This window comes from Mycobacterium lehmannii, from assembly GCF_001499925.1.
Lineage (GTDB): Bacteria > Actinomycetota > Actinomycetes > Mycobacteriales > Mycobacteriaceae > Mycobacterium > Mycobacterium lehmannii.
Genome location: NZ_LQIR01000023.1, coordinates 114,939 through 230,281, shown reverse-complemented (window position 1 = coordinate 230,281; position 115,343 = coordinate 114,939). Strand labels below are relative to the sequence as shown.

The window sequence follows — 115,343 nt, the reverse complement described above, 5'->3', positions numbered from 1 at the left end:
GGTCAAGCTGGCGCTGCTCAACGAGATCCTCGGCCGGTCCGAGTGTGCGCCCATTGTCTTCGGCTCGCAGGCACCGGATTCGGGCAACAGTGAGATCCTCGCCCACTACGGCACCCCTGAGCTCAAACAGCGCTATCTCGAACCGCTGCTGGACAACCGGATCGTGTCGTGTTTCTCGATGACCGAACCCCACGGCGGTGCCGATCCGAAGGTGTTCACCACCACTGCCACCCGCGACGGCGACCACTGGGTGATCAACGGCGAGAAGTGGTACTCATCGTTCGCGTCGATGGCGTCGTTCATCATCGTGATGGCGATGACCGACCCCGATGCGCCGCCGTACCAGCGCTATTCGATGTTCGTCGTACCCGGTGGCACGCCCGGCATCAACGTGCTGCGCGACGTGGGCCTTGGCTACCAACCGCTCGGCGGCGGTGGACGCGAGGGATATGTCCGCTACGAAAACGTCCGCGTACCCGACGATCACATGCTCGGACCCCGCGGCGGGGCGTTCGTGGTGGCCCAGACCCGGCTCGGCGGCGGGCGGATCCACCACGCCATGCGCACCGTCGGTCTGGTGCGGCGGATCTTCGACATGCTGACCGAACGGGCGGTGTCGCGCCACACCCAGGGTTCGGCGTTGGCCGACAAGCAGATGGTGCAGGAGATGATCGCCGACTCGTGGATGGAGATCGAGGCGTTCCGGCTGATGACCCTGCAGACGGCATGGAAGATCGACCAGTACAACGACTACAAGGCGGTGCGCGCGGACATCTCCGCGGTCAAAGCCATGATGCAGAAAGTGCTGCACGACGTTTCGGCGCGGGCGCTGCAGCTGCACGGCTCGCTGGGTACCTCCCATGAGATGCCGTTCGTGCAGTACCTGACCGAGTCGTTCGTGCTGGGCTTGGCCGACGGTCCCACCGAGGTGCACAAGGTCACGCTGGCGCGGCTGCTGCTCAAGGATGTCGAACCCGCGCCCGACATCTTCCCGTCAGAACACCTGTTGCGGCTGCGGAAAGCCGCCGAAGCCAAGTTCGCCGACAAACTCGCGGGGATACCGCGGGGCTGACTCCAGGAGGTCTCACAATGTCGTGTGAGGGCAAGGTCGCCTTGGTGACAGGCAGTAGCCGCGGTCTCGGTAAGGCAATCGCGCAGCGGCTGGCACGCGAGGGTGCGACGGTCGCACTGACGGCCCGCACGCTCGAGCCGGACCCGAAATACCAAGGCTCGCTGCGCCAGACGCTCGAGGAGATCGAAACGGCCGGCGGATCGGCGATTGCGGTGGCGGCGGATCTGTCCGACAGCGGGGAGCGCACCCGGTTGTTCACCGAGGTGGTCGACAAGGTGGGTGCGCCCGACATCGTGGTCAACAACGCCGCCGTCACGTTCTTGCGGCCGCTCGACGAATTCCCCGAACGGCGGGTCCGGCTGATGATCGAGATGCATGTCATGGCGCCGCTGCACCTCACGCAGATGGCGATCCCGGCGATGCGCGAACGCGGCCGCGGATGGGTGCTCAACGTGACCTCGGTCGGAGGCGACCTGCCCGATGGGCCGCCCTTCTCGGACTTCGACCGTACCGCCGGCTTCGGCGTGTACGGCACGGTCAAGGCCGCGCTGAACCGGCTGACAAAAAGCCTTGCGGCCGAACTGTACGACGACGGCATCGCCGTCAACGCCGCCGCGCCGACCAACCCGGTCGCCACCGAGGGCGCGGGCACACTCGACCTGGCCAAGACCGATACCGAGGACATCTCGCTGATCACCGAGACGGCGTTTCGCTTGTGCACCGGTGATCCGAAGACGTTGACCGGTCGCATCGCCCACACCCAGTCCTTCCTGGGTGAGACGGGCCAGCAGTGACCCGCGAGACGGGCCAGCCGTGACCCGCGAGTGTGAGATTGTGTCACGCCAATCGGCGGTCTGGTGTGACGGTAACCCACGTTCGGCGCGGGAAGGGGGCGCCGGACAGTGAGGGTTCGACCCGCCGCGTACCTGCGGACCACGCTGCCGCTGGACCTGTCGGTGCTCGGCGAGCTCGACAGCGGCCGCTATCACTCCATCTGGATGCCCGACCACATGGTCAGCTTCTGGCCCGACTCGATCTGGACCCCCGAGTTCACCGATCTGGCAACGGTTTCACCGTCACCGCACCGCCACCTGGACGGTATGGCGGTCGCTGCGGCCGCCGCAGTCCTGACTCAGAACGTTCCGCTGGTGACCAGCGTCGTCGACACCGTGCGTCGCCACCCGTCGCTGCTGGCGCAGAGCGCGCTGACGATCGACCACCTCGCCGCCGGACGGTTCATCCTCGGCCTGGGCAGCGGCGAGACCGAGAACACCGTGCCCTACGGCTTCGACTTCGCGGCGCCGGTCAGCCGCTTCGAAGAGGCGCTTAGAGTGATCCGGCTGCTGTGGGACGGCGACGGGCCGGTCGACTTCGACGGCCGGTTCTACCGGTTGCGCCACGCCCGCCTCGACACCGAACCCTACGGGGGACGCCTCCCGCCGATCTGGATCGGCGGCAGCGGTCCACGCACCCTGGACATCGTGGGCCGCTACGCCGACGGGTGGTGGCCGACCGGCGCGTGGTCGCCCGAGGACTATGCCGAAAAGCTCTCCGCCGTCCGCCGTTCCGCAGACAAGGCCGGACGCGACCCCTCGGCGATCACGCCGTGCTTCATCCAGGTGTGCCTGGTGGGGCGCGACGACGCCGCGCTCGCCGAGATCCTCGAAGCGCCGCTGGTGAAGTCGTTTCTGCTGCAGGTGTCCGCGGAAGTGCTGCGCAAGGCGGGCCTCCAGCATCCGATGGGGGAGAACTGGCGCGGCTACCAGGACATCGACCCCGCGGTGCTCACCCGCGAACGCATCGTCGAGTTCCTCGATCAAGTCGAACCGGAGATGATCTTGGCGATGGTTCCACACGGCACACCGCAACACGTCGCTCGCATCATCAAGGATTACGTCGATGCCGGCTTGCGCGTTCCCAAGATCATGGATTACGGCGCCATGGCCGGACTGCGGTACACCGCCCAATCGGCGCAGAATGTGCGCGACGTCGAGGACGAGCTGATGACCCTGTGCGGAGACGTCTCGTGACCTCGCGGCTGGCGGCCGAGGACATGCTCGCCCGCGCCGAGGCCGAGACCGGCTTGCGTGACTACGGCGACCCCACTCTGCCGCAACGGTTCTCACTGGTGGTCGACCACCTGATTACGCTCGGCATGGATGACGACGGCATTCGGCGCGCCGCCGAGGTGTGCCACTGGCTGCTCACCTCCCGCCTGGAGTTCTTCGAGGACCGCCGACGTCACCCAGTGGGCGATGAGGTCATCGAACGGCCGATGTTCGTCACCGGTGAGCCGCGTTCGGGCACCACGCTGATGCACGCGCTGATGTCGGTGGACCCCGACTCCCGTGCGCTGCGGTTCTGGGAGGTGATGTACCCGTCACCGCCACCCGGAACCGTCGTGGGCGACGACCCGCGTCGCCTGCGCGCCGACGCCGACTGGCGCGAGATCAATACGAGACTGCCGAAATGGCTGCACAGCCACCCCTACAACGACATGTTGGGCGACGGCCTGCCCGAGGACGAACGGACCTGGGCCTTCGACTTCCGGGTGCTCACGCCGACGGCGTGGTGGCGCGTGCCGATGCAGACCGTCGTCGGAGGCCTACCCGTCGACCCCGCCGCGCAGTACCGCATCCACAAGGCGATGCTGCAGCAGTTCCAGTACCGCCGGCCGCGTAAACACTGGGTACTCAAGGGCTTTCACGGGTTCCGGTTGCGGGAGCTGTTCGACGCCTACCCCGACGCGACGCTGATGTGGCTGCACCGTGACCCGGTCCAGGTCGCGGCGTCACGCACGATGATGATGGCCGACATCCTCGAGGGCATCGTAGGACCGGTCGACCTGCACGCCGCTGCGAAGATGCACCTGGCGCTGACCCGCGAGAGCATCGCCAACACCATGACCAATCCGACGGTCGACGACCCGCGAATCCTGCACGTGCGCTACACCGACTTCATCGCCGACCAGATCGGCACCGTGCGCCGCTACTACGAGTTCCGCGGTCGGCGGTTGACCGCCGAGGCCGAGGCGGCCATGCGCTCCTACCTGGTAAACAATCCGGGAGACCGGCACGGCAAGTTCCGCTACTCCACCACGCTGCTCACCGACATCGGCGAGGACCTCGACCGGCTACACGACGAATTCCGGCCGTTCCGTGAGCGTTTCGGCGTTCCGATCGAGAACCGGGGCTGACGTGACCGACGAGCGGCTGTCGGTGCACAGCGTGACGTTCTACGGAGCGCCGCTGAGCGATCTGACGTCGCACTGGCGTGCGCTCGGGGTGCGGCGGCTCAGCCTGATCGACTCGCAGCTGTCCGAGCCCGAACTGCCGACGGTGATTGCCGGCGAAGGATATTCGGTGGAAACCGTGTACCACCTGTTCTCCACCCCGGAGTCGCTGATGCGGGTGATCGGCGCGGCTCATACCGTCGGTGCGCGGGTGATCTACATGCTGACCGGCGGGCGCGGCGACCTCACCTGGGAACGCGCCGCAGACCGGTTCGGCCAGGCGGTGACACCGTGCGTGCGGGTGGCCGAACAGGCGGGCGTGGCCCTGGCGATCGAGAATGCGTCAAGCCTGTACGCCGACATCCACATCGTCCACACCCTGCGTGACACGATCGCTCTGGCAGAAGCGACCGGACTCGGCATCTGCATCGACCTGTTCCACTGCTGGGCGGAGGCGGACCTGACCGCACTGGTGCAGCGGGCTCTGCCCCGCACCGAGATGATCCAGTTGAGCGATTACGTCCTCGGCGACCGGGCACTGCCCGCGCGAGCCGTACCCGGCGACGGCGTTATCCCCATCGCCCCGTTTCTCGCGACGGTGTTGGACTCGGGCTATTCGCACGGCTTCGACCTCGAACTGATCGGGCCGCGCATCGAGGCCGAAGGCCGCTTCGAGGCGGCACACCGCGCGTGTGAGGTGGTATCGACGATGCTGGAAGAACTCGACGGCTAGGGGAACCGAATGGCGTTCGGAGACGGCCCGGATGACGCCGCGCTGAAGTCCGCGTGGGACGCCTTCTGCGATCGGCTGAAAGAGGCGGGGGAGCGGGTCTTCAAGGACCACAACCCCACCTCGGGACTCCACCGCGCGGACGGCTTCCGTTTCCTCACGCAGAACCTCGGCCAGGCGTTCGACCTGGCGTTGGAGACCCGAAACACCCGGTATCCCGAGATCCACACCTTCTGCCACCCGACCAGAAAGCTCGGCGGGGACTGTGCGGACTTCCTGTATCAACAGGCGTGGATCGACGGCACGTCGACGTACCGGATCACTGGGGAGCGCGGCACCGCGCCGTTCTTCAACATCACGGTTCAGGGCCCGCGCGCCGCAGGCGCCGGTGTCCTGCACGAACCGTTCGGCGACGCCCCTGAAACGAACCTGACTGGTGCCCAACTGAAGACCCACCCCGACGACACCTTCGAGATCTATGTCGGCGGACCCCGGCGAGAGCCCAATTGGCTGGCCACCACGTCCGGGTCGCGCAAGCTGTTCATCCGCCAGGGATTCGACCGCTGGGACGAGCGGCCGGCCCGGATGCGCATCGAGCGCGTCGACATGGCCGAGCCCAGGCCGGTGCCGACGCCCGCCGACATTGTCAGCGCCTTCGGGTGGGCGGGTGACTTCCTGACTCAGATGATGTCCGACTGGCCTGAATTCCCGTTCACACACGGCGGTGTCGACGCCGAGCACCCCAACCGGTTCCCCGACATGACCGCGACCGGCGACGACTCCCGACGTGGTCGCGCGGCGGTGAACATGCACTGGCGCCTGGCGCCCGAGGACTTGCTGATCGTCGAATTCGACGCCCACGACGGATTGTGGATGCTCACCAACATGGGGCCGTTCTTCACCAGCATGGATTACCTCTACCGTCCGGTCAGCTACACGCCGAGTCGCACGACGGTCGATACAGACGGCAAGGTGCGTCTGGTGTTGTCACACGACGACCCCGGCTACCACAACTGGCTGGACACACAGGGTTTCGAGCGAGGCAACCTCACCTACCGGCACATGCTCGACGGGCACCCCGTTCCCTTGCGCACCCGGGTGGTCAAGCGCGTCGACCTCGGTGACGCGCTGCCGGCCGACACCGCGACGGTGACACCGGCCGAGCGCGTTGCACAGATGTGGGCCCGCTTCAACGGGATTCGTCAGCGCTACGGTTGGTAGAAGCGGTGTCTAGAGCCTCTGCAGCTTGAACGTCCAGAACTGCATACCCGGTGGACCGTTGAAACAGCCGACGTTGTAATGGGACTCGATGGTGCCGACCAGAGATATCTCATCCCAGGAGTACGTCTCGCGAGTGGGGAGCCGTTGACCTGGACAGATCAAGCCGTCTGGGACGTCGACGGTCATGGTGTACCGGCCGTTGACAAGCTGCGCCTCTCCACCGTAGTAGGCGTAGAACTTCAACCGCGGAGCTGCGCTGACTTTGACGCAGTCCGGCTGCTTGTCCGGCCAGCAGTTGCTGACGAACCAGAACCACGACGCTTGTGTGTAGCGGTTGGTCTGCAGATCATAGTTGCCAAGGGGCATCATGGCGTTCGCGGGTGGCGGCGCGATGGTGCCCGCGGCCATCATCAGCGCGGCCGCCGCGACGAAGACCTTCCAGCGCTTCAACGTCGTTCCTCCCATGTCCCCGCCCGCAGCCCATCAAAGCACCTTTGCGCCGATTGCGAGCGCAGTTAGGTGATGATGGCGGCTTCCTTACGTTCCGTGATCGGGCGGGCCAGTTCCTGTTCGTTACAGATGCGCTGAAGCTTCTCCAACGTCTCGTCGAGGCCCGGGCCCAGCGGCTTGCTCGGAGTGAAGGTGGCGGGCAGATTGCGCATGCCCTGGATCACCCCGATCGTGTCGTAGTGCACCGTGCCCTCCGGATCGCACACGTAGTCGGGCATCCGGTCCAACACCGCGGTCAGCATCGACTTGAAGACGGTGCGCGCCACGTTGGATCCCACACAGCGGTGTACACCGATACCGAAACTGAAGTGCCGGTTGCCCTTCCGATCGAGCATCACCTCGTTGGGCTTCTCGAAGACGGCGGGATCACGGTTGGCCATCGCCCACGACAACCACAGCCGCTCGTACTTCTTGAATTGCTGGCCCTCGACCTCGACGTCCTCGGAGAAGGTCCGGCCGTCACCGGGCGCGGGGGTGAAGAAGCGCAGAAACTCCTCGGTGGCCGGGTGCAACAGCGTGTCGCGCTCGCGGCTGAGGCGCTCCCGCTCATCGGGGTGCTCGCCGAGCCACTCCAGCGCGTGCGCGGTCAGCGCGGTGGTGGTGTCGAAACCGCCGCCGATGGTCAACCCCAGGTTGCCCAGAATCTCCATGTCCGGGGCCGGTTCACCGTCGATGCGCAACTGCAGCAACGCGTTCACCAGGCCGGGCCGCGGGTTCTCCCGGATCTCCATCATGTTGTTGATGAGGTCGATCCCCATCTCGCGGTGCTGTTCGTTGATCTTCTCCCGCTCGGGAGCGTGTTCGGGCGTGTACACCGAGGCGTGTGTCGGCTCGCTGTAGACGTTCCACTTCTTGAGGTCGATGCCCATCATCGCCAGCGTGAACACCGCGGGCACGACGTTGGCGAGGTGCTCGACGAAATCGATACGGCCGGACTCGATGTGCTCATCGAGTGCGGCGCGGGTGATCTCGTCGACGAACGGCTCCCAGCGTTTGATGGCCGCCGGCGACAGATACGGATTCAGCGCACCGCGGTAGGCGCTGTGTTCGGGCTCGTCCATCTCCAGGATGCCGCCGCGAACCACGGTGGCACGACTGGCTTTCGGGATCGTGATGCCCTGGAACGGGGTCTCGCCGGTGATGTCGTGATGATTGGACACCGCGGGGCACCGGGCCAGTTCGAATACGTGCTTGCTGTCCGCGGCGACCCAGTGCCCGTTATAGGTGTCGGTCCACGCCATCGGGCACCGGGACTGCATCTCCTCGGTGATTTTCTCGAACTGCAACCGGTATTCGGGGGTGTGCCGGTCGAAGTGGTACCGGTTCTTCTTGCGGTCCCCGTCGTCTTCTCCGTTGGCTCTTCGCGCCAGCGGCTCATCGCTGTGGACAGTCACGGCGTGTCTCCTATTGCGTGTGGGCGACGTAGGCGGCCCACGTCATTCGATGACGATGGCTTGTTCCGGGCATGAGTGGGCGGCCTCTCGCACCAGGTCCTCCTGGTCGGGGGGAACAACTTCGTTCACCGCCGACGCATGGCCGTCGACGTCGTCGAGCTCGAACGAGTCGGGTGCGATCATCGCGCACAGGGTGTGCCCCTGGCAGCGTGTTCCGTCAACCGAAACCTTCACTGTCGCGACTCCTTTCGCTCAGTTGTGGTAGTCGTACCACTTCAGGTAGCCGCCGGCGTCGACCCGCAGTTGCGCACCGGTGACGAAGCGGGCTTCGTCGGAGGCCAGCCAGAGCACCGCGTTACTGATGTCTTCCGGCTCGACCCACGGCACCTTCATGGCCTGCTGCACGTAGAAGACGGGCTCGGCGTCCTTGAGTTCGGGCTTCTCGAGATCCGGGCGGAACGACCGGTACATCGGCTCGCTCTGCAGCATGTTGGTGTTGCAGTTGGTGGGATGCACGACGTTGGCGCGGATGCCCCGCGCCGCGAGCTCGGTGGCCAGATCGTGGACGTAGGCCGACAACGCCCGCTTGGAATGCACGTACGCCATGCCGCCGGGGTCGTTGCCCGGATCGTTCTTCTGATGGGTGTCCATCAGCGCCGCGGTGGAGCCGGTCGCGATGATCGACGCGCCCTCCTTGAGGTGCAGCAGCGACACCTGGATGGCGTTGATGGTCCCGATGAGGTTGGTGTTGATGACATCGATCCACGCCTGCAGGGGCGGTTGACCTTTCATACCCGCCACACCGGCCTGCGCGACGACGATGTCGAGCCCGCCGAGTTGGGCGATGCCCTCCTCGAGGGCGGCCTTCAACTGTGCGGCCTCGCGCACGTCGGCCTTGGCCGTGAAAACACGCTGGCCGGTCTTCTCGATGAACGCCGCGGTCTCCTCGAGATCCTCCGGCGTGGCCATCGGATAGCCGATGGTGTCGATGTTTTCGCAGAGGTCGACCGCGATGATGTCGGCGCCCTCCTCAGCCAGCCGTACCGCATGGCTGCGTCCCTGCCCACGAGCCGCACCGGTGACGAATGCGACCTTTCCCTGTACGCGTCCCACTGAGGATCCTTTCCTTATTACTTGTCGCCGCTACGTGTTTCGGCCGCCGTTGACGCCCAAGATCTGTCCTGTGATGTATCCGGCCTCGTCGGAGACCAGGAATGCGCAGGCGGCGGCGATGTCCTCGGGCTTGCCGATGCGGCGCACCGGTGTCGAGTCGATGTTCTGCTGCACCACCAGATAGCCGCGCTCTTCGGACTTGCGGAGCATCGGGGTGTCGATGAAGCCGGGCGGCACGGCGTTGACGGTGATACCGCTGGGGCCGTACTCCAGCGCCAGCGACTTGGTGAGCCCGTTGACCGCGGACTTGGCCGCCACATACGGCGCCATGTAGGGCTGACCGGAATGGGTGCTGGACGACGAGATGTTCACGATGCGACCCCACCCGGCTTCGATCATGTCGGGAAGGACGGCCTGAACGCAGTGGAAGACGCCGTTGAGGTTGACGTCGATGACGCGTTGCCAGTCCTCGAACTTCAGATCCGTGAACCGCTTGAACTTCTCCAGGCCCGCGGCGTTCACGAGGACCGTGATCGGGCCGAGTTGGGCACGTACGGCGTTGAATGCCTCATCGACCTGTGCGCGGTCGGTGACGTCGGCGGTGTAGGCGAAGTCGGCGTCCGACGGGTTGATGTCGATGGTGGCGACGTGCATGCCGTCGGCGCGCAGACGCTGCGCGACGGCCAGCCCGATCCCCGAACCGCCTCCGGTTACGACGGCGTTCTTCATGCCTCCGCCCGGGCCTTGGTCATCATGCTCCTCGCATGCGTGCGCGACGCCATCAAGAATCGTCCTTTCGATTATGAGAACCGTACTCTCGCGTCTTGCAACTCCGCAAGACACCAGGGCTTGGCGATTCGCACTGGTGAGACGTTCGAGCGAAGATTGTCGCACCGTTCTTCGCAGGCAGCGGCGATTCCGATCATTTTCTTGAGTTCTCTTGGTGCGAATGTATGATTCGCCGGGGATGAGAATGAAGTTTCCATCACACCACCAAAACCCACGTCTGAGGAGGATGATGCAGGAAGCGACCCTCGTCTCGAGCTCCGAACCTGCCCCCGGAACCGTTGGCGTCGATCGCCGGTTGCTGATCGGCGGGCAGCTGCTCGAGACCTCCCGGACGTTTCCTTCCCTCAACCCCGCCACCGGCGAGGTGCTCGGGTACGCGCCGGATGCCACCGTGGCCGATGCCGAAGCGGCCGTCGCCGCCGCGCGCCGCGCCTTCGATGAGACCGAGTGGTCGACCGATGTGGATCTGCGGATTCGGTGCCTCGAGCAGTTCCACCGGACGCTCCTCGAGCACCGTGACGAGCTCGCTGAGCTGACCATCGCCGAGGTCGGCGCCACCGAAGCCCTATGTCAGGGTGCGCAGCTGGACCAGCCGATCGAGATCGTGCGGTACTACGCCGAGCTGCTCAAGACCTATCCGATGACCGAAGATCTCGGGAACATCGAAAGCCGCGGTATGCAGCACCACCGGTGGGTGGAGAAGGAAGCCGCGGGCGTGGTGGCCGCGATCATCGCCTACAACTACCCCAATCAGCTCGCGCTGGCGAAGCTGGCGCCGGCGCTGGCCGCCGGCTGCACGGTGGTTCTGAAATCCGCGCCCGACACTCCGTTGGTCACGCTCGCCCTTGGTGAGTTGATCGCCAACCACACCGACATCCCGGCCGGTGTGGTGAATGTGCTCAGCGGCGCGGACCCCGAGGTGGGTGCCGCGCTGACCACCAGTCCGGACGTCGACATGGTGACGTTCACCGGGTCGACCCCGACTGGGCGCCGGATCATGGCCGCCGCGAGCGAAACCCTCAAGAAGGTCTTCCTCGAGCTGGGCGGCAAGTCGGCCGCGATCGTGCTCGACGACGCCGACTTCAACATGGCCGCGTTGTTCAGCGCGTTCAGCATGGTCACCCACGCCGGTCAGGGCTGCGCGCTGACGTCGCGGCTGCTGGTGCCACGCAGCCGTCACGACGAGATCGTCGAGCTGGTCAAGAACAACTTCGGGCTGGTCCGCTACGGCAACCCGGCCGAACAGGGCACTTACATGGGACCGCTGATCAGCGAGAAGCAGCGTGACAAGGTCGACGGGATGGTCAAGCGCGCTGTCGAGGCCGGGGCGACGCTGGTGACCGGCGGGGAGAAGGTCGACCCCGGCTACTTCTATACGCCGACACTGCTGACCGACGTCGACCCCGACAGCGAGATCGCCCAGGAGGAGGTGTTCGGACCCGTGCTCGTCGTCATCGCCTACGACGACGACGATGATGCGGTTCGCATCGCCAACAACTCCATCTACGGCCTCTCCGGAGCAGTGTTCGGCAGTGAGGACCGCGCGCTCGCTGTCGCACGGCGCATCCGCACGGGAACGTTCTCCATCAACGGCGGCAACTACTTCAGCCCCGACAGCCCCTTCGGGGGATACAAGCAGTCCGGAATCGGCCGCGAAATGGGCAGGGCCGGCCTCGAAGAGTTCCTCGAATCAAAGACGTTCGCAACGGTGGTGAGCTGATGAGTGGTCCGTTGGACGGCATCCGCGTCCTCGAAGTCGCGATGTACGGGTTCGTCCCATCCGCAGGCGCGGTGCTGCGGGAGTGGGGCGCCGACGTGGTCAAGGTCGAACACGCGGTGACCGGTGATCCGCAGCGTGGGCTGCGGCAGACCGGGCTCCTTCGCGTCGAGGGCGACCCCAATCCGAACATCGAGCACGCCAACCGGGGCAAGCGCAGCATCGGCCTCGACATGTCGGTGCCCGAAGGCAAAGAGGTACTGCTGGAGCTGGCCCGACGGGCCGACGTCTTCTTGACCAGCTTCCTGCCGGGACACCGGCAGCGGTTCGGCATCGACGTCGACGACATCCGCGCGATGAACCCCGACATCATCTACGCCAGGGGCAGCGCACTTGGTCCGCGCGGCGAGGAGTCCGTCAAGGGCGGCTACGACATGACCGCGTTCTGGTGCCGTGCGGGCACCGCGGCCACCATCACCCCGCCAGGGACGCCGGGCATGGTCGGCCCGCCGGGACCCGCGTACGGGGACACGATCTCGGGCACGAACCTTGCCGGCGGCATCGCCGCGGCTCTGCTCAAGCGCGAACGCACCGGGCAGCCGTCGGTGGTCGACGTGTCTCTGTTGGGAAGTGGCCTCTGGTCGCTCGGGCACACGGTCGCGCTGACCAAGCACCTGGGTGAGCGCATGGAGGCCTTCCCTCCGGGTGTGCACGGTTCGCCGATCAACCCGCTCGTCGGGCTGTACCCGACGGCCGACGACCGCTACATCTCGTTCGTGATGATGCAGCCCACAAAGTTCTGGGCCGACGTCTGCAAGCACATGGGTCTTGACGAACTCGCCGACGACCCGCGCTTTGCCACCGTGGAATCCATCGCCGAGAACACCGAGGCGGCGGCGGAGATCCTGAAGGAGGCGATGTCGAAGCGTCCGCTCGCGGAGTGGAGCGAGCGCTTCGCGACACTGCTCGGACCGTGGGCGCCGGTGCAGGACACGCTGCAGGCCGTCGAGGATTCGCAGATCCGCGCCAACGAGTATCTGGTGCAGGCCGGCGAGCTTGAACTGGTTGCCAACCCGGTCCAGTTCGATGTCAGCGCACCCCAGAGCGGGCCCGCCCCGGGGTTCGCCGAGCAAACCGACGAAATATTGCTGGAACTCGGCTTGGATTGGGACCGCATCATCGAACTGAAGACGGCCGGCGCCGTCACTTAGAACCCGAAAGACAGCCCATGCCCTACGTCGCCTCGATCGGCACATACCTGCCGTGCTGGGGTGCGCCGCTACACCGTGAGCCCGGTGACGACGAGGACGCGATAACCCTCGCCGTCGAAGCGGGACGGGCGGCGCTGCTTGCCAGCGGGGCGGTCGAGCGGGTGGTGTTGGTCAGCCGCGATCTGCCCCTGCTCGACAGCAGCAATGCGGCGGTGCTGCTGGCCGGGCTCGGGCTGGACCCGGAACTCGAGGTCGACGAGCGCCTCGGCGGTGCACCCGCGACGCTCGACGCCGTCAGTTCGGCGCGGCCGCGGACATTGATCATCGGCACCGACCTCGAGCCGGCCGGAGCGGCGGCGATTCTCACCGCCGAGCGGGGGCTGCAGGTGCGCACCGCGGCCCGCGTCGCGCGCAGCCTTCCGGTGCGCACCCGCAAGGCCACTGGTGATGTGCACGACTACGGCGACCCTCGGCTCCTGCACGAGCGTGGACTCATCGCCTCTCTGGAGGCGGCGTGGCTGGACACTCCGGCCGCTGTCGCGGGTGTCGACCATTCGTGGGCGGCCGAGCTGACGATCGGTGATCCGCCTCCGCTTCCGACCACCGGTGCGAGCGCCGGCTTGTTCGCGTTGGCCGGTATGGCCGAACGGAATTCGACGGGCCCGCTGGTCGCCGTCGAACAGGCCAGCCTGTCCGGGATCACGGTCACGGGCGGCGTCGCAGAGCTGACCCGCCGCGAGCCGGCCGCGCGTCCCCAACCCGAGGGCACAATCGTCGGCGACGCCCAGATCCCCATCTCCCTTGCCGCTTACGAGCGGGCGTTCGAGGCGAAGGTGCGCTGGGAGGCCGGCCGTCACCCGGGTTCGGAGGACCTCGACTTCCCGCCCCGGTACCGGCTGGCCGACAACGCCACGCTCTCGACCGGGTACGAGCTGATTCCGTTGCCGCGCACGGGAACCGTCTACACCGAGACCACCGTGCACATCCCGGTGCCCGGTCTGCGCTCGCCCTACTCGCTGGTGATCGTCGAACTCGACGGCGTCGGCGTGCGCGCTTTGGTGAAGGTGACCGGTGCCGAACCCGGGTCCGTGGACATCGGCACTCGCGGCCGACTCGCGTTGCGCCGCGTCGCCGTTCGCTCCGGAGTACCGGACTACGGGTACATGTTCGAGCCGGAAGCAGTGGCGGCGTGAAACGGGTCGCGATCGTCGGCGCCGGAATGACCGCGTTCGGTGAACATTTCGCGCTCGGCCTCAAAGATCTCCTGCCGATGGCGTTCGCCGATTGCGCGGCCAGCGTGGACAAGGGCCTGAAGAAATCGGATCTGCAGGCGGCGTGGTTCGGCGCCATGGGCACCGCCGATGGGTTCCCGGCCGGAATTCTGGCCGATACGCTCGGCCTCCCAGGCCTCCCTGTGACCCGAGTCGAAAACTCGTGTGCCACAGGCAACGATGCGATACGCAACGCGCTGTTCGGTGTCGCGTCTGGGGCGTTCGACGTCGCGCTGGTGATGGGTGCGGACAAATTGCGCGACACCACATCCCGAGACATGTTGTGGGAGTGGGAGGCGATGGCCCGCGACATGGCGTGGGACTACCCGCTGGGGGTGGTCTCGCCCGCCGGATTCGCGTTACATGTCCGCCGCTATCTGCACGAGTCGCCCGCGACTCAGGAGCACCTCGCGATGATTGCGGTGAAAAACCACCGGCACGGCGCGAACAACCCCAAGGCCCGGCTGCGATTCGAGATCACCGTCGGACAGGCGATGGAAGCTCCCGTTGTCGTCACCCCGTTCCGGCTGTACGACTGCGCACCGCAGAGCGACGGCGCGGCCGCTCTGATCCTCGCCGCTGAAGACGTCGTCGACCGATTCACAAACCGCCCGGTATGGATTCGTGGCATCGGCCTCGGCCTGGACTCCGTGATGCACCAACACAAAGCGGACATGACGACGATGCCGGCGACGGTGCGGGCCGCCAAGCAGGCTTTTGAGATGGCCAGTCTCGTTCCTGGCGAAGTCCATGTGGCAGAAGTTCACGATTTCTTCACGGGCATCGAGCTGATCAGCTATGAAGATCTGGGATTCGCCGAGAGGTTCGGGGGCCACAAACTCGTCGAAGCCGATGTCACGACTATCGGCGGGGAGCTGCCCGTGAACCCGAGTGGGGGATTGAAGGCCAAGGGGCATCCGCCCGGCGCGACCGGAGTCGCGCAGTGTGTCGAGCTGTTCGCGCAACTTCGCGGCGAAGCCGTGAACCAGGTGGACGGTGCTCGGATCGGCCTAGCCCATAACATTGGCGGGCCAACGGCGGTCGCGGCGGTGACCATCCTGGAAGGAGACGGCAATGGCGCAAGCTAGTGGGCCGGAGCGGTGGTCTGCGGGGTTGCCGCCGTTGCGGAATCTGGCTGGGCCGATGCAGGCGGTCGGGGCGTTGTTCGCGATGTCGGCCGATGCGGTGCGGTTTGTGTTTCGTCGGCCGTTTCAGTGGCGGGAGTTTTTGGAGCAGTGTTGGTTTATTGCTCGGGTGTCGTTGGCGCCGACGTTGTTGGTGGCCATTCCGTTCACGGTGTTGGTGTCGTTCACGTTGAACATCTTGTTGCGGGAGTTGGGTGCGGCTGATCTGTCGGGTGCGGGTGCGGCGTTTGGTGCGGTGACTCAGGTGGGTCCGATCGTGACGGTGTTGATCGTGGCCGGTGCGGGTGCGACGGCGATGTGTGCTGATCTGGGGTCGCGCACGATCCGCGAGGAGATTGATGCGATGGAGGTGCTGGGCATCAATCCGGTCCAGCGTTTGGTGACCCCGCGCATGTTGGCCTCGGGGTTGGTGGCGTTGTTGCTCAACAGTCTGGTGGTGATCATCGGGATCCTGGGTGGTTACACGTTTTCGGTGTTCATCCAGGATGTGAACCCGGGCGCGTTCGCGGCCGGGATCACGCTGTTGACCGGGGTGCCTGAGGTGATCATTTCGTGTGTGAAGGCGGCGCTGTTTGGTCTGATCGCCGGGTTGGTGGCGTGTTTTCGCGGGTTGACGATCACCGGTGGTGGCGCCAAGGCGGTCGGTAACGCGGTCAACGAGACGGTGGTGTATGCGTTCATGGCGTTGTTCGTGATCAACGTGGTGGTGACCGCGATCGGTATTCGGATGACGACGGGCTGATCGGGAGCTATCGATGGGAACCGTACAAGTTCTGCGCAGCACCTATCCGCGCCTGACTCGGGGGGCTCGCAAGCCGGTCGACTTTTTGGGTCGCATCGGCGATCACATGCTGTTCTACCTGCGGGCGCTGGCGGGAGTGCCGCATGCATCGGTGCACTTCCGCAAGGAGATCGTGCGGTTGATCGCCGAGATCTCCATGGGCGCCGGGACATTGGCGATGATCGGCGGCACGGTGGCCATTGTCGGCTTCCTGACGCTGGCTGCGGGCGGCACCCTGGCGGTGCAGGGGTATTCGTCGTTGGGCGACATCGGTATCGAGGCGCTGACCGGGTTCCTGGCCGCGTTCATCAACGTGCGCATCGCCGCACCGACGGTGGCCGGGATCGGGCTGGCGGCCACGTTCGGCGCCGGGGTGACGGCACAGTTGGGCGCGATGCGCATCAACGAGGAGATCGACGCACTCGAGTCGATGGCGATCCGGCCGATCGAGTATCTGGTGTCCACGCGGCTGATCGCGGGGATGGTGGCGATCACCCCGCTGTACTCGATCGCGGTGATCCTGTCGTTCGTTGCCAGCCAATTCACCACCGTGGTGTTGTTCGGCCAGTCCGGCGGGCTGTATGACCACTACTTCGACACCTTCCTCAATCCGATCGACTTGTTGTGGTCATTCCTGCAGGCGGTGCTGATGGCCATCACCATCCTGTTGGTACACACCTACTTCGGATACTTCGCCTCCGGTGGCCCCTCGGGTGTGGGCGTCGCGGTCGGTAACGCGGTGCGCACCTCGCTGGTGATCGTCGTGTCGGTCACCCTGCTGGTATCCCTGGCCGTCTACGGTTCCAACGGCAACTTCAACCTGTCGGGATAGAGGCGCCGGTGAAAAGCAGTGTGGTACGTCCCCTGACAGGGTTGGCCCTGATCGTCACGATCGTTCTGATCGTCGCATTGGCGGTTGCCCTGTTTCAGGGCAGTTTCACCAAAACCGTTCCCGTGACGGTGATCTCGGAGCGGGCCGGCCTGGTGATGAACAACGACGCCGAAGTGAAGATGCGGGGCGTCGACGTCGGCAAAGTCGAGTCGATCGAGACCCGCCCGGACGGCACGGCAGCGCTACACCTGGCGATGGATCCGGCGCAGATGCACCTCATCCCGTCGAACGTCGATGTCGACATCGCGTCGACGACGGTGTTCGGCGCGAAGTTCGTTCAGTTGAAGCCGCCGGAGAATCCCTCGGCCGAAAAATTGCGTCCGGGTCAGGTCATTCAAAGTGGCAGCGTCACTGTCGAAATCAACACCGTGTTCCAACAGCTGGTCAACGTGCTCGACAAGATCGACCCTGCGAAGCTGAACCAGACGCTGGGTGCGATCGCGACAGCATTCAACGGCCGAGGGGAGCAGTTCGGCCAGACGTTGGTCGATTTCAACGAGCTGCTGGCCAAGATCGAGCCGAGCCTGCCTAATCTGGAAGCCAGCATCGAGGCCTCGGTACCGACGTTCAACGCTTACGCCGACGCGACGTCGGATCTGATGTCGACGATCCGTAGCACCACATCGGTGAGCAACTCCATCGTCGACCAGGAGCAGAATCTCGATACATTCCTCGTCAGCGCAATCGGGCTGGCAGACATCGGCAACGAGGTGATCGGCGGAAACCGTGAGGCGCTCGGCGATGTGCTGGAAAATCTGGTCCCCACCGCCGAGTTGCTCAACCTCTACAAGAAGTCCCTGTGGTGTGGCATCGGCGGCTTGGTGCCCTTCGCGAAGTCGGCGCCGCAGTTCTCGGGCGTCATGGTCAGCGCGGGACTCACGCTCGGCGTCGAGCGGTACCGCTATCCAGGGGATCTGCCCAAGGTCGCCGCCAAGAGCGGCGGCCGCGACTACTGTAAGGAACTCGGCCTGCCCGAGTTGCCGCCGGAGTTCGTACCCCCGGCGCTCGTCGGGGACGTGGGCGCCAACCCAGCGCAGTACGGAAACGCCGGAATCCTGCTGAATTCCGAGGGGCTGAAGAACTGGTTGTTCGGGCCACTCGACGGGCCGCCGCGCAATACCGCACAGATCGGAATGCCGGGATGACGGGATCAACGGGCACACTCATCAAGTTCGCCGTCTTCGGGGTCGTGATGACGGTCCTGACGGCGTTCCTGTTCTTGATTTTCAGTGACTCCAGAGGCGGTGACACCGAGGGGTACAGAGCGGTCTTCACCGATGCCTCCCGGCTCAAGACGGGCGATACCGTCCGAATCGCGGGCATCCGGGTCGGCACCGTGCAGAGCGTGTCGCTGCAGCCGGACCGAAATGTCCTCGTCGAGTTCGACGCGGACAAGAGCACCAAGCTGACCACCGGGACACGGGCCGCCGTCCGGTATCTCAATCTCACCGGGGACCGTTACCTGGAGCTGCTCGACACCCCGGATTCCACCCGAATCCTGCCTGCCGGTGCCACAATCCCCGTCGACCGGACTGCGCCGGCACTCGACCTCGACCTTCTGCTCGGAGGGCTCAAGCCGGTGATCGAAGGTCTGAACCCGGAGGACGTGAACGGGTTGACCTCATCGCTGATCCAGATCCTGCAGGGTCAGGGCGGCACGTTGGAGTCGCTGCTGTCGAAGTCGTCGTCGTTCACCAACTCGCTGGCCGACAACAATCAGGTGATCGAGCAGTTGATCGATGATCTGCGAACGGTGCTCGACACATTGTCCAAAGACGGCGAGGAGTTCTCCGGCGCCATCGACCGGCTGGACAAGCTGGTCGAAGGGCTGTCCGCCGATCGCGATCCCATCGGCGAGGCCATCGAGCAACTGGACAACGGCACATCGTCGCTGGCGGATCTGCTCGGGCGTGCCCGCCCGCCGCTGGACCACACGGTCAACGAGTTGCACCGGCTGGCTCCGCTGGTCGGCAACGACCTTCCGCGCTTGGACGCGACTTTGCAGCGTCTTCCCGAGATCTACCGCAAGCTCGCACGCGTCGGGTCGTATGGCGCCTTCTTCCCGTACTACATCTGCGGCGTCACGTTCCGCGCCAGCGACCTGGAAGGCCGCACCGTGGTGTTCCCCTGGATCAAGCAAGAAACGGGAAGGTGCGTTGAAGAGTAGATGGATAAGTACCGCGGCTCCCATCTGATCAGGGCCGGCGTCATCGGCGTCGTGCTGATGATCCTTGTGATCACCGTCGGGTTGCAGCCCGAGCGGTTGTTGTCGTACGCCACCGGGCTGCGATACCAGGCGCTGTTCACCGAAGCCGGTGGCCTTGCGGGCGGTAACGACGTCACGCTGTCCGGGATCAAGGTCGGCTCGGTCTCGTCGGTCGAACTCGTCAACGGCGATGTCCTGGTCGGGTTCACGGTTCAGAGCAAATACGCGCTGGGCTCCGAAACCACCGCGCACATCCGCACTGGGACGCTGCTCGGAGAGCGAGTTCTGGCGCTCGAGTCAGAGGGCAGCGGAACGCTCGATCGCAGCCAGACCATTCCGACCACACGAACATCGTCCCCGTACTCGTTGACCGACGCGGTCAGTGATCTCACCACCAACACCGCGGCCACCAACACCGACACGCTGAACCAGTCGCTGGACACGCTGGCCGCGACGCTCGATCAGGTTGCGCCGCAACTCGGTCCGACATTCGACGGACTGTCCCGGCTGTCGCAGTCGCTCAACAACCGCAACCAGAGCCTCGCCGATTTGCTGAGGACCGCCGGCGATGTCACCGGAATCTTCGCCGAACGCAGCAAGCAGGTGAACTCGCTGATCCTCAACGCCAATGACCTGCTGGCTGTGCTCAACGAACGTCGGCATGCGATCGTCAGCCTGCTCAACGCCACCTCAGCGGTTTCGCAGGAGCTCACCGGCGTGGTTGCCGAAAACGAGCAGGAGCTCGCGCCCACGCTCAACAAGCTCAACGAGGTGGTGGCGGTGCTGGAGAAGAACCGAGACAACCTGGCCAAGATGCTGCCAGGAGCGGCGAAATACTATCTGACGCAAGGCGAAATCGTGTCCAACGGTGCCTACTACAACGCGTTGGTTCCCAACATGATCCCACTACCGGGGCAGCTACTGCAGCCGTTCATGGACTACGCCTTCGGGTTCCGTCGCGGCATGGACGCGGGCCAGCCGCCGGACAACGCCGGACCGCGGGCGGAACTACCGTTCCCCGTCAACGCCATTCCTCAGCCAGGAGATCTTCCCGATGATGGCACCCCGTAAGCGACTGGTGGCCGCCACGGCGGTCCTGCTGGCCATCGGACTGGTTGCCGGCGCAGCGTTCCTCGTGCGTCAGGTGTTCTTCGGGCCGAGGACCATCACGGCCTACTTCCCGACCGCGACGGCCATCTATCCGGGTGACGACGTGCGCGTGTCCGGAGTGCAGGTGGGCACGATCGAATCCATCACGCCTGAAGGCACCCAGACCAAGATGGTCCTCAAGGTGGACAGCGGTGTGCCTATTCCGGCCGACGCCAAGGCGGTCGTCGTCGCCCAGAACCTGATCGCGGCCCGCTATGTCCAGCTCACGCCTGCATACCGCAACGGCGACGGACCCAAGATGCAAGACGGCGCGGTGATCCCCATGGAGCGCACCGCCGTTCCCGTCGAGTGGGACGAGGTCAAGACGCAATTGATGAGGCTGGCAACGGAACTGGGGCCGGACACCGGGGTGTCGGGCACGTCGATCTCCCGGTTCATCGACAGTGCCGCGAACGCTATGGGGGGCAACGGCGACAAGCTCCGGCAGACGCTGGCCCAGTTGTCGGGCGCGGCGAGGATCTTTGCCGAAGGCAGCGGCAACATCGTCGACATCATGAAGAACCTGCAGATTTTCGTCGGTGCGCTGCGCGACAGCAAGCAGCAGATCGTGATGTTCGAGAACCGGTTGGCCACCCTCACCAGCGTCCTGAACGACAACAGGTCCGACCTCGACGCGGCGCTGACCGACCTATCGGTGGCGCTCGGGGAGGTACAGCGGTACGTGGCCGGCATCCGAAACCAGACCTCCGAGCAGTTCCAGCGCCTGGCCAACGTCACCCAGGTTTTGGTCGACCACAAGCTGGCTTTCGAAAACGTCCTGCACATCACGCCGAATGCGATCGCCAACTTCGCGAATATCTACTATCCCAACGGCGGTGCGGTGACCGGCGCTTTCTCGCTCGTGAATTTCAGCAATCCGGTTCTGTTCATCTGCAGCATGATCGGTGCCGTCGCGAACGTGACCGCCCCCGAGACCGCAAAGCTGTGCGCGCAGTACCTCGGTCCGGCGCTGCGCCTGCTCAACGTCAACAACATCCCGTTGCCGATCAACGCCTACCTGCGGCCCGCGATCAACCCGGACCGGTTGATCTACACCGACCCGAAGCTCGCGCCGGGGGGTGCGGGGCCGGGAGATCCGCCCGAGCCCTTCCCGGACGTGTCCGCCTACCTCGGCAACGGCGACGTCCCCCCGCCGCCGGGGTGGAATGCGCCGCCTGGTCCGCCGGGGCTGTATACGCCGGACAATGACGCACCGGCGACACCGTCGCCGCCGTTGTTCCCGGGCGCGCCGATCCCCGGACCTCCGCGGGTGTTGAGCAACATCCCTGCGGGCCCTACGACGGTGGAAGGCATGCTGCTGCCGCCGACTCCCGCGCCTCCCGGCCCGCCGCCGGGACCACCCTTGCCTGCGGAGGCCCCGCGATGATCAGCAGGAGCAATGTGAAGCGATTGACGATCGCCGGGGCGTGCGTTGCGCTGACAGTGACCGGCTGCTCATTCCAAGGTCTGAACTCGCTGCCGCTGCCCGGCGCGGTGGGACGCGGACCCGACTCGGTGACCTACCGGGTCGAGGTCGCGAATGTGGCCACGCTGGAATCCAATTCACCGGTTCTCATCAACGACGTTGTCGTCGGCAGCGTCGGCGAGATGACGGTGGAGGACTGGCACGCCAACGTGCAGATCTCGATCAAACCCGATGTGGCGGTGCCCGCAAACGCCGTGGCAACGGTCGGGCAGACCAGCCTGCTCGGCTCGATGCACCTGGCGCTCAATCCGCCACTGGGCGAGGAGCCGAGGGGTCGGCTGCAACCCGGCGCGACGATCCCGTTGGCTGACTCGTCGACATATCCGTCCACTGAGCGGACGCTGTCCGCATTGTCCACTATCGCAAACGGGGGCGGGCTCGGGCAGATCGGCGACATCATCTCCAACTTCAACGTCGCGTTGAACGGGCGGGAACCTCAGATTCGCGAATTGCTCACTCGACTCGACAATTTCGTCGGAGTGCTCGACCGCCAGCGCGACAACATCATCGCCTCGATTCAGCAGTTGAATCGCGTCGCGGGTACGTTTGCCTCGCAGCGCGACGTGCTCGACCGGGCGCTCAAGGAGATCCCACCGGCGCTCGATGTGCTGATCCGCGAGCGGCCGCGGCTGACCACCGCGTTGCAGAAGCTGGGACAATTCAGCGACACCGCCGATCAGTTGGTCGACGACGCCGGTGACGACCTGGTGAAGGACATCGAGAATCTGGGTCCGGTGTTCGGTGCACTCGCCGACATCGGGCCGGATCTGAACCTTGCGCTGTTGTGGGCCACCGCGTTTCCATACGGGCCGACATTCGCCGATCGCATCACCCGGGGCGACTACATCAACCTGTTCGCCAGCTTCGACCTCACCTATCCGCGTCTGAAGAAGACGCTGCTGCTCGGGACGCGGTGGGGCGACGAGAATGCCAAACTCATTCCGGCACCCGGCGACCCGTACTACATGAATTACTCCTACAGCCCGATGGCGCTCGGCGTCGCGCCCCCCCCGCAGGGGCTGCCGCCAGCACCCGGGACGCCGCCCGGTCCGGCATTGCCACCGGTAAGCGAACCGCTGCTGCCGGTCGCGCCCCCGCCGCCGGCGGCGCCATGGCTCCCTCAGACCCAGGCGATCACGTCGTCGCAGATATTCGCGGGACCCTACGGGCCGTCGCCGTCACCGGCACCTGTTCCGCCGGCTGAACCGACACCGGGAGGCGGTGGCTGATGCTGACTCGCTTTGTCCGAAATCAGTTGATCATCTTCACGATTGCGTCGATTCTCGGTGTCACCGTGATGATCTTCACCTACATGCAACTGCCCACACTGCTCGGTATCGGCCGCCTGAAGGTCACGCTCGAGCTACCCGCCGCGGGCGGTCTCTATCGCTTCAGCAACGTGACCTACCGCGGGGTGCAGATCGGCGAGGTGACGTCGGTGACGTTGACGGAGAACGGTGCTGAGGCACACTTGTCACTCGACACCTCACCGAAGATCCCAGCAGACCTGCAGGCCGAGGTGCGCAGCGTTTCCGCTGTCGGTGAGCAGTACGTGGATTTGCGGCCCCGCACCGATTCGGGTCCGTATCTCGAGAGCGGACAACGCATTCCGGCCTCGCGGGCCACGCTTCCGCAGGAGGTGGGTCCGATGCTGGACCGGCTGAGCGCGCTGGTGGACAGCATCCCCGGCGACCGGATCGCCGACCTGCTCGACGAATCGTTCAAGGCGTTCAACGGAGCCGGTCCGGACTTCCAGTCCCTGCTCGACTCGGCCTCCAAGGTGACCGATGAGGCCAGCGCCGTCTCCGACCAGACCCGCGGCTTGATCGACGACAGCAGGCCGCTGCTGGAATCGCAGGCCGAGACCACCGAGGAGATCCGTACCTGGGCGCGGAGCCTGGCCGGCGTCACCGGCCAGCTGGAACAGAATGATCCGGAGATCCGCACCATACTGCAGCAGGGGCCCGGTTTCGCGCAGGAAGTGTCGGCGCTCCTCAACGACGTGAAGCCCACGCTGCCGATTCTGCTGGCGAACCTCACCACCGTCACGCAGGTCCTGCTCACCTACAACCCGGCCCTCGAGCAGTTGCTGGTCATCTTCCCGGGCATCATCGCCGCCCAGCAGTCGTTCGGCCTCCCGGGCAACAATCCCACCGGCTTGCCGAGCGGCGATTTCGCGCTCACCATCAGCGACCCGCCGTCATGCACTGTGGGATTCCTCCCGCCGTCGCAGTGGCGCTCCCCGGAGGACCAGACCACCATCGACACGCCTGACGGGTTGTACTGCAAGCTGCCGCAGGATTCACCGATCAGCGTGCGTGGAGCCCGCAACTACCCCTGCATCGAACATCCCGGCAAGCGGGCGCCGACGGTCGAGCTCTGCAACGACCCAAGGGGTTTTGTTCCGCTCGCCATGCGCCAGCACACGTTGGGGCCGAACCCGATCGACCCGAACCTCATCTCTCAGGGTGTCCCGCCCGACGACAGGGTCGACTTCGAGGAGCGGATCTACGCGCCGGTACAAGGTACGCCGCTGCCGCCGGGCGCGGTCCCAGCTGGAGCGCCACCCGGTCCATCGGCACCGGACTCCCCACCGTTCCCGGCGCCGGACGTGTTGTCACCGCAGCCGACGCCTACGGGAGCCCCGCCGGCACCGGTCGCGCCCCCGCCACCTCCGGCACCCATTGCACCCCCGCCGCCGGGCAACTCGCTCAACGGGGCGCCGCTTCCGCCGGCGCCGGGAGCCGTTCCCGCAGCGCCGGCCGCTCATGCCGCCGAGGCGTCAGCGGATGGCCCATCGGTGGCGGTGGCGACATACGACCCCGGGACGGGGAAATATCTCAGTCCGGACGGCTTCCTGCAGCAGGAGACACTGCCCGGCAAGGGCCCGAGGTCCTGGAAAGACCTCTTGCCGACCTGACCGCGCTCGGGCGGTCAGGACAGCTTCTGCATCTTCACCGGCATCTCAACGGAGGTGGTCTGATTCCTGCCACAAGCGCCGCTTGCCGTCTTTGTCATGTCGCGGCCGGCCAGAAAGGTGGTGTTCTTCGTGAGGCGTTCGTTCCGCGCGGGATCGAACCCCCACAACATGAACTTCTGGTGCCCCGGGGCGAATGTCCCATTGGGGCAGGGCATCCAATTCGGAATGTCGCGATCGACGTACCAGAAGTCGTCGAGCCGAATGGGGGCGGTCCAGCCGCGGTCGCTGCTCACCGTTCCGGTGCATTCGATCGGACTCACGCAATCTGTGCTGACAGTCCAGGTTTGGACCACGGTCACATCGTCGCGGAAGACGTCAGCGCCACCGGCGCCATGCGGGCCGATACTCTTCTTCGCCCATTCGCCGTCCGACATCACCAGGTAGGTGCCATTCAACGCGACACCAAAATCATCGGCATGTGCCGGTGTTGCGGTCCCCACGCTCGCCGCGAAAGCGATCGCCGCCACACCCGCGGCCCAATCAGCACTACGCATGCGGAAAGCCTATCGCGCATAGCAGCTCTGCTCTCTAATAGGGAGAATTTCGTTCCGCCGATATGTGAGAATGACTGAATGCGGTCCCCCGTCGCAGTGTTAGCTGCCCTGCTGTCGTTCGCGGCGCTCACAGCGGCCCCGCCGGCCGCCGCTCAGCCGCCGCTGCCACCGCTACCCCCGCCGGGCGCCGAGTGCAATCACCCCAACTGCACGCCAGGCATCAGGCCGGGCGTCATCCTCGGGTCGTACTGCAACAACACGACCTACTATGCCTTCGGCGTCACAGAATGGGGCCGATTGGTGTTCTGCGGTTCGCCGCGGCGGTACGAGCCGCGCTGGTTCCGGTCACCCGAAATGCACGGCGTGAAGAACGAATTCGACCTGTGCCCGCTGCACGTGGGCGAGGTGGCTCAAGCGCCAGATGGACTGTTCCTCACCTGCGTAGCCAAGGACGGCCGCGCGTATTGGGAGCGCGGCGACCTGTAGGGGCGGTCTCCCCGTCGACACTGCACGCAGATCGCCGAAACTGCGAATTATGTGATCCCTTTGCAGTTTCGGCGACCGTGGCGACACTCAGCCGATCGGCTTGAACTCGATGTTGATCTCGGTGAGTCCGCGAAGGATGAACGTCGGCTCGTACACGTAGCGGCGGGCGTCGATCGGTCCGTGCTTCTCCTCGTTGACCGTGATGTCGCCCAACCGGTCGAGGAGGCGTTCGATCGAGACGCGCCCCTCGACACGGGCCAGCGGTGCACCAGGGCACGAATGGATACCGCGGCTGAACGCGATGTGCTCGCGCACGTTCTTGCGGTCCAACTGGAACTCCTGTGGATCGTCGAACCGCTTGGGATCGCGGTTGGCCGCACCCGGGCTCACCATCACCGTGGTGCCCGCGGGCACGGGGGTGTCGCCGAGAGTCGTTGTCTTACGGGCCATCCTGAACACGCTCTTGACCGGGCTGTCCATCCGCAGGCACTCCTCGATGAACACCGGGATCAGGCTGCGGTCGTCGCGCAACTGCTGCTGGATGTCGGGCCGGTCGGACAGCACCCGCATCGCCGCGCCCAGCAGCTTCGCGGTCGTCTCCTGGCCGGCGGCGAACAGGAAGGTCGCCGTACGCACCACATCGATGACCTCGGGCGTGGAGCCGTCCGGATACTTGGCGGTGGCAATTGAGGTGAGCACGTCGTCGCGCGGGTTCTCACGGCGTTCCTCGATGTAGCGCGAGAACTTCTCGTCCGCCCACTCAAGAGGATTGGTGGCGATCACCTCGTGGTCGAGCCCGCCGATGTTCGATCCGGGGCGCTGGGCGCCGAACGACTCACGGAAGTCCTCGTGGTCCTCTTCGGGAACGCCGAGCAGGTCGGCAACCACCAACAGCGAGAACGGTTTCGCGTACGCGGCGAGGAATTCGCACTTGCCGTCGGCGATGAACTCGTCGATGTGGCGGTCGGCCAGCCGCCACATGAAGTCCTCGTTCTCCTTGAGGCGCTTGGGAGTCAGCAGACGGGCCAGGATCGAACGCGCATCCGTGTGCTGCGGCGGGTCCATCGTGACCATGTGCTCGAACATCGGAATCTCGGTGCGGTGCTTCTCGAGTTGTTCGCAGATGTCGTCACCCTCGGGCGTGAACGGCATCGGTGTGAACGGACCCATGACCGCGACACAGGACGAGAAATTCTCGCTGTCCTTATAGACGGCGTTGGCCGCTTCCCAACCCGTGACGGCGAGCACGCCGTTGTTGATCGGACAACAGACGGGATCCTTCGAGCGGATGTGGTCGTAGTACGGGTGCGGGTCGGGGACGAGGGAGGGATCGGTGAAGTAGTCAACCGAATCGAAATCAGTGGTCCCGGAATCAGTGGTCATATGTGGAAGCCCTCCAGGGGTCGACGCTGGCCCGCGTGATGGTGAGCGGACGCTGCCGCTCTTGAATCTGGCTGAATATGCTGAGCACTTGCTTAGCATGGGGTTAAGGTCGTGGTCAAGATCGGACGTCGGGGCGCCACTACGATCGGCGTGTCGGAAGGGCGGGAAGAGAAGTGATCGGATGACTGGCGGTTCTGGGCCGACGCGACGGATTGGGGCGCCGGACGCGAAAAACCGTGGCGTACTGCTGGATGCTGCCGAGGAACTGCTGCTCGAGGAGGGCTACGCGGCGGTCACATCGCGACGCGTCGCCGATAAGGCGGGTCTGAAACCCCAGCTGGTGCATTACTACTTCCGGACCATGGAAGACCTGTTCCTGGCCGTCTTCCGGCGCATGGCCGAGGCGGGTCTGAAGGCGCTCACCGAAGCCCTCGCCTCGCCCCAGCCACTGTGGGCGCTGTGGCGGTTCAGCACGCAGCCGGAGGCCACCCGCCTCACGATGGAGTTCATGGGCCTGGCCAATCACCGCAAGGCGCTACGGGCCGAGATCATCTACTACGCCGAACGCTTCCGTGAGGAGCAGAACAGAGCCATCGCGGCCGTACTCGAGGGCTACGGCGCGCAGGCGCAAGAAGTTCCGCCGGTGGTGTGGACGGTATTCGCAACGAGCGTGTCCCAGGCCCTGGTGGTGGAGCGGGCGCTCGGCATGACCACCGGGCATGCGGAGACATTCGCGTTCTGCGAGAACTGGATTCGCCGGCTGGAAGGCGAACCGCTCACGACGGGGTAGAACGAGGCGCGGCGCGCTCACCAGCTCCAGCGGGCGCTCACCAGCTCCGAATGGAGCAGAGCGCGCCCTTCGGGCCTTGATGCGTCTTCACTACTACTCCGTCGACGGCGAGGACGCAGTGGATATTGGGTTTCGCCTCGCCGGGTCCGCTGGTCGCCGTGACCATCGCCCAGTCATCGGGGTTGGCCAGCTGTACGTCCAGGTTCCACTGCTGGTCCGGGCCGATCTGCGCCTCGACCTTGGGGCTGAACTGGTACGGGTTGTGGCTGTAGGCGGCCCAGTTCGGCGGATCGACGTCGCGGTAGTAGATGTCGACGTAGAACGGTTGCTCGGAGAACACCGAGTACTTGACGTTGTGCAGTACCGGCGGTGGGGGATCCTGCGCCACCGCGGGCGCACTGACCGACAGCACACCACCGGCAGTCACCACGATTGCCGCGAGGAAAGCCGGCAAAGAGGTTCGGGCCGGGCGACGGGCGCTGCGCGCGAAGATCATTTCCGGATCTTAAAACGATGTTCGCGGGCCAGGTCGCGAATCGCGAACCGCATCAGACCGACAGGATTGTCGCCGAAGCGGTGCCGGGAGCGCCGTACACCTGAGCCAGGCCGACTTTGGGCTCGCCGGGCACCTGACGGTCGCCGGCCTCGCCGCGCAACTGCCGGACCAGTTCGTGCACCTGTCGCAGCCCGGAGGCCCCGATCGGTTCGCCGTTGGCGATGAGACCGCCGTCGGTGTTGATCGGTATCGACCCGTGGATCTCGGTGGCGCCGTCGGCCAGTAGCTTCTCCTGCTCACCGTCGGCGCACAGGCCTGTCTCCGCCATGTGGATGACCTCGGCTCCGGCGTCGGTGTCCTGAAGCTGCGCGACGTCGACGTCCTCCGGCCCCAATCCCGCCGCCTCATACGCCGCCCTGGCGGCATACACGGTCGGCGAGGAATCCTCGTCGAGCGGCGCCGACGTCGCGTGCACCTCGTAGGCGCCGAAGCGGCGGGTGCGAATCTCGGTGGCGCGCACGTAGACCGGCTTCTTGGTGAAGCGATGCGCGATGTCGCCGCGGCACATGATCACCGCCGCGGCGCCCTCGTCGGGCGCGCAGAACATGTATTGCGTCAGCGGATAGTTCAGCACCGTCGAGTTGAGAATCTCCTCCACGGGGATCGGCTTGCGCCGGAACGCGTTCGGGTTCAGGGCACCGTTGCGGAAGTTCTTGGCCGCCACCTTCGCCAGAGTGGCCTGGGAGATGCCGTGCTTGTGGATGTAATGGTTGGCCTTCATCCCGAAGAACTTGGTGGTGACGAACTGGCCGTTCTCGGCATACCACTGCGGCAGTGCCAGTTTCGCCGGGTCGTCGGTGAACGCACCGCGCGGGTGCTTGTCCAGTCCGATCGCGATCCCGATGTCGTACTTGCCGAGCCGGATGGTGTCCGCGGTCTGCTGGATCGCACTGGCGGCGGTGGCACACGCGTTGAAGACGTTGGTGAACGTGATGCCCGTCAACCCGACGAGCCGGGTCACCGCGTCGGGGTTGGACACCTCGTAGCTGCCGCCGAAGCCGAACTGGATGTCCTTCCAGTCCACGCCGGCGTCGGTGAGTGCGGACTGGATCGCCTCGGCGCCCATCTCCATCGCGGTCTTCGGGAATCGGCCGAACGGGTGCAAACCCACGCCGATGATCGCCACGTCGTTTGTCATCTCGGTGCTCCTGTGTCTAGACGGGCTTGAAGGCGAAGGTGACGACCTCGTTGCCGTCGTCGTCGGTGGTGAACGGCACCATCGTCAGCTCGACCTCCATGCCGAACTCGAGCTTGGCGGGGTCGTTCTCGGTGAGGCGGCCCTCAACGCGGATGACGTCCTCGAGTTGGACCAACCCGACGCCGAACGGCACGAAGTCGTTGCCCGTGGGGCCCTTGTACGGCGCGCCGGGCGGGAATTCCTGCGTCGTCCAGGCGACCAGCGTGCCTCGCCGGGGCAGCTTGAGCTCGGACATGTCGCCGGCGCTGCACTTCGGGCAGCGCTGCTGAACCGGGAAGGCGGTGGCGCCGCATGCGCCGCAGCGGCTGCCAATCAGCTGCGGATTGTCATCGGGCCAGGTCGAGATTTCGGGCGCGAGCGCCACTTGCTGTGTCGGCACGCGCCGACGATAACCGGAAATGACGTTCTCGTCTAGAGAGAACCAGGGTCGTCAAGCGGTCGACTCGCTGCTAGCCTCCCGGATGTGGACGCCGACAAAGCGCAGATCGCCGAGGTCTTGATTCGTTACGCGACCGGAATCGACTTCAAAGACTGGAGGCTGTTCCGCACGTGCTGGGCCGACGAGGTCGACATCGATTACGGCGACCTGGGCACGTTCACCGACGCCGACGCCTTCACCACGCTGATGGAGCAGATCCACGGCGGCATGGGGCAGACGTATCACCGCATCTCCAACATCGTCGTCGACGTGAGCGCCGACCGGGCGACGGCGCGGTCCTACGTGCATGCCGTGCTGAAGGCCGTGCCGGACGACGACGGAAGCTGGATCGACGCGCTCGGCCACTACGACGACGAGCTCGCCCGAACTGCGGACGGATGGCGGATCGTCAAGCGCACCACCAACATCGCGCGGGTGATGAGCGCGGCCGGCGTGGCGCAGTGAGCACCGGGTTCGCCACGCGGTACGGCCAGTGGGCCGTTATCGCGGGGGCGTCGGAGGGCATCGGCGCCGAGATGGCGGACCAATTGGCCTCGCGCGGGCTCAATCTCGTCGTGATCGCGCGCAACGGCGCTCTGCTCGACCAGGTCGCCGCCGCGGCGCGGGATCGGCACGGCGTGCAGGTGCACGTACTTGTGCAGGACTTGACCGCCCCCGACATCGTCGCCAAGGTGGCTACCGCCACGGAGGGTCTCGAGGTGGGGCTGGTCGTCTACAACGCCGGCGCCTCCGATCGCACGACGACGTTTCTGGAGAACGACCTCGACTACTCGCTCAAGCAGGTCGCGCTCGACTGCATCGGGCCGATGGCGCTGGCCCGTCACTTCGGACCCGCGATGGTCGAGCGCGGACGCGGCGGCGTCGTGATCGTCGCGTCGCTGGCCTGTCTGGCCGGGTCGGCGACGCTCGCGGTGTACTCCGCGGTGAAGGCGTTCCAACACACGTTCGCCGAGGGACTGTGGGCGGAGCTTCGTCCCCACGGCGTGGACGTCTGCTGCACGCCGCTCGGCATGACCTACACCCCGGCGCTGGCCCGGATGGGTGTCGAATACGACCCGGAGACGCAGATGCGCTCGGAGGACGTCGCCGCCGAGATCATCGCGAACATCGGCAACGGCCCCACCTACGTCGTCGGTGAGAACAACCGCGCCATGGCATCGCAGGTGTGGACCGTCGACCGGCGCACGCTGGTCGAGATGATCAGCGCCGCCTCAACCGATTTCGCTAGCAAGAGGAAGGGCTGAGATGCGCGCGGTGGTGCTGCGCGACGGAAAGCTCGACGTCCGCGAAACGGCCGATCCGCACCCCGGCCCCGGTGAGCTGCTGATCAGACCGCTGGCGGCGGCGATCTGCGCTTCGGACGTGCACTACATGGACCATCCGAACTCCTCGCCCCGGTTCGGATGGGATCCGGACCGCGACACCGTGATGGGCCACGAGTTCGTCGGCGAAGTGGTCGGCCACGGGCCGGACTGCTCGGGTGACTTTCCGGTGGGCGCGCGGGTCACGAGCATGCCGATCCTGATCCGCGCGGGTCAGGAGCCACTTGTGATCGGCCATCATCCCGACGCCCACGGTGCGTTCGGCGAACTGATGGTGGTGTCGGAGATGATGTCGCGGCGCGTGCCCGATGCGGCGCCGAACGATGCTGTCGCGCTCGTGGACGCGTTCGCCGTGGGGGAGTACTACGTGCGGTGCTCGGGTGTGGGGTCGGACGACCTTCAGCTGGTCATCGGCGCGGGCGCCATCGGCCTGTCGACCGTCGCCGCGCTGAAGGCGCGCGGCGTCGCCCCGATCGTGGTGTCGGACTACAGCGACGATCGTCTGCGCTACGCCGCCGAGTTCGGCGCCGACGTACTCGTCAACCCGGCGCAGCGCGACCCCTACGAGGTATGGCGGGAAACGTTTCGCGCCAACGGATTCCAGAGCACGCAGGTGATCTTCGAGTGCGTGGGCGCCAAGGGCTTGATGCAGACCATCGTCGACTCATGCGAGTTCCTGGCGCGTGTACATGCCGCGGGCGGCTGGTACGACGCGGGCACCATCGACTGCACCGCTGCCACGCACAAGGGCATGACGATCCAGTTCGGCGGTGGACCTCACCCGCAGGACTGGTACGGCACGCTCGACGCGGTCGTCGACGGGCGCCTCGATCCGTCGCCGAGCATCGGGGCGACGATCGGCCTCGACGAGGTGCCCGACGCCATCGATCAGGTGCGCAGGGGTGCGGGCCCGCCGCGCATCGTCGTCCATCCCGGGGCGTCATGACGATCCTGCCTGGCCATATCCGCCAGGTCGGCTATGTCGTCACCGATATCGACCGGGCGATCGCGAGCTGGCTCGAGCTCGGGGTCGGGCCCTGGTTCGTCATGCGGAATCTGACGCTGAGCGCCCGCTACCGCGGCGAGCCGTGCGAGATCACCCAGTCGCTGGCGCTGGCCAACAGCGGCGATATGCAGATGGAGCTGATCCAACAGCACAGTGAGGGCCCCAGCGTTTTCAGCGAGTTCCTCGACGCTCACGGCGAGGGCTTCCACCAGTTCGCTTACTGGGCAAGCGATTTCGATGCCACCATGGAGGCCCTCGAGGCGGCCGGATGGCCGGTCGTGTGGTCGGGCGGCGAGGATGTCGGCACCCGCTTCGCCTACGTCGAACCGCCGGGCGGCCCCGGCCACATCGCACAGATCATCGAGATCATGGAACTCACCGAGATCACCAGCGGTATGGCGGCGTTCGTCCGCGACGCCGCCGCGAACTGGGACGGCAGCGACCCGATTCGGGTACTGGGCGGGTAGCTCTCCTCGGGCGCGAAATGGCATTCCAGCAGCGAAAGATCGAGTACGGGCCTGCTGGAACGCAATTTCGCGGAGGTGGGCGCGCAGAAGTTACTTGGCGCGGTTCATCGCCTTGTCGGCGGCGGCCCAGTGCTCGTCGGAGACCCACAACCGCGCGAACGCGTCGACGGCCTCGTCGGTCGAGGCGCCCTTCATCACGCGCTTGATCTCGCCGGCCGGCCGGTGGGCCAGCTTGCGAGCGATCGCGCGCCAGTCGTCGTCGAACGAGTCCCGCGCCAGCACCTGATCGACCAGGCCGACGCGTTCGGCCTCCTCGGCCGAGAGGATGGTGCCGGTGCCTGCCAGCAGCAGCGCCTTGCTGTAACCGACGATGTCGACCAACCGCTCGGCGCCGCCCCAGGCGGGCATGATCTCCAGCGCCACCTGGTTGAAGCCGATCCTGATGTCGGAGGCGGCCAGCCGGATGTCGGTCGAGACCGCGAACTCGGCACCGCCGCCGAGCGCATGGCCGTTGAGCACGGCGATGGTGACGCCGGGGAAGGACGCGATGCGATCACACACCCCGCGCATCCGCCTGGCCATGGCCGCCGCGTCGGCCTCGGTGCGCAGCGCGGCCAGCTGTTTGAGGTCACCGCCGGACACGAACGCCCGGTCGCCTGCGCCCTTGACCACGAGCGCGGTCGCGCCTTCGGCTCCGTCGAGCGCGGCGTCGAGCTGCTCCATGGTCTCCGGCGCGATCGCGTTGCGCGCCTGCGGCCGGTCGATGGTGACGACCGCCAAGCCGTCCTCCAACTCGAGGTCTACCATCGATCGTTCTCCATTTGCGATATTGGCATTCTCGGTTTGAGAGAATAGCATCGCGTCGAGTCGGAGCAGCCGCCTGAGTGTGGGGAGTCCATGCGCAAAATTCCGGTCGAGCTGACCAAACGCTACGAAGAGGAAGGCTGGTGGACTCCGGACACGCTCGGTGAGCTGTTGGCCCGCCACCTGGCCGCCCACCCGGACACCGGCTTCTGCGTGCACTCCGATGTGCGCCCGTACACAGGCACATTCGCCGACGTGGAACTGCGGGCCCGTCGCCTCGCGGCCGGCCTGCACAAGCGCGGGGTCGGGCCCGGAGACGTGGTCGCGCTGCAGTTGCCCAACTGGATGGAGGCCGCGGTCGCGTTCTGGGCGTCCACCTTCCTGGGTGCGGTCGTGGTGCCGATCGTGCACTTCTACGGTCGCAAGGAACTCGCCCACATCCTGTCCACCGCGCGGCCGAAGGTCTTCATCACCGCACGCGAATTCGGCCGGATGACATTTGCGCCCGACCTGGCCGCCGACGTCCCGATCGTGGCGCTGGTGGGCGACGACGAGCCCTTGCGCGAGGAGCGTGTCTGCAGTTTGGACGAGCTCCTCGACGACGACCCGATGACGGGCACACTGGCCACCGATCCGGCGGGCCCTGCGCTGATCGCATTCACCTCGGGGACGACCAGCAACCCGAAAGGCGTTGTCCACAGCCATCAGACGCTGGGCTTCGAAACCCGTCAGCTGCTCGAGAACTATCCCAAGGACCGCGGCCGCCAGTTGACCGCGACGCCGATCGGTCACTTCATCGGCATGGTCGGTGCGTTTCTGATCCCGGTGCTCGAGGGCGCCCCGATCGATCTGTGCGACGTGTGGGATCCCGGCAAGGTGCTCAAACTCATGGAGACCGAGGGGATGTCGGTCGGCGGCGGGCCGCCGTACTTCGTCACCAGCCTGCTCGACCACCCGGACTGCACCGACGCGCACCGCTCCCGGTTCACCACCGTCGGCCTCGGCGGGTCGACCGTTCTCGCGGCGGTGACGCGCCGGCTCGCCGACATGGGGTTCTTCGTGTTCCGTTCCTACGGCAGCACCGAGCATCCGTCCATCACGGGCTCGCGGCCCAGCGCGCCGGAGGACAAACGGCTCTACACCGACGGCGACCCGCGCCCCGGCGTGGAGATCAAGCTCACCGAGGACGGTGAAATCCTCTCGCGCGGCCCGGATTTGTGCCTGGGCTACACCGACGACGAGATGACCGAGCGGGCGTTCGACGACGACGGTTGGTACCACACCGGCGACGTCGGAGTGCTCGACGAGGACGGCTACCTCACCATCACCGACCGCAAGGCTGACGTGATCATCCGTGGGGGAGAGAACATTTCCGCGCTCGAAGTCGAGGAGGTGCTGCTCGGTATGCCCGGTGTGGCCGAAGCCGTCGTGGTCGCCGCGCCCGACGACCGGCTCGGTGAGCGGACGGCAGCGGTGCTGCGCATCCGGCCGGGCAGCAGCATGCCGTCGCTCGAAGAGGTACGCGACCACTTCAAGCACGCGGGTGTCGCGGTCCAGAAGTGGCCCGAGGAACTGCACGAGGTGCCCGAGGGCGAGGACTATCCGCGCACGGCTAGCGGAAAGGTTCAGAAGTTCGTCCTGCGGGAGCAGGTGCGAGCCAAAGCGCGGGGGTAACTCAGTCGGTACGACCGTCAGCACATTGCGAACCGGACACCAATGAGAATAGGATTCTCCCGAGAAGAAAAGGAGTGTTCCATGGGACAACTTTCACACCGGGTCGACATCCCGTTTCCGCTGTTCGATGCGGACAACCATCTCTACGAGCCCCCCGAGGCGATGACCAAGTACCTCCCCAAGGAGTACAAGGACATCGTTCAGTACGTCGAGGTCAACGGCCGCACGAAGATCGCGATCAAGGGCCAGATCAGCAACTACATCCCGAACCCGACCTTCTCGCACGTCGCCAAGCCCGGCGCGTGGGAGGAGTACTTCAAGTTCGGCAACCCGGACGGCAAGAGCAAGCGCGAACTGTTCGGTGAGCCGATGCGCTCGATCCCGGCGTTCTTCGAACCGGCTCCGCGGCTGGAGTTGATGAACGAACTGGGCGTGGACCGCTCGTTGATGTTCCCGACGCTGGCCAGCCTGATCGAGGAGCGGCTGCGCGACGATCCGGTCGCCATCCACGTGATCATCCATTCGCTGAACCAGTGGCTGGACGAGGTGTGGGGCTTCAACTACCAGAACCGCATCTTCGTCACGCCGGTGATCACTCTGCCCATCGTCGAGAAGGCGATCGAGGAACTGGAGTGGGCGGTCGAGCGTGGCGCTCGCGCCATTCTGATCCGTCCGGCGCCGGTCCCCGGTTTCCGCGGCCCGCGGTCGTTCGCGCTGCCCGAGTTCGACCCGTTTTGGGAGCGCGTCGTCCATCACGACATCTTCGTCGGCATGCACTCCTCGGACAGCGGCTACTCGCGCTACACCTCGGAGTGGGACGGTGTCGCGCAGGAGATGCTGCCGTTCCAGACCAATGCGATGTCGATCCTCAACGAGTGGCGCCCGATCCAGGACGCGGTGGCGTCGTGGGTCATCCACGGTGCGCTGTTCCGGCACCCGAAGCTCAAGGTCGGCATCGTCGAGGCCGGTTCGAAGTGGATGTTCCCGCTGCTGGACTCGATGGCCGAGGTGTACAAGAAGGCGCCAGAAGCCTTCCTGGGCAACCCGATCGAGGAGATCAAGAACCGCATCTTCGTCAGCCCGTTCTACGAGGAGGGCATCGACGACCTGATCAACCTGATCGGCGTGGATCAGGTGCTCTACGGCTCGGACTGGCCGCACCCTGAGGGCCTGGCCGAACCGACGCACTACGTCACCGCGCTCGAACACCTTTCGGTCGAGGATCAGGCGAAGATCATGGGCGGCAACCTGGGTCGCCTCGTCACCGTGTGACGTACCGAAACGCCGCGCTACGACGATCAAGGGTGTCCCGCGCCCGATGAGGAGTAGCGCCGTCACCTGGGAGACCATCCCCGAGATGGTCTTAAGCGCAGCGGACCGTTTCGGCGACGCGGAAGCGGTCGTCGACGGTCCGTTGCGCTTGTCCTTCAGCGAGCTGATCGGGCGGATACGTTGCGCGGCAGGCGCGTTCGCCGACTTCGGGATTGCCAAAGGCGATCGGCTGGCGATCTGGGCACCGAACTCCGCCGACTGGATAGTCGCCGCGTTCGGTCTGCTGGTCGCCGGTGGTGTGCTCGTTCCGGTCAACACCCGGTTCAAACCGGAGGAGGCCGCCGACGTCATCGGCCGCAGCGGTGCGAAGGCCGTGCTGGTACAGAAGGACTTCCTCGGCCTGGACTACTCGGTGAGCACTGACGTGCCGGTGATCGACCTCGGTTCGGGGTTCCTGTCCGACGGCGCTCCGTTCGACGATCGCGTCGGCGACCTGAGGGGTACCGACATCGCCGACGTCATCTTCACCTCGGGCACCACGGGTCGGCCCAAGGGCGCGATGATGAATCACCTCCAGACGCTGCGTGCATACGAGGAGTGGGCGACGCTCGCCGACCTCCGCGAGGGTGATCGCTATCTGATGATCAACCCGTACTTCCACACGTTCGGGCTCAAGGCCGGACTCATCGCCTCGTTCCTACGGGGCGCCACGATGCTTCCGGTGGCGGCGTTCGACGTCGATACGGTGGTCGATCTCATCGGGCGCGAGCGCATCACGATGTTGCCCGGCCCGCCCACGCTGTACCACTCGCTGTTGACCGTGGCCGACAAGGACCGGCTCGCCTCCCTGCGGGCGGGCGTGACCGGCGCGGCCGACATCCCGGTGGAGTTGATCCGCCGCATCCGCGACGAGCTGCCGTTCGAAAGCCTGATGACCGGCTACGGCCTCACCGAAGCCGGCAACGTGACGTTGTCGCGGCCGGGGGACACCCCCGAGGATGTCGCGACGACCGCGGGTCTGCCGTGTGAGGACGTCGAGGTTCGCATCGCCGCCGACGGCGAGGTGTTGGTGCGCGGCTACAACGTGATGCAGGGCTATCTCGACGACCCCGCTGCGACCGCCGACGCGATCGACTCCGAAGGGTTCCTGCACACCGGCGATCTCGGCGAGTTCACCGAGTCGGGCCGACTGCGGATCGTCGGGCGCAAGAAGGACATGTTCATCGTCGGCGGATTCAACGCCTATCCCGCCGAGATCGAAGGCTTTCTGCTCGAACACCCCGCGGTGGCTCAGGCAGCCGTCATCGGGGTTCCGGACGACAGGTTGGGCCAGGTGGGCAAGGCGTTCGTCGTGCTCAGCGCGGGTCACGACCGCGTCACGGGGGAGGATCTCATTTCGTGGAGCCGGGAACGAATGGCGGGTTTCAAGGTGCCACGCTCTGTAGAGTTCCTCGACAGCCTGCCGTTGAACGCCACCGGCAAGGTGATGAAGGACCGCCTTCTGGACAATCGCCGCTGAGCATATGCGCAGCGCGTAAATAGCATTTCCGCAGGAAAACGGTGTTTGCCGGGCGGTGCCCGCGCAGGTATCGTCGCGGCGATACTCAAAAATCGATAATGACATTCTCACTAGTGGTGAAGCAGATAAGGAGGGCGCTGTGCCGTCATTCAGGCGCCGCGAGTCGGTGATCGACGCGGACAGCGTCGACAAGCCGCCGCAGGATGACCCTGAGCAGCGGTCGGCGGACTCGGAGGAGGCACTTCGCCTCGCCGAGGAGGCGGAGGCCGAAGCGGCCGAGGCGGAGGCGCTCGCCGCCGCCGCCCGCGCTCGCGCGAAGGCCATCCGGTTGCGCAGGCAGGCTGCTGAAACCAAGGCGCCGGACTCGGAGGCCGACGAGGTTCCCGAGCCGGTCGAGGAGACGGTGCCCGGGGCGAAGACCACCGGAACCGTCGCCAACGACACCGCCCAACCGGAAGCCGGCGAGGCAACCGAAACCGACGAAGCGGCCGACACCGACGCGGCCGACGACTCGGAGCCCGACAAGGCCGAGGCGACGAAGCGGTCCCGTCGCCTGCGGATGCCGCGAATCAGGTGGAAGATCGTCGCCGCGGTGGTAGCTGTCGTCCTGATCCTGGCGTTCGGGGCCGCGAGCGCGTACATGGTGTGGCAGCACCGGCTGGCCCAAGAGGAGCAGCAGCGCACCGCCGAATTCACCGCGGCCGCGCGGCAGAGCGTCGTGACCCTGATGTCGCTGGACTTCAACAGGGCCCAGGAAGACGTGCAGCGCATCATCGACAACTCGACGGGTCAGTTCAGGGATGACTTCGAGGCCCAGGCCGAGGACTTCACCCAGGTCGCCAAGGAGTCGAAGGTGATCACCGAGGTCACCGTCAACACTGCCGCGCTGACGTCGATGACCGACACCAACGCCACCGCGCTGGTGTCGGCCACCTCGAGGGTCACCAACAGCGCAGGTGCCAATCAGGAGCCTCGCTCATGGCGGCTGAAGGTGGATCTGGTGCGCGAGGGTGATCAGATCAAGATGTCGAAAGTCGAGTTCGTACCGTGAGCGCCGAAACCAAACCCGACGAGGCCGACGTGAAGACCACGGCCTCCGACGAACCGGAATCGACAGCCGTCGAACCGGAGTCGACGGTGGCCGAAGAGACGCAAACGTCCGAGGAGACGCAAGCGGACGATGACTCGGGAGCGGCCGAGAAGATCCGGCCGAAACCCCTGAGTGCCGTGCGGAGGCTTCTCGGTGCGATTCTGCTGACGATCCTGCTCGTGGTCTCGGCAGGTGTCGCGGCCTGGCTCTACTTCTTCCAGTTCCGGGCCGACCAGCAGACCGACCCCGACGCCCAAAGGGTCGCCCTGGAAGCGGCGAAGTCGGGCACCGTGGCGCTGTTGTCGTATGCCCCCGACTCGATGGAGCAGGACTTCACGAACGCGAAGTCGCACCTGACGGGGGACTTCCTGAACTACTACACGCAGTTCACCGAGCAGATCGTGACCCCGGCGGTTCAGGAGAAGCAGGTCAAGACCAGCGCTGCTGTGGTGGAGGCCGGCGTGGCCGAGATGCAGCCCGGCACCGCCGTGGTGCTGGTCTTCGTCAATCAGACGACGGTCAGCAAGGAGAACCCGGACGGGGCCTTTGCGGCAAGCGCGGTCAAGGTCGGCTTGACGAAGTCCGACGGCCGCTGGCTGATCAACAAGTTCGACCCCGTGTAGCGTCGCCGCCGTGACGGCGCTCCCCGGCCAATCCTTCGCGGCGGTCGTGACGGCGCCTGCCGCCGAAAGCGCTGCGCTCGAACCGGTGGCGGGTCGATCGCCCCTGTCGCGCGTCGTGCGCGACTGTCTGGAAGCGGTCGCGGATCCCGCCAGGGTCGTGGTGGCGGTCGCCGAACAGTTCGCAGACGACGTACGCGCCCTGCTCGCCCGCGACGGATCGGCCGTCGGGCTGGTCGCGGTCGCCGGGACCGCCACACGGGCGCAGTGCCTGGCTGCCGCACTCGAAAAGGCTGTAGCCGAGCCCGTTTTTGCATCACACGTACTCGTCTACAACGGCAACCAGCCTCTGACCCCGGCGCAGCTGCAGGCTCGGGTCATCGAGCACTTGAGGCAGGGAGCTTCCGTCGTGCTGCCTGTCCTGCCGGTCACCGACAGCGTGAAGGTCGTCGACGAGCGCGGTGTCGTCACCGCCTCACTGAATCGGTCGACGCTTCAGACCGTGCAATATCCCCGCGGTTTCGCCGCCGACCACCTCGGCCGGCTGATCGCCGAATCGGTCGGGGAGTTCGACGAGGCCCTCGAGGCGATCCGATCGGCGGTGCCGGTTGCCACGGTGGACGGTGACGCCGAGGCCGTTTCGGTAGACCTCCCGCACGACGGTCCGCTCCTCGAGGCCATCATCGCGAGCCGCGGCGCCCGCTGAGTGTCGTCAGCAGACGTTCAGCGGTCGCGATGTCGCCCGCGTACGTCACCTTGATGTTGTGCGGTTCACCCGGAAAGGTCTGCACCGCAACGTCGGTGAACGCCTCGACGCATGACGACGTATCGGTGCCCTCGAAGCGGTGACGTTCCGAGCTGCGGTACGCGGCAAGCAGTTGTGCGGCACGGAAGGCCTGCGGTGTCTGCACCCGAACCAGCGCGGACCCGTCGGCCGGCCGCCGCAGGGCGGTGGTCACCACGTCGCGAAGGGGCAACGCCGGTATCGCACCACCGGATTCGCGGGCGAGCGCGAGCGCGCGGGTGAACATCTCCGCGCCGGCCATCGGGCGCGCGGCGTCGTGGATGAGCACGACGTCGATGCGCCCGGACTCGATGTCGGTTTGCAGATGGCGTAGGACGTTTAGTTCGGAACCGTGCCGGGTGTCGCCGCCCTCGACGAGTTCCACATCCGCGGTGGGCAATTCGCGTGCAATCATGTCCCGCGCCAGCGCCAGCTCGCCCTTCCGGTGCACCAGCACGATGCGGTCGACGTCGGGCACCGTCGTCAGGGTTTCCAGCGACCACGCCACCATCGGTCGGCCCGCGACAGGGAGGTAGGCCTTGTTGCCGTCGGCGCCGACCCTGGTGCCCAAGCCCGCCGCGAGCACGACGGCCACGGCGTACGGCGGTGTTTCGGGCTCCTCGACGGTCACCCTCGTATCTTGGCACCGACCGTTTCGGCGCCTCGCGGCCCGGGTACGCCATTTTGCATGCCGAAGACATCCAAGAGCGGCAGCGCCCGGAAGAGCGAACTGCCCAGCACACTGCAGAAGTCGGACGCCAAGGCCCAGCGGACCTTCGCCAAGGCCCATGACGCCGCTGCCGAAGAGTACGGCGAGGGCGAACGCGCGCACCGCGTCGCCTACAGCGCGCTCAAGCACAGCTACGAAAAGGTCGGCGACCACTGGGAGGCGAAGTCCGAGAAGGGTCCGTCCGATGAGCGCGCGCGCAGCGGCGGCCCGAACGCCAAGGGCGACACCGCCGAGGGCGTTGACGCCAATTCCTCCAAGAAGCACCTCATGGAAATCGCGCGGCGCCTTGATATTTCGGGTCGGTCGTCGATGAACAAGGACGAGCTGGTCTCGGCGATCAAGAAGGCCAACCGCCGCGAGACCGCCCGCGGCCGCTGACGGATCGTTCGACTCAGTCGCCTGCGCCGCCGTGTCGGCTGGTGTGGGTGTCCAGCCCCTCCAGCAGCATCCGCTCTTGTTCGACCCTCATCACCCGACGCGCCTTGCCCCGGGTGATGAGAATGCCGACGACCGCGAACGTCCAGATCGCGTACTGCACGGTCCAGGCCAACCGGAACGAGTCGGAGGAGAATCCGCCCGTCGCGTCGAGGATCGCACCCATCGCCTGCATCACCAGCAACGAGGCGATGAACCCGCCCATGTTGACCAGACCGGAAGCGGTGCCCAGCGTGGCGGTCGGGTTAAAGGTGCGCGCGAAGTCGAAGCCGACCATCGAACCGGGTCCGCCGACCGAGATCACGACGATCAGCAACACGAGCAGCCACAGTGGCGCCCTGCCCGGTAACGCCAACACAATGGTCCATATCAACGCGTTGCTGGCGATGATCGCCAGGACCAGACGAGAGCGGCGGTGTGGCCGGCGCCCGGTGAAGATGCCGATCAGCACCCCCGCCGAAATAGCGGCCACTACCGAGACCGTCAGCATCAACCCGGCTACGCCGGCCGAAAGGCCCTGCGCGTTGGTCAGGTAGGGAACGCCCCACATCAGGGCGAACACGGTCACCGAGAATTGGGTGCCCATATGGGTGAAGAACCCGAGCCGCGTGCCCGGTCGCAGCCAGACGGTCTTGACGCTGGCCAGCGTCTCACGCACGGAGACGGTGTGGACCGCCACCGCGTTGCCATGCGGGGTGTTCTTCACCAGCGCAGCGGTCAGCGCCATCGACAGGACGCCGACCGCGGCCACCGATATGTAGGCCGTCGTCCAGCCCCGTGCGTTGAGCACGGCGAAGAACGGAACCGCCGACAACACCTGGCCGAGCTGGCCGCAGATACCGGTCAACTGCGTGACCAGTGGAACCTGGCGGGGGGTGAACCAGTGCGGCACGAGTCGCAGCACCGAGATGAACGTGAACGCGTCGCCGAGACCCACCACCGCGCGCGCCCCGATCGCGGCGGGCAGCGATTCGGTGAACGCGAGCGTGAGTTGGCCGCCGGACATCAGCGCGGCGCCCGTCAGGATCAGCGTCTTGGAGCCGAAGCGGTCCAGCAGTACCCCGGCAGGCACCTGCGCCGCGGCGTAGACGATGACCTGCAGCACGACGAACGTCGAAAGCACGCTCGGGCTGGCGTGGAACCGTTCGGCGGCATCGAGGCCGGACACGCCCAATGTGGTGCGGTCGAGTACGGCGACGATGTACGCAAACAGGCCGGTGACCCAGACGATCCAGGGACGCACACCGAACCCTTTCTCGCCGGCGGTTGATAAGTCTGACTTTTCCATGGTTCCGCACGGCCGTGCAGCAGCGCCAATTACGCGCCGGTGAGTTCGCTCACCGATCTGATCGGACCATGGCGTCGAGTTGGCTAGCAACAGTACTTTTGGGTGAGCTGTGCGATGGGGCTACTAAAATTGACGCTGATAGAAGCGTTGAAATCGGCTCGTGGGGTGACAGAAGTTAGCGGGACGATAGTTTGCTCGCAACCGCCGACGCCATTACAGTGATCGCATGGATCGTCGCGTGGCTCAGCCGGCACGCGCCTGCGCCGGGGTTCGCGACGTTGGCTGAATATCGCCTCGACGAGCTGGCGAAGATCTCCGGCGTCAGCGCCCGCAACATTCGTGCGTATCGCGAGCGTGGATTGCTGGATCCGCCGCGCCGGGTCGGCCGGTCGGCGTTCTACGACGACTACCACCTGTCACAGTTGCGCACCATCAGCCAGCTGCATCGCCGCGGATTCAACTCCGCCCACATCGCCGAGTTCTTCGCCAGCCTGCGTGAGGGTGCAGACCTTGCCGACATCCTCGGCATCCAGCGGGCCGTGCTGGGTTCCCGAATAAAAGCGGAAGCCCAGGGAGCGTCCCTGGCGGCAGAAGCGGATGGGGACGGACTTGCGATCGGCGCGGACAGCGATGAGGTGCGGCGGTTGGTCGAGTACGGCTTGGCGGAGGTCGTCGATGGCGTCGCGGTGTTGACCGATACCGCGGTGCGGCGGGCGGTGGCGCAGTCGGCAGACCCGCTCGTATGCGTCCAGATGCTGTCGCACATCGTCGAGGCCACCGACGGCGCGGTCGACGCGTTGGCGGCTCAGTTCGTCGCAGCCCTCGACGACTTCGTCGCGGCACACTTGGGCGCGGCGCACGTGTCTACCCGGGCAAGCGGTGATGAGCTCGTGCGGATGGTGGGCCAGTACCGGAACGTGTGGACCAGGGTCGTGTCCAGTCGGCTGGACGAGGCTCTGCACCGCCACATGGCAGACGCCGACGGACCCCCTCAGCGAGGGCCGCTCACTCCGTGATCTGCCGCCATCGTTCGACCCACTCGTCGTAGTCGGTGCAGTCGTCGCCGCTGCCGTCGACGCAGTTCTTCTGCGGTGTGGTCCAGTAGTGAATCTTGGCGGCGAAGCTCGCATCGGTGGCGTGGTAGATGTCGCAGAAGTCGCGTTCGGTGGTGAACTCGCAGGCTTTGGCGTTGGCTGGCGCCTCGCCGAAGAACTCGGCGGCCTCGGCGTTGACCTCCGGTGAGGAGATCCAGTTCAACCACTTGTACATGCAGTTCGGGTGCGCGGCCTTCGACGAGATCATCCACGTGTCCGACCAACCCGTGGACCCCTCTATGGGCAGCACCGTGTTGACCGGAACCCTGTTGCGCGCCCCGATCGTGTTCGCGATCACCTGCCAGGTGGTGCCGATGACGGAGGCGCCGGACTCGAACGCCTCCACCTCCTTGAGATAGTCCGACCAGTACACGCCGATGTTCTCGCGCTGCTCTTCGAGCAGTTGCACCGCGGCATCGAGTTGTCGGTCGTCGAGCGAGTATGGGTCTTCGATGCCCAGTTCGGTCCTCTTCTTGGACAGGTACAGCGCCGCGTCGGCGATGTAGATGGGCGAGTCGTACGCGGTGACCTTGCCGCGGTACCTGTCGGCGTCGTCGAAGACCGCCGCCCAGGAGTTCGGCGCGTCCCGCACCACCGCGATGTTGTACATCAGCAGGTTGGCGCCCCACCCGTGCGGGATGCCGTACATCTGACCGTCGACCGAATTCCACGGTTGGTTCTTGAGGAACGGCGAGATCGATTCGTAGTGGGGGACCAGTGTGGTGTTCACGGGAGCCACGTCGCCCGCGTAGATGAGCCGAAGGGTCGCGTCCCCGGAGGCCGACACCCCGTCGTATCGCCCGCTGCGCATCAATCCGACCATCTCATCGGACGTGTTGCCGAGCGTCACCTCGGTCTGGCATCCGGTCTGCTGTTCGAACGGCGTCACCCAATCGGCTTGCGCGTCGTTGGAGCCGTCTTCGGCATATCCGGCCCAGGCGATCAGGTTGAGTCGGCCCTCGCCCTCGCCGACCGAGCTGAGCGGTTCGATGTTCGGTGGCTCCTGCCCGGCGAGGGACCGTTGCCCGGGTGAGCATCCGGACGTCAGCGCGAACACCAGAACCGCACAGGAGATAACGATCGAGCCGGTTCGCGCGGCGGTGGGCGGCCTGCGCGCCATGGGTGTCACTCCTCGGTTGGTCGGCGGATCGTCGAACCGTGCTACCCGATGATTTCGCGTTTCGGCTTAGCTCGGCAACGCCGCGCCGAGAGAGCGAAGGTTGGAGCAGATGTTGCCAGTGACATTGGCGTGATTGCTGTGACGGCTGTCGTATTCTGTGGCACGTGTCAGCATCGTGGCCGATATCGCGGCGGACCGTCCTCAAGGGCGCGGTGGCTGCGCCTGCGGCGCTCGTCGTCGGCGCCGGTGTGCACACCGCACCCGCGTCAGCGGCGCCGCTCGGGATTCTTCTCGACTACGCCGCGGGCGTGCTCAAGGCCAGCGACATCCGGTCGGCGGGCGCCTTGGGGGCGATTCGCTACGTCTCCGACCGACGACCCGGCGGCGCATGGATGTTGGGAAAGCCGATCCAACTGGCCGAGGCGCGCGACCTGTACCAGGCCGGGTTGAAAATCGCGTCCTGCTATCAGTACGGCAAGAAGGACACTGCCGACTGGCTCGGCGGCCAGAACGCCGGGGTGGCCCACGCGAAACGCGGCTGGGAGCTGCACGTCGCCGCCGGCGGTCCTCAGGGCGCGCCGATCTATGCATCGATCGACGACAATCCGACCTTCGAGCAGTACAAACAGCAGGTGGCCCCGTACCTGCGCGGCTGGGAAGCGGTGCTGGGCAAGCAGCGCGTCGGTGTCTATGCCAACTCGAAGACGATCGAGTGGGCGCTACAGGACGGCATCGGAACGTACTTCTGGCAGCACAACTGGGGATCGCCGGGGAAGGTCGCACACGCGGCCGCCCATCTGCATCAGGTCGAGATCGACAGCCGATCGATCGCGGGGGTCGGCGTGGACATCAACCACATCCTCAAGCCCCAATTTGGGCAGTGGGACTAAACCTTACCGATCAGTAAGTACGTTCAGCAAACTTTTCTCGGTGGCCGACGGCTCCGAGAAGACAGATCGGACCCGTCTGTCTCGTCCGAAGCTCCGCGACGCTGCTGGTGAGACGCGTCGAAAATTTCTTTATAACGATTTGATAACGAAACCGCCGTGATCAGGGCACTTCTGCCTACTCAACCGTAACCACCTTCATGCAGGACGTTTGTCCCGAATGTGTTCGGCCGGCGTCGAACTGCACGTTATCCAACCGCTGGTTACCCGAGCGTAGAACCCGTCAGTAACCATTTCGGGCGCGAAATCAAGCGTGCTTCTTATGACACTCTTAGTACGGCTGGAGTGCACGGAAGGCGGTTCGGCGAGGTCACGACAAAACCTCGGAAGGCCTCGGAACCGCCCGACCGGACCAGCGGATTCGACGCCGAATCGCGTGGCGCCGCGGCAGGAAGCCGGGAGCCATCGGAGCTTCTGAGACGACAGCCGACGACGAGCAGACGCGGGACAGAGGAGATAACGAGACGTGACGATCAACGAGCAGCACCGGGTGACCACCGACCGCACTGCGGGAGCGGCCCATGCCGGTAATCAGGCCCTCGTCGATCGGCTGAACTCCGGCGAGCCCTACGCCGTTGCCTTCGGCGGCCAGGGCGGATCGTGGCTGGAGAACCTCGAGGAGTTGGTCAGCTCGGCCGGCATCGAGTCGGAGCTCAGCGAGGTGGTCGGTGAGGCCGCACTTCTGCTCGAGCCCGTCGCACGCGAACTGGTCGTGGTTCGCCCAATCGGTTTCGAGCCGTTGCAGTGGGTGCGCGCGCTGGCCGCCGACGAGCCCCTGCCCGCGACGAAGCAACTCATCACCGCGGCCATCTCCGGACCCGGCATCCTGCTCGCGCAGATGGCCGCGATCCGCGCCGCCGTCCGCCAGGGCCTGGATCTGTACGACGCCCCGCCGGTCGCGATGGCCGGGCACTCGCAGGGGATTATGGCCTGCGAGTCCCTGCGGTCGCGCGGCACCAAAGACGCCGAACTCCTGGCGCTGCTGCAGCTGATCGGCGCGGCCGGGTCGCTGGTGTCCCGTCGGCGCGGCATGGTGGGCCGCGGCGACAAGTCGCCGATGGTGTCGGTGACCAACGTCGATCCCGACCGCATCGCCGAACTGCTCGAAGAGTTCTCCCAGGATGTGCGCACGGTGCTGCCGCCGGTGCTGTCGATCCGCAACGGCAGGCGTTCGGTGGTCATCACCGGCACCCCCGAGCAGCTTGGGCGCTTCGAGCTCTACTGCTCCAAGATCACTGAGAAGGAAGAAGCCGAGCGAAAGAACAAGGTTCGCGGTGGCGCCGTGTTCAGCCCGGTCTTCCACGCCGTGCAGGTCGAGGTCGGCTTCCACACGCCGCGGCTGGCAGACGGTGTCGAGGTGGTCGACGGGTGGGCCGCCAAGTGCGGCATCGACCCCGATCTCGCCCACGAAATGACCGAGGCGATCTTCGTGCGCCCGATCGACTGGGTCGCCGAGGTGGAGCGGCTGCACGAGGCGGGCGCGAAGTGGATCGTCGACCTCGGCCCCAGCGACACCGTGACCCGGCTGACCGCCCCGATCATCCGCGGGCTGGGCGTGGGCATCGTGCCGGCCGCCACCCGGGTGGGACAGCGCAACCTGTTCACGGTCGGCGCCGAACCCGAGGTTCCGCCGGCGTGGTCGAGCTATGCGCCGACCACCGTGCAGCTGCCCGACGGTTCGGTGAAACTGTCGACGAAGTTCACCCGCCTCACCGGTCGCTCGCCGATCCTGCTCGCGGGCATGACCCCCACGACCGTCGACGCCAAGATCGTCGCGGCTGCGGCCAATGCCGGGCACTGGGCCGAGCTCGCCGGCGGCGGGCAGGTCACCGAGGAGATCTTCACCGACCGCATCGCCGAGCTGACCACGCTGCTCGAGCCCGGCCGCGCCGTGCAGTTCAACTCGCTGTTCCTCGATCCCTACCTGTGGAAACTGCAGCTGGGGGGCAAGCGGCTGGTGCAGCGGGCCCGTCAGTCGGGCGCGCCCATCGACGGTGTCGTCGTCTCCGCGGGCATCCCCGAGCTCGAGGAGGCCGTCGAGCTGATCGACGAACTGAACACCGTCGGCATCAAGCACGTGGTGTTCAAACCCGGCACGGTCGACCAGATCAAGTCGGTCATCAAGATCGCCGCCGAGGTGCCCAGCAAGGACGTGATCGTCCACATCGAGGGTGGCCGCGCCGGTGGGCACCACTCGTGGGAGGACCTCGACGACCTGCTCCTGAGCACCTACGGCGAGCTGCGCAAGCTGTCGAACATCACCGTCTGCGTCGGTGGCGGCATCGGCACCCCCGAGCGCGCGGCCGAGTACCTGTCCGGACGCTGGGCCACCGAGTACGGCTTCCCGGCCATGCCGGTCGACGGCATCCTCGTCGGGACCGCGGCGATGGCGACGCTGGAGGCCACCACGTCTCCTGCCGTCAAGCAGATGCTGGTCGAGACCACCGGAACCGACCACTGGATCAGCGCCGGAAAAGCCCAGGGCGGCATGGCATCCAGCCGCAGCCAGCTCGGTGCGGACATCCACGAGATCGACAACGCCGCATCGCGGTGCGGCCGGCTGCTCGACGAGGTCGCCGGTGACGCCGAGGCCGTGGCCGAGCGGCGCGACGAGATCATCGCGGCGATGGCCACCACCTGCAAGCCGTACTTCGGCGACATCGGGGAGATGACGTACCTGCAGTGGCTGCAGCGCTACGTCGAGTTGGCCATCGGTGACGACGACAGCACCGCCGACACCAAACTGGCCGACAGCCCGTGGCTGGCCGACACCTGGCGCGAGCGGTTCGCCGACATGTTGCACCGTGCCGAAGCCCGACTGCACCCGCAGGACTCCGGCCCCATCCCGACGCTGTTCAATGACGCTGCGCTGCTGGACGATCCGGCCCGCGCCATGGCGACCCTGGCGGGGCGCTACCCGGAGGCCGAGACGCTGCGCCTGCACCCCGCCGATGTGCCGTGGTTCGTCACGCTGTGCAAGAAGCCGGGTAAGCCGGTCAACTTCGTCCCGGTGATCGACAAGGACGTGCGTCGGTGGTGGCGCAGCGACTCCCTGTGGCAGGCCCACGACGCCCGCTACACCGCCGACCAGGTGTGCATCATCCCCGGTACCCAGGCCGTCGCGGGGATCACCCGCGTCGACGAGCCGGTCGGTGAGCTGCTCGACCGCTTCGAGCAGGCCGCCATCGACGAGGCGGTGGCGGTCAACGGCCAACCCGTGAAGGTGGTGTCGCGCCGGCAGGCGCGCGCCGACGTCACGGGTCCGCTTGCCGTGGTGCTGGATTCGCCCGATGTGTTGTGGGCCGGCCGCGTCGCGATCAACCCCGTCCATCGGATCGGTGCTCCCGACGAATGGCAGGCCAACGAAAACCGCAACGCGACGCATCCGTCCACCGGTGCCCGCCTCGAGCTCAACGGTGAGCGTGTGACGCTGAGCGTCCCGCTGTCCGACATCTGGATCGACATCCCGTTCACGCTGCCCTCGTGCACCGTCAACGGCGGCATGCCCGTGGTCACCGTCGAAGACGCCTCGGCCGCAATGCGTTCCGTGCTCGCCATCGCCGCCGGTGTGGACGGGCCCGACACCCTGCCGCCGGTGCACGACAACACCGCGACGGTGACCGCGGACTGGGACCCCGAACGGGTCGCCGACCACACCGGGGTCACCGCCGCGTTCGGCGCGCCGCTGGCGCCCGGCCTGACGCTGGTGCCCGACGCGCTCGTCGGCTACTGCTGGCCCGCCGTGTTCGCGGCGATCGGCTCGGCGATCACCGACGACGGTTTCCCCGTCGTCGAAGGGCTGCTGAGTCTGGTCCACCTCGACCACGCGGCGCACCTGCTGACGCAGATGCCGAAGGAGCGGGCCGAATTGACCGTCACCGCTACGGTTTCAGCGGCCAGCGACACCGAATACGGCCGCGTCGTACCCGTGTCGGTGCAGATCCGTGACGCCGAGGGCACGCTGCTGGCCGAACTCGAGGAACGCTTCGCGATCCGCGGACGCACCGGTGCTGCGGAACTGGGCGACCCGCCGCGCGCGGGCGGTGCGGTCACCGACAACGCGACCGACACCCAGCGTCGCCGCCGCCGTGACGTCACGGTCACCGCACCCACCGACATGAGCGCGTTCGCCGTCGTGTCGGGGGATCACAACCCGATTCACACCGACCGCGCCGCCGCGCTGCTCGCGGGGCTGAAATCGCCCATCGTGCACGGTATGTGGCTGTCGGCCGCGGCGCAGCACGTCGTGGCCGCCACCGACGGCAGGCCCGCGCCGCCGGCTCGGGTGGTCGGCTGGACGTCGCGGTTTCTCGGCATGGTGCTGCCGGGTGACGACATCGAGTTCCGCGTCGACCGCGTCGGAATCGACCGCGGCGCCGAGATTCTCGAGATCAGCGCCAAGGTCGGCGGTGAGCTCGTGATGTCGGCGACGGCGCAGTTGGCCGCGCCGAAGACCGTGTATGCGTTCCCCGGTCAGGGCATCCAGCACAAGGGCATGGGCATGGAGGTGCGGGCCCGGTCCAAGGCGGCCCGCAAGGTGTGGGACACCGCCGACAAGTTCACCCGCGAGACGCTGGGCTTCTCGGTGCTGCACGTGGTGCGCGACAACCCGACCAGCCTGATCGCCAGCGGTGTGCACTACCACCATCCCGACGGTGTGCTGTTCTTGACACAGTTCACTCAGGTTGCCATGGCGACCGTGGCCGCCGCCCAGGTCGCCGAGATGCGCGAGCAGGGCGCGTTCGTCGAGGGCGCGATCGCCTGCGGTCACTCCGTCGGCGAGTACACCGCGCTTGCGTGCGTCAGCGGCGTCTACGAACTCGAGGCGCTGCTCGAGGTGGTGTTCCACCGCGGCAGCAAGATGCACGACATCGTGCCGCGTGACCACCTCGGCCGGTCGAACTACCGGCTCGCCGCGATCCGGCCGTCGCAGATCGACCTCGACGATGCCGACGTCAAGGCTTTCGTCGCCGAGATCTCCGAGCGCACTGGTGAGTTTCTAGAAATCGTGAACTTCAACCTGCGCGGATCGCAGTACGCGATCGCCGGCACGGTGCGCGGCCTCGAGGCTCTGGAGGAGGAGGTCGAGCGGCGCCGCGAGATCAGCGGCGGCAAGCGGTCGTTCATTCTGGTGCCCGGTATCGACGTGCCGTTCCACTCCTCGGTGCTGCGGGTCGGCGTGGCCGACTTCCGCCGCTCCCTGGAGCGGGTGATGCCGCGCGATCAGGATCCGGATCTCATTGTCGGCAAGTACATCCCGAACCTGGTGCCGCGGCCGTTCACGCTGGATCGCGACTTCATCGAGGAGATCCGGGATCTGGTGCCTGCCGAGCCGCTCGATGAGATCCTCGCCGACTACGACACCTGGCGTAACGAGAAGCCGCGCGAGCTGTGCCGCAAGATCGTCATCGAGTTGCTGGCGTGGCAGTTCGCCAGCCCGGTGCGGTGGATCGAGACGCAGGACCTGTTGTTCATCGAGGAAGCCGCGGGCGGTCTGGGGATCGAGCGCTTTGTCGAGATCGGTGTGAAGTCCGCGCCGACGGTCGCCGGTCTGGCCGCCAACACGCTCAAGCTTCCCGAGTATTCGCACAGCACAACCGAAGTGCTGAACTCCGAGCGCGACGCCGCGGTGCTGTTCGCCACCGACACCGACCCCGAGCCCGAACTCGAGGACACACCGGCCCCAGCTCCCGCGGCCGAAGCCGCCGCGCCCGTCGAGACGGCCGCCCCGGCCGCCCCCGCGCTGGCTGCACCCGCCGGTGGGCCCGCGCCGGCGGCACCCGCCGGCGCTCCCCGTCCGGACGACCTGACATTCGACGCCTCCGACGCCACCATGGCGCTGATCGCGCTGTCGGCCAAGATGCGTATCGACCAGATCGAACCGCTGGACTCCATCGAGTCGATCACCGACGGTGCGTCCTCGCGTCGTAACCAGCTGCTGGTCGACCTCGGCTCCGAGCTCAACCTCGGCGCGATCGACGGGGCGGGCGAAGCCGACCTGGCCGCGTTGAAGGGGCAGGTCACCAAGCTGGCCAGGACCTACAAGCCGTTCGGCCCCGTGCTCTCCGACGCGGTCAACGACCAGCTGCGCACCGTCTTCGGGCCGTCCGGTAAGCGCCCGGCCTACATCGGCGAGCGGGTCACCAAGACCTGGGAGCTGGGCCCGGGCTGGATCAAGCACGTCACCGTCGAGGTGGCGCTGGGCACCCGGGAGGGGACCAGCGTGCGCGGCGGTGAGTTGGGTGGCCTGCACGACGGGGCCCTGGCCGACGCCGCCACCGTCGACAAGGTCATCGACAGCGCGGTCGCCTCGGTGGCGGCCCGCCGCGGTGTGGCGGTGTCTCTGCCGTCGGCCGCGGGAAGCAGTGGAGGCGTGGTGGATTCCGCCGCGCTGACCGAGTTCGCCGAACGGGTCACCGGTCCGGATGGCGTGCTCGCCTCGGCGGCGCGGATGATCCTGGGCCAGCTCGGCCTGGACACCCCGGCCCCGGTGCCGGAGGCCACCGACGCCGAACTGATCGATCTGGTCACCGCCGAACTGGGTTCGGACTGGCCGCGACTGGTGGCTCCCGTGTTCGACGGTCGTAAGGCGGTGCTCTTCGACGACCGCTGGGCCAGCGCCCGCGAGGATCTGGCTCGGTTGTGGTTGTACGACGAGGACGATATCGACAGGGACTGGCAGCGGCTCTCGGAACGCTTCGAGGGCGCAGGCCACGTGGTCGGGACGCAGGCCACTTGGTGGCAGGGTAAGGCGCTGGCGGCGGGTCGCAACATTCACGCCTCGCTGTACGGTCGCGCGGCCGCGGGCGCCGAGAATCCGGGCACCGGCCGCTACCACCACGAGGTCGCCGTCGTCACCGGCGCGTCCAAGGGCTCGATCGCGGCGTCGGTGGTCGCGCAGTTGCTCGACGGCGGTGCGACCGTCATCGCGACGACGTCCAAGCTCGACGACGACCGGCTGGCGTTCTATCGGACGCTCTACCGCGACCACGCCCGCTGGAATGCGAAGCTGTGGGTGGTGCCCGCCAACATGGCGTCCTACACCGACATCGACGCGCTGGTTCAGTGGGTCGGCACCGAGCAGACCGAAAGCCTTGGGCCGCAGTCGATCCACATCAAGGACGCCCAGACCCCGACGTTGCTGTTCCCGTTCGCCGCTCCACGGGTGGCGGGCGACCTGTCCGATGCCGGGTCGCGCGCCGAGATGGAGATGAAGGTGCTGTTGTGGGCGGTGCAGCGGCTGATCGCCGGCCTGTCCCACATCGGCGCCGAGCGCGATATCGCCGCACGCCTGCACGTCGTGCTGCCCGGTTCGCCGAACCGCGGCATGTTCGGCGGTGACGGCGCCTACGGCGAGGCGAAGTCCTCGCTCGACGCTCTGGTCTCGCGGTGGAAGGCCGAATCGTCGTGGGCGCAGCGGGTTTCGCTTGCGCATGCGCTGATCGGCTGGACCAAGGGCACGGGTCTGATGGGCCACAACGACGCGATCGTCGGTGCGGTCGAAGAGGCCGGAGTGCGCACGTTCAGCACCGACGAGATGGCGGACATGCTGCTCGGGCTGTGCGACATCGAGGCCAAGGTCGCCGCGGCGCGTGAGCCGCTACAGGCCGACTTCACCGGCGGGCTGGCCGATGTGGACATCGACATGGCCGAGCTGGCCGCCAAGGCCCGCGAAGAGATGGTGTCCGAAAGCCTCACCGAGGACACCGATCCCGAGGGCACCGTGCGCGCCCTGCCGTCGCCGCCACGCGGTTTCAAGTCCGCCCCGGCGCCCGAGTGGGCCGACCTCGACATCGATCCCGCCGACATGGTGGTGATCGTCGGCGGCGCCGAACTCGGGCCGTACGGTTCCTCGCGAACCCGTTTCGAGATGGAGGTCGAGAACGAGTTGTCGGCCGCCGGCGTTCTCGAGCTGGCGTGGACGACCGGGCTGGTCAAGTGGGAGGACGATCCCACGCCGGGCTGGTACGACACCGAAACCGGTGAGCTGGTCGACGAGGGCGAGCTGGTGGAGCGCTACCACGACGCCGTGGTCGAGCGGGTCGGCATCCGCGAGTGGGTCGACGACGGAGCGATCGACCCGGATCACTCCTCACCGCTTCTGGTTTCGGTCTTCCTCGACAAGGACTTCACGTTCGTCGTGTCGTCGGAGTCCGAAGCCCGCGGGTTCCTGAGGTTTGATCCGGAGCACACCGTGATCGCCCCTGTGCCCGGCAGCGGCGACTGGCAGGTGACCCGTAAGGCCGGCACCGAGGTTCGGGTTCCGCGGAAGGTCAAGCTGTCCCGCACGGTGGGCGCGCAGATTCCGACCGGATTCGACCCGATGGTCTACGGCGTCAGCCAGGAGATGATGAACTCCATTGACCGGCTGGCGATCTGGAACCTCGTCACCACTGTCGACGCGTTCCTGTCGGCTGGCTTCAGCCCGAGCGAGCTGATGCGCTGGGTGCATCCGAGCCTGGTGGCCAGCACTCAGGGCACCGGCATGGGCGGCATGACGTCGATGCAGACCATGTATCACGGCAACCTGCTGGGCCGGAACAAGCCGAATGACATCCTGCAGGAGGTGCTACCCAACGTCGTCGCCGGACACGTCGTCCAGAGCTACATCGGCAGTTACGGGGCGATGATCCATCCGGTGGGGGCGTGTGCGACAGCGGCCATCTCCGTCGAGGAGGGCGTCGACAAGATCAAACTGGGCAAGGCCGAGTTCGTGGTCGCGGGCGGGTACGACGATACGACTCTCGAGGCGGTCATCGGCTTCGGCGACATGGCCGCCACCGCGGACACCGAGATGATGCGCGCCAGGGGCATCAGCGACTCGAAGTTCTCCCGCGCCAACGACCGTCGTCGGCTGGGGTTCGTCGAGGGGCAGGGCGGCGGGACCATCCTGCTGGCGCGCGGTGACCTCGCGCTCAAGATGGGGCTGCCCGTGCTCGCGGTGGTGGGCTACGTGTCGTCCTTCGGCGACGGTGTGCACACCTCGATCCCGGCGCCGGGCCTCGGTGCGTTGGCCGCCGGCCGCGGCGGTCGCAAGTCGCAGCTGGCGAACTCGCTGGCCGAGCTCGGCGTCGGACCCGACGACATCGCGGTGGTGTCCAAGCACGACACGTCGACGTTGGCCAACGATCCCAACGAGACCGAGCTGCACGAGCGGCTCGCCGACGCGCTGGGCCGCTCCGACGGCGCACCGCTGTTCGTGGTGTCGCAGAAGAGCCTGACCGGTCACTCGAAGGGCGGCGCCGCAGCGTTCCAGATGATGGGGCTGTGCCAGATCCTGCGCGACGGCGTCATCCCGCCCAACCGCAGCCTGGACTGTGTCGACGACGAGCTCGCCGGCTCCGCGCACATGGTGTGGCTGCGGGAGACCCTGCACTTCGGCGGCTCGTTCCCGCTGAAGGCGGGGCTGATCACCAGCCTGGGCTTCGGCCACGTGTCCGGTCTGATCGCGCTGGTGCATCCGCAGGCGTTCCTGGCCGCGCTGACCCCCGAGCAGCGCGCGGACTACAAGCAGCGTGCGGATGCCCGGGTGCTGGCAGGCCAGCACCGGCTGGCATCGGCGATCGCCGGCGGCAAGTCGCTGTACGAGAAGCCGGCCGACCGCCGGTTCGGCCACGACGCCCCCGAGAAGCGGCAGGAAGCCGACATGCTTCTCGATCCGGCATCGCGGCTCGGCGACGACGACGTGTATGTCCCCGGCGGAAGCGGGCGATGAGCGCTTGCGCGACGAGCGAAGGGTATGAGATAGCGTTCGGCCCATGGCGATAGTCGGGGTGGGGATCGACCTGGTCTCCATTCCCGAGTTCGCCGAACAGGTCGACCAGCCCGGGACGGTGTTCGCCGAGACGTTCACCCCCGGTGAGCGGCGCGACGCCGCCGACAAGAGTTCGTCGGCGGCCCGCCATCTGGCAGCGCGCTGGGCGGCCAAGGAGGCCGTCATCAAGGCGTGGTCGGGGTCGCGGTTCTCCAAGCGGCCGGTGCTGCCCGAAGGTATCCACCGCGACATCGAGGTCATCACCGACATGTGGGGCAGGCCGAAGGTTCGGCTGTCCGGCGCGATTGCCGAGCACCTGAAGGACGTGACGATTCACCTGTCGTTGACCCACGAGGCGGGTACCGCCGCCGCGGTCGCCATCCTCGAAGAGCGCTAGCGTCGAACTTCCGCGAGCGACCGTGTCGGCACGCGACACGCCGCGGAATTGCGGCTCTTCGCGGTCGCTCGCGGTGAATGACTGACCCGCTAGTGTCGTCGCCATGAGCAATCTGGTCCAGCGGGTGCGTGAGGTGTTGCCGGCGGTTCGGCGCGATCTGGAAGATCTGGTGCGCATCGAATCGGTGTGGGCGGACCCGGCGCGGCGCGGCGAGGTGCAACGCAGCGCCGACGCGGTGGCGAAGCTGTTGGGCGACGCCGGTTTCGGTGATGTGCAGATCGTCAGCGAAGGCGGTGCGCCCGCGGTCATCGCGCGCCATCCCGCACCGGCGGGAGCGCCGACGGTGTTGTTGTACGCCCACCACGACGTGCAACCCGAAGGCGATCCAGCGCAGTGGCTTTCGCCGCCGTTCGAACCGACCAAGCGGGACGGACGCCTCTACGGTCGAGGCACCGCCGACGACAAAGCGGGCATCGCAACACATTTGGCGGCCTTCCGCGCACACGGTGGCAATCCGCCTGTCGGCGTCACCGTGTTCGTCGAAGGGGAGGAGGAGTCGGGGTCCCCGTCACTGTCGCGACTGCTGGCCGCGCACCACGACACCCTGGCCTCCGACGTGATCGTCATCGCCGACTCCGACAACTGGAGCACCGACGTGCCCTCACTGACGGTGTCGCTGCGCGGCCTCGTCGACTGCGTCGTCGAGGTGGCCACCCTCGATCACGGCCTTCACTCCGGGCTGTGGGGTGGCGTCGTACCCGACGCGGTCAGCGTGCTGGTGCGGTTGTTGGCCAGCCTGCACGACGACGACGGCAACGTCGCGGTGGCCGGCCTGCACGAAGGTGTGGCCGCCGACGTCGACTTCCCGCCCGAGCGTGTCCGCGAAGAGACCGGCCTGCTGGCGGGCGTGTCCGAAATCGGTTCGGGCTCAGTACCGCAACGGTTGTGGGCCAAACCGGCGATCACCATCATCGGGATCGACACGACGCCGATCGACAAGTCGTCCAACACCTTGATCCCGCGAGCGCGCGCCAAGGTCAGCATGCGCATCGCGCCGGGTGCAGACGTGGAACAGCACATGGAGGCGTTGACCCGCCATCTCGAGCAGCACACCCCGTGGGGTGCCCAGGTGACCGTCACCCGGGGCGACCACGGGCAGCCGTACGCCATCGACGCCAGCGGCCCGGTCTACGACGCTGCCCGAGCGGCCTTCCGGGAGGCGTGGGGCGCCGAGCCCGTCCACACCGGCGTCGGCGGTTCGATCCCGTTCATCGCCGAGTTCGCCGACGCATTCCCGTCGGCGAAGATCTTGGTGACCGGCGTGGAAGACCCTGCGACACAGGCGCACAGCGTCAACGAGAGCCTGCACCTCGGGGTGCTGGAACGCGCCGCGGTGTCCGAGGCCCTGCTGCTGGCGAACCTGGGCTCAAACGGACAGGTCGCGTCGTAGCTTGGCGACGTGCCCGGTGGCCCGCACGTTGTACTGGGCGACCTCGATCTTGCCCTTCTCGTCGACGACGAACGTCGACCGGATCACGCCCTGAACGGTTTTGCCGTACATCGTCTTTTCGCCGAAAGCGCCCCAGGCGGTGAGCACTTCGCGATCCGGGTCCGACAGCAACGGGAAGGTCAGCTTCTCCTTGTCGCGGAACTTGGCCAGCTTCTCCGGCTTGTCCGGCGAGATGCCGATGACGTCGAGGCCGGCGTCGTTGAGTTCATGCAGGTTGTCGCGGAAATCGCAGGCCTGTTTGGTGCAGCCGGGGGTCGAGGCCGCCGGATAGAAGTACACGATGACCTTGCGGCCCTTGAAGTCGGACAACTTGACGGTGTTGCCGTCGGCGTCCGGCAGGCTGAACGCAGGGGCTTTATCGCCGACCTCGAGTCGCGGAGTCTGTGGCATGCGCGGGCATCCCTTCTGTCGACCGGTGCGCTACAGCGAGCGCGGGCTGCTCTAGGGTAGATCGGCAGGCTCCATCTGGGAGCACCGACTTGGACGGCTTGGAGGCGCACGTGGCAGACCGCGATCCCGAGACCATCAAGCAGGACATCGACCAGGCTCGGGAGCAACTCGCGGCGACGGTGGACACCCTCGCCGAGCGTGCCAACCCCAGTCGGTTGCTCGACGACGCCAAGTCGGCGGCAATCCGATTTGTGACGAAACCCGCAGTGGCGGTGTCGCTTGCCGGCGTCGGAGTCGTTGCGCTCGTGCTCGTCGTGCGCCGGATCCGGCAGAACTGAGCGAACGCTCTCAGCGCCGTCGCGGCGTGCGGAACAGGTCGGAGAACGAGAAACCAGGAGGATTGGCGACCCGGCCGAGCCGGTTGCAGCTGTGCACAGCGACCGGAATCTGGGCAGTTACTTCGGCTGACGCGCCCGCGCCCGCTCCGTCTGCCGCAAATGAACCGCTAGGCTGCGCCATCAGCTAAGTCCCTTTTTCCTTCCGGCTTTTTGCTGTTTTGGTGCTTCTCGTAGATCAGCTAACGTGACTGTAGCAGACCGGCTTCTTTTATCGCAGCTTGAACCATAGAAGGTCTAGTGGACCAGCGTCTCCGCAACGGTGGTGAAGGTGAGATCTTTGTCTCCATAAGCTGCGTTATGTAGTCCACAGCACACATTCCGCACACGACAGCAAATTGATGTCCAGAATTTACGCAACCGTAATCCGGCAACGTCGCCGTGGACGTTTGCGCGCGTCACCGCGTGGGAAAAAAGAACGCGACCGTGACGCACTGTCACGGTCGCACTCAAACGAAGCTTGTGCGCCGTCAGGGTTTCGAACCCCGGACCCGCTGATTAAGAGTCAGCTGCTCTACCAACTGAGCTAACGGCGCGCGGGTGCGACAATAACAGGACTTGCTGTGCAGGACGAAATCTCCGGCCCGGACCTCGCTTCGACGTTGTCCGCGTCGCAACCCGGACCCGATTTTGCCCTTAGACTGTTGCCAAGAATCATCGATCCCGTAGTCCCTGGTTGTGAGGTGGAGTAGCAATGTGGCGAGTCCGTTCAGTGGCCCGTCCGCGTCGACGTGCATGGTTGGTGACCGTTGCGCTGATCCCCGCCATGGCGCTCGCGTTGTCCGCATGCGGCGGTAACTCAGCGCCGCCGCAACCCCAGGTGATCGACGACAAGGGAACTCCGTTCGGAGACCTGCTCGTCCCGAAGCTGACCGCGTCGGTGACCGACGGCGCCGTGGGCGTCAGTGTGGACTCACCGGTGACCGTCAGCGCGGAGGACGGCGTGCTCGAATCGGTCACCATGGTTAACGAGTCCGGCAAGTCGGTCGCGGGCGTCCTGAGCCCGGACGGACTGACCTGGTCGACCACCGAACCACTCGGCTACAACAAGCGCTACACGCTCACCGCCGAATCGCTTGGGCTCGGCGGCGCCACCACCCGGCGGATGGCCTTCGAGACCCATTCGCCCGAGAACCTGACCATGCCGTATGTGCTGCCCAACAACGGTGAGGTGGTCGGCGTCGGACAACCGGTCGCCGTCCGGTTCGACGAGAGCATCACCAACCGGGTGGCCGCGCAGAAAGCCATCAAAATCAAGACCGATCCTCCGGTCGAGGGCGCGTTCTACTGGCTGAACAACCAAGAGGTGCGGTGGCGGCCCGCGAGCTACTGGAAGCCCGGCACGAAGGTCGACGTCGCGGTGAACACCTACGGCGTCGACCTCGGAGACGGCCTCTTCGGTCAGGAGAACGTCAGCACGAGCTTCACGATCGGCGATGAAGTCATCACCAGCATCGACGACAGCACGAAGACGCTGACGGTCAAGCGCAACGGCGAGGTGATCAAGACCATGCCGGTGTCGATGGGGAAGAACAGCACGCCCACCAACAACGGCGTCTACATCGTCGGGGACCGGCGCTCGCACATGGTGATGGACTCCTCGACCTACGGCGTTCCGGTCAACTCCGCCAACGGGTATCGCACCGAGGTGGATTGGGCCACCCAGATTTCCTACAGCGGCATCTACGTCCACGCCGCGCCGTGGTCGGTGGGCAGCCAAGGCTACAGCAACGTCAGCCACGGGTGCATCAACGTCAGCACGAGCAATGGGCGGTGGTTCCACGACAATTCCAAGCGCGGAGACGTCGTCGAGATCGTCAACACCGTCGGGTCGACGCTGCCGGGCACCGACGGTCTCGGGGACTGGAACATCCCGTGGGATCAGTGGAAGGCCGGCAACGCCAACCTCTGATGTGAGCGGCTGAGGGGCCCATGGGCTTCAGCGCCGAAAGGCCCTTCAGCGCCACCCGAAAGTGAAACCTGGGCGGAGATACGCCCAAAGCCTCGCCATGAGCACATTAATAGCGCTTCGAAGCTACCGACGGTCCGAAAAAGGGTCAGGGAGCGAAGATTCGCTCCCTGACCCATATCGGGGTGGCTGACGGGACTCGAACCCGCGACAGCCAGGATCACAACCTGGTGCTCTACCAACTGAACTACAGCCACCATCGCCGCGAACCCTGGTGGGCACAGCGGCGACGTCGATACTAACCGCTCGAACGCTCGGCGGCCGAATCGATGTCCGTGGCGCTCTCGTTCGGCGGCCCCAGTTCTTGGGCGATGGCCGCGATATCGCTGGTCGACGGACCGGGTGGGGCCACGAAGGCGGTGCGGCGGTAGTACTGCAGCTCGCGAATCGACTCGTGGATGTCGGCGAGGGCACGGTGCGCGAGGCCCTTCTCGGGCTGGCCGAAGTAGATGCGGGGATACCAGCGCCTGCACAGCTCCTTGATCGAGCTCACATCGATCATCCGGTAGTGCAGGTAGTCGTCGAGCTTGGGCATGTCGCGGGCTATGAAGCCGCGGTCGGTGGCGATCGAGTTGCCGGCCAGCGGCGCCGTCTTGGCCTGTTTGACGTGGGTGCGGATGTAGTCGAGGACCAGCTCCTCGGCTTCGGGCACCGTTAGGGTCGACGCCTTGACCTCGTCGATCAACCCCGAGCGGGTGTGCATCTCGGTGACCACCGGGATCATCGACGCCAACGCTTCGTCGTCGGTGTGGATGACGACGTCGATGCCGTCGCCGAGAATGTTGAGGTCAGCGTCTGTCACCAGCACCGCGATTTCGATGAGCCGGTCGGTCTTGAGATCCAGGCCCGTCATCTCGCAGTCGATCCACACCAGTTCGTCACGCACGACGCTCACATTAAGCCTTGCCGCTGCATGTGGCCCGTTGCACCCCGTCCGTAGGGTGCGTCGCGGGCGTTAGGGTGCCAGCCATGGCCAGTGAGTCCACGCCCACCCCCGCACAGCAGATCGCCGCAGGTTACGCCGCCGAAGGGGCCGCTATGGAGCTCGGCGCGGTCGTCGTCGACGGGATGTGTCACCCGGCCGCGCAGGTGCGAATTCCGCTGGCCACCGTCAACCGCCACGGGCTGGTCGCCGGCGCCACGGGGACCGGCAAGACGAAATCTCTTCAGCTGCTGGCCGAACAGCTCTCGGCCGCGGGCGTGCCATGCGTGATGGCCGACGTCAAGGGAGACCTCTCGGGGCTGTCGCGGCCCGCCGAGGCCAACGACAACATCACCGCGCGGGCCGCCGACACCGGCGATGACTGGGCGTCGACGGCCTATCCGGTCGAGTTCCTGTCGCTGGGCACCGCGGGTATCGGGGTGCCGGTGCGGGCGACGATCTCCAGCTTCGGGCCCATTCTGCTGTCGAAGGTGCTCGGGCTGAACGCTACGCAGGAGTCGACGCTTGGCCTTATTTTCCACTGGGCAGACCAGCAGGGGCTTTCGCTGCTCGACCTCAAGGACCTGCGCGCGGTGATCCAGTACCTCACCAGCGACGAGGGCAAGCCCGAACTCAAGGCGCTCGGCGCGGTGTCCACCACGACCGCTGGTGTGATACTGCGGGCGCTGATTAATCTCGAGGCCGACGGCGGCGACACGTTCTTCGGCGAGCCCGAACTCGAGCCCGAGGACCTGCTGCGGGTCGACGAGCAGGGCCGCGGCATCATCACACTGCTCGAGCTCGGCAGCCAGGCCGCCCGTCCGGTGATGTTCTCGACATTCCTGATGTGGGTGCTAGCCGACCTGTTCGCGACGCTTCCGGAGGTCGGCGACCTCGACAAACCGAAGCTGGTGTTCTTCTTCGACGAAGCTCACCTGCTTTTCGCCGACGCGTCCAAGGCGTTCCTCGAACAGGTCGAGCAGACGGTGAAGCTGATTCGGTCCAAGGGAGTCGGCGTGTTCTTCTGCACGCAACTGCCGACCGATATCCCCAACGATGTGCTGTCCCAACTCGGTGCGCGAATCCAGCACGCGTTGCGCGCGTTCACGCCCGACGATGACAAGGCGCTGTCCAAGACCGTGCGAACGTACCCGAAAACCGATGTGTACGACATGAAGTCGGCCTTGACATCGCTCGGTATCGGCGAGGCGATCGTCACCGTGTTGTCAGAGAAGGGCGCGCCGACCCCGGTGGCATGGACCCGGATGCGAGCCCCGCGGTCGCTGATGGACACCATCGGTCCAGAGGCAATCACCGCCGCCGCGAAAGCCAGTGTGCTGCAAGCTGAATACGGTCGGACCATCGACCGCGAGTCGGCCTACGAACGGCTCAACGCGAAACTGGCCCCGCCACCCGAGCCCGTTCCGCAGTACGACACGCTGCCACCTCCGCTGCCTCCAGTCGCCGGTGAGGTGAGCTCACCCGACACCGCCGAGCCGTCGATGGTGGAGAAGGTGGTCAACAGCCCGGCGTTCAAGAGCGCGATGCGTTCGGCGGGCACGGTGATCGGCCGCGAGATCACCCGCAGCATCTTCGGCACCGGGCGCAGGCGCAGCCGTCGTCGTCGCTAGTGGCGCCGAAACTGCATTCCCGCAGCGAAAGTGCGAGAAGGGCACTGCCGGAATGCAATTTCGCGGCGCCAGGAGAAACGCTCAGCTACCGCCGAGCTTCTTGTAGACGGCGCCGACGATCGGTGTCACGATCGCGCGCGGCGTGTACCCCGCCGCAACCGACATCGCCTTCGAGGTCACACCGGGGACGACGCGCATCTTGTTGCGCTCCAATGCATCCAACGACTGCTTGGCGGTGTACTGCGTGGAGATCCACAGAAAGTCCGGAATCACCTTCTCCACCAACGACTGCTCGTCGGGGTCCGGCAGCGCCTCGCGCACGGGTCCCGGTGCTAGCAACGTCACGTGCACGCCGTCCTTCTTGAGCTCGCCGCGCAGCGACTCGCTGAACGTGTTGACGAACGCCTTGCTGGCGGCGTAGGTCGCGTTGTTGGGAATCGGTGAATTGCCCGCCGCCGAGCCGGAAATGAGGATCCCGCCGGCCTTGCGCTGCACCATTCCTGGCAGGACGGCGAGCACGAGGTCGTGCACACCCAACACGTTGAGTTGGACCTGCGCCTTCTCGTCCGCCGGATCCAGCGACGACACCGGACCGAACGTCGCGGTGCCCGCGTTCGCGCACAGGATCGAGATGTTGCGAGTCGCCAACTCGTCGCACAGCTTCGTGCGCTCCGTGGGGTCGGCCAGATCGACGGGTCGCACCTCCACCGTCACGCCGTACTGCTGCACCAGGCGGTCGGCAAGCGCCCGCAGCACCTCCTCGCGGCGCGCGGTGATGATCAGGTGATGTCCGCGGGCCGCGAGTTCGGTGGTCAGCGATTCGCCGATGTTCTGGGACGCGCCGGTGACCACGGCGCGGGCGTCGGCGCTGGGTGCGGGTACTGGCATGCGCCGGACTATATCGTGGGCGGACCATGAGCCACCCACCCGATTCCGGCGCCCCAGCGGCTCGCCGTCAGATCATCTCGTGGGCGCTGTGGGATTTCGGTGCGACCGGATTGAACGCGGTGGTCGTGACCTTCGTGTTCTCGATCTACCTGACCAATACCGTCGGCGACGACCTGCCCGGCGGCATCAGCGCCACCAGCTGGCTGGGCTGGTCGCTGGGCGCGGCCGGCGTGGTCGTCGCGCTGCTGGCTCCGGTGACGGGCGTGTGGGTCGACGCGCCGTGGCGGCGGCGCCGCGTGCTGGCCGTTCTCAGCGCGCTGGCGGTCGTCCTGATCGCCTCGATGAGCGCAGTTCGCGACGACTACCGCTACCTGGCGCTGGGTCTGGTGCTCCTGGGTTGCGCGTCGGCGTGCAACGAGCTCGCCACCGTGCCCTACAACGCGATGCTGCGCCAACTGTCGACTCCGCAGACCTCCGGCCAGATCTCCGGATTCGGGCTCGGCCTGGGCTATTTCGGCAGTGTCACCCTGCTGTTGGTCGTGTACTTCGGGTTCATCACCGGCGACGGCGGTTTGTTCGGTCTGCCGGTCGAGGACGGCGGAAACGTCAGGGCCGCCATGGTTTTCACGGCCATCTGGTTCGGGCTGTTCGCTCTGCCGGTGCTGATCGCCGGACCCAGCGCCGAACCCGACCCGCTGGATCAACGGCAGGCCGTCGGGTTCATCGGTGGGTACCGCAAGTTGTGGGCCGACATTCGCAGCGAATGGCGGCGTGACCACAACGTGGTGTACTACCTGCTGGCCAGCGCGGTGTTCCGCGACGGGCTGACCGGGATCTTCGCGTTCGGGGCGGTACTGGGCGTGCGGGTCTACGGCGTGTCCGAGGCCGATGTGCTGCTGTTCGGGGTGTGCGCCAGCACGGTCGCCGCCCTCGGCGCGGTCGGCGGCGGATTTCTCGACGACCGGTTCGGCGCCAAACCCGTCATCGTCGTCGCGCTGAGCGGGATGATCGCGGTCGGCCTCATCTTGATGTCGCTCAACGGGGTACTGGCGTTCTGGATCTGCGGGCTGCTGCTCTGTTTGTTCATCGGGCCGACGCTGTCCGCGGCGCGGACGCTGATGCTGCGCATGTCCGCCGAGGGCAAGGAGGGCGTCGCGTTCGGGCTCTACACCACCACGGGCCGCGCTGTTTCCTACCTTGCGCCCATGCTGTTCTCGGTCTTCATCGCCGTCTTCGGCACCGACCGAGCGGGGATGGGCGGGCTGGTCGTGGTCCTCGCCGCCGGCCTGATCGCGATGCTCGCCGTGCGGGTTCCGCGGCGTGCGCCCGCCTAACCGCTGGCCGTGCAGATGGTCAGGCCGGCCCCCGTGCGCTTCTGCACCACCGAACCGTCGACGGAGATCGAACAGTTCACCTCGCGGCCGACGTTGATGATGCTGATGCTCGCCGTCGCCGCCGCGGACTCGGACAATTCCACTTCCTTGCTCCAGGGCAGCATGACGTTGAACTCGGTCTGCAGCAGACCGCCGGTGTCGACGTAGGTGATGTTGATCGCGCGCCCGGAACCGCTGACGACGTAGACGACGGTCTGGGTGACGCCAGGAGTCGTCGTACCAGGGGCACCGGGTGCGCCTGGCGTACTGGGCACCGTGGGGACCGCGGGCACGGTGGGCCGCGTCGTGCGCGGAACGGTCGGGCGCGGTGCCGGTGTCGGATTCGGCGTGTTGAAGTCGGGCTCTTGCATCGGGGGCGGCGCGACGACCGTCTGCTGTTGCGAACTGTTGACGACGACCAACGCGATCACCAGGCCGAGCACGGTCAGCACCGCGAGACCCGCGGCGACCCACAACCAGCGGGGTGACTTCGGGTCCTCGGGCGGCGGGGGCGGATCGCCCGACGGGTAGGGCGCCCCGTACTGGCCCGAACCGTAGGTTTCGTACCCGTATGCGCCGTACGTCGGCAGATGCTGAGTCGGAGCGGGTTCGGGCGGTGCCTGATAGGTGGGGCCGTACGCCTGGCTGGCGTATGCCGGATCGCTGTATCCGGAATAGCCGTAGCCCTGCGGTTGCTCCCCGCGGCCGTAACCCGACTGCTCGTCGCGGCCGGGCTGTGGTGTACCGGTCATACCCACCTCATGCGTGCGAGGGTACCTGTGCGACCGCCCAACAGGCGCAGGTCGTCACTGGACTTGCCTGGGTAGGCACAATTGGTCCGGTGGGAGAGCAGGTTCGCAGAGTCTATGGCGCATCCATGTCGCCGGACGCCACCGCGTTCGCACATCTGGTCGACGACGGTGGCTTTCCGCGCGCAGTGCAGCGTTTCCTGCGCGGCTGGCGGGCGAGCTCGTCGCGAGACGTCGAGCTGCCGGTCGAAGGGCCGGTGACGCGCGTACTGCATTCGGCCGACGGCCACTGGCTCGCATGTGAGGTCGCACCCGAGGGCAGCACCCGAACCCAGATCTGGGTCGTGACAACCGATCCCGACGACCGCGACGCCCGCCGCATCGACTCGTGGCCGCCGGGAGCGCCCGAGGGCACCGCCGAACTGATCGCCTGGGACGGCACCCTGGTGGCGGCGATCCTCACCGGCGAGGACGGTGTCGGTAGCTCTTGTCTGATCGACCCGGCCACCGGCCGCACCACCGTACTGGACCGCCGCTCGAGCGGCCGTCTGGTCGACGCCTGGGCAGGCGCCGCGCTCGTGCGCGTCGGACCGCGCGGTTACCGGGATCTGATCATGCTGCGCGGACGCACCGAAACCGCGCTGCTGCCATACGATCCAGGCTCGACCACCGACACCGGCATCATCCTCGACGACCACTACGCGCGCCGACTGCGCGCAGGTCTGGAGGGCGAGCTCACGAAGCTCTACCAGCCGGCGAGCACCTATGACGCCGACAGCACCGAAGGTTATGTCCGGGCCCTGATCCGCAGCGAGAACGGCACCGAACATGCGCGACTCCTCGAGGTGACGGTCACCGCCGACGGCGTGGCCTACCAGGTCATCGCCGAACGTCCGGGCTATGAGCTCGACGAGTTCACCGTGAGCGACGATCTGTCAACCGTGGCCGTTCTCTGGAACATCCACGGCGCCAGCGAGTTACAGATCATGGAACGCACCGACCACACGCTCCAGCCGCCGATCCCGCTGCCGGGGATGGTGGCCACCCAGTTGAGCATCAGCGCCGGTGGCTCGATGCTGGCCATGACCGTCGAAGGCCCGTCCACCCCGCCGACCGTCGAACTGGTCGACCCGCGTACCCGGGAGTGGGAGATCGTCGACCGCGAGCCCAGCTCTGGACCGGTGTCGCCGGACCCGACGCTGGAACGGGTCACGGCACGCGACGGCATGGAATTCACCGGGTGGCTCTTTCGGCCGCGCGACGGAGTCCCGGTGATCGGCGCGATGCTGTTCCTGCACGGCGGGCCGGAGGGGCAGGGGAGGCCCGGCTACAACGAGTTCTTCCCGGCGTTGCTCGAAGAGGGCATCAGCGTGTTTTTGCCCAACGTCCGCGGCTCGGGCGGGTTCGGCAGGACCTTCATGCACGCCGACGACAAGGAGCGACGGTTCGCCGCGATCGACGACGTCGCCGACGCGGTCGACTACCTGGTCGCGCGTGAGGTCGCGCCGGCCGACCGGATCGCATGTTGCGGGTGGTCCTATGGTGGCTACCTGACCCAGGCTGCGCTCACCTTCCACCCCGACCGGTTCGCCGCCGGAATCAGCATCTGCGGAATGAGCGATCTGAACACCTGGTACCGCAACACCGAACCATGGATCGCCGCCGCGGCATATCCGAAGTACGGCCACCCGATCGGCGATCGCGAACTGCTCGAGCAGCTATCGCCGTTACAACGTGTCGATGCCATGACCGCGCCGTTGCTGTTGGTGCACGGCGCCAACGACACCAATGTGCCCCCCACCGAATCTCAGCAAATGTTCGAAGCGCTGCAGGCACTTAACCGAAAAGTGGAACTGCTGATGTTCGACGACGACGGACACGAGATCGACCGGCGCGAGAATCGCGCCGTACTGGTCAAAGCCATGCGCGAGTGGCTGATTGCCGCATTCAGCCCGAATCCGATTCCGTAACCGAATCGTTCTCCGTAGCCACGTTTACCGAAATTGTCTGCCGGGTAAACGCTGCGCACGCGCCGATGCGGCGCGACAAAGGAGGCGCAGCATGCGAGGTGGCGGAATTCTCGGCGTTTTGGTGCTCGTCTGGTTGCTGATCGGTGCCTTCGCCGCCTACCAGCGCGGCTATTTCGAAACCAGTGAAACCAATTGCGCGACAGCGGGAAGCATCGCTTTGACGGTGGTGGCCGGTCCGCTGAACTACGCGGGCGTCAACCCCACGGTTGAAGCCTGCAACCTGCCAGAACCCAGCCAGTGACAACTGGCACTTGCCAATTCGAAAGGAATGCTAATGATCATCCTCGGAGCGATTCTCCTCATCCTCGGACTGATCTTCGGAATCAACATCCTCTGGACCATCGGCATCATCCTCATGGTCATCGGAGCGGTGTTCTGGATTCTTGGGTCCATGGGCCGTCCCGTCGGAGGCAGACGCGCCTGGTACTAACGGGCCCGGTTCTAACGGGCTAGGCGCTTAGGCGTCCCGCGCGGCCGAGGTCAGCGCCGCGACCGTCATCGCTTTCAAGACGGATCGCGGTCTGGCCTCGGCCGTTTTCGTGGCGCCCGGCTTGAGGGCGTGCGGCGTGGAGTTCAATAGGCCGAATGCCGCGTGGGCCATCACCCGGGCATCGGCCTCCGCCAGCGACTCGTCCAACCGCCGAAGCACATCGACCCAGATCTCGACGTACTGGCGTTGGGCCTTGCGCACCTGGCGTTTGGCCGAGGGCGGCAGGTTGGCGAAATCGCGGTCCTGGATGCGGATGAGGTCGGACTCGCCGAGCGCGAAGTCCAGGTGGAAGTCGACCAGTCCGTCCAATGCCGACGTGGCATCCTCGGCGCGTGCGACCACGTCCGTAGCGCCGGCCAATAGCCGGGTGCTGATACCGACCAGCAACTCGACCAGCAACGCTTCCTTGTTGGGGAAGTGCCGGTATATGGCCGGTCCGCTCACGCCCGCGGCGGCGCCGATGTCCTCCAACCGCACCGCGAGGTATCCCCGTTCGGCCACCAGGCGTTCCGCGGCGGCGATCAGCTGGGACCGGCGGTCCGATTTCGCCTTACTGCGCCGGGTGGGCGCGGGCACCTGAGTTGGGGGCACGGTACCTCCCGCCCGCTGTAGACATCTGGAGTTAATCGTGACTAACATACCACCAGTTATTCGTCATTAACTCAACGAACGGGTTTTCCGATGGCATCGCGGCCTTCACATCGCGAGGAGCACCTCGCGCTGGTCGACGAATTGCGTTCCAAGCTCGCCGCGGCGGCCCTCGGCGGGTCCGAGCGCGCCCGCGAGCGTCACGTCAGCCGCGGCAAGCTGTTGCCGCGCGACCGCGTCGACGGCCTGCTGGACCCGGGCAGCCCGTTCCTCGAACTGTCGCCACTTGCCGCCGACGGCATGTACGACGACGAGTGTCCGGGTGCCGGCATGATCACCGGGATCGGTCGCGTGTCGGGACGCGAATGTGTGATCGTCGCCAACGACGCGACCGTCAAGGGCGGCACTTACTACCCGATCACGGTCAAGAAGCACCTGCGGGCCCAGGAAGTCGCGGGCCAGAACCGGCTGCCGTGCATCTATCTCGTCGACTCCGGCGGCGCGTTCCTGCCCCGACAGGACGAGGTGTTCCCCGATCGCGATCATTTTGGCCGCATCTTCTACAACCAAGCCAACCTGAGCGCTCAGGGGATTGCGCAGATCGCCGCGGTGCTCGGATCCTGCACCGCCGGTGGCGCATACGTGCCCGCGATGAGCGACGAGGCCGTGATCGTGCGCAACCAAGGCACGATCTTCCTCGGCGGTCCACCGTTGGTGAAGGCGGCGACGGGCGAGGTGGTCACCGCCGAGGAACTGGGCGGGGGCGACCTGCATTCGAAGACCTCCGGGGTGACAGACCATTTGGCGCACGACGACCGCGACGCTCTGCGCATCGTGCGGCGCATCGTCGCCACCCTCGGACCCCGTGAGCCGCTGCCCTGGGATGTTCGGCCGACCGTGGACCCGGTGGCTGATCAACATGAACTCTATGACGTGGTGCCGGTGGACTCGCGCGTTCCCTACGACGTACACGAGGTCGTAACCCGCATCGTCGATGGTGGCGAATTCGCCGAGTTCAAGGCCGAATACGGCAGCACCCTGGTCGCCGGATTCGCCCGGATCCACGGACATCCGGTCGGCATCATCGCGAACAACGGCGTGCTGTTCGGCGAATCAGCGCTCAAGGGAGCCCATTTCATCGAGCTCTGCGACAAGCGCAACACCCCTTTGGTGTTCCTGCAGAACATCTCCGGGTTCATGGTCGGCCGTGACTACGAGGCGGGCGGTATCGCCAAACACGGCGCGAAGATGGTCACCGCGGTGGCCTGCGCGCGGGTGCCGAAACTGACCGTGGTCATCGGCGGCTCGTATGGGGCGGGTAACTACTCGATGTGCGGGCGCGCGTATTCGCCGCGGTTCCTGTGGATGTGGCCCAACGCCCGCATCTCGGTGATGGGCGGCGAGCAGGCCGCATCGGTGTTGGCGACCGTGCGCGGCGAGATGACCGCCGAGGAGGAGGACAACTTCAAGGCGCCGATCCGCGCGCAGTACGAGCACCAGGGCAATCCGTACTATTCGACGGCCCGGTTGTGGGATGACGGGGTGATCGACCCCGCCGACACCAGAACGGTTCTCGGACTGGCACTCTCGGCGGTCGGTCAGGCGCCGCTCGAGTCCATCTCCTACGGCGTGTTCCGGATGTGAGGACATGAACTTCGATACCGTCCTTGTCGCCAACCGAGGCGAGATCGCCGTCCGCGTCATCCGCACGCTGCGCGCCATGGGCATCCGATCGGTTGCGGTGTTCAGCGACGCCGATGCGGGCGCCCGCCATGTCGCGGAAGCCGACGTCGCGGTCCGCGTCGGACCGCCACCGGCCAGACAGAGCTACCTCGACATCGACGCCGTGGTCTCCGCGGCCCGGCGCACCGGCGCTCAGGCCGTGCATCCTGGTTACGGATTCCTTTCGGAGAACGCGCAATTCGCCGCTGCCCTGCAGGATGCTGGGATCGTATTCATCGGCCCGCCTGTCGGCGCGATCCAAACCATGGGCGACAAGATCGCGGCCAAGGCGGCGGTGTCGGCGTTCGGGGTTCCGGTGGTGCCCGGAGTTTCGCGTCCCGGCCTGTCCGACGACGATCTCGTCGCCGGCGCCGGCGAGGTCGGTTTCCCCGTGCTGGTGAAACCCTCGGCGGGCGGGGGCGGCAAAGGTATGCGCGTCGTGCATGAGCCGGCCGAGTTGCCTGCCGCGCTGGCCAGCGCGCGCCGGGAGGCGGCCGCCGCGTTCGGTGACGACACGCTGTTCCTGGAAAGGTTCGTGTTGAACCCGCGCCACATCGAGGTGCAGGTGCTCGCCGACGGCTACGGCAACGTCGTACATCTGGGCGAACGCGAATGCTCCCTGCAGCGTCGTCATCAGAAGGTCGTCGAGGAGGCGCCGTCACCGCTACTGGACGAGGCGACGCGGGCGAGAATCGGTGCGGCGGCGTGCGACACCGCGCGCAGTGTCGACTACACCGGTGCGGGCACCGTCGAGTTCATCGTCTCCGCCGACCGGCCCGACGAGTTCTTCTTCATGGAGATGAACACACGCCTTCAGGTCGAGCATCCGGTCACCGAGATGGTCACCGGGATCGACCTCGTCGAACAGCAGGTGAGGATCGCCGCGGGGGAGAAGCTGGCGATCGCGCAGGACGACATCTACATGACCGGGCACGCGATCGAGGCGCGGGTCTACGCCGAAGATCCCGGACACGGGTTCCTGCCCACCGGCGGCACCGTGCTGGGCCTCGCCGAGCCAGAAGGCCCCGGCATCCGGGTCGACTCGGGGTTGGCTGAAGGTTCGGTGATCGGCAGCGACTACGACCCGATGCTGTCGAAGGTCATCGCGCATGCCGGCGACCGGCCGGCGGCCCTGCGGGCGCTGGATCGGGCGCTGGCGCACACCGCGGTTCTGGGGGTCACCACCAACGTGGAGTTCCTGCGGTTCCTGCTCGCCGATCCCGACGTCGCGGCGGGCCGCCTCGACACCGGTCTCCTGGATCGTCGCAGCCCGGACTTTCACCCTGCGACCGCCGAGGACGTCGACCTGGTCGCCGCCGCGGCGTATCGGTGGCTGCGGTCATGGCCGCAACCCGTCGATGACCTGTGGGCGGTTCCCTCGGGCTGGCGGATGGGCCGCCACGCGCCGACGACGTATCGGCTGCAGTCCGGCGAGCGAGTCGACCACGTCCACCTCACCGGCACACCGCCGACGGGCAGTGCGGCGATCGAGGATGGCCAATCGCGGTCGCTGGCGGTGTCGCTGACAGGCGACCGGCTGGCGGTCACCTTCGACGGGATCGTCACGGACTACATGGTGGTCGCCGACGACCACCGGACCTGGCTGGCGGGTGGGGGCCGCACGCTTGCTGTCGACGAGGTCCGCGAAGCGCCCGTGCGACCCGACGACGCGCACAGCGGCGACGCCGAGCTGGCCAGCCCGATGCCGGGTTCTGTGGTGGCCGTGGGGGTGGCCGACGGCGATCGGGTGACGACGGGCACCGTCGTGGTGACCGTCGAGGCCATGAAGATGGAACACGCGCTGAGCGCGCCGGTCGACGGCGTGGTGGAACTCCTTGTCGCCGAAGGCGATCAGGTCAAGGTGGGGCAGCCGCTGGCGAAGGTCATCGCGGACCCGACCGTCGAGAAGGAAGAAGCATGACTGATTTTCTAGCCACCGGGACACTTCCCGATCACTACGAACAGCTGGCCAAGACGGTCCGCGACTTCGCCCAGAGCGTGGTGGCGCCCGTCTCCGCCAAACACGACGAGGAACACTCGTTCCCGTACGAGGTCGTCGCCGGCATGGCCGACATGGGACTGTTCGGCCTGCCGTTCCCCGAGGAGTACGGCGGCATGGGCGGCGACTACTTCGCGCTGTGCCTGGCGTTGGAGGAACTCGGCAAGGTCGACCAGAGTGTGGCGATCACGCTCGAGGCGGGGGTATCGCTGGGTGCGATGCCGGTGTACCGGTTCGGCAGCGAGAAGCAGAGGCAGGAGTGGCTGCCGCTGTTGGCGAGCGGTAAGGCGCTCGGTGCGTTCGGCCTCACCGAGGCCGGCGGCGGCAGCGATGCGGGCGCCACCAAGACCACCGCCCGTCTCGACGACGGCCACTGGGTCATCAACGGTTCCAAGCAGTTCATCACCAACTCGGGCACCGACATCACGAAGCTGGTCACAGTCACCGCTGTCACGGGCGAGAAACCCGATGGGAAGAAGGAGATCTCGTCGATTCTGGTGCCGGTGCCCATCGACGGCTTCACCGCCGAACCGGCGTACAACAAGGTGGGTTGGAACGCCAGCGACACCCACCCGCTGAGCTTCGACGACGTGCGCGTGCCGGAGGAGAACCTGCTCGGCGAGCGCGGCCGGGGATATGCGAACTTCCTTCGCATCCTCGACGAGGGAAGGATCGCGATCGCGGCGCTGTCGGTGGGCGCCGCTCAGGGGTGTGTCGACGAATCGGTCAAATACGCCAAGGAACGCGAGGCCTTCGGCGCCGCGATCGGCAGCTACCAGGCGATCGCCTTCAAGATCGCCCGCATGGAGGCCCGCGCGCACGTCGCCCGCACGGCGTACTACGACGCCGCCGCTCTGATGCTGGCCGGGAAGCCGTTCAAGAAGGCGGCATCGATCGCGAAGATGGTGGCCAGCGAGGCCGCGATGGACAACGCCCGCGACGCCACCCAGATCTTCGGCGGCTACGGCTTCATGAACGAATACTCCGTGGCGCGGCACTACCGCGACAGCAAGATCCTCGAAATCGGTGAGGGGACAACCGAAGTGCAGCTGATGTTGATCGGGCGGGAGCTGGGTCTGTGAGCGGCGGGACGCCCAGTGGCAAGAAGATAGTCGTCCAGCGCGGGCTGTGGTACGAGGAGTTCGAGACCGGCGTGCTATACCAGCACCGGCCCGGACGCACCATCACCGAGGCGGACAACGTCTTGTTCACCACGCTGACGATGAACACCCAGGCACTGCACCTGGACGCCGCGTTCTCGGATGCCTTGCCGCCGTTCAACCAGCGGCTCGTCAACTCGATGTTCACGCTATCCACGTTGGTGGGTCTGTCGGTGACGCAGCTGACGCAGGGCACCATCGTCGGCAACCTCGGCTTCGGCGAAATCGCTTTCCCGAAACCGCTTTTCCACGGTGACACGCTCTACGCCGAGTCCGAGGTGCTCGAGAAGCGCGAGTCCAAGAGCAGGCCGGGTGAGGGCATCGTGACGTTCTCGCACGTCGGCCGCAACCAGCACGGCGACATCGTGGCCACCGCGTCGCGCAAGACCATGGTGCGCAAGCGACCGGAGGGTGACGCGTAGTGGCGCTCGCGACGGGACCCGCCTGGCTGTTCTGTCCGGCCGACCGCCCGGAGCGGTTCGAGAAGGCCGCAGCTGCAGCCGATGTCGTGATCCTCGACCTCGAGGACGGTGTCGCCGCCAAGGATCGCGAAGCCGCCCGCGCGGCACTGATCGAGACGCGCCTGGACCCGGACCGGACCGTGGTGCGCGTCAACCCCGCCGCCACGGCCGATCATCCGCTGGATCTCGAGGCGCTCGCGAAGACCGACTACACCACCGTCATGTTGGCCAAGACCGAGGATCCGCAGCAGGTGCGCGATCTGGCGCCGCTCGACGTCGTGGTGCTGATCGAGACCCCGCTCGGGGCGCTCGCCGTGTCCGACCTGGCACGCGTGGACAACGCGGTGGCGCTGATGTGGGGGGCCGAGGATCTGTTCGCGGTCACCGGCGGCACCGCGAACCGGTATCCCGACGGAAGCTACCGCGAAGTGGCGCGGCACGTGCGATCGCAGACGCTGCTGTCGGCCAAGGCTTACGGTCGGCTCGCGCTGGACTCGGTGTACCTCGACATCCGCGACCTCGACGGTCTGCGCGGTGAGGTCGACGATGCGGTCGCGGTGGGCTTCGACGTGAAGGTCGCGATCCATCCGTCCCAGGTCGCGGTGATCCGCGAGGGCTACACACCGACGCCCGAGCAGGTGCGGTGGGCGCGACACGTGCTGGCGGCTGCCCGCGATGCCCGGGGCGTCTTCCAGTTCGAGGGCATAATGGTGGATGCCCCAGTACTGCGGCGAGCAGAGCGCATCGTCGCGCTAGCGCCCCACCCCGGCGACTAGCCGACAGCCTCTACACCAGAGGTTCTGCTCTACCCGCCTCCGTGCTGAGCACCTCAGTCGCCTGACGGCGCGATCCGCCGCCAGTGACCCTAGGAGGCGGTATGGCAGGGACCGTTTCGGCACCCCTCGAATCGCTCGACGTCGAGCTGGAGCCGGTTCAACTGGTCGCCCCCGACGGGACGCCGACCCCCGAATCTCGATACCGCCGAGACCTTCCACCAGAGACGCTCGCCTGGCTCTACGAGACCATGGTCGTCACCCGCGACCTCGACGGCGAATTCGTCAACCTGCAGCGCCAAGGTGAGCTGGCGCTGTTCGCGTCCTGTCGCGGCCAGGAGGCCGCGCAGATCGGCGCCGCGGCGTGCCTGCGCAAGACCGACTGGCTGTTCCCGCAGTACCGCGAGATCGGCGCCTTCCTGGTGCGCGGCATCGCGCCGGCGCAGATCGCCGCCGTGTGGCGGGGTAAGTGGCACGGCGGGCTGGGCTTCACCGACAAATGTGTCGCCCCGATCGCGATCCCGATCGGCACCCACGGTCTGCACGCGGTCGGCGCGGCGATGGCGGCCCAACGCCTGGGCGAGGACTCGGTGACACTCGCGTTCATCGGCGACGGGGCCACCAGCACGGGCGACGTACACGAAGCGCTGAACTTCGCCGCCGTGTACCGGGCGCCGTGCGTGTTCTTCGTGCAGAACAATCAGTGGGCGATCTCGGTGCCGGTTTCTGAACAGATGGCGGGGCCGTCCATCGCCCACCGCGCAATCGGCTACGGAATGTCGGGGGTCCGCGTCGACGGCAACGACGTGCTCGCGTGCTTCGCCGTCACCGCAGAGGCCGCCCTGCGGGCTCGCGACGGCGGGGGCCCGACGCTCATCGAGGCCATCACCTATCGGATGGGTCCGCACACCACCTCCGACGATCCGAACCGGTACCGCAGCCCCGAACAGGTGCAGCAGTGGGCGGACCGCGACCCGATCGCGCGCTACCGAACGTATCTGCAGTCGACCGGGGTGTGGACCGAACGGCTCGAGGAGCGGGTCAGGGCCAGATCGAAACGACTGCGCGCCGAACTCCGCGACGCGGTCGTCGGGGCCGAGGACTTCGACGTCACCGAGGTGTTCGACGCGGTGTACCACGACATCACGCCGGACCTCGCCGCCCAACGCGAGCAACTCGCCGCGGAACTCGCGAAGGAGGCGTGAGATGACGCAGATCATCGAGCGCCCGTCGACGTTCGGCGAGGACGAACCTCCCGAGCCGCTGATGACCGCGATGCCGGCCGTACCGACGCTGACCATGGCGCAGGCCATCAACCGCGCGCTGCACGACGCGATGGCCTGTAACGACAGGGTGCTGGTTTTCGGGGAGGACGTCGCGACCCTCGGCGGTGTCTTCCGGGTCACCGAGGGCCTGGCCGAAACCTTCGGCGCCCAGCGGTGTTTCGACACGCCTCTGGCCGAATCGGCGATCGTCGGAATCGCGATCGGCATGACTCTTCGCGGCCTGATCCCCGTGGCCGAGATCCAGTTCGACGGGTTCGCCGCCCCGGCCTTCGACCAGATCGTCAGCCACTTGGCAAAGTACCGGACGCGCACACGCGGCGACGTCGACATGCCGGTCACGATCCGCATCCCCTCGTTCGGTGGAATCGGCGCGGTCGAACACCATTCCGAGTCGACCGAGACCCACTGGCTGCACACCGCGGGCCTGAAAGTCGTCGTGCCCTCGACACCATCGGATGCGTATTGGCTGCTGCGGCAGTCGATCACCAGCCGCGACCCGATCATCTACCTCGAGCCCAAACGCCGGTACTGGGCACGCGAACCCGTCGACACCTCGACCCCGGGTCTTCCTCTGGGTCGGGCGGCGATACGGCGCCCCGGCGCCGACGTCACCGTGCTGACATACGGCCCGCTGGTAGCCACGGCGCTGAGCGCGGCGGATATCGCCGCCGAGCAGCACGGCTGGAGCCTCGAGGTGATCGACCTGCGTACGCTCAATCCACTGGATTTCGAGGCGGTTTCGGAGTCGGTGCGACGCACCGGCCGGGCCGTCGTGATGCACGAGGGACCCCGCACGCTGGGCTTCGGTGCCGAACTGGCGGCACGCATCTCAGAGGAGCTGTTCTACGACCTGGAGGCCCCGGTGCTGCGCGCGACCGGGTTCGACACCCCCTATCCGCCTGCGCGTCTCGAGAAGTTGTGGCTGCCAGGGGTGGACCGTCTCCTCGACTGCGTCGAACGAACGTTGGAGCAGCCATGACAGTGATGGACTTCTTGGTGCCCGACCTCGGCGAGGGACTCGAGGACGCGACGATCACCGCGTGGAGTGTCGCGGTCGGCGACGATGTCGAACTCAACCAGACGCTGTGCACCGTCGAGACCAACAAGGCCGAGGTCGAGATCCCCAGCCCGTACGCGGGCCGCGTGGTCGAACTCGGCGGCGGCGAAGGCGAGACGCTGGCGGTCGGCGCGACGTTGGTGCGCATCGCGACCGAGGCCGAACCGCCCGCCGAGAAGCGCAAACCCGTACTCGTCGGCTACGGCGCCGACGCCGCGATGGACCACAGCAGGCGAGCGACGGCGCCTCCGCACCGCGTCCGCGCCAAACCGCCGGTGCGCAAGCTGGCCGCGGAGCTGAACGTGGATTTGGCGGCGCTGACGGGTTCCGGCCCCGACGGTGTCATCACCCGCGAAGACGTACTCGCCGCGGCGGGCCGGTCCGCGCCCAGCCCCGACATGGTGACGGTGAGCGGTGTGCAAGCCGAGATGGCTCGGCGGATGACCATGTCGCGCAGGCAGATTCCCGACGCGCACACCGCGGTGCAGGTGGACGGGACCAACCTGCTGCGGCTGCGCGACCGGCTGCGCGACCGTGCCGACGAGGACGCGCCGATCACGCCGTTCGTGCTCACGCTGCGACTGCTGACCATCGGGCTGCGTCACCACCCCAATCTGAACGCCACGTGGGTCGACACCACCGACGGTGCTCAGATCCACCTGCATTCGGCCGTACACCTCGGGTTCGGTGTCGCCGCGCCGCGTGGCCTGTTGGTGCCCGTTGTCAGCGATGCCCACCTCAAGACCACCCGCCAACTCGCGGCTGAGGTGGCCCGGCTCATCCGCAACGCGCGCGCGGGCACGCTCAAACCGACCGAACTGCAGGGCTCGACGTTCACCGTGTCGAACTTCGGCGCGCTCGGCCTCGACGACGGAGTGCCCGTCATCAACTATCCCGAGGCCGCCATCCTCGGCGTCGGCTCGCTCAAGCCGCGCGCGGTCGTGGTCGACGACGCGGTCGTCGCGCGGACAACGATGAACCTCACCTGCGCGTTCGACCACCGCATCGCCGACGGTGCGCAGGTGGCGGCGTTCCTGTGCGAACTGCGCGATCTGATCGAAGCGCCAGAGACAGCGCTGCTCGATCTGTAGCGGGCATGATCTCTGCCATGGCGCAAGACGATGGGTGTCCGTGCGGCAGCGGGAACGCGTATTCCGCATGCTGTGAACCGCTGCACGACGGTGCACGCGTCGCGGCGACGGCCGAGGAGCTGATGCGTTCGCGCTACAGCGCGTTCGCGAAAGGTGTTGCGGGCTACCTCTTTACGACGTGGCATCCGCGGACACGGCCACCCGACGTCACACTTGACCGCGAGATGGCGTGGACCGGGCTCGAGATCAGCGATGTGGTCGCGGGCAGCGAAGACGACCAGCACGGCCAGGTCGAGTTCACGGCCCGCTACATCCACTCGGGCCAGCCAGGGTCGATGCGTGAACGCAGCCGGTTCGAGCGTCGCGCGGGCCGCTGGTTCTACGTCGACCGCGTGTGACTCACTTGCGTTGCGCGGCCGCCAGCCGCTGCTGAAACTCTGGGGACAGGATCGAGGTGGCCTGCGGGCCGAGTTCGGTGTCGACAGCGATGCGGTGCTGCTCGACGTCGACGACGCCCGGGTTGGCCGTCGCCCGCATCGACGCCTTGGTTGCGAGCACCACCTCCCGCGGCGCCCCAGCCGGTCCTTTGGCCAGCTCCTTCGCGGCGGTCACGGCGTCGTCGGCGACCTCGAGCGCCAGGCCGTAGCGGACCGCGGCTTCGGCGTCGAACCGCATGCCGAACAGCAGAGACGCGCGGGCGGCCTGCGGACCGATCGCTCGCTGCAGCATCCAGGTCGCACCTCCGCCGGGATGGATTCCCAACTTCTGAAAGCGCGGGTCGAACAGGGCGGCCGGCCCGGCGATCCGCACGTCGGCCGCAAGGGCCAGGTTCAGCCCGGCGCCGACGGCGGCGCCGTTCACCGCTGCGATGGTGGGCAGCGCGCAGTTGGCGACGGCGAGGAAGCCGTCGTAGATCTTGCGCAGCCCGTCCTCGGTCGCCGAACCGAGCGCGCTGAGGTCCGCGCCCGCGCAGAACGCCTTGCCCGCGCCGGTGACGATGACCGCGTGCACATCCGGGTTGGCCTCAGCCGCGTCCACGGCTTCGCGCAGCGCAGCGGACATCTCGAACGTGACCGCGTTGCGGCGCTCCGGGTCGTTGACGGTGAGGACGGCGACGCGGTCCTCGATGTGGATCAGTACCGGATCAGTCACCGGCTCAGCCTAGTGACGCTCGTGCGCCGTCAGTTCGCGACGGTGAGCGTGACGTTGTGCAGGGCCACCGCGACATCGCTGGGCAGGATGTCGACGAAGGTCGCTACGTCGCGGACCGCGCCGCCCGAGGCGATCAGGTTTCCGGGGTAGCTGGGGCTGCACGGGAAGTTGTGGCACCGATACCAGAAGCCGGGTGCGCTCTGGTACGGGAACATGCTCGGCGCCTGGTCCACTCGGTACCGGCCGGGCTCGATCGACGCGGTGGTCCAGCCCGGCCTCGGGTTCGTGGTCACGTTGAAGACACCGTTGCTGCCGTAGCTTGGCGGCGGCGCGGCATGCGCGGGCGCCGCGAGCGCGAGGACCATCACGCCGACGGACACGACGGCGGGCATCCCGCGCCTTGGCTTCACGTTGCCGAGTCTATCGATCCGTTGGTTCGGCGAAGGAGGTATCGGTGCAGGCTGTGACGCGGGAAACTTGTCAGGCCGCTGCGTCTGCCCCCGGGTCCGCGGACTCGGCCGCGTCGTCGGTGTCGGCGCCCACGGGATCCGCCTTGGTCGGCGTTTGCGTCTCGAGCTGTGGACCGTTCACCGTCACGACGGAATCAACTTGCCGCTGATCGTCTTTCGGGTCGGTGTCGCCGTCCTCGGCGACGCCGCCGACCTTGCCCGGCTCGGCCTTCACGCTGTCGCGCACGACGTTGAGCTGCGGGCCGCGTTTGGGCACGACGTCCGGTGTCCCCTTGTGCGTCTTCACGGGCTCGGTCCGTTGCTCGGTGACCGTCGGCTCGGCCTGCACCGACGTCTCCTGCCGTTGCTGCTGCACCGGGGGCCGCGTCGACGTCACCGCCGACAGGCCCTGCACGATCGCGCCCGGGACCTTGGCCGCCGTGGCCAACAACTCGTCAGGCGGAGGAGCCAGCCGGGCCGGGCGGTAGGCGCTGGGGTCCCTGGGGATCGGGTTGCCGTCGTAGTAAGCCGAGTCGACGGCCAACTTCAGTAGCGGTCCGGTCAGGTCGGCGATCTGGTCTCCGAAGACGTCGCGGGTCAGCCGGGTCAGGGGCAACTCGTCGGCCGTGTACGTCACGTAGGTGGTGTTGTCCCTGGTGGTGACGTAGGCCGTGATGCGGTCCCCGGGGAAACTGCACCGGGCGTCGGGACAGTCCTTCACCGTGCCGCTCGCCATGATCGCGCAGGTGTTGGCAGTGCACGCGACGGTGGATCTGCCCGCCTCGTCGACCGGCAGCACGCGTTCGGACTGGTTCAGCCGGGTGTAAAGGTAGGCGACCAGGGAGTTGACCGCGGCTACCGGGTTCAGCACGTCGGCGGGGGCGTTGGAGTTGTAGTCGTACTCGTAGCCGGTGTTGACGACCTGCGCGGCGGGGACGTCGCTCGGGGTGGGGATCGGGTTGACCCCGATCAGCGCGAACCACGGGTACCTAGTGCCGAAGCCGCCGTCGGGGCGCGCGACGTCGTTGTCGAGGATGAAGACGGTGTCGTCGAGATCCGACCGGTTTCGCAGAAGCAGCAAACTGGCATTCGCCGCTCCCCAGCCGGACGCGAGCACCGCGTTCTGTTCGCCACGGTGGTCGTACAGGGCCCGTTCGATGCCGGCGGGACCGGTGCGGAAATCGACGTAAACGATGTCGTCACCGCCGTGGTAGTTCGTGTAGGTCGGGGTGTTGAACTTCCCGTCGAAGAAGTCTGCCACACCCGCACCCGTCGGATTCGTCGAGCTGCCGACGACGATGAGCGCGGTCAGATCTACGAGGGAGGCCGATATGGATGCCGGTTGGGTGGCGGCGAGACCGACGACGGTGGTCGCGACGCCGACGGCCGCCGCGCCTGTCGCGAGCCGCGTCCATCTTTTGCTTGAATCGACCATCCCGCGCCCTTCCGCCCCATGCGCAGCAAACACTTGCGCCCTGGGTGCAGATAGTACGCGAAGGGTTACAGCTTGGCGATCAGAGCGGCGGCGCGGACGTCGTCGTCGACGGTCAGCCCGATCTGCACGCTGTCGCCGCGCCGCGCCCAGCGAATGGTGACGTCCTCGCCGTAGCGAATCGGCCTGCGGTATTCGACCACCGCTCGGTACGGGGCGCGGCAGACGTCGGGAACGTACGCCATCACCTCGTGGATGGCATGCCAGTAAGCGGTGTTGGTGACGTGCTCGAAGATGTCGATGTCGGTGCGACGCAGCGGGAACGGCACCACCTCGTCGGCATCGTCGAGGTTGGTCAGCCAGGGCCGCCACTTGAGGCGGAGTTCGTCGGTGGTGGTGGCGAACCGCGCGATCAGGCTGTCCGAGGCGCGCTGGGGCGTAAGGGTCTTGCTGTTGATGGCGATCCAGAAGCCCTCGGTCTCGATGCGGCCGCCGTCGCTGCCGACCAGGTCGACGCGCATCGTGCACCACCGGGTGGACAGCGCAGAGCACCAGCGGCTGAACGAGATCTCGTTGGGGAACTCGATCGGCTCGATCACATCGATGACCGTGCGTTGGACGAGCCAATGGGGGTGGTCGTCGGCCTCGCCTGCGTCGACGAGGTTCTCCGCGCCGACCTCCTGGATGTAGCGCGCAACGCCGTCGAGGCGCAGGTGCAGGTCGCCGTCGATGTCGCCCGTGGCCACCCGCCACGCTGTGCGATAGACGTATCCCGTGTCCGGCAGCGGGCTCAGCCGGTGCTCGACGTCGTTGGTTGGCATCGGGTCAAGTATGTCCGGGCCGAAATCCGGCGATGAGCGCCCCCGGCAGGGATCGAACCTGCGACCAGCCGCTTAGAAGGCGGCTGCTCTATCCGCTGAGCTACGGGGGCAACGCCACGAGAGTCTATCGCCAGGCCTGCAGGCTCACGGATTAAAGCCGCCTCGCGCCCTCTCACCGCCGACTAGCGTGGTGGCCACACGATCACGAGCAGGAGGACGCGACGGCCCATGAGCGACGTGCCGGAACTCGACGCGGCGGGACTCCCTGAGGAACTCAGCCCACTCGACCAGATCCTGCACCGCGGCGAGGCCAATCCGCGTACCCGCTCGGGGATCATGACCGTCGAGCTTCTGGACTGCGCGCCGGACTGGGATACGTTCCGCGCCAAGTTCGACGCCGCCTCGCGCAAGGTCTTGCGGCTGCGGCAGAAGGTCGTGATGCCGACGCTGCCGACCGTGGCGCCGAGGTGGGTGGTGGACCCCGACTTCAACCTCGACTTCCATCTCCGTCGGGTGCGCGCCCCGCAACCCGGCACGTTCCGTCAGGTGCTCGACCTCGCCGAGGTGGCCGCGCAGTCGCCGCTCGACATCTCCCGGCCGCTGTGGACGGCAACGCTGGTCGAAGGGCTCGCCGACGACCGCGCCGCGATGGTCGTTCACCTCAGCCATGCGGTCACCGACGGGGTCGGCGGAGTCGAGATGTTCGCCAATCTCTATGACCTCGAGCGCGACCCGTCGCCACAGCCGCTGCCGCCTCTTCCCATCCCGCAGGACTTGTCGCCCAACGACCTGATGCGCCAAGGGCTCGTCCGGCTGCCCGGCACCATCGCGGGTCGCGTGCGCGGAGCGTTGTTCGGCGCCGCGCACGTCGCAGGGGAGGTGATCCGCGACCCGATCTCCCGGCTCGGTGGCGCTGTCGGATACGCCATGTCGGGTGCGCGCGTGATCGGTCCGGTTGCCGATCCGTCGCCGGTGCTGCGGCGACGCAGCCTGTCGTCGCGCAGCGAGGCCATCGACATCGAGTTCGGCATTCTGCACCGGGCCGCCAAGGCGGCCGGCGGTTCGATCAACGACGCGTATCTGGCGGGTTTGTGCGGCGCGCTGCGGCTCTACCACGAAGCCAAGGGCGTACCGCTCGACACACTGCCGATGGCGGTTCCGGTCAACCTCCGCTCGGATGCGGACCCGGCGGGCGGAAACCGGTTCGCGGGTCTCAACCTCGCCGCGCCGATCGGCCTGACGGACCCCGAGATCCGCATCCGCAACATCCGCTCGCAGATGACCACCAAGCGCGAGGAACGCGCGATCGACATGGTCAGCGCGATCGCTCCGTTGGTCGGGCTGCTGCCCGACACCGCCCTCGAGACGATGGCCGGCTCGATCGTGAACTCCGACGTCCAGGCCAGCAATGTCCCGGTGTACGCGGGGGACACCTACATCGCGGGCGCAAAAGTCCTGCGCCAGTATGGACTTGGCCCACTGCCGGGCGTGGCGATGATGGTCGTGTTGATCTCGCGCTCGGGGTACTGCACGATCACCACCCGCTACGACCGCGCGGCGATCACCGACAAGGAGTTGTGGGCGCGCTGCCTGCTGTCGGGTTTCGACGAGGTCCTGGCCCTGGGCGGCGACGGTCGAGCCGAACCCGCCTCGTTCACCGTCGACCCGGCCCCTTCCTCTGTCTCGTCGTCGAATGGGAGTGCAGCGCAATGACTTCGCCAAACGGCCAGAGCGCCCGGCGCACCATGCGGCTGCCGGGTTCGGTCGCCGAGATCCAGGCCAGCCCGCAGGGACCCGAAGTCGGTGCGTTCTTCGATCTCGACGGCACCCTGGTCGCCGGCTTCACCGGTGTCGTGATGACGCAGGACCGGTTTCGTCGTCGCCAGATGTCGATGGGCGAGTTCATCGGCATGGTTCAGGCCGGCCTCAACCACCAACTGGGACGGTCGGAGTTCGAGGACCTGATCGGCAAGGGTGCGCGCATGCTGCGCGGCAATTCGCTCGATGACGTCGACGAACTGGCCGAGCGGTTGTTCGTCCAGAAGATCGTCGGCCGGATCTATCCCGAGATGCGCGAATTGGTGCGCGCGCACATGGCCCGCGGCCACACCGTCGTCCTCAGCTCGTCGGCGCTGACGGTGCAGGTCGAGCCCGTCGCGCGTTTCCTCGGCATCTCGAATGTGTTGAGCAACAAGTTCGAGATCGACGAGCACGGATTGCTCACCGGGGAGGTGACGCGCCCGATCATCTGGGGGCCGGGCAAGGCCAGGGCGGTGCAGAAGTTCGCGGCCGAGCACGGTGTCGACCTGTCGAAGAGCTACTTCTACGCCGACGGCGACGAGGACGTCGCGCTGATGTATCTGGTGGGCAACCCCCGCCCGACGAATCCGGGAGGCAAGCTCGCCGCGGTCGCCGCCAAGCGGGGCTGGCCGGTGCTGCGCTTCAGCAGTCGCAGTGGTGCGAGCCCGGTTTCGCAACTGCGCACGGCCGCGGGTATCGCGACCATGGGACCCATCGCGGCCGGAGCGCTCGGCCTGGGGCTGTTGACGCGGAGCAAGCGCAACGGGGTCAACTTCTTCACCGCGGCCTTCGGCCGGGCGCTGATGAGCACCCTTGGCATCAACATCAACGTGTTGGGCAAGGAGAACCTGACCAAGAAGCGTCCCGCGGTGTTTCTGTTCAACCACCGCAACCAGGCCGACCCGTTGATCGCAGGCCACTTGGTGGACACCAACTTCACGTCGGTGGGCAAGAAGGAATTGGAGAAGGATCCGATCGTCGGCACCCTCGGCAAAATCATGGACGCCGCGTTCATCGACCGCGAGGACCCGCAGAAGGCGGTCGAGGGGCTCAAGAAGGTCGAGGAACTCGCGCGCAAGGGGCTGTCGATCCTGATCGCCCCGGAGGGAACCCGGTTGGACACGACCGAGGTGGGGCCGTTCAAGAAGGGGCCGTTCCGGATTGCGATGTCGGCCGGTATTCCGGTGGTGCCGATCGTCATTCGCAACGCCGAAGTGATCGCGGCGCGCGATTCGAGCACCTTCAATCCCGGCACGGTCGACGTCGTGGTCTATCCGCCGATCCCGGTCGACGACTGGACGCACGACAATCTCGGGGAGCGCATCGCCGAGGTGCGCCAGCTCTACCTCGATACGTTGGCGGACTGGCCGCACGACGAGTCGTCTCTTCCCGAGCTCTATGACCGCAACGTCCGGCCGAAGAGCTCGCCGGCCAAGAAGTCGGCGGCGAAGAAGACGGCCAAGAAGGCGACCAAGTCCGAGGCCAAGTCGGCGACGAAGTCGGTGCGCAACACGCCGGCCGCCAAGAAGTCGGCACCGAAGTCCGCGGGGAGGGGGCGTCCGTGAAGCCGTCCGTCGACCAGTACACGCCCTTCACGCCCACCGGTGACGCGCTGGTGCTGGCGTCGGCTTCTTCTGCGGCCGAACGTGATCTGCTCGACGACTGGCTCGAGCGGCAACGGCGCGAGAACCCCGAGGCCAAGATCGACGTCCTGCTGTTGCCGTACGAGGACCCGCCTGCCGGTGTGCTGGCTTCGCTCGTGTCCGAGCTCGAAGCCGGAGAAGACCGCTCCGTGGTACCCGTACGGGTGTTCTGGGTGCCCGGCGGCCTGCCCACGCGATCCAAGGTGGTGGCGCTGCTGTCGGGCCGCGACACCTACCGTCCGCCCGAGATTCTGCAGCGCCGCATCCTGCGCCGCGACCGGACTCGAGCCCGCGTCGTCGCCGGTGAACCGGCGAAGGTCTCCGAACTGCGTCAGCAATGGGCTGACACCACCGTCGCCGAAAACCCCAGGGAATTCGCGCGTTTCGTGATCCGCCGCGCGATCCTGGCGATCGAGCGGGTCGAACTGCGGCTGCTGGGACCCGAGTACAAATCGCCACGGCTCATCAAGCCGGAGTTGTTGGCGTCGGCGCGCTTCCGCGAAGGCCTGTCAAAGATTCCGGGTGCGGACCTGGAGACCGCGGGGGAGATGCTCGACGAGCTCTCCACGGGGTGGAGCCGGTTCTCCGTCGATCTGATTCCGTCGTTGGGCCGCGCGATCTTCAGCCGCGGCTTCGATCCCAACATCGACTACAACCGCGACGAAGTCGAGTTGATGCGGCGCAACCTGGAGAACCATCCGGCCGTGCTGTTGTTCTCGCACCGGTCCTACCTCGACGGCGTGATCGTGCCGGTGGCGATGCAGGAGAACCGGTTACCGCCGGTGCACACCTTCGCGGGCATCAACCTCTCGTTCGGCTTCATGGGACCGTTGATGCGCCATTCGGGTGTCATCTTCTTGCGTCGCAAGCTCGACGACCCGCTCTACAAGTACGTGCTGCGGCAGTTCGTCGGCTACATCGTGGAGAAGCGATTCAACCTCAGCTGGTCGATCGAGGGCACCCGGTCGCGCACAGGAAAGATGTTGCCGCCCAAGCTGGGCCTGCTCGCCTACGTGGCCGATGCCTATCTCGACGGCCGCAGCGAGGACATCCTGCTGCAGCCCGTGTCGATCAGTTTCGACCAGCTGCACGAGACGTCCGAATACGCCGCCTACGCCCGCGGCGGCGAGAAGACGCCCGAAAGCCTGTCGTGGATGTACAACTTCATCAAGGCCCAGGGCGAGCGCAACTACGGCAAGATCTACGTCCGCTTTCCCGAGGCCGTCTCCATGCGCGAGTACCTCGGCGCGCCGCACGGGCCGATGACCACCGATGAGAGCGCCAAACGCCTTGCCCTGCAGAAGATGGCGTTCGAAGTGTCGTGGCGGATCCTGCGGGCCACGCCGGTCAACGCCTCGGCGCTGGTGTCGGCGCTGTTGCTCACCACACGCGGAATCGCGTTGACGCTGAGCCAGATTCACCACACGCTGCAGCCGTCGCTGGACTATCTCGAGCGCAAGCAGACCCCGATGACCAACAGTGCGTTGCGGTTACGCACCCCAGAAGGTGTGCAAGCCGCGCTCGACGCGCTGTCCAACCGGCACCCCGTCACCTGCGTCGAGGGCGGGCGCGAGCCCGTCTGGCGGATCGCTCCCGAGGACGAGCACGAAGCGGCGTTCTACCGCAACACCCTCATCGACGCGTTCCTCGAAACCTCGTTGGTCGAGTTGGCGCTGGTGCACGCCGGCCGCGCGGGGTCTGACCGGCTGGGGGCGTTCTGGTCGCAGGTGATGCGGCTGCGCGATCTGTTGAAGTTCGACTTCTACTTCGCCGATTCGGCGGCGTTCCGCGAGCACGTCGCCGAGGAGCTGTCCTGGCAGAGCGGCTGGGAGGAGCAGGTGACCGGCGGCGAACAGCGGGTCGAGGAACTACTGCGGACCAAGTCGCCGCTGTTGGCGGGCGCCATGCTGCGACCCTTCTTCGAGGCGTACCAGATTGTCGCCGATGCGCTGCTCGACGCCCCTGCCGAGATCGACGAGAAGGACCTGACGAAGAAGGCGCTCGGACTGGGCAACCAGTACGTCGCGCAGAGCCGGGTGCGCAGCAACGAAGCGGTGTCGGCGTTGCTGTTCGCGACCGCCCGCCAGGTCGCCGCCGACCAGGACCTGCTCGAACCCGCCGCCGACCTGCACGAGCGCCGCACCGCGTTCCGGGACGAACTGCGGGCCATCCTGCGCGATATGGACAAGGTCGAGCAGATCGCCCGCGAGCAGTTCATCGCGCGTGAGATCGCGCATCGTGAGGCGCGCCAAGCCTCCTGAGTCCGCCGAGTGCACGGTTGTACGTGTTTCTCGAGTAGCGGCGTGAGCAACGGTACGCTCGGCGATTCCCTCAGAGGTTGAGCCGCGCCATACGCTGGTGGGATGACGACGACGGCATCGGGCGTGCGCACCAGCGCGGTATGGCCGGTGCTGGTCGGGGTGGCAGTCCTGGCGGGGACGATCGCCGCGGGTATCGGGGCTCTGTCGCTGGCCGACGCGCTGAGTGCGACCGGACTGCCGGATCCCGGGCCGATCACGACCTACGGCCTGCCGTTCGTGCGGGCCGCAGGCGAGATCGCGGCGGTCACCGCCGTCGGGTCCTTCCTGTTCGCCGCGTTCCTGACGCCGCCTCAAACCAACGGCGTGCTCGACGCCGGCGGGTACCGCGCGCTGCGCCTGGGCACCGGCGCGTCCGCGGCGTGGACGGTATGCGCGGCGCTGATGGTTCCGCTGACGGTGTCCGACGTCTCCGGTCAACCACTGAGCCAGACCCTCGACCCGGTGGCCGTCTGGTCGGCGGCCGACCTCGTCGAAATGGCCAGCGCGTGGCGGTGGACGGCGTTCCTGGCCGCCGCCGTCACGGTGGCCAGCCTGCCGGTGCTGCGCTGGTCCTGGACGCCGGTCCTGCTGGGCGGGGCGTTGACGACGCTGATCCCGCTCGGGCTGGCCGGGCATTCATCCACCGGCGGCGCCCACGACATGGCCACCAACAGCCTGTTGTTTCACCTGGGTGCCGCTGCGCTGTGGGCGGGCGGGCTGCTCGCCCTGCTGGTGCATGGGATGCGGCGCGGTAAGCACGCCGACCTCGCCGCCCGCCGCTTCTCGGCGCTCGCGTTCTGGTGCTTCGTCGTCATGGCCGTCAGCGGCGTGATCAACGCGCTCGTGCGCGTCGAACCGGCCGACCTGGTGCGCACCGAGTATGGCTGGTTGATCGTCGCGAAGATCTGCGCATTGGCCCTGCTTGCGGTGATCGGGTGGTGGCAACGCCGCTCCGCGGTGGCCGCGTTGCAGGAAGACCCGGACGCGCGCGGTCCGCTGGTGCGTCTGGCGCTGCTCGAGGCGCTGCTGTTTGGCGCGACGTTCGGCATCGCGGTCGGGCTCGGTCGTACTCCTCCACCGCCGCTGGCCGAACAGCCCAGCCCCGTCGAGGTGGCGATCGGATACGACCTCGCAGGCCCGCCAACCGTCGAGCGGATCCTGCTCGACTGGCGTTTCGACCTGATCTTCGGCACCGCCGCGATCGTCCTCGCGGTGGTCTACCTGCTCGGTGTGCGCCGGCTTCGCCGTCGGGGTGACGCGTGGCCGGTCGGCCGGACGCTGGGCTGGCTGTGCGGTTGCGCGTCGCTGCTGATCGCGACGTCGTCGGGGCTGGGCCGCTACATGCCGGCCATGTTCTCGATGCACATGGTCGCCCACATGACGCTGTCGATGCTGGTGCCGATCCTGCTGGTGCTCGGCGCGCCGATGACGCTGGCCCTGCGGGCGTTGCCGACCGCGGGCCGCGGTGAGCCGCCGGGTCCGAGGGAGTGGCTGTTGGCGGCGTTGCATTCGCGGGTGTCACGGTTCCTGACACAGCCGATCATCGCGACGGTCATCTTCGTCGCCGGTTTCTACGGGCTCTACTTCGGCGGGCTGTTCGATGCGGCGGTCGACAAGCACGGCGCACATGTGCTGATGAATCTGCACTTCCTGCTCAGCGGATACCTCTTCTACTGGGTCACGATCGGCATCGATCCAGCGCCGCGCCAGATTCCTCACCTGGGCAAGGTCGCGATGGTGTTCGCGTCGCTGCCGTTGCACGCGTTCTTCGGTGTGGTGCTGATGGGCACCAAAACCGTGCTGGGCGAGCCGTTCTACCGGTCACTGCAGTTGGATTGGCACACCGACTTGCTCGCCGATCAGCGCACCGGCGGGGGAATCGCCTGGGCCGCTGGTGAGGTACCGCTCGTGCTGGTGATGCTCGCGCTGCTGATCCAGTGGACGCGCAGCGACCAGCGCACGGCCAAACGAATCGACCGGGCCGCCGACCGCGACGACGACGCGGAGCTCGCCGCCTACAACGCGATGCTCGCCGAGCTCGCCCGCCGCGACGCCTCTTCGCGCTGAGATCCGGCGAGTCGGCGCCCAGACCGACGCTTTGGCTGGTTTTCGGCCCGCGAATCGACCATTGCGTCGGTTTCGAGGTGTGTGGAGCCAGAACGGGGTCGCGGGCGTCCAATCTGTGTGGACATTCCGTTCGTCGGCCGTGACGCCGTGGCCGTCGGCCACCTCACGAGAGCGCGCCTGCGCAGTCAGTATCGGCCGCTGTACCGCGGCGTCTATATCCCGCGAGGCCACGAGGTGTCGCTGCGCGAGAGGATCGTCGGCGTATCCCTCGCCTCGCCTTCGGCGGTGATCGCCGGCGTGGCCGCCTCCGCGATGCACGGGGCGAAATGGGTCGTGGACGACGTTCCCATCGAGTTGGTCGCGGCGGTCCGGCGCCAGCGCGGGTTGATCGTGCGCGACGAGACCCTGGACGGGGACGAGGTCACGTCGGTGGCGGGCATCCGGGTGACCACGCCGGCCCGGACCGCGTTCGACCTGGGCCGCCATCAGCCGCGTGACCGGGCGGTCGCACGCCTGGACGCGTTGATGAATGCGTGCCCGTTCGCCACCGAGGACGTCGCACTACTGGCGAAACGTCATCGCGGTGTGCGTGGCCTGCGCCGGCTACGGTCGGCGCTGCCGCTCGTCGACGGTGGCGCCGAGTCGCCGAGGGAAACATGGCTGCGGCTGCTGTTCATCGATGCCGGCCTACCTCGCCCCGCCACACAATTCGTCGTCCGTGACGAGTGGGACCGCTACGTCCGGCGCATCGACATGTGTTGGGAGGACTTCAAAGTCGGCGCGGAGTACGACGGAGAACAACACCTCACCAGCCGACGACAGTACGTGCTTGACGTTCAGGTCAACCGCGTGCTGCAGCGGCTCGGCTGGCACGTCATCCACGTCATCAAGGAAGACCGCGCGGCCGACATCGTCATGCAGGCGCGAAACGCCCTGCTGTCGCGGGGCTGGCGCCCGTAGGTTCCGGGGACGCCGGCTCGAAACCGACGCAATGGTCGATCGCGGGTGGGTAAGCCAGCCAAAACGTCGGTCTGGCGACGACGAACGCACCATCCCCAACGACGAATTCATCCACAGGGCCGCCGGGTGACGGAGCGCGCCAAGTCCCGGTGTCGGCGCCGCGGCGCTCAATAGCGGTGTCACCGAGACGCCACGAGGCGGTCGGCAATCAAACGCAAAGAAACAGGAGATCGTCATGTTCGAGACACCGTTCACCATCGTCGGCAACATCGTCACCGACCCGATCCATCGGCGGGTGGGGGATCAGGAGATGGTCCGGTTCCGGGTCGCGAGCAACTCGCGTCGCCGCACGGCCGAGGGAACATGGGAGCCCGGAAACTCGTTGTTCGTGACGGTGAACTGCTGGGGGAGGGTGGTTGCCGGGCCCAGCGCGGCGCTGGTCAAGGGCGACCCCGTTATCGTCGTCGGACACGTTTACACAAGCGAATACGACGACCGGGACGGCAACCGACGCTCGTCGGTCGAAGTGCGCGCCACATCGGTCGGGCCGGATCTGGCCCGGTGCACGGCACGCATCGACCGGGGCCGGCAGCAGTCCGAACAGCGGTTCACCGACCCGGACAACCACTCCGAAGACACCGGTGATGACGACGACACGGAGCAGCCCGACACGGCGCTGCCCCTGACCGCGTAGCGCGGGGAAGCCGCCGGCGCAGGCCTCGAGTAGCTCACTCGGCTGCGCCGGCGGGGCCACGCCTACGATGGTCCGCGAGCATCACCGAGAGACTCGCAACTTCTGAAAGGCATCCCACGGCATGGCCGAATTCATCTATTCGATGCGGAAGGTCCGCAAGGCGCACGGCGACAAGGTCATCCTCGACGACGTCAGCCTGAACTTCCTTCCGGGCGCGAAGATCGGCGTCGTCGGTCCCAACGGGGCCGGCAAGTCGAGCGTCTTGCGGATCATGGCCGGGCTGGACCAGCCCAACAACGGCGACGCGTTCCTGCAGCCCGGAGCGACTGTGGGCATCCTGCAGCAGGAACCGCCGCTCAACGAGGACAAGACCGTCCGCGAGAACGTCGAAGAAGGCGTGGCGATCAAGGAGAAGCTGAACCGCTACAACGAGGTCGCCGAGCTGATGGCCACCGACTACTCCGATGAACTGATGGAGGAGATGGGCCGGCTGCAGGAGGAGCTCGACGCCGCCGACGCCTGGGACATCGACTCCCAGCTCGAGCAGGCGATGGACGCGTTGCGCTGCCCGCCGCCCGATGAGCCGGTCACCCATCTGTCCGGAGGCGAGCGTCGCCGGGTCGCGTTGTGCAAGCTTCTGCTGTCCAAGCCCGACCTGCTCCTTCTCGATGAGCCCACCAACCACCTGGACGCCGAGAGCGTGCAGTGGCTCGAACAGCACCTCGCCGAGTACAAGGGCGCGATCCTCGCCGTCACGCACGACCGGTACTTCCTGGACAACGTCGCCGAGTGGATCCTCGAACTCGACCGCGGACGGGCCTATCCGTACGAGGGCAACTACTCGACGTATCTGGAGAAGAAGGCCGAGCGCGTCGCCGTGCAGGGACGTAAGGACGCCAAATTGCAGAAGCGTCTCCAAGACGAGCTCGCCTGGGTTCGGTCGGGCGCCAAGGCGCGCCAAGCCAAGAGCAAGGCCCGCCTGCAGCGCTACGAAGAGATGGCCGCCGAGGCGGAGAAGACTCGCAAGCTTGACTTCGAGGAGATCCAGATTCCCACGCCGCCACGGCTGGGCAACGTTGTCGTCGAGGTCAAGAACCTCGACAAGGGCTTCAACGGCCGCACGCTGATCAAGGACCTGTCGTTCACGCTGCCGCGTAACGGCATCGTCGGGGTCATCGGTCCCAACGGTGTCGGTAAGACGACGCTGTTCAAGACCATCGTGGGCCTCGAGCAGCCCGACAGCGGCACGGTCAAGGTCGGCGAGACGGTCAAGTTGAGCTACGTCGACCAGAGCCGTGCGGGCATCGACCCGAAGAAGACGGTGTGGGAGGTCGTCTCCGACGGGCTGGATTACATCGAGGTCGGCCAGAACGAAATCCCCTCGCGGGCCTACGTCTCCGCGTTCGGCTTCAAGGGCCCGGACCAGCAGAAGCCGGCCGGTGTGCTGTCCGGCGGTGAACGCAACCGGCTCAACCTCGCGTTGACCCTCAAGGAGGGCGGCAACCTGATCCTGCTCGACGAGCCGACCAACGACCTGGACGTCGAAACGCTGTCATCACTGGAGAACGCGCTCGAGAGCTTCCCCGGCTGCGCGGTCGTGATCTCCCACGACCGGTGGTTCCTGGACCGCACGTGTACCCACATCCTGGCGTGGGAGGGCGACGAGGACAACGAGGCCAAGTGGTTCTGGTTCGAGGGCAACTTCGGTGCCTACGAGGAGAACAAGGTCGAACGGCTCGGCGCAGAGGCCGCCCGCCCGCACCGCGTGACGCACCGAAAGCTCACCCGCGACTGATCCGGCGGGGTACCCGCAAAGCCCGCGCGCGGGCTACTAGGGTCGACTTCTGCGGACCGCGGAGCCGCTTCGCCCATCGGGGCTGGTGGTGACATCCGACGGCGGAGGTCCGCGCCTACAGTTCAGGAGCGTCGCATGTCGGTGAATCCGGGAGACGTCGGGAGATCAGCGGGCGCCGGGGTCGGCGTCACCGGGGCCAACCACTCTCCTGGACTCGACGACCAGACCATGGGGCGACTCGCGCGGGCCTATCTGGAGACCTACCGGGGCCCACACGCCGACGCCCCCGCCGCCGATTCCACAGTCACCATGCCGGTGACAGCGACGGCGCATCAGGTCGTCACGCCGAACCTCATCGCCGCGCATCACCGGCTCGGTCGCTTCCGTCCCTACGGCGATACCCGCGTCGAGGTGTACCGCGCCGACGACCCGGCCGGGTTCGGCCCCGCACTGCAGATCGTCACCGACAACTCCGCGATGGTGATGGACTCGGTCACGGTGCTGCTGCACCGCTTCGGCGTCGCCTACACCGCGATCATGAACCCGGTGCTGCGGGTACACCGTGCGCGCGCAGGCGAACTGCTCGATGTCGCGCCGGCCGCTGAAGCCGGCGGGTCCCGCGACGGGGTGTTCGAGGCCTGGATCCATGTCCAGCTCGCGGCGACCGTCGACCCTAAGGCGCTCGCTCAGGTGGCGCAGATGCTGCCGAGCGTGCTCGCCGATGCGCGTCACGTCGCGCTCGACACCGGCGAGCTGTCGTCGACGCTGCGCCGGTTGGCACATGACGTGGCCACCGACACCGGCGGCAGGTTCCGCGGACCCGACCGCGAGGACGTTGCCGCGCTGTTGCGATGGCTGGCCGACGGGCATTTCGTGCTGCTGGGCTACCAGCGGTGTTCGATACAGGACGGTCGGTCGTCGGTCGATCCGTCCAGCCGGCTGGGGGCGCTTCGGTTGCGCCACGACGTGCTGCCGCCGCTGACCGACGACGACGACCTTCTCGTGTTGGCGCAGGCCACCATTCCGAGCTATCTGCGATACGGCGCCTACCCTCACATCGCGGTCGTCCGCGAACAACACGGACCGACCGTCATCGAACACCGCTTCGTCGGCTTGTTCACGGTGGCGGCCATGAACGCCAATGTTCTTGAGATTCCGTTGATCTCACGCAGGGTGAACGAGGCGCTGTCGCTGTCACGCAACGACCCCAGCCACCCCGGACAACTGCTGCTCGACATCATCCAGACCATCCCTCGCGCGGAATTGTTCGCCCTGTCGGCGCAGGACGTGCTGGACATGGTGAAGGCCGTCGTCGACCTCGGATCCCGCCGGCGCACGTTGCTGTTCATGCGTGCCGATTCCCTCGCGCAGTTCGTCTCGTGCCTGGTGTACCTGCCGCGCGACCGTTACACCACCGCCGTGCGGTTGGAGATGCAGGACATCCTCGTGCGCGAACTCGGCGGGGTCAGCATCGAGTACACCGCTCGAGTCAGCGAATCACCTTGGGCAGTAGTTCATTTTGCGGTACGCATGCCTGACGGCGCCGGCGCCCGTGACATCGACACATCCCCGGCCAACGAGTCGCGGATCCAGGATCTGCTCACCGAAGCGGCGCGCACCTGGGGCGACCGGTTGATCGGCGCGGTGAAGACGGGTTCGATCAATCAGCGCACGGCCCAACACTATTCCGCCGCCTTCCCCGAGGCCTACAAGCAGGCGGTCGCGCCACTCGACGCGATTGATGACATCGCGGTCATCGAAGACCTGCAGGACGGTTCGATCCAACCCGTGCTCACCGATCTCGAGGAAGGCACCGCGCAGCTCACGTTGTATCTGGGTGGGCACTCCGCGTCGCTGAGCGATCTGCTGCCGATGCTGCAGTCGATGGGCGTGGTGGTTCTCGAAGAGCGACCGTTCACCGTCGAACGGCCTGACGGGCTCGTGGTCTGGATCTACCAGTTCAAAATCTCACCGCACAAGTCGATCCCGCAGATCGAGTCCGAATCCGAACGAACCGGAACCGCCACGCGTTTCGCCGACGCGCTGACCGCGATCTGGCACGGCCGCGCCGAGACCGACCGGTTCAACGAGCTGGTGATGCGGGCCGGCCTGAACTGGCAGCAGGTCTCGGTGCTGCGCAGCTATGCGAAATACCTGCGGCAGGCGGGTTTTCCGTACAGTCAGTCGCACATCGAGGCCGTCGTCAACGACCACGCCAAGACCGCCCGTTCGCTGGTCGAACTGTTCGAGGCGCTGTTCTGTCCGTTCGAGGACGAGCACGAGGACGCCCCGAAACGTCGTGACGCCCAGGCGGCCGCGGCGGCGGTGAGCGCCGACATCGACGCACTGGTTAGCCTGGACACCGACCGCGTGCTGCGGGCGTTCGCGTCGATGATCCAAGCGACGCTGCGCACCAATTACTTTGTCAGGCGGCAGGAGTCGGCTCGGTACGAGGACGTGTTGTCTTTCAAGCTCGATCCCGGCCTGATCGACGAATTACCGCTGCCGCGACCGAAGTTCGAGATCTTCGTGTACTCGCCGCGGGTCGAGGGTGTGCACCTGCGGTTCGGTTACGTTGCGCGTGGCGGCTTGCGCTGGTCGGACCGCCGCGAGGACTTCCGCACCGAAATCCTCGGGCTGGTCAAGGCGCAGGCCGTCAAGAACGCGGTGATCGTGCCTGTCGGCGCCAAGGGCGGTTTCGTCGTCAAGCAGCCGCCGACTCCGACCGGAGATGTCGCCGACGACCGCGAAGCGCAACGCGCCGAGGGTGTGTCGTGTTACAAGCTGTTCATCGCCGGTCTGCTCGATGTGACTGACAACGTCGACAAGGGGTCCGGACAGGTCACCCCGCCGCCGGATGTGGTGCGCCGCGATGGCGACGACGCCTATCTCGTTGTCGCCGCCGACAAGGGCACCGCGACGTTCTCCGACATCGCCAACGAGGTCGCCAAGTCCTACGGCTTCTGGCTCGGCGACGCGTTCGCCTCGGGCGGTTCGGTGGGATACGACCACAAAGCCATGGGCATCACCGCCAGAGGCGCGTGGGAGTCAGTCAAGCGGCACTTCCGCGAGATGGGTGTCGACACCCAGTCGGAGGACTTCACCGTCGTCGGTGTTGGCGACATGAGCGGCGACGTGTTCGGCAACGGCATGTTGCTGTCCAAGCACATTCGCTTGTTGGCCGCCTTCGACCACCGCCACATCTTCATCGACCCCGATCCCGACGCGGCGCGTTCGTGGGAGGAGCGCAAGCGCCTGTTCGAGCTGCCGCGGTCGAGCTGGGAGGACTACGACTCCTCGCTGATCAGCGAGGGTGGCGGCGTCTACAGCAGGGAGCACAAGTCGATCCAGATCAGCTCGCAGGCCCGCGCCGCTCTAGGCATCGACGACAACGTCGATGAGCTGACCCCTCCCAACCTGATCAAGGCGATCCTGAAGGCGCCCGCCGACCTGTTGTTCAACGGTGGTATCGGCACCTACATCAAAGCCGAATCCGAATCCGACGCCGATGTCGGCGACCGTGCGAACGATCCGGTCCGGGTGAATGGAAACCAGTTGCGGGCCAAGGTGGTCGGTGAGGGCGGCAACCTCGGCGTGACCGCGCTTGGGCGTATCGAGTTCGACCTCGCCGGTGGCCGCATCAACACCGACGCGCTGGACAACTCGGCTGGGGTCGACTGCTCCGATCATGAGGTCAACATCAAGATCCTGATCGACTCGCTGGTCACCGCGGGCAAGGTCAGCCCTGAAGACCGCACCGAACTGTTGTTGTCGATGACCGACGAGGTCGGCCGGCTGGTGCTCAGGGACAACGAGGATCAGAACGATCTGATGGGCACCAGCCGCGCCAACGCGGCAAGCCTGCTTCCGGTGCACTCGCGCATGATCAAGGCCTTCGTCGCCGACCGCGGCCTCAACCGTGAACTCGAAGCGCTGCCGTCGGAGAAGGAGATCCACCGCCGCACCGACGCCGGAATCGGTTTGACCTCACCGGAACTCGCCACGCTGATGGCTCACGTCAAACTTGCGCTGAAGGCCGACGTGCTGGCCAGCGAGCTGCCCGATCAGGAGGCGTTCGCCTCCCGGCTGCCGTGGTACTTCCCTGAGAAGCTGCGTGAGCCGTTCGCCGCGGAGATCCGGTCGCACGAACTGCGCCGCGAGATCGTCACCACCATGCTGGTCAACGACGTCATCGACACCAGCGGAATCACCTACGTGTACCGCATCAGCGAGGACGCCGGGGTGGGCCCACTGGACGCTGTGCGCAGTTATGCCGCGGCCAACGCGATCTTCGGGATCAACGACATCTGGCGGCAGATCCGCGCAGCGGGGGACGACGGTGTTTCGGTTGCGGTGACCGACCGGATGACCCTGGATCTGCGGCGGCTGGTGGACCGGGCCGGGCGCTGGCTGCTCAACTACCGTCCTCAGCCGCTGGCGGTAGGTGCCGAGACCAACCGGTTCGCGGCCAAAGTCGCGGCATTGACACCGCGGATGTCCGAGTGGCTGCGTGGTGAGGACGAGGCCATCGTGGCCAAGGAGACCGACGACCTCACCTCGCGCGGAGTCCCCGAGGATCTGGCGTACGAGCTGGCCACCGGGCTGTACCAGTTCAGCCTTCTCGACATCATCGACATCGGGGACATCGTGGAGCGCGAACCCGACGAGGTGGCCGACACCTACTTCGCGCTGATGAACTACCTCAACACCGATACCCTGCTCACCGCGGTGTCGCGGCTCGAGCGTGACGACCGCTGGCATTCGTTGGCGCGGTTGGCGATTCGCGACGACATCTACGGGTCGCTGCGCGCTCTGTGCCTGGACGTGCTGGCGGTGGGTGAACCTGAGGAGACGGGTGAGGAGAAGATCGCGGAATGGGAGACGACGAACGGTTCCCGGGTCGACCGCGCCCGTCGTACGCTCGACGAGATTCATGAAAGCGGTCAGCACGACCTCGCGACGCTGTCGGTGGCGGCGCGTCAGATTCGCAGCATGACACGGACCAGTGGAACGGGGACTTCTCGATGACAGGCGCTGATCTCGCGCGCACCACAAGTGGGGCGACGTTTGTCGCGCCGGTCCATGTGCGGTGGTCGGACATCGACATGTATCAGCACATCAACCACGCCACCATGGTGACGATCCTCGAGGAAGCCCGGATTCCGTTCCTGCGAGAACCGTTTGGCCCGGAGATCGAGACGATCGGCTTGCTCATCGCCGAGGTCAACATCGCGTACAAGGCCCAGCTGCGGCTGATCGACTCGCCGCTGCAGGTGACCATGTGGTCGAAGCGCGTGCGCTCGGTCGATTTCACCGTCGGGTACGAGGTGCGATCGGTGGGCGCGCCGCCGGACTCGAAGCCGGCGGTGATCGCGGACACCCAGTTGGCCGCTGTGCACATCAAAGAACAGCGGCTGCACCGGCTTTCGCCGCAGCAAAAAGAGTATCTGCAGCGCTGGACACGATGACGCGATCCGAGCGGGGCCTCTGGCTGACCGAGCTACCGCATCGCGGAGACCTGGCGACATTCGCCGAGCGGGCTTTGCGTCTTGACGAAGCCGCGGTGATCAGGTTGCGTCAACGGTCCGATGATGTGCTGGTCGCCTGGGTCGCAACGGGATTCGATGTGCTGGCCAGCCGGGTGGTCGAGGGTCGGGTCAATCCGCCGGATCTTTCCGCGGGCGCCGACACTCTGGTCGAGGGGCTGCGGACCATCGACGGTACCGGCTTCGTCGAACCCGGCTTCGCGCTGGATTCCGCCTGGCGCGGAGCGCTTCCGCCGGACTCCGGCTTCGTCCACCTCGACGATGTACCCGCCCGCGTCGTGCTCGACTTGGCGCAGCGCGGTGGGGAGTTGGCCAAAGAGCACTCCAGCAGTCACGGTCCACCGGTGTCGCTGCTGGACCAGGAGGTCGTCGCGGTCAGTTCGGGCGACGACAGCGTCGGTATCCCGATGAGGTGTGTATTCGCTTTGACAGCAATGGGTTTCCTGCCGCAGTCGGGATCAGCGGTAGGAGCTGATGAGATCGTACGGGTGCGGGTGACGCCGACGTGGCTGCGCGTCGACGCGCGGTTCGGTTCGGTGTACCGCCGCCGCGGCGACCCCGCCGTCGTCCTGCGCTGACCTTTCTTCCCGTCAGTGACCGTGTTTGCACAGCGACACGCCGCTACAGGAGTACATTTTGCGGTCGCTCGCGCCACCGCGAGCGCGCAGTCGCTAGACCAACCACGCCGCGCTGTCGGGCGGCAGTGCGCCATCGGACACCTCCGCGCTCGCCAGCAGCACCTGACCCTCCGGCAGCGGTATCGGCCGCGAGCCGGCGTTCAGCACGCACACCAGCCCGCCGGTGCGGTGAAACACCAGGCTGTCGGCGGGCGAGTCCAGCCACTCGACCGTCGAACCGTCGAATTCGGCACGCTGTGAACGCAATTCGAAAGCCCGACGGAAGAACGCCAGCGTCGAATCGGGGTCCGCCAACTGCTTCTCAACCGTCAGCGCTGACCATTCCGGGGGAATCGGCAACCAAGTGTCCGGGTTGTCCGAGAACCCGAACGGAGGGGTGTCGCCCTCCCACGGCATCGGAATCCTGCTGCCGTCGCGCCCGCGGCGGGTGTGCCCGGAACGCTCCCACACCGGGTCGCGCAGCGCCTCGTCGGGGAGGTCGGCGTTCGGCAGGCCCAGTTCCTCACCGTTGTAGATGAACACCGGCCCCGGCAGCGCCAGCATGACCAGCGCCATCGCCTTGGCGCGGGCCAAGCCGACGGCACCGCCGCCGTAGCGGGTGGGCACGCGGTCGACGTCGTGGTTGGCCAGCGTCCACGTCGGGATGGCGTCCACCAATTCGGCTGCGGCCATTGAGTTCTCGATCGCGTGACGAATGTCGGCGGCGTCGAACGCCGCGCGCAGGAGCCGGAAGTTGAAGCCCAGATGCAGTTCGTCGGGACGCACGTAGCGTGCGAACTGCTCGTTGTCGTAGACCCAGACCTCGCCGATCGCAACGGATTCCGGATAGTCGTCGAACACTCGCCGGATCCGGCGATGGATCTCGTGCACGCCGTCGTTGTTGAACCGGGGATCGTCGTCCATCTCGGCCAGCAGCATCTCGCGTCCCACAATCTTCATGTCGGGAAGCCCGGGCGGCTTGGCCATCCCGTGCGCGACGTCGATGCGGAAGCCGTCGATGCCGCGGTCGAGCCAGAACCGCAGCGTCCGTTCGAGGTCGTCGAATACCTCGGGGTTCTCCCAGTTGAGGTCCGGCTGCTCGGCGTCGAACAGGTGCAGATACCACTGGCCGGGGTTGCCGTCGGCTTCGGTCACCTGGGTCCACGCAGGCCCACCGAACACCGACAGCCAGTTGTTGGGGGGGTTCGAACCGCCGGGCCCGGTGCCGTCGCGGAAGATGTAGCGCTCGCGCTGCCGGCTGCCCGGGCTCGCGGCAAGAGCCGCCTGAAACCACGGATGCGCGGAGCTGGTGTGGTTGGGCACCAGGTCCATCGTCACCTTCATGCCCAGGTCATGGGCGGCGGCGGTGAGCCGGTCCAACGCCGCCAGGTCGCCGAACAGAGGGTCGACGTCGCGCGGGTCGGCCACGTCGTAGCCGTTGTCGGCCATCGGCGAGACCATCACCGGGTTGAGCCAGATCGCGTCGACGCCGAGCGCCTCGAGATAGTCCAGGCCGGATGTCACCCCGTCGAGGTCGCCGACCCCGTCACCGTTGCTGTCGCGGAACGAGCGCGGATAGACCTGGTAGAACAGCGCGTCAGACCACCAAGAATTCGTCATCAGAACGGCGCGTTCACCATCGAATGGGCGGCCATCTCGAGGTAGGCCAGCAGCTCTTTGCGGTGCTCGTCGTCGAGGGTGTCCGAGTCGATCTCCGCGACCGCGGTGTGCATACACCGCAGCCACGCGTCGCGTTCGATGTAGCCGATCCGGAACGGGGCGTGGCGCATCCTCAACCGCGGATGCCCACGCTGGTCGGAGTAGGTGCGGGGGCCGCCCCAGTACTGCTCGAGGAACATCCGCAGCCGCACCTCGGCCGGTCCGAGGTCCTCCTCGGGGTAGAGCGGACGCAGGATCTCGTCCTCGCGGACCAACTCGTAGAACCGCGCCACGATCACGCGGAACGTCTCGTGGCCACCGACTTCGTCATAGAACGACCTCTGTGGCTGTGTCACGCCGACCATTGTTCCTTGTTGCTGGATTCACCAGGTCAGGCGGGCGCACCACCCGATGTTCACCTGACTGACCTGCGAACACGTCGAGAATTGTCGTGCGATTCACAGGAATCCGTGGTGAACTGTCGGACGGAGGACGTATGGCGCATCGCAAGAAAGGCCCGTCCAAAAGGGCCGGCCAGCGGAGTCACGGTGCCGCGACCGCCCTAGCCGGGTCGGTGGTACCGGGCGCGCAGGCACGCGTCCTCCACAGCGTCGACATCCATCCGCCGAGTACCACCGAGGGGTCGATCTGGGGTCGTCGCCGTGTGCTGCTGCTGAACTCCACCTACGAACCGTTGACCGCTCTGCCCATGCGGCGGGCGGTCATCATGTTGATGTGCGGTAAGGCCGACGTCGTGCATGACGATCCCGGTGGGCCGGTCATCCACTCGGCGACCCGATCGATCGTGGTGCCCTCGGTCATCCGGTTGCGCTCCTACGTCCGGGTGCCGTACCGGGCGCGCATCCCGATGACGCGCGCGGCGTTGATGCACCGCGACCGGTTTCGCTGCGCCTACTGCGGGAGTAAGGCCGACACCGTCGACCATGTGGTTCCGCGCAGCCGCGGGGGAGTGCACTCGTGGGAGAACTGCGTGGCGGCCTGTTCGTCGTGCAATCATCGCAAGGCCGACCGGCTGCTCACCGAGCTGGGGTGGTCGCTGCGCACGGTGCCCGTTCCGCCGAAGGGCCAGCACTGGCGGCTGTTGTCCAGCGTCAAGGAACTCGACCCGTCATGGGTCCGATATCTGGGCGAGGGCGCGGCGTAAACGCGGCTGGTATACGGTTTGCGACGTGAGCACCACAACGACAATCCTGCTATTGACCTTGGTGCCGCTCGGGCTGACGGCTGTGCTTGCCCTGATGATCTGGAGCAAGAAGGGCCCACACCCGGCGAGCTACAAGATGTCCGACCCTTGGAAGCACGCCCCGATCCTGTGGGCGTCCGACGAGCCCGCCGATCACGGGCACGCGACCGGACGCAGTGTGGCGGCCGACTCGGCGGCCCACGGCGGAAACGTGGGTGAACACCAGTCCAACGCGGTGACGATTGGAGGCGGCGCCAGTGGCAAGTGGTGACGTTGCGGTAACCGGCCATCGGGCCGCGCTCGAGCACACCGACCTCCCGATGGGTTGGGTGGTCACCTCCAGCGGCCGGATCTCCGGTGTCACGCAGCCTGGTGAGCTGTCGTTGGACTACCCCTTCCCGACCAAGGACCTGGTGTTCCTCGACGACGCGCTCAAGTACGGCTCGCGGGCTTCGAAGGCCCGGTTCGCGGTGTACATCGGCGATCTCGGCGACGACACCGCGGCCACCGCGCGCGAGATCCTCGCTCAGGTGCCCACCCCGAACAACGCCGTGCTGCTGGCCGTCTCGCCCGATCAGCACGCGATCGAGGTGGTCTACGGCGCCGACGTCAAGGGACGCGGCATCGAAGAGGCCGCACCGCTGGGCGTCTCCGCGGCGGCGGCGTCGTTCAAAGAGGGCAACCTGATGGACGGGTTGATCAGCGCCGTGCGGGTGATGAGCGCCGGCGTCACCCCGGCCTGACCGCACCTTCCGTTGTTGCGCGAGAGTGCGTGTCTGACCACGACACGCCGCGCCAGCGCAGCGTTATGCGCACGTTCGCGGGCGCGTCACTGTGCATCGAGTGCGAGCTCAGCACGAATTTCGACGTAACGCTCGAGGAAGCGCCGCTCGTCGAGACGCTTGCGCCGCAGCCACGCGGTGACCTCGTCGTTGCACTTGCTGGTATTGCACGAGGCGCACGCCGGTACGACGTTGTCGATGGTGTACCGGCCGCCGCGGGAGATCGCCATGACGCAGTCGCGTTGCAGCGCTCGATCCGTCGCGCCGCAGTAGGCGCAGCCCTTCCACGCGTCTTTCAACGCTTGCCACTGTTGCGCCGTGAGGTCGTTGTCGACGGCGCCGAGTCGACGCTTACGCTTGCGGGCCGCCCTGGCCCGGCGAGTTCTGCTGACCGCCACGCGCTCAGCATGCACCGCGAGCGACCGCTCTTGTACGGCCCGACGCGGCGTGTCGGCGTACTGACACGGTCGCTCGCGCCGAAAAGGGGAGGTGCTCAGGTGACGTCGAAGGCGCGGGCGCGTAGGGACCGCTCTACGCCGGCTCGGCCCTCGATGACCAGACGCCGTAGCGGGGACGGCACATCGGGGTCGGCGAGGAACTGGTCGGCGGCGGCCAGCCCGTCCTCGCTGATGTCCCACCCCGGGTACAACCCGATGACCACGGTCTGGGCGACCTCGCTGGACCGCCGCTGCCACACGCCCGCGATCGCGCCGAAGTACCTCTCGCGGAACGGCGACAGCAGCGCCTGCTGACCGGGCTGAACGAAGCCGCCGATGATCGCGCGCGCGGTGATGTTGGCCAGCGTGTCGTCCTCGATCACCTGCTCCCACGCCGCTTCCTTGACCGCCAGTTCGGGTCGCGCGGCCGACGCTGCGGCGGCGTGCCGTCGTCCCGCCGCGGTCGGATCGCGTTGGGCCTCGGCGTCGATGAACGGCGTCTCCATGCCCTCGGCGTCGACGGCGCCCGCGGCGGCGAGTGCGGTCACGATGCGCCACCGCAAGTCGGTGTCGACGACCAGACCGGGCAGACCCTTGAGCGCGGGGTCTTCGTCCAGCAGCGCCGAAAGCACCTCCACATGCCGCGGACTGAGCACCGATCCGCACAGCGCGTTGACGTAGGCCAGTTGGTGATCGGAGCCGCCCTCGGCGCCGCGGGCCAGGTCGAGCAACCGGTCGGCGAACTCGGGCCAGCCCGACGAGCGCGCCCACTCCGGGTCGGCGTAGGAGTTCAGGGCCGTCTGGGCCTGCAGCAGAAGCCGTTGCAGCACACCGACTTCGGTCTCGGCGTACACACCGCCGCATACCAACGACACGAAGTCGCGGGCCTTGAGCTCGGCCTCGCGTGTCATCTCCCACGCCGCCGACCACGCAAGGGTGCGCGGCAGCGGCTCGGCGATGTCGGCGATGCGCGTCAGCACCGTCTGCAGCGAATCCTGGTCCAGCCGCAGCGAGCAGTACGTCAGGTCGTCGTCGTTGACCAGGATCAGCTTCCCGCGCGGAACACCGTGCAGCGCAGGCACGTCCGTGCTCGAACCCTCGATGTCGAGTTCCTCGCGATGCACCCGCACCAGCTTGCCGGAGCCGTCGTCGTCGTAGATTCCGACCGCGAGGCGATGCACCCGGGTCTCACCGGCGCCGGGCGCAGCCCCGCTCTGGTCGATGGCGAACCGGGTGAACCGGCCCTCGGCGTCGAGGTCGAAGTCGGGGCGCAGCGTGTTGAGGCCCGTCGTCTTGAGCCACTGCTGTCCCCATCCCGACAGGTCGCGCCCCGAGGCCTTCTCCAGCGCGCCCAGCAGGTCACCGAATGTGGCGTTGCCGAACGCGTGGTCGCGGAAGTAGTCGCGCAGGCCGGAGAGAAACTCCTCCTCGCCGACGTAGGCGACCAGTTGCTTGAGGACGCTGGCGCCCTTGGCGTAGGTGATCCCGTCGAAGTTCACCTCGACGGCCGCCAGATCGGGGATGTCGGCGGCGACGGGATGGGTGGAGGGCAGTTGGTCCTGGCGGTACGCCCACGACTTCTCCACGTTCGCGAACGTCGTCCACGCCTCGGTGTACTCGGTGGCTTCTGCCTGGCACAGCACCGAGGCGAACGTCGCGAAAGACTCGTTGAGCCACAGGTCATCCCACCACTGCATGGTGACCAGGTCGCCGAACCACATGTGCGCCATCTCGTGCAGGACGGTCTCGGCGCGCCGTTCGTAGGAGGCTCGGGTCACCTTGCTGCGGAAGACGTAGTCCTCGAGAAACGTCACCGCCCCGGCATTCTCCATCGCGCCGGCGTTGAACTCCGGTACGAACAGCTGGTCGTACTTACCGAACGCATACGGGATGCCGAAGTTGTTGTGGTAGAAGCCGAATCCCTGCTTGGTCTCGGTGAACAGCCGTTCGGCGTCCATGAACTCGGCCAGGGTCTTGCGGCAGAACAACCCCAGCGGAATGTCGCCGTGGTCGTCGCTGTAGACGTCGTCCCAGCGTGCGTAGGGACCGGCGACGAGCGCCACCAGGTACGTGCTCATCCGTGGGGTCGCGGCGAAGGTGTGCCGCTTGGCGGCACCGGCGTCCTCGATGTTGACGGTGGCGCCGTTGGACACGACCTCCCAGTGTGACGGCGCAGTCACCGTGACGTCGAAGGCCGCCTTGAGATCCGGTTGGTCGAAGCACGCGAACATCCGCTTGGCGTCGGCGGTTTCGAATTGCGAGTACAAATACACCTCGTCGTCGACGGGGTCGACGAACCGGTGCAGACCCTCTCCGGTGTTGGAGTAGCGGCAATCGGCGTCGACGACAAGGACGTTGCGTCCGGCCAGTCCGGTCAGCGCGATGCCGGTCGATTCGACATAGCCAGACACATCGATGTCGCGGCCGTTGAGGGTGGCGCTGTGGATCGTGTTGGCCGCGATGTCGATGTAGGTGTCGGCGCCGGGGAGGGCGTCGAATTCGACGGTCGTTTTGGACCGGAACGTGCGCTCACCGGGCTTGCCCGCGCCGTCGGTCAGGTCGAGTTCGATGCGGTAACTGTCGACGGTGACCAGGGCGGCGCGCTCGACGGCTTGGTCGCGGGTCAGGTTGGGAAGTGCCACCCGACCAACCTATAGCCCGCGTCGCCCGAGGGCGCGTCGCACGTGCTGCGTCAGAAACCCGGGATGGCCCGCGCCGCGGGCAGCCAGTCCATCACGGTGCCGTTGCCCACTGACGCCAACATCTGCGGGCAGTACATCGAGATCGCGATGCCGGTGAAGAACGCCGCGATGTCCGGTGGGATGCCGTTGTCGGACACCTGCGTGTACACCTTGGCGAGGTTCTTGCCCGGTTCGACGAGCATCGGGCAGACGGATTCCCCGAGCGCGACCATGTTCACGGGGTTGTCGACGGACATGCCTGCGCCGCGAAGTGCGGCCAGGAAGGCGTCGTCGGTCGTGTCGGCTTGGGCCGGTGCGGCGAACGTCGTTGCGACCGCCGCCAGACCGACCCCCAACGCCAGAGCGCGTACTCGAAGATCAACAGGTTTATTCACTTCGGTAACGATTCTTCACATTGGTCACATCAGGAACACGGTTCGATCACCGTTTGCACTCTTAGGCGTTTCTCATATCGCGGCCTGCGAAGTGGGCCGCTATAGGCGCCGCCGCGGGGGAACACTCCAAGCGCGACCGCAGTTGTCAGAAATGGACTCTGCCCACCCCGCGCCCGGAAGGATTCGCCCATGTCCGAGAAGTCCGTCGCAGAACTCTGGTTCGACCCGCTGTGCCCGTGGTGCTGGATCACCTCGCGCTGGATCCTCGAGGTCGAGAAGGTCCGCGACATCGACGTGAGCTTCCGGGTGATGAGCCTCGCGGTGCTCAACGAGGGCCGCGACCTGCCCGAGGAGTACCAGGAGGCGATGAAGAAGGCGTGGGGGCCGGTGCGGGTCGCCATCGCCGCCGAACAGGCCAAGGGTCGCGAGGTCCTCGGCGGGCTGTACACCGCGATGGGAACCCGCATCCACAACCAGGGCATCGAGGACTTCGACGTGGTGATCAAGGAGTCGCTCGTTGAGGTCGGACTACCGGCCGAACTCGCGGAGGCCGCAACCACCGACAAATACGACGAGGCGCTGCGCAAGAGCCACCACGAGGGCATGGACCCCGTCGGCGAGGACGTGGGCACGCCGACCATCCATGTCAACGGTGTCGCATTCTTCGGACCCGTGCTGTCGCGAATCCCGCGCGGCGAAGAGGCGGGCAAGCTGTGGGACGCCTCGGTGACCTTCGCGTCCTATCCGCACTTCTGGGAGCTCAAGCGCACCCGCACGGAGTCGCCGGAATTCGACTGAGCGGGGCCCGGGTCGGGCCGACGGCGTCTGCCACAATGACGGCCATGCGCGTCTACCTGGGAGCCGATCACGCCGGCTTCGACCTCAAGCAGGCCATCGTCGAGCACCTGCGCAGTTCCGGGCACGAGCCGATCGATTGCGGGGCGTTCGTCAACGACCCCGACGATGACTATCCCGCGTTCTGTATCGCTGCCGCGCAGCGGACCGTCGGCGATCCGGGCAGCCTCGGCATCGTGCTCGGCGGCTCGGGCAACGGCGAGCAGATCGCGGCCAACAAGGTCCCCGGCGCACGCTGCGCGCTGGCGTGGAGCATCGAGACCGCCAAACTCGCACGCGAGCACAACAACGCCCAGCTGATCGGCATCGGCGGGCGCATGCACACCGTCGAGGAGGCGCTCGCGATCGTCGATGCGTTCGTGAGCACCCCGTGGTCGGAAGCCGAACGGCACCAACGTCGTATCGACATCCTCACCGAGTACGAACGCACCCACGTCGCGCCCCCGGTACCCGGCGCCTAGGGATGCCGGAAGGCCACACTCTGCACCGGCTCGCCCGGTTGCACCAGCGGCGCTTCGCTCGGGCACCGGTGATGGTGTCCAGCCCGCAGGGCAGGTTCGCCGACGGCGCCGCCGCCGTCGACGGGCGGGTGCTCAAGAAGGCCACCGCCTACGGCAAGCATCTGTTCCACCACTACGAAGGTGGCCGGGTGGTGCATGTGCATCTCGGGTTGTACGGCACGTTCACCGAGTGGGCGCTGCCTGCGGGGACGGCACCACCGCCGCCGGTGGGACAGGTCCGGATGCGGATGATCGGCGCTGAGTACGGCACCGACCTTCGGGGGCCGACGGTGTGTGAGGTGCTCGCCGAACCGGAGATCGCCGACGTCATCGACCGGCTCGGACCCGATCCGCTTCGCCGTGACGCCGACGGATCGCTGGCGTGGGCCCGAATCCGCAAGTCGCGCAGGCCGATCGGGGCGCTGCTGATGGACCAGACGGTGATCGCCGGGGTAGGCAACGTGTATCGCAACGAGTTGCTCTTTCGGCACGGCATCGACCCGCACCGGCCGGGCATCCGCATCGACGAGGACGAGTTCGACGCGATGTGGACCGACCTCGTCGCGTTGATGCGGATCGGGTTGCGGCGCGGCAAGATCCACACCATCCGCCCCGAGGACGACCACGGGCTGCCCTCGTACGGGCCCGGACGGCCCCGCACCTACGTCTATCGGCGGGCGGGCGAGCCGTGCCGGCTGTGCGGCACCGAGATCCGCACGAAGGTGATGGAAGGCCGCAACCTGTTCTGGTGCCCCACCGACCAGACGTAGGCACCGCGGCTGGGTCAACGTGACGGGCGCTCCTGCGCGACAATCGGCGCGTGGAGTTGATTCTCGTCGTCGTCGGAGCCATCGTCGTCACCGCTGTCGCACACCGGCGCGGCCTCGAACCGGCCCTGGTCATCGTCATCATCGGCGCCGCTGTGTCGTTTCTGCCGGATTTCGAGCCACCCGAACTGGATTCGCACATCCTCCTGACGGTGGTGTTGCCGCCGCTGCTGTACTCGGCGGCGCTGAACTTCTCGTTCCCGACGTTCCTGCGCAACATCAGGCCGATCCTGGGCCTCGGCGTCGGGCTGGTCGTGGTGACCGCATTCGCGGTGGCGGCCTCGGCGTGGCTGGTGGTGGTGCCCCTGACGTTCGCCACGGCCCTGGTGCTGGGCGCGATCGTGGCGCCGCCGGACGCGGTGACCGCGGTCGCTGTCGGACGCAAGCTGGGCCTGCCGAGGCGGGTGATGGCGATCCTGACCGGAGAGAGCCTGATCAACGACGCCGCTGCGCTGACCCTGTTCTCGATCGCGGTGGTGCAGGTCACCGGCGGACACATCTTCATCCACAACCCGTTGCTGTTGTTCGGCTACAGCGCCGTCGTCGGGCCGATCGTGGGCGCGCTGCTCGGTTACGTGACGCTGTGGATCCGCAGGCGACTGGCCAATCCGGGGTTGGAGACGGTGCAGGGCCTCGTGGTGCCGTTCGCGGCGTTCATCGTCGCCGAGGAATTGCACGCATCGGGGGTGTTGGCCGTCGTCGTCGCCGGCTTCGTGGTGGCCAACGGCACGCTGTCGGCCGGGTACCAGACCCGGCTGCAGGAACGGTATGTGTGGAACTCCGTCGACGTGTTGCTCGAGGCGTTCGTGTTCGCCTACATCGGGTTGCATCTGCGCTTCGTGCTCGAGGACCTGCAGGAGGCGCACGAGTCGCTGGCCGAGGTCGCTGTGGCGTCGCTGGTCGTGCTGGTCATCGTCTTGGTGATCCGGCCGCTGTCGGTGTTCGCCATCTTCGGGCGCAACAAGCTGTCCCAGCACGTCGAGACGCGGTTGAGCGTTCCCGTACCGGCAGGCGGAGGTCGCGGTGCGCTGGGAACCAGGCGGCGCAACAACCCGCCGGGTAAGTGGCGGTCACGCGTCGACCGGCGGTCGCTGTCCTGGCGGGAGAACGTGGTCGTGTCGTGGACGGGGATGCGCGGGGTGGTGACTTTGGCTGCGGCCGCGGCCATTCCGGCGACGACGGTCACCGGCGAGCCGTTTCCCGAGCGGGCCACCATTCAGGCCATCGCGTTCGTGGTCAGCGTCGGCACGCTGCTGCTTCAAGGCTCGACGCTGCCAATCCTGATCCGGCGGCTGCACATTTCGCGGTTCTCCGACGATCACGCGGTCGATCGCGAGGAGGAACTCAAGGCCGAACGCGTCGTGCACGACGCCGCCGATCGGGTGCTGGCCGACTTTCGGGCCAATCCGCCTGCGGGGCTGAGCTCTCGCGTGGCCGCCGAGATCGAGGCGACCATCGCCCGGCACTCGCAGGACGCCGACGAGATGCCGGACCCCGAGGCGCATACGAAGCGCTCCGAGGTGTTCGCCGCGCTGTACCGCGACGTGCTCACCCACCAGCGCGCCGCGCTGATCGCCGAACGCGACGAGGGCCGCATCGAAGACGAGGCGGTCCGCGCGATGCTCGAACGGCTCGACCTACAGGAGGCCGGGGTGTCGGCGCGTCTGGAGAGCCGGCTGTAGCAGAAGGTCAGAAGCCGCCGAAATCGCCGAAGCCGCCGCCGATGTCACCGCCGCCGCCCCAGTCGCCGCCGCCGTCACCGCCCCAGTCGCCTCCGGGATCCTGGCCTTGGTCGAGCCCCTGGTCGTATCCCTGGGCGAAGCCTTGTTCATAGCCGCTGCCGTGCATGCCGGAGAACAACGCGTCGAACAGCAGCACCGAGCCCAGGCCCCAGGCGCCGGCGACGAGCGCTGGCTTCCACCACGGCTCGGAATACCAACCCGCAGGCACCGGCCGACCCGCGACCCGGCCGCCGGGGTAGTAGTTCGGGGTGCGCTCGGATGGCGTCGGCGAGGCCTCGATCTCGCGGCCCTCGAATTCGACCTTGCGCTCCTCGGTCACCGTGCCCGCTGACCGCTGGCCGGCGAGCGTTTCGAGTTCGGGGCCGGGATCCATGCCCATCGCGACGCGAGCGGCGCGTACGTAGTAGAGGCCCTCGAGCGCGCTCTCCTTGGCGAGCAACGCCTGCTTGGCGGTGTTGGCCTGGTCGATCTGCGACCCGGCAGCGGTGTAGCGCTCGGACGCGTCGGCCAGCGCCTGCTTCGACGCGTCGTCGTTACCGGTCAGGCCGATCACCTGACCGCCGAGACGTTCGATGACGCGGCGGGCGTCGGCTTTCGCGTCCTCGAGCGAGGCGGCCTTGCGCCGGTCAGAAGCCCTCATCGCGGCGTAGGCCACGACGCCGAGAGCGACGATGACCAGGACGACGAGAACGAGCAGAACACCGTTCATAGCGCCCAGCGTACCCAGCGTGAACGCGAAAACCGGATCGCGGACGGTGTGGCCGGGCGGTCACGCGCGTTGTCCGTCGGTGCGCTGTACCGTGGCGGTCCGTGGCGGTCTCGGGCAAACCCGGTCAACCGGGCCCCCGATTTTCGTTCGGGCGTCAATTTGCGTACCGTGAACTGGGTGACGCGGTGGGTACGCAGATTCGACGACTTCCTTAACCGCCTGCTCGAACAGCATGCGCGTGAGGCAGGCGAGAGCGTCGACACGTACGTTGCCCGTGCGGTTGCGGCGCAAATGGCCACCGATTTGAGGCGCGCCAACGATCCGAACATCGCCGACCTGCAAACTCATCTTGCCGCGGTGGGCGTGCTCGACGAGGAGGCGATGCCAGACGTGTCGGCCGTCATTGCCGACCCTGACCGACTTGCCGCCCTGCACGACACCGGCTTGCTGGACTCGCCGCCGGAGGTTATCTACGACCGGATCACCCGGGCCGCGGCCGAAGCGCTCGACACTCCCTTCGCGATGGTGTCGCTTGTCGACGTCGATCGACAGTTCTTCAAAAGTGCCGTCGGTCAAGAAAGCACCTCACCGGAGGATCGGCAGACACCGATCGAGCGCTCGGTGTGTCAGTACGCGGTGGCCAATGGCGCGCCGCTGATCCTGGAGGACGCGCGGGCCGATCCGACTTTCAAGCAGCATCCCGCGGTGCGGGACGGGACGGTGGTGGCCTACCTCGGCATACCGCTGATGGACGAAGCGGGCAATGCCGTTGGGACACTGTGCGTGTACGACACCAAGCCACGCCTGTGGAGTACGGGTCATCTTCAGGTGCTCAGCGACCTCGCCGCGCTCGCCGCAGAACGCATGTTCCACTCGGGCTCCTAGCCACAGCGATGAGCGGGCCGTTCGGCTCCCCGATTTGGCTGGATCTTCGGCGTCATGACTTAGACTGGCAACGTTTGCGGACGCAGACACTTCTGTGCACGTCGGGTTTCCATCGGGGGGAGAATGCAGCCTGACGCGAAATCGCCCACCCGCGATTCGCAGCCTCGGCTCAGGACTACGGTCCCGCAGCTCACGGCCGTGCCGTCACCCACTTCTCGCGGTGGGAAGTCCGGCTGGATCGAAACCCTTCGTGCCGAGTCGGGTTATGTGGCGCTCACTGTCGGCTTGGACGTCTGGGCCGCGGCGTGGTCAGTCGGGATAGCGCTTTGGCTGACGCCGGGCCCGATTCATGAACGGAACATCTCCGCAATCTCGTGGCTCTTCGTGCCGATCCTCCTGGTGATCATGCACACCCGATCGATGTACAAGCGCAAGCTCGGCCACAGCTTCCTCGACGACTTCGAACCCGTCGAAACCTCGGTAGCGGTATCTGCGCTGGCGACACTCACCGTCATGCTTGTGCTCGTACCCCCATTTCCGACCGGCTCGGTGGTCGTGGAGTACGTCCGCCCAAGCGAATTGGCCATCCGCATCTGGGTCTGTGCGGCCATCCTGCTGCCTGCGAACCGTCTCATCCGATCGTTGGCCGAGCGCTACCTTCGGCGAAGGCACGGCTTCGGATCGTCGGCGCTGATCATCGGTTCCGGTCCGTTCGCCCATCAGCTCATCACACGGATGCGTCAGATCCCCGACTACGGTCTGCACCCCGTCGGGGTGCTCGACGACACTCGTCCGAGCGCCGCGGAATTGGCCGACGTGCCGTACTACGGATCCACCGCCAACCTCGAAGTCGCCGCTCAGGCCACGGGCGCCAAGGAGCTCATCGTGGCGCCGTCGTCGACTCCCGACGACGAGCTGGCCCTCAGCGCCCAGTTGGCCCACAACCTGGGCCTGCGCGTGCGCGTCGTGCCTCGATTGATGGACGTCATCGGCGGCGCAACCTACGTCGAGCACCTCGGTGGCATCCCGCTGCTGGTGCTCTCCCACACGGACCCGAAGGGGTGGCAGTTCGCCGTCAAGCATGCCTTGGGCCGACTGATCGCCGCGGTCCTGCTGATCGTGATCTCGCCCCTGTATCTCACGCTGGCGATCCTGGTGAAGCTGAGTTCGCCAGGCCCTGTCTATTTCCGTCAGGAACGCGTCGGACGCGACGGCAAGGTCTTCGACTGCCTGAAGTTTCGCAGCATGCGACCCGTCGGCGCGGCCACGAAAGCGTTCGCGTTGAAGGACGGTTCGGCGCCCGGGGGAGTGGAAGGCGACGACCGGCGCACTGCGATCGGCAAGTTCATGCGCAAGGCATCCCTCGACGAATTACCCCAACTGGTCAACGTGGTGCGCGGGGACATGACGCTGGTGGGCCCGCGCCCCGAGCGACCGGAGTTCGTCGAACTGTTCGAGATGCAGGTGCGACGCTACGGCGACCGCCACCGAGTGAAGGCGGGCATCACCGGTTGGGCCCAGGTGCACGGACTTCGGGGCCAGACCTCGATCGCCGACCGGGCGGAATTCGACAACTACTACATCGAGAACTGGTCGCTTCTGCTCGATTTCAAAATCCTGGTCCTGACTGTGCTTGCGGTGCTGAAACCCGCAGAGTAGGAACAATTCGGCGACCCGGGGCGGTCGGAGTACTAGACCTTCAGCAACCCGGACTCGTGGTAGCGGCGTTCCTTGTTGACCTGCCAGGGGTCGACACTCTCGCCGAAGTACCGCTTGACGCTGTGCATGGCACTGAGCATCGCGTGGTCCTGGTTGTCGTAGCGGTGCATGCCGTTGCGTCCGATCGGATGCAGGGACGGGTAGTGCTTGCGCAGGTAATCCCGAATCTGGGCGACGCTTGTCTCCATCGCCGGATTGCAGATCGGATAGGCGAACTGCGAGCGGACCACCATGACGCGCTCGATCGCGGACGGATCGAAACCCAGTGTGTGCAAGTCGCTTTCGACCATCTGCCGCATGTAATCGTCGTCGGCGGCCCACAGCGCCGAGCCAGCGCCGATGAAGTACTCGAATCCCAGGTATGTTCCGTCCCACTCGGGTGGAGTGAGGTCGTCGGACCATTGGCGGTAGTTCTGGATACGTCCCACCCGCAGGTCCATGCCCGGCGTGTACACCCAGTTGAAAGGGAGCTCGCGGCGCTGTCCGAGGGCAACCGCGACCGTGATCAGCCCACGGTGCTTCAGTTGGGCGGCAGCCTCCCAAATGTGCTGTGGCGGCGCGGGTTCCAGGGCATTGACCAACATCTGCAGGGGCATGCTGGAAAAGACCGCATCGCCGGT

At 66.7% G+C, this 115,343-nt stretch carries 101 protein-coding genes and 3 tRNA genes (2 of these 104 cut by a window edge); 71 read left to right on the top strand and 33 right to left on the bottom strand.

Features of this window, described 5'->3' with window-relative positions; translation table 11 throughout:
• From AU192_RS13980 to AU192_RS13955, 6 genes are all read left to right on the top strand, one after another.
• On the top strand, positions 1-1,072 hold the 3' portion of the coding sequence (locus AU192_RS13980; RefSeq protein WP_064397043.1) for an acyl-CoA dehydrogenase family protein. 227 nt of this gene lie to the left of the window's left edge; only the last 1,072 of its 1,299 coding nucleotides appear in the window; the start codon falls outside the window, past its left edge; the stop codon is at positions 1,070-1,072.
• A gap of 17 nt (positions 1,073-1,089) precedes the next feature.
• The gene (locus AU192_RS13975; protein WP_064397040.1) at positions 1,090-1,866 is read left to right on the top strand and encodes an SDR family NAD(P)-dependent oxidoreductase; all 777 of its coding nucleotides are present in this window, start codon (positions 1,090-1,092) and stop codon (positions 1,864-1,866) included.
• Positions 1,867-1,974: 108 nt separating this feature from the next.
• On the top strand, positions 1,975-3,102 hold the full coding sequence (locus tag AU192_RS13970; protein ID WP_064397038.1) for an LLM class flavin-dependent oxidoreductase: 1,128 nt from the start codon (positions 1,975-1,977) through the stop codon (positions 3,100-3,102).
• A gap of 23 nt (positions 3,103-3,125) precedes the next feature.
• Entirely contained in the window at positions 3,126-4,268 is a 1,143-nt protein-coding gene (locus AU192_RS13965; protein WP_423202692.1) for a sulfotransferase family protein, read from the top strand.
• A gap of 1 nt (position 4,269) precedes the next feature.
• Positions 4,270-5,037, top strand: coding sequence for a sugar phosphate isomerase/epimerase family protein (locus AU192_RS13960; RefSeq protein WP_120275631.1), 768 nt, complete (start codon positions 4,270-4,272; stop codon positions 5,035-5,037).
• A 9-nt stretch (positions 5,038-5,046) separates the two neighbouring features.
• Entirely contained in the window at positions 5,047-6,255 is a 1,209-nt protein-coding gene (locus AU192_RS13955; protein WP_064397032.1) for a DUF1214 domain-containing protein, read from the top strand.
• A gap of 9 nt (positions 6,256-6,264) precedes the next feature.
• Here AU192_RS13955 and AU192_RS13950 read toward each other — a convergent pair whose 3' ends face one another.
• The 5 genes from AU192_RS13950 to AU192_RS13930 form a co-directional block, all read right to left on the bottom strand.
• The gene (locus AU192_RS13950; RefSeq protein WP_064397438.1) at positions 6,265-6,705 is read right to left on the bottom strand and encodes a hypothetical protein; all 441 of its coding nucleotides are present in this window, start codon (positions 6,703-6,705) and stop codon (positions 6,265-6,267) included.
• Between the two features lie 65 nt (positions 6,706-6,770).
• Positions 6,771-8,159: a cytochrome P450 gene (locus tag AU192_RS13945; RefSeq protein ID WP_242656949.1), complete on the bottom strand. Its 1,389-nt coding sequence runs from the start codon at positions 8,157-8,159 to the stop codon at positions 6,771-6,773.
• Between the two features lie 42 nt (positions 8,160-8,201).
• Positions 8,202-8,393 (bottom strand): ferredoxin, encoded by a 192-nt coding sequence (locus AU192_RS13940; protein WP_064397030.1) that lies wholly within the window; start codon positions 8,391-8,393, stop codon positions 8,202-8,204.
• A gap of 18 nt (positions 8,394-8,411) precedes the next feature.
• Complete coding sequence (locus tag AU192_RS13935; RefSeq protein ID WP_064397029.1) at positions 8,412-9,272, bottom strand: mycofactocin-coupled SDR family oxidoreductase; 861 nt, start codon at positions 9,270-9,272, stop codon at positions 8,412-8,414.
• 30 nt (positions 9,273-9,302) lie between these two features.
• Positions 9,303-10,001 (bottom strand): SDR family NAD(P)-dependent oxidoreductase, encoded by a 699-nt coding sequence (locus AU192_RS13930; RefSeq protein ID WP_064397027.1) that lies wholly within the window; start codon positions 9,999-10,001, stop codon positions 9,303-9,305.
• Positions 10,002-10,287: 286 nt separating this feature from the next.
• Between AU192_RS13930 and AU192_RS13925 the strand changes: the two genes are divergently transcribed.
• From AU192_RS13925 to AU192_RS13870, 12 genes are read left to right on the top strand one after another with little or no spacing between them, the layout of a single operon-like run.
• Positions 10,288-11,781, top strand: a complete 1,494-nt coding sequence (locus AU192_RS13925) for an aldehyde dehydrogenase family protein (protein WP_423202686.1) — start codon at positions 10,288-10,290, stop codon at positions 11,779-11,781.
• Positions 11,781-12,989 (top strand): CaiB/BaiF CoA transferase family protein, encoded by a 1,209-nt coding sequence (locus AU192_RS13920; RefSeq protein ID WP_064397025.1) that lies wholly within the window; start codon positions 11,781-11,783, stop codon positions 12,987-12,989. Before AU192_RS13925 ends, AU192_RS13920 begins: the two co-directional genes overlap by 1 nt.
• A 17-nt stretch (positions 12,990-13,006) precedes the next feature.
• Positions 13,007-14,182, top strand: a complete 1,176-nt coding sequence (locus tag AU192_RS13915; RefSeq protein WP_064397022.1) for an OB-fold domain-containing protein — start codon at positions 13,007-13,009, stop codon at positions 14,180-14,182.
• Positions 14,179-15,348, top strand: a complete 1,170-nt coding sequence (locus tag AU192_RS13910) for a thiolase C-terminal domain-containing protein (protein ID WP_064397021.1) — start codon at positions 14,179-14,181, stop codon at positions 15,346-15,348. The genes AU192_RS13915 and AU192_RS13910 overlap by 4 nt, the downstream gene beginning before the upstream one ends.
• Complete coding sequence (locus tag AU192_RS13905) at positions 15,335-16,147, top strand: MlaE family ABC transporter permease (RefSeq protein WP_064350307.1); 813 nt, start codon at positions 15,335-15,337, stop codon at positions 16,145-16,147. Before AU192_RS13910 ends, AU192_RS13905 begins: the two co-directional genes overlap by 14 nt.
• Positions 16,148-16,160: 13 nt before the next feature.
• Positions 16,161-17,018: an MlaE family ABC transporter permease gene (locus AU192_RS13900; RefSeq protein ID WP_064397019.1), complete on the top strand. Its 858-nt coding sequence runs from the start codon at positions 16,161-16,163 to the stop codon at positions 17,016-17,018.
• Between the two features lie 8 nt (positions 17,019-17,026).
• On the top strand, positions 17,027-18,223 hold the full coding sequence (locus tag AU192_RS13895) for an MCE family protein (RefSeq protein ID WP_064397017.1): 1,197 nt from the start codon (positions 17,027-17,029) through the stop codon (positions 18,221-18,223).
• Entirely contained in the window at positions 18,220-19,245 is a 1,026-nt protein-coding gene (locus AU192_RS13890) for an MCE family protein (RefSeq protein WP_064397015.1), read from the top strand. Before AU192_RS13895 ends, AU192_RS13890 begins: the two co-directional genes overlap by 4 nt.
• Positions 19,246-20,355, top strand: coding sequence for an MCE family protein (locus AU192_RS13885; protein ID WP_064397013.1), 1,110 nt, complete (start codon positions 19,246-19,248; stop codon positions 20,353-20,355).
• Positions 20,339-21,820 carry an MCE family protein gene (locus tag AU192_RS13880; RefSeq protein WP_064397011.1) on the top strand — a complete coding sequence of 494 codons (1,482 nt, stop codon included), beginning with the start codon at positions 20,339-20,341 and terminating at the stop codon, positions 21,818-21,820. Before AU192_RS13885 ends, AU192_RS13880 begins: the two co-directional genes overlap by 17 nt.
• Positions 21,817-23,148: an MCE family protein gene (locus tag AU192_RS13875; RefSeq protein WP_064397009.1), complete on the top strand. Its 1,332-nt coding sequence runs from the start codon at positions 21,817-21,819 to the stop codon at positions 23,146-23,148. Before AU192_RS13880 ends, AU192_RS13875 begins: the two co-directional genes overlap by 4 nt.
• Positions 23,148-24,839 carry an MCE family protein gene (locus tag AU192_RS13870; RefSeq protein WP_064397007.1) on the top strand — a complete coding sequence of 564 codons (1,692 nt, stop codon included), beginning with the start codon at positions 23,148-23,150 and terminating at the stop codon, positions 24,837-24,839. The genes AU192_RS13875 and AU192_RS13870 overlap by 1 nt, the downstream gene beginning before the upstream one ends.
• Positions 24,840-24,853: 14 nt before the next feature.
• Here AU192_RS13870 and AU192_RS13865 read toward each other — a convergent pair whose 3' ends face one another.
• Complete coding sequence (locus tag AU192_RS13865; protein ID WP_064397006.1) at positions 24,854-25,393, bottom strand: Rv2253/PknI dimerization domain-containing protein; 540 nt, start codon at positions 25,391-25,393, stop codon at positions 24,854-24,856.
• A 78-nt stretch (positions 25,394-25,471) separates the two neighbouring features.
• On the opposite strand from AU192_RS13865, the gene AU192_RS13860 reads away from it, so the two are divergent.
• Positions 25,472-25,879 (top strand): hypothetical protein, encoded by a 408-nt coding sequence (locus AU192_RS13860; protein WP_064397004.1) that lies wholly within the window; start codon positions 25,472-25,474, stop codon positions 25,877-25,879.
• A gap of 87 nt (positions 25,880-25,966) precedes the next feature.
• Here AU192_RS13860 and AU192_RS13855 read toward each other — a convergent pair whose 3' ends face one another.
• Entirely contained in the window at positions 25,967-27,262 is a 1,296-nt protein-coding gene (locus AU192_RS13855) for a cytochrome P450 (RefSeq protein WP_064397002.1), read from the bottom strand.
• A gap of 181 nt (positions 27,263-27,443) precedes the next feature.
• Here AU192_RS13855 and AU192_RS13850 point away from each other — a divergent pair, with 181 nt between their 5' ends.
• On the top strand, positions 27,444-28,052 hold the full coding sequence (locus tag AU192_RS13850) for a TetR family transcriptional regulator (protein ID WP_064396999.1): 609 nt from the start codon (positions 27,444-27,446) through the stop codon (positions 28,050-28,052).
• A 37-nt stretch (positions 28,053-28,089) separates the two neighbouring features.
• Here AU192_RS13850 and AU192_RS13845 read toward each other — a convergent pair whose 3' ends face one another.
• From AU192_RS13845 to AU192_RS13835, 3 genes are read right to left on the bottom strand one after another with little or no spacing between them, the layout of a single operon-like run.
• On the bottom strand, positions 28,090-28,548 hold the full coding sequence (locus AU192_RS13845) for a chalcone isomerase family protein (protein WP_064396996.1): 459 nt from the start codon (positions 28,546-28,548) through the stop codon (positions 28,090-28,092).
• A gap of 52 nt (positions 28,549-28,600) precedes the next feature.
• Entirely contained in the window at positions 28,601-29,746 is a 1,146-nt protein-coding gene (locus tag AU192_RS13840; protein WP_064396994.1) for a thiolase family protein, read from the bottom strand.
• A 16-nt stretch (positions 29,747-29,762) separates the two neighbouring features.
• Entirely contained in the window at positions 29,763-30,185 is a 423-nt protein-coding gene (locus tag AU192_RS13835) for a Zn-ribbon domain-containing OB-fold protein (RefSeq protein WP_064396991.1), read from the bottom strand.
• An 84-nt stretch (positions 30,186-30,269) separates the two neighbouring features.
• Between AU192_RS13835 and AU192_RS13830 the strand changes: the two genes are divergently transcribed.
• From AU192_RS13830 to AU192_RS13815, 4 genes are read left to right on the top strand one after another with little or no spacing between them, the layout of a single operon-like run.
• A complete protein-coding gene (locus tag AU192_RS13830; protein WP_064396989.1) occupies positions 30,270-30,689 on the top strand; it encodes a nuclear transport factor 2 family protein in 420 nt (139 codons plus the stop codon).
• Positions 30,686-31,489 carry an SDR family NAD(P)-dependent oxidoreductase gene (locus tag AU192_RS13825; RefSeq protein WP_064396987.1) on the top strand — a complete coding sequence of 268 codons (804 nt, stop codon included), beginning with the start codon at positions 30,686-30,688 and terminating at the stop codon, positions 31,487-31,489. The genes AU192_RS13830 and AU192_RS13825 overlap by 4 nt, the downstream gene beginning before the upstream one ends.
• 1 nt (position 31,490) lies before the next feature.
• A complete protein-coding gene (locus AU192_RS13820) occupies positions 31,491-32,513 on the top strand; it encodes a zinc-binding dehydrogenase (RefSeq protein WP_207544941.1) in 1,023 nt (340 codons plus the stop codon).
• Positions 32,510-33,040: a VOC family protein gene (locus AU192_RS13815; RefSeq protein ID WP_064396985.1), complete on the top strand. Its 531-nt coding sequence runs from the start codon at positions 32,510-32,512 to the stop codon at positions 33,038-33,040. Before AU192_RS13820 ends, AU192_RS13815 begins: the two co-directional genes overlap by 4 nt.
• A 90-nt stretch (positions 33,041-33,130) precedes the next feature.
• Here AU192_RS13815 and AU192_RS13810 read toward each other — a convergent pair whose 3' ends face one another.
• Positions 33,131-33,847, bottom strand: coding sequence for an enoyl-CoA hydratase/isomerase family protein (locus AU192_RS13810; protein ID WP_064396984.1), 717 nt, complete (start codon positions 33,845-33,847; stop codon positions 33,131-33,133).
• Positions 33,848-33,937: 90 nt separating this feature from the next.
• Between AU192_RS13810 and AU192_RS13805 the strand changes: the two genes are divergently transcribed.
• From AU192_RS13805 to AU192_RS13780, 6 genes are all read left to right on the top strand, one after another.
• On the top strand, positions 33,938-35,518 hold the full coding sequence (locus tag AU192_RS13805; protein WP_064396981.1) for an AMP-binding protein: 1,581 nt from the start codon (positions 33,938-33,940) through the stop codon (positions 35,516-35,518).
• An 81-nt stretch (positions 35,519-35,599) separates the two neighbouring features.
• Entirely contained in the window at positions 35,600-36,790 is a 1,191-nt protein-coding gene (locus tag AU192_RS13800) for an amidohydrolase family protein (RefSeq protein ID WP_064396980.1), read from the top strand.
• A 46-nt stretch (positions 36,791-36,836) separates the two neighbouring features.
• Positions 36,837-38,309: a FadD3 family acyl-CoA ligase gene (locus AU192_RS13795; RefSeq protein ID WP_082695015.1), complete on the top strand. Its 1,473-nt coding sequence runs from the start codon at positions 36,837-36,839 to the stop codon at positions 38,307-38,309.
• A gap of 139 nt (positions 38,310-38,448) precedes the next feature.
• Complete coding sequence (locus AU192_RS13790; RefSeq protein ID WP_064396978.1) at positions 38,449-39,360, top strand: hypothetical protein; 912 nt, start codon at positions 38,449-38,451, stop codon at positions 39,358-39,360.
• On the top strand, positions 39,357-40,022 hold the full coding sequence (locus tag AU192_RS13785; protein ID WP_120275628.1) for a hypothetical protein: 666 nt from the start codon (positions 39,357-39,359) through the stop codon (positions 40,020-40,022). The genes AU192_RS13790 and AU192_RS13785 overlap by 4 nt, the downstream gene beginning before the upstream one ends.
• A 10-nt stretch (positions 40,023-40,032) precedes the next feature.
• Entirely contained in the window at positions 40,033-40,725 is a 693-nt protein-coding gene (locus AU192_RS13780) for an IspD/TarI family cytidylyltransferase (protein WP_064396977.1), read from the top strand.
• On the opposite strand, the gene AU192_RS13775 is transcribed toward AU192_RS13780, so the two are convergent.
• On the bottom strand, positions 40,700-41,434 hold the full coding sequence (locus tag AU192_RS13775) for an IspD/TarI family cytidylyltransferase (RefSeq protein ID WP_242656948.1): 735 nt from the start codon (positions 41,432-41,434) through the stop codon (positions 40,700-40,702). The genes AU192_RS13780 and AU192_RS13775 overlap by 26 nt on opposite strands.
• Positions 41,435-41,491: 57 nt before the next feature.
• On the opposite strand from AU192_RS13775, the gene AU192_RS13770 reads away from it, so the two are divergent.
• Complete coding sequence (locus tag AU192_RS13770; RefSeq protein WP_064396975.1) at positions 41,492-41,911, top strand: ChaB family protein; 420 nt, start codon at positions 41,492-41,494, stop codon at positions 41,909-41,911.
• Positions 41,912-41,924: 13 nt separating this feature from the next.
• On the opposite strand, the gene AU192_RS13765 is transcribed toward AU192_RS13770, so the two are convergent.
• Positions 41,925-43,211, bottom strand: coding sequence for an MFS transporter (locus AU192_RS13765; RefSeq protein WP_064397423.1), 1,287 nt, complete (start codon positions 43,209-43,211; stop codon positions 41,925-41,927).
• A gap of 323 nt (positions 43,212-43,534) precedes the next feature.
• Between AU192_RS13765 and AU192_RS13760 the strand changes: the two genes are divergently transcribed.
• Positions 43,535-44,272, top strand: coding sequence for a MerR family transcriptional regulator (locus AU192_RS13760; RefSeq protein ID WP_064397421.1), 738 nt, complete (start codon positions 43,535-43,537; stop codon positions 44,270-44,272).
• Here the strand turns inward: AU192_RS13760 and AU192_RS13755 are convergent.
• Entirely contained in the window at positions 44,262-45,470 is a 1,209-nt protein-coding gene (locus AU192_RS13755) for an ABC transporter substrate-binding protein (RefSeq protein ID WP_064396973.1), read from the bottom strand. The two genes, AU192_RS13760 and AU192_RS13755, sit on opposite strands and share 11 nt — an antisense overlap.
• 164 nt (positions 45,471-45,634) lie before the next feature.
• Here AU192_RS13755 and AU192_RS13750 point away from each other — a divergent pair, with 164 nt between their 5' ends.
• The 4 genes from AU192_RS13750 to AU192_RS13735 all read left to right on the top strand — a co-directional run bounded on the left by AU192_RS13750 (position 45,635) and on the right by AU192_RS13735 (position 58,018).
• Complete coding sequence (locus AU192_RS13750) at positions 45,635-46,360, top strand: DUF1906 domain-containing protein (RefSeq protein WP_235630205.1); 726 nt, start codon at positions 45,635-45,637, stop codon at positions 46,358-46,360.
• A 523-nt stretch (positions 46,361-46,883) separates the two neighbouring features.
• Positions 46,884-56,132, top strand: coding sequence for a type I polyketide synthase (locus AU192_RS13745; RefSeq protein WP_064396970.1), 9,249 nt, complete (start codon positions 46,884-46,886; stop codon positions 56,130-56,132).
• 43 nt (positions 56,133-56,175) lie between these two features.
• A complete protein-coding gene (gene acpS, locus AU192_RS13740; RefSeq protein ID WP_064396968.1) occupies positions 56,176-56,568 on the top strand; it encodes a holo-ACP synthase AcpS in 393 nt (130 codons plus the stop codon).
• A gap of 103 nt (positions 56,569-56,671) precedes the next feature.
• Positions 56,672-58,018 carry a dipeptidase gene (locus tag AU192_RS13735; RefSeq protein WP_064396966.1) on the top strand — a complete coding sequence of 449 codons (1,347 nt, stop codon included), beginning with the start codon at positions 56,672-56,674 and terminating at the stop codon, positions 58,016-58,018.
• Here the strand turns inward: AU192_RS13735 and bcp are convergent.
• Entirely contained in the window at positions 57,995-58,468 is a 474-nt protein-coding gene (gene bcp / locus AU192_RS13730; protein ID WP_064396964.1) for a thioredoxin-dependent thiol peroxidase, read from the bottom strand. The two genes, AU192_RS13735 and bcp, sit on opposite strands and share 24 nt — an antisense overlap.
• A 110-nt stretch (positions 58,469-58,578) precedes the next feature.
• On the opposite strand from bcp, the gene AU192_RS13725 reads away from it, so the two are divergent.
• Positions 58,579-58,806: a DUF3618 domain-containing protein gene (locus AU192_RS13725; RefSeq protein WP_064397418.1), complete on the top strand. Its 228-nt coding sequence runs from the start codon at positions 58,579-58,581 to the stop codon at positions 58,804-58,806.
• A gap of 520 nt (positions 58,807-59,326) precedes the next feature.
• Here AU192_RS13725 and AU192_RS13720 read toward each other — a convergent pair.
• A tRNA-Lys gene (locus AU192_RS13720) sits at positions 59,327-59,399 on the bottom strand.
• 158 nt (positions 59,400-59,557) lie between these two features.
• Between AU192_RS13720 and AU192_RS13715 the strand changes: the two genes are divergently transcribed.
• Positions 59,558-60,775 carry a L,D-transpeptidase gene (locus AU192_RS13715; RefSeq protein WP_064396962.1) on the top strand — a complete coding sequence of 406 codons (1,218 nt, stop codon included), beginning with the start codon at positions 59,558-59,560 and terminating at the stop codon, positions 60,773-60,775.
• Between the two features lie 181 nt (positions 60,776-60,956).
• On the opposite strand, the gene AU192_RS13710 is transcribed toward AU192_RS13715, so the two are convergent.
• Positions 60,957-61,029 (bottom strand) — tRNA-His (locus tag AU192_RS13710).
• Between the two features lie 41 nt (positions 61,030-61,070).
• Entirely contained in the window at positions 61,071-61,718 is a 648-nt protein-coding gene (orn, locus tag AU192_RS13705; RefSeq protein ID WP_064397416.1) for an oligoribonuclease, read from the bottom strand.
• Positions 61,719-61,801: 83 nt separating this feature from the next.
• On the opposite strand from orn, the gene AU192_RS13700 reads away from it, so the two are divergent.
• Positions 61,802-63,385 (top strand): helicase HerA-like domain-containing protein, encoded by a 1,584-nt coding sequence (locus AU192_RS13700; RefSeq protein ID WP_064396961.1) that lies wholly within the window; start codon positions 61,802-61,804, stop codon positions 63,383-63,385.
• Between the two features lie 81 nt (positions 63,386-63,466).
• Here the strand turns inward: AU192_RS13700 and cmrA are convergent, their stop codons facing one another.
• Positions 63,467-64,273: a mycolate reductase gene (gene cmrA, locus AU192_RS13695; protein WP_064396959.1), complete on the bottom strand. Its 807-nt coding sequence runs from the start codon at positions 64,271-64,273 to the stop codon at positions 63,467-63,469.
• A 26-nt stretch (positions 64,274-64,299) separates the two neighbouring features.
• Between cmrA and AU192_RS13690 the strand changes: the two genes are divergently transcribed.
• The gene (locus tag AU192_RS13690) at positions 64,300-65,607 is read left to right on the top strand and encodes an MFS transporter (RefSeq protein WP_064396957.1); all 1,308 of its coding nucleotides are present in this window, start codon (positions 64,300-64,302) and stop codon (positions 65,605-65,607) included.
• Here AU192_RS13690 and AU192_RS13685 read toward each other — a convergent pair.
• Positions 65,604-66,398 carry an MmpS family transport accessory protein gene (locus AU192_RS13685; RefSeq protein WP_064396956.1) on the bottom strand — a complete coding sequence of 265 codons (795 nt, stop codon included), beginning with the start codon at positions 66,396-66,398 and terminating at the stop codon, positions 65,604-65,606. The genes AU192_RS13690 and AU192_RS13685 overlap by 4 nt on opposite strands.
• Before the next feature lie 125 nt (positions 66,399-66,523).
• Here AU192_RS13685 and AU192_RS13680 point away from each other — a divergent pair, with 125 nt between their 5' ends.
• The 3 genes from AU192_RS13680 to AU192_RS25715 all read left to right on the top strand — a co-directional run bounded on the left by AU192_RS13680 (position 66,524) and on the right by AU192_RS25715 (position 68,855).
• On the top strand, positions 66,524-68,365 hold the full coding sequence (locus tag AU192_RS13680) for an alpha/beta hydrolase family protein (protein ID WP_064396954.1): 1,842 nt from the start codon (positions 66,524-66,526) through the stop codon (positions 68,363-68,365).
• A 91-nt stretch (positions 68,366-68,456) separates the two neighbouring features.
• Positions 68,457-68,666 carry a hypothetical protein gene (locus AU192_RS13675; RefSeq protein ID WP_064396951.1) on the top strand — a complete coding sequence of 70 codons (210 nt, stop codon included), beginning with the start codon at positions 68,457-68,459 and terminating at the stop codon, positions 68,664-68,666.
• Positions 68,667-68,699: 33 nt separating this feature from the next.
• Positions 68,700-68,855: a DUF6131 family protein gene (locus AU192_RS25715; protein WP_094286318.1), complete on the top strand. Its 156-nt coding sequence runs from the start codon at positions 68,700-68,702 to the stop codon at positions 68,853-68,855.
• Positions 68,856-68,882: 27 nt separating this feature from the next.
• Here AU192_RS25715 and AU192_RS13670 read toward each other — a convergent pair whose 3' ends face one another.
• Positions 68,883-69,506, bottom strand: coding sequence for an SACE_7040 family transcriptional regulator (locus AU192_RS13670; RefSeq protein ID WP_064396948.1), 624 nt, complete (start codon positions 69,504-69,506; stop codon positions 68,883-68,885).
• Between the two features lie 90 nt (positions 69,507-69,596).
• Between AU192_RS13670 and AU192_RS13665 the strand changes: the two genes are divergently transcribed.
• The 9 genes from AU192_RS13665 to AU192_RS13625 all read left to right on the top strand — a co-directional run bounded on the left by AU192_RS13665 (position 69,597) and on the right by AU192_RS13625 (position 79,450).
• Entirely contained in the window at positions 69,597-71,147 is a 1,551-nt protein-coding gene (locus AU192_RS13665) for a carboxyl transferase domain-containing protein (protein ID WP_064396946.1), read from the top strand.
• A gap of 4 nt (positions 71,148-71,151) precedes the next feature.
• A complete protein-coding gene (locus tag AU192_RS13660) occupies positions 71,152-73,146 on the top strand; it encodes an acetyl/propionyl/methylcrotonyl-CoA carboxylase subunit alpha (RefSeq protein ID WP_064396944.1) in 1,995 nt (664 codons plus the stop codon).
• Positions 73,143-74,306, top strand: a complete 1,164-nt coding sequence (locus AU192_RS13655; protein WP_064396943.1) for an acyl-CoA dehydrogenase family protein — start codon at positions 73,143-73,145, stop codon at positions 74,304-74,306. Before AU192_RS13660 ends, AU192_RS13655 begins: the two co-directional genes overlap by 4 nt.
• A complete protein-coding gene (locus AU192_RS13650) occupies positions 74,303-74,806 on the top strand; it encodes a MaoC family dehydratase (RefSeq protein WP_064396941.1) in 504 nt (167 codons plus the stop codon). Before AU192_RS13655 ends, AU192_RS13650 begins: the two co-directional genes overlap by 4 nt.
• Positions 74,806-75,621, top strand: coding sequence for an HpcH/HpaI aldolase/citrate lyase family protein (locus AU192_RS13645; RefSeq protein WP_064396939.1), 816 nt, complete (start codon positions 74,806-74,808; stop codon positions 75,619-75,621). Before AU192_RS13650 ends, AU192_RS13645 begins: the two co-directional genes overlap by 1 nt.
• Before the next feature lie 101 nt (positions 75,622-75,722).
• A complete protein-coding gene (gene pdhA / locus AU192_RS13640; protein WP_064396937.1) occupies positions 75,723-76,823 on the top strand; it encodes a pyruvate dehydrogenase (acetyl-transferring) E1 component subunit alpha in 1,101 nt (366 codons plus the stop codon).
• 61 nt (positions 76,824-76,884) lie between these two features.
• Positions 76,885-77,883 carry an alpha-ketoacid dehydrogenase subunit beta gene (locus AU192_RS13635; RefSeq protein WP_423202691.1) on the top strand — a complete coding sequence of 333 codons (999 nt, stop codon included), beginning with the start codon at positions 76,885-76,887 and terminating at the stop codon, positions 77,881-77,883.
• Positions 77,880-79,052: a dihydrolipoamide acetyltransferase family protein gene (locus AU192_RS13630; protein ID WP_064396934.1), complete on the top strand. Its 1,173-nt coding sequence runs from the start codon at positions 77,880-77,882 to the stop codon at positions 79,050-79,052. The genes AU192_RS13635 and AU192_RS13630 overlap by 4 nt, the downstream gene beginning before the upstream one ends.
• Positions 79,053-79,069: 17 nt before the next feature.
• The gene (locus AU192_RS13625; RefSeq protein WP_064397414.1) at positions 79,070-79,450 is read left to right on the top strand and encodes a YchJ family protein; all 381 of its coding nucleotides are present in this window, start codon (positions 79,070-79,072) and stop codon (positions 79,448-79,450) included.
• Position 79,451: 1 nt separating this feature from the next.
• Here AU192_RS13625 and AU192_RS13620 read toward each other — a convergent pair whose 3' ends face one another.
• The 5 genes from AU192_RS13620 to AU192_RS13600 all read right to left on the bottom strand — a co-directional run bounded on the left by AU192_RS13620 (position 79,452) and on the right by AU192_RS13600 (position 83,016).
• Entirely contained in the window at positions 79,452-80,204 is a 753-nt protein-coding gene (locus tag AU192_RS13620) for an enoyl-CoA hydratase (protein ID WP_064396932.1), read from the bottom strand.
• 29 nt (positions 80,205-80,233) lie between these two features.
• Positions 80,234-80,596, bottom strand: coding sequence for a hypothetical protein (locus AU192_RS13615; RefSeq protein WP_423202690.1), 363 nt, complete (start codon positions 80,594-80,596; stop codon positions 80,234-80,236).
• An 88-nt stretch (positions 80,597-80,684) separates the two neighbouring features.
• Positions 80,685-82,088, bottom strand: coding sequence for an alpha/beta hydrolase family protein (locus tag AU192_RS13610; RefSeq protein WP_064396930.1), 1,404 nt, complete (start codon positions 82,086-82,088; stop codon positions 80,685-80,687).
• Positions 82,089-82,153: 65 nt separating this feature from the next.
• On the bottom strand, positions 82,154-82,906 hold the full coding sequence (locus AU192_RS13605) for an acyl-[acyl-carrier-protein] thioesterase (RefSeq protein WP_064396928.1): 753 nt from the start codon (positions 82,904-82,906) through the stop codon (positions 82,154-82,156).
• 37 nt (positions 82,907-82,943) lie between these two features.
• A tRNA-Arg gene (locus AU192_RS13600) sits at positions 82,944-83,016 on the bottom strand.
• Positions 83,017-83,134: 118 nt separating this feature from the next.
• On the opposite strand from AU192_RS13600, the gene AU192_RS13595 reads away from it, so the two are divergent.
• From AU192_RS13595 to AU192_RS13550, 10 genes are all read left to right on the top strand, one after another.
• Entirely contained in the window at positions 83,135-84,619 is a 1,485-nt protein-coding gene (locus AU192_RS13595; RefSeq protein ID WP_064396926.1) for a wax ester/triacylglycerol synthase family O-acyltransferase, read from the top strand.
• Positions 84,616-86,271 (top strand): HAD-IB family hydrolase/lysophospholipid acyltransferase family protein, encoded by a 1,656-nt coding sequence (locus AU192_RS13590; RefSeq protein ID WP_064396924.1) that lies wholly within the window; start codon positions 84,616-84,618, stop codon positions 86,269-86,271. The genes AU192_RS13595 and AU192_RS13590 overlap by 4 nt, the downstream gene beginning before the upstream one ends.
• Positions 86,268-88,610: a glycerol-3-phosphate 1-O-acyltransferase gene (locus AU192_RS13585; RefSeq protein ID WP_064396923.1), complete on the top strand. Its 2,343-nt coding sequence runs from the start codon at positions 86,268-86,270 to the stop codon at positions 88,608-88,610. Before AU192_RS13590 ends, AU192_RS13585 begins: the two co-directional genes overlap by 4 nt.
• A 102-nt stretch (positions 88,611-88,712) precedes the next feature.
• Positions 88,713-90,716, top strand: a complete 2,004-nt coding sequence (locus AU192_RS13580; RefSeq protein WP_064396920.1) for a bifunctional copper resistance protein CopD/cytochrome c oxidase assembly protein — start codon at positions 88,713-88,715, stop codon at positions 90,714-90,716.
• A 117-nt stretch (positions 90,717-90,833) separates the two neighbouring features.
• Positions 90,834-91,676 (top strand): hypothetical protein, encoded by an 843-nt coding sequence (locus AU192_RS13575; RefSeq protein ID WP_064396918.1) that lies wholly within the window; start codon positions 90,834-90,836, stop codon positions 91,674-91,676.
• A gap of 235 nt (positions 91,677-91,911) precedes the next feature.
• Complete coding sequence (locus AU192_RS13570) at positions 91,912-92,370, top strand: single-stranded DNA-binding protein (RefSeq protein ID WP_064396916.1); 459 nt, start codon at positions 91,912-91,914, stop codon at positions 92,368-92,370.
• 121 nt (positions 92,371-92,491) lie between these two features.
• Complete coding sequence (gene ettA / locus AU192_RS13565; RefSeq protein WP_064396915.1) at positions 92,492-94,165, top strand: energy-dependent translational throttle protein EttA; 1,674 nt, start codon at positions 92,492-92,494, stop codon at positions 94,163-94,165.
• A 135-nt stretch (positions 94,166-94,300) separates the two neighbouring features.
• Complete coding sequence (locus AU192_RS13560) at positions 94,301-99,193, top strand: NAD-glutamate dehydrogenase (RefSeq protein WP_064396913.1); 4,893 nt, start codon at positions 94,301-94,303, stop codon at positions 99,191-99,193.
• Complete coding sequence (locus AU192_RS13555; RefSeq protein WP_064396911.1) at positions 99,190-99,633, top strand: acyl-CoA thioesterase; 444 nt, start codon at positions 99,190-99,192, stop codon at positions 99,631-99,633. The genes AU192_RS13560 and AU192_RS13555 overlap by 4 nt, the downstream gene beginning before the upstream one ends.
• On the top strand, positions 99,630-100,289 hold the full coding sequence (locus AU192_RS13550) for a DUF8185 domain-containing protein (protein WP_416171886.1): 660 nt from the start codon (positions 99,630-99,632) through the stop codon (positions 100,287-100,289). The genes AU192_RS13555 and AU192_RS13550 overlap by 4 nt, the downstream gene beginning before the upstream one ends.
• Positions 100,290-100,382: 93 nt before the next feature.
• Here the strand turns inward: AU192_RS13550 and AU192_RS13545 are convergent, their stop codons facing one another.
• Together AU192_RS13545 and AU192_RS13540 are read right to left on the bottom strand one after the other, a co-directional pair.
• Positions 100,383-101,948, bottom strand: a complete 1,566-nt coding sequence (locus AU192_RS13545; RefSeq protein WP_064396910.1) for a glycoside hydrolase family 13 protein — start codon at positions 101,946-101,948, stop codon at positions 100,383-100,385.
• The gene (locus AU192_RS13540) at positions 101,948-102,352 is read right to left on the bottom strand and encodes a globin (protein ID WP_165593302.1); all 405 of its coding nucleotides are present in this window, start codon (positions 102,350-102,352) and stop codon (positions 101,948-101,950) included. Before AU192_RS13540 ends, AU192_RS13545 begins: the two co-directional genes overlap by 1 nt.
• Before the next feature lie 131 nt (positions 102,353-102,483).
• Between AU192_RS13540 and AU192_RS13535 the strand changes: the two genes are divergently transcribed.
• The 3 genes from AU192_RS13535 to AU192_RS13525 are packed head-to-tail and all read left to right on the top strand — an operon-like array spanning position 102,484 to position 103,934.
• Entirely contained in the window at positions 102,484-103,152 is a 669-nt protein-coding gene (locus AU192_RS13535) for an HNH endonuclease (RefSeq protein ID WP_064396907.1), read from the top strand.
• Between the two features lie 25 nt (positions 103,153-103,177).
• The gene (gene ctaJ / locus AU192_RS13530; protein ID WP_174522786.1) at positions 103,178-103,462 is read left to right on the top strand and encodes an aa3-type cytochrome oxidase subunit CtaJ; all 285 of its coding nucleotides are present in this window, start codon (positions 103,178-103,180) and stop codon (positions 103,460-103,462) included.
• The gene (locus tag AU192_RS13525) at positions 103,449-103,934 is read left to right on the top strand and encodes a DUF5130 domain-containing protein (protein ID WP_064396905.1); all 486 of its coding nucleotides are present in this window, start codon (positions 103,449-103,451) and stop codon (positions 103,932-103,934) included. Before ctaJ ends, AU192_RS13525 begins: the two co-directional genes overlap by 14 nt.
• Before the next feature lie 86 nt (positions 103,935-104,020).
• Here the strand turns inward: AU192_RS13525 and AU192_RS13520 are convergent, their stop codons facing one another.
• The 3 genes from AU192_RS13520 to AU192_RS13510 form a co-directional block, all read right to left on the bottom strand.
• Positions 104,021-104,371 (bottom strand): HNH endonuclease, encoded by a 351-nt coding sequence (locus tag AU192_RS13520; RefSeq protein WP_064396903.1) that lies wholly within the window; start codon positions 104,369-104,371, stop codon positions 104,021-104,023.
• A 95-nt stretch (positions 104,372-104,466) separates the two neighbouring features.
• Positions 104,467-107,052: an aminopeptidase N gene (pepN, locus tag AU192_RS13515; protein ID WP_064396901.1), complete on the bottom strand. Its 2,586-nt coding sequence runs from the start codon at positions 107,050-107,052 to the stop codon at positions 104,467-104,469.
• A gap of 50 nt (positions 107,053-107,102) precedes the next feature.
• Positions 107,103-107,486 (bottom strand): DUF732 domain-containing protein, encoded by a 384-nt coding sequence (locus tag AU192_RS13510; RefSeq protein ID WP_066808296.1) that lies wholly within the window; start codon positions 107,484-107,486, stop codon positions 107,103-107,105.
• A gap of 189 nt (positions 107,487-107,675) precedes the next feature.
• Between AU192_RS13510 and AU192_RS13505 the strand changes: the two genes are divergently transcribed.
• Genes AU192_RS13505 through AU192_RS13490 form a run of 4 tightly spaced genes read left to right on the top strand, consistent with a single transcriptional unit; the run spans position 107,676 to position 111,350 of the window.
• Positions 107,676-108,284, top strand: a complete 609-nt coding sequence (locus tag AU192_RS13505) for a mycothiol-dependent nitroreductase Rv2466c family protein (protein ID WP_064396899.1) — start codon at positions 107,676-107,678, stop codon at positions 108,282-108,284.
• 44 nt (positions 108,285-108,328) lie between these two features.
• Positions 108,329-108,802, top strand: coding sequence for a ribose-5-phosphate isomerase (locus AU192_RS13500; RefSeq protein ID WP_064397403.1), 474 nt, complete (start codon positions 108,329-108,331; stop codon positions 108,800-108,802).
• A 2-nt stretch (positions 108,803-108,804) separates the two neighbouring features.
• The gene (locus tag AU192_RS13495) at positions 108,805-109,611 is read left to right on the top strand and encodes an Fpg/Nei family DNA glycosylase (protein ID WP_064396897.1); all 807 of its coding nucleotides are present in this window, start codon (positions 108,805-108,807) and stop codon (positions 109,609-109,611) included.
• Between the two features lie 50 nt (positions 109,612-109,661).
• The gene (locus tag AU192_RS13490) at positions 109,662-111,350 is read left to right on the top strand and encodes a cation:proton antiporter (RefSeq protein ID WP_064396894.1); all 1,689 of its coding nucleotides are present in this window, start codon (positions 109,662-109,664) and stop codon (positions 111,348-111,350) included.
• Between the two features lie 7 nt (positions 111,351-111,357).
• Here AU192_RS13490 and AU192_RS13485 read toward each other — a convergent pair whose 3' ends face one another.
• A complete protein-coding gene (locus tag AU192_RS13485) occupies positions 111,358-112,119 on the bottom strand; it encodes a flagellar assembly protein FliH (RefSeq protein ID WP_064396891.1) in 762 nt (253 codons plus the stop codon).
• A 177-nt stretch (positions 112,120-112,296) separates the two neighbouring features.
• On the opposite strand from AU192_RS13485, the gene AU192_RS13480 reads away from it, so the two are divergent.
• Positions 112,297-113,004 carry a GAF domain-containing protein gene (locus AU192_RS13480; RefSeq protein WP_064397401.1) on the top strand — a complete coding sequence of 236 codons (708 nt, stop codon included), beginning with the start codon at positions 112,297-112,299 and terminating at the stop codon, positions 113,002-113,004.
• Positions 113,005-113,127: 123 nt separating this feature from the next.
• Positions 113,128-114,663: a sugar transferase gene (locus AU192_RS13475; protein ID WP_064396885.1), complete on the top strand. Its 1,536-nt coding sequence runs from the start codon at positions 113,128-113,130 to the stop codon at positions 114,661-114,663.
• Positions 114,664-114,695: 32 nt separating this feature from the next.
• Here AU192_RS13475 and AU192_RS13470 read toward each other — a convergent pair whose 3' ends face one another.
• Positions 114,696-115,343: the 3' portion of an FAD-dependent oxidoreductase gene (locus AU192_RS13470; protein ID WP_064396884.1), read on the bottom strand. It continues 741 nt past the right edge of the window; only the last 648 of its 1,389 coding nucleotides appear in the window; its start codon lies off the right edge, out of view; the stop codon is at positions 114,696-114,698.

What these genes read in the sequence shown, in the direction of transcription:
- AU192_RS13550 (WP_416171886.1), top strand. Translation starts at nt 99,630, where the DNA reads ATGACGCGATCCGAGCGGGGCCTCTGGCTGACCGAGCTACCGCATCGC.
- bcp (WP_064396964.1), bottom strand. Translation starts at nt 58,468, where the DNA reads ATGCCACAGACTCCGCGACTCGAGGTCGGCGATAAAGCCCCTGCGTTC.
- AU192_RS13555 (WP_064396911.1), top strand. Translation starts at nt 99,190, where the DNA reads ATGACAGGCGCTGATCTCGCGCGCACCACAAGTGGGGCGACGTTTGTC.
- AU192_RS13505 (WP_064396899.1), top strand. Translation starts at nt 107,676, where the DNA reads ATGTCCGAGAAGTCCGTCGCAGAACTCTGGTTCGACCCGCTGTGCCCG.
- AU192_RS13850 (WP_064396999.1), top strand. Translation starts at nt 27,444, where the DNA reads ATGACTGGCGGTTCTGGGCCGACGCGACGGATTGGGGCGCCGGACGCG.
- AU192_RS13655 (WP_064396943.1), top strand. Translation starts at nt 73,143, where the DNA reads ATGACTGATTTTCTAGCCACCGGGACACTTCCCGATCACTACGAACAG.
- ettA (WP_064396915.1), top strand. Translation starts at nt 92,492, where the DNA reads ATGGCCGAATTCATCTATTCGATGCGGAAGGTCCGCAAGGCGCACGGC.
- AU192_RS13800 (WP_064396980.1), top strand. Translation starts at nt 35,600, where the DNA reads ATGGGACAACTTTCACACCGGGTCGACATCCCGTTTCCGCTGTTCGAT.
- acpS (WP_064396968.1), top strand. Translation starts at nt 56,176, where the DNA reads ATGGCGATAGTCGGGGTGGGGATCGACCTGGTCTCCATTCCCGAGTTC.
- AU192_RS13560 (WP_064396913.1), top strand. Translation starts at nt 94,301, where the DNA reads ATGTCGGTGAATCCGGGAGACGTCGGGAGATCAGCGGGCGCCGGGGTC.
- AU192_RS13590 (WP_064396924.1), top strand. Translation starts at nt 84,616, where the DNA reads ATGACTTCGCCAAACGGCCAGAGCGCCCGGCGCACCATGCGGCTGCCG.
- AU192_RS13665 (WP_064396946.1), top strand. Translation starts at nt 69,597, where the DNA reads ATGGCATCGCGGCCTTCACATCGCGAGGAGCACCTCGCGCTGGTCGAC.
- AU192_RS13500 (WP_064397403.1), top strand. Translation starts at nt 108,329, where the DNA reads ATGCGCGTCTACCTGGGAGCCGATCACGCCGGCTTCGACCTCAAGCAG.
- AU192_RS13675 (WP_064396951.1), top strand. Translation starts at nt 68,457, where the DNA reads ATGCGAGGTGGCGGAATTCTCGGCGTTTTGGTGCTCGTCTGGTTGCTG.
- AU192_RS13930 (WP_064397027.1), bottom strand. Translation starts at nt 10,001, where the DNA reads ATGAAGAACGCCGTCGTAACCGGAGGCGGTTCGGGGATCGGGCTGGCC.
- AU192_RS13685 (WP_064396956.1), bottom strand. Translation starts at nt 66,398, where the DNA reads ATGACCGGTACACCACAGCCCGGCCGCGACGAGCAGTCGGGTTACGGC.
- AU192_RS13635 (WP_423202691.1), top strand. Translation starts at nt 76,885, where the DNA reads ATGACCGCGATGCCGGCCGTACCGACGCTGACCATGGCGCAGGCCATC.
- AU192_RS13535 (WP_064396907.1), top strand. Translation starts at nt 102,484, where the DNA reads ATGGCGCATCGCAAGAAAGGCCCGTCCAAAAGGGCCGGCCAGCGGAGT.
- AU192_RS13680 (WP_064396954.1), top strand. Translation starts at nt 66,524, where the DNA reads ATGTCGCCGGACGCCACCGCGTTCGCACATCTGGTCGACGACGGTGGC.
- AU192_RS13700 (WP_064396961.1), top strand. Translation starts at nt 61,802, where the DNA reads ATGGCCAGTGAGTCCACGCCCACCCCCGCACAGCAGATCGCCGCAGGT.
- AU192_RS13885 (WP_064397013.1), top strand. Translation starts at nt 19,246, where the DNA reads ATGGATAAGTACCGCGGCTCCCATCTGATCAGGGCCGGCGTCATCGGC.
- AU192_RS13690 (WP_064396957.1), top strand. Translation starts at nt 64,300, where the DNA reads ATGAGCCACCCACCCGATTCCGGCGCCCCAGCGGCTCGCCGTCAGATC.
- AU192_RS13770 (WP_064396975.1), top strand. Translation starts at nt 41,492, where the DNA reads ATGCCGAAGACATCCAAGAGCGGCAGCGCCCGGAAGAGCGAACTGCCC.
- pdhA (WP_064396937.1), top strand. Translation starts at nt 75,723, where the DNA reads ATGGCAGGGACCGTTTCGGCACCCCTCGAATCGCTCGACGTCGAGCTG.
- AU192_RS13900 (WP_064397019.1), top strand. Translation starts at nt 16,161, where the DNA reads ATGGGAACCGTACAAGTTCTGCGCAGCACCTATCCGCGCCTGACTCGG.
- AU192_RS13890 (WP_064397015.1), top strand. Translation starts at nt 18,220, where the DNA reads ATGACGGGATCAACGGGCACACTCATCAAGTTCGCCGTCTTCGGGGTC.
- AU192_RS13660 (WP_064396944.1), top strand. Translation starts at nt 71,152, where the DNA reads ATGAACTTCGATACCGTCCTTGTCGCCAACCGAGGCGAGATCGCCGTC.
- AU192_RS13545 (WP_064396910.1), bottom strand. Translation starts at nt 101,948, where the DNA reads ATGACGAATTCTTGGTGGTCTGACGCGCTGTTCTACCAGGTCTATCCG.
- AU192_RS13880 (WP_064397011.1), top strand. Translation starts at nt 20,339, where the DNA reads ATGATGGCACCCCGTAAGCGACTGGTGGCCGCCACGGCGGTCCTGCTG.
- AU192_RS13755 (WP_064396973.1), bottom strand. Translation starts at nt 45,470, where the DNA reads ATGGCGCGCAGGCCGCCCACCGCCGCGCGAACCGGCTCGATCGTTATC.
- AU192_RS13605 (WP_064396928.1), bottom strand. Translation starts at nt 82,906, where the DNA reads ATGCCAACCAACGACGTCGAGCACCGGCTGAGCCCGCTGCCGGACACG.
- AU192_RS13845 (WP_064396996.1), bottom strand. Translation starts at nt 28,548, where the DNA reads ATGATCTTCGCGCGCAGCGCCCGTCGCCCGGCCCGAACCTCTTTGCCG.
- AU192_RS13625 (WP_064397414.1), top strand. Translation starts at nt 79,070, where the DNA reads ATGGCGCAAGACGATGGGTGTCCGTGCGGCAGCGGGAACGCGTATTCC.
- AU192_RS13965 (WP_423202692.1), top strand. Translation starts at nt 3,126, where the DNA reads ATGCTCGCCCGCGCCGAGGCCGAGACCGGCTTGCGTGACTACGGCGAC.
- AU192_RS13860 (WP_064397004.1), top strand. Translation starts at nt 25,472, where the DNA reads ATGCGGTCCCCCGTCGCAGTGTTAGCTGCCCTGCTGTCGTTCGCGGCG.
- AU192_RS13865 (WP_064397006.1), bottom strand. Translation starts at nt 25,393, where the DNA reads ATGCGTAGTGCTGATTGGGCCGCGGGTGTGGCGGCGATCGCTTTCGCG.
- AU192_RS13915 (WP_064397022.1), top strand. Translation starts at nt 13,007, where the DNA reads ATGCCCTACGTCGCCTCGATCGGCACATACCTGCCGTGCTGGGGTGCG.
- AU192_RS13905 (WP_064350307.1), top strand. Translation starts at nt 15,335, where the DNA reads ATGGCGCAAGCTAGTGGGCCGGAGCGGTGGTCTGCGGGGTTGCCGCCG.
- AU192_RS13570 (WP_064396916.1), top strand. Translation starts at nt 91,912, where the DNA reads ATGTTCGAGACACCGTTCACCATCGTCGGCAACATCGTCACCGACCCG.
- AU192_RS13920 (WP_064397025.1), top strand. Translation starts at nt 11,781, where the DNA reads ATGAGTGGTCCGTTGGACGGCATCCGCGTCCTCGAAGTCGCGATGTAC.
- AU192_RS13540 (WP_165593302.1), bottom strand. Translation starts at nt 102,352, where the DNA reads ATGGTCGGCGTGACACAGCCACAGAGGTCGTTCTATGACGAAGTCGGT.
- AU192_RS13485 (WP_064396891.1), bottom strand. Translation starts at nt 112,119, where the DNA reads ATGAACGGTGTTCTGCTCGTTCTCGTCGTCCTGGTCATCGTCGCTCTC.
- AU192_RS13925 (WP_423202686.1), top strand. Translation starts at nt 10,288, where the DNA reads ATGATGCAGGAAGCGACCCTCGTCTCGAGCTCCGAACCTGCCCCCGGA.
- AU192_RS13840 (WP_064396994.1), bottom strand. Translation starts at nt 29,746, where the DNA reads ATGACAAACGACGTGGCGATCATCGGCGTGGGTTTGCACCCGTTCGGC.
- AU192_RS13595 (WP_064396926.1), top strand. Translation starts at nt 83,135, where the DNA reads ATGAGCGACGTGCCGGAACTCGACGCGGCGGGACTCCCTGAGGAACTC.
- AU192_RS13615 (WP_423202690.1), bottom strand. Translation starts at nt 80,596, where the DNA reads ATGCCCGCCGTCGTGTCCGTCGGCGTGATGGTCCTCGCGCTCGCGGCG.
- AU192_RS13495 (WP_064396897.1), top strand. Translation starts at nt 108,805, where the DNA reads ATGCCGGAAGGCCACACTCTGCACCGGCTCGCCCGGTTGCACCAGCGG.
- AU192_RS13975 (WP_064397040.1), top strand. Translation starts at nt 1,090, where the DNA reads ATGTCGTGTGAGGGCAAGGTCGCCTTGGTGACAGGCAGTAGCCGCGGT.
- AU192_RS13630 (WP_064396934.1), top strand. Translation starts at nt 77,880, where the DNA reads ATGACAGTGATGGACTTCTTGGTGCCCGACCTCGGCGAGGGACTCGAG.
- cmrA (WP_064396959.1), bottom strand. Translation starts at nt 64,273, where the DNA reads ATGCCAGTACCCGCACCCAGCGCCGACGCCCGCGCCGTGGTCACCGGC.
- AU192_RS13580 (WP_064396920.1), top strand. Translation starts at nt 88,713, where the DNA reads ATGACGACGACGGCATCGGGCGTGCGCACCAGCGCGGTATGGCCGGTG.
- AU192_RS25715 (WP_094286318.1), top strand. Translation starts at nt 68,700, where the DNA reads ATGATCATCCTCGGAGCGATTCTCCTCATCCTCGGACTGATCTTCGGA.
- AU192_RS13810 (WP_064396984.1), bottom strand. Translation starts at nt 33,847, where the DNA reads ATGGTAGACCTCGAGTTGGAGGACGGCTTGGCGGTCGTCACCATCGAC.
- AU192_RS13875 (WP_064397009.1), top strand. Translation starts at nt 21,817, where the DNA reads ATGATCAGCAGGAGCAATGTGAAGCGATTGACGATCGCCGGGGCGTGC.
- AU192_RS13815 (WP_064396985.1), top strand. Translation starts at nt 32,510, where the DNA reads ATGACGATCCTGCCTGGCCATATCCGCCAGGTCGGCTATGTCGTCACC.
- AU192_RS13715 (WP_064396962.1), top strand. Translation starts at nt 59,558, where the DNA reads ATGTGGCGAGTCCGTTCAGTGGCCCGTCCGCGTCGACGTGCATGGTTG.
- AU192_RS13855 (WP_064397002.1), bottom strand. Translation starts at nt 27,262, where the DNA reads ATGACCACTGATTCCGGGACCACTGATTTCGATTCGGTTGACTACTTC.
- AU192_RS13610 (WP_064396930.1), bottom strand. Translation starts at nt 82,088, where the DNA reads ATGGTCGATTCAAGCAAAAGATGGACGCGGCTCGCGACAGGCGCGGCG.
- AU192_RS13795 (WP_082695015.1), top strand. Translation starts at nt 36,837, where the DNA reads ATGAGGAGTAGCGCCGTCACCTGGGAGACCATCCCCGAGATGGTCTTA.
- AU192_RS13805 (WP_064396981.1), top strand. Translation starts at nt 33,938, where the DNA reads ATGCGCAAAATTCCGGTCGAGCTGACCAAACGCTACGAAGAGGAAGGC.
- AU192_RS13870 (WP_064397007.1), top strand. Translation starts at nt 23,148, where the DNA reads ATGCTGACTCGCTTTGTCCGAAATCAGTTGATCATCTTCACGATTGCG.
- AU192_RS13735 (WP_064396966.1), top strand. Translation starts at nt 56,672, where the DNA reads ATGAGCAATCTGGTCCAGCGGGTGCGTGAGGTGTTGCCGGCGGTTCGG.
- AU192_RS13820 (WP_207544941.1), top strand. Translation starts at nt 31,491, where the DNA reads ATGCGCGCGGTGGTGCTGCGCGACGGAAAGCTCGACGTCCGCGAAACG.
- AU192_RS13475 (WP_064396885.1), top strand. Translation starts at nt 113,128, where the DNA reads ATGCAGCCTGACGCGAAATCGCCCACCCGCGATTCGCAGCCTCGGCTC.
- AU192_RS13955 (WP_064397032.1), top strand. Translation starts at nt 5,047, where the DNA reads ATGGCGTTCGGAGACGGCCCGGATGACGCCGCGCTGAAGTCCGCGTGG.